Here is a 115,343-nt window from a genome sequence, read left to right as displayed (position 1 = left end):
CGCGGGTGGCGGATCAATCCGGATGCCGCCGCGTATCTGATGGATGACGAAGTATTTACGTTCGAGGCGGTCGGCACGCTGTCGTGCCGGATCGCCAACGGGCTGCTCGACGCGGGCATCCGCCGCGAGACGGTCGGTGCGGTATGGGCGACGAATCATCCGGTTGCGTGGACCTGCACGCTGGGCATGTGGCGCGCCGGGATGGCGTGGATGCCGGTGAATCCGCGCGCGTCGCTGGACGAAAGCCGGATGCTGCTGGACGGATTCGATTGCGAGGTGCTGTTCTTCCAGAAAGCGTTTGCGGCGGCGGTCGCCGAGGTAAGGGCAGCATTGCCGAAGATCCGCCTGACCGTCTGCATCGACGGCGTGGTGGAAGGTGCGCAGACACTCGAACAGTGGTGCGAAGGCCGGTCGTCGCGTCCACCCGAGATCGACTACGACCTGGACGACACGATCGCCGTGATGCCGACCGGCGGCACGACGGGCTTGCCGAAAGGGGTGATGAACACGCATCGCAGCTTCCAGACGTTCTGTGCGCAGTTCATGGTCGCGTGCAGCTATCGATCGGACGAGCGGATCGTCAATCTCGCCGCCGCGCCGATGACGCACACCGCCGGCGTGCTGTCGCTGCCGTGTACCGCGCGGGGCGGCACCGTCGTCGTGTTGACCAAACCGGATCCCGACGCGCTGCTCGACGCGATCGGCCGGCATCGCGTGACGGAGTTCTTCCTGCCGCCGACCGTGATCTACCGGTTGCTGGACCTGCCCGATGTCGAGTATCGGGACTACGCGTCGCTGAAGTACTTCATTTGCGGGGCTGCGCCGATGTCGGTCGAGAAACTGAAGCGGGCGATCTCGATCTTCGGGCCCGTGATGATGGAAGCATACGGGCAGACGGAGGCACCGGGCTCGATCGCGATCAAGCGCCCCGAGGAGAACCTGCTCGACGGCAAGGCAGCCGGCGACGAGCGGCTTTCGTCCTGCGGCCGTCCGGCCGTGCTGACGCGTGTCGCGATCATGAACGAGCGCAACGAGCCGCTGGACGCCGGCGAAACCGGCGAGATCTGCGTGCGCGGCGATCTCGTGATGAAGGGCTATTACAAGAACCCGGAAAAGACCGAGGAGGCCATCGTCGACGGCTGGCTGCACACCGGCGACGTCGGCCATCTCGATGCATACGGCTACCTGCGCATCACCGATCGCAAGAAGGACGTCGTTATTACGGGCGGGTTCAACGTCTATCCGAGCGAGGTCGAGCAGGTGATCTGGGCGCATCCGGCGGTCCAGGACTGCGCGGTCATCGGCGTGCCGCACGACGAGTGGGGCGAGGCGGTGAAGGCGGTGGTCGAGCTGAACCCGGGCATGGCAGTGGGTGAGGACGAGCTCATCGCACTCTGCAAGGAACGGCTGGGGAGCGTGAAGACGCCGAAGTCGGTGGAGTTCGTCGACTCGCTGCCGCGCAGCCCGAACGGCAAGGTGTTGAAGAAGGACCTGCGTGCGCGCTACTGGACCGACTGCGGTCGCACGATCTGAATACGGAATGACTATGTCGAATCAATTGGTGATCGCTGGGGTGGGGATGGTGCCGTTCGTGCGGCCCGGGACGTGCGAACCGTATGACGTGATGGCGGAGCGCGCGGTGCGCAAGGCGCTCGATTACGCGAAGATCGACTACGGGCTGATCGACCAGGCGTTTGCGAGCTTCGTCTACGGCGATTCGTGCTCGGGCGAGCGTGCGCTCTATCGCGCGGGCATGACCGGCATACCGATCACGAACGTCAACAACAACTGCGCATCGGGATCGTCCGCACTTTATCTTGCCCGCCAGGCCGTGCTGTCGGGTGCGGCGGAGTGTGCGCTCGCGGTCGGCTTCGAGGAAATGCCGCCGGGTGCGCTCGGGCGCGTGTTTCCGAAGCACGCCGATCCGCTCGAACGCCATCGCGCCAGCGTCGTGGAAGCGATGGGGTTCGGGGCCGAGGCGGACGAGATCGCGCCGGCGTTGCTGATGTTCGGCTCGCAACTGATGTGGGCGGCGAACGAACTCGGTATTTCGGACGACGTGTTCGCCCGGATTGCAGTCAAGGCCCGTACGCATGCGAAGCACAACCCGTATGCGATCTTCCGTGAGCCGATGACCGTCGAGGACGTGCTGTCCGCGCCCACCGTCTGGGGGCGCTTGCGCAAGCTCTACGCATGTGCGCCGAGCTGCGGCGCGGCGGCGGTGATCGTGTGCAGCCCGGCGTTCGCGAAGCGTCACGGCCTGCGGTCGGACGTCGTGATCCTGGCGCACGAAATGCAGAGCGATATCGCGTCCGATCTCGATCCCCCCAACGTGCCGGATGCGTTGAGCCGCGCGGCCACCCGGCGCACTGCGAACTGCGCATATTGGCGTGCGGGCGTGGATCCGAAAGACATCGACGTGGCGGAGCTGCACGACTGCTTCGTCAGCAACGAACTGATCTCGTACGCGAGCCTCGGCTTCTGCGAGGAATCGGATCTCGAGCGCTTCGTACTCGACGGACGGAACACGTATGGCGGGCAGGTCGTCGTTTGCCCGTCGGGCGGGCTGCTGTCGAAGGGGCATCCGCTGGGCGCGACCGGCCTTGCGCAGATCGTCGAGCTGACGCACCAGTTGCGGGGCGAAGCGGGCGTGCGGCAGGTCGAAGGCGCGCGTACCGCGCTCCAGCATAACGGCGGCCTGGGCAGTGCGGTGTCCGTCGCGATCCTGCAGCGCAAAGACTAGGAAAACGGAGTTCAAGGCCATCATGACGACCACCTTTGATTTCACCGGCCAGCATGTCGCCGTCTTCGGCGGAACGACGGGTATCAACTTCGGTATTGCGAGCGCGTTCGCCGATCGCGGGGCACGCGTGACCATCGTGAGCCGCAAGCAGGAGAACGTGGACGGCGCACTCGCCGTCCTGCGGGAGCGGGGCGCGGTAGCGCAGGGCATGACCGCCGACGTGCGCGATTTCGACGCGGTGGGCCAGACGTTCGCGGCCGCCTGCAAGACATTCGGCCCAGTGGACGTGCTCGTGTCCGGCGCGGCAGGAAACTTTCTCGCGGAAGCGAACCAGCTTTCGTCGAACGGCTTCAAGGTGGTCGTGGATATCGACCTGAACGGCACGTTTCACGTGATGCGGCAAGCGTTTGCCTATCTGTCGAAGCCGGGTGCGTCGGTGATCAACATCACCGCGCCGCAGGCCGTGATCCCGATGCGCTATCAGTCGCACGTCTGCGCGGCCAAGGCGGGGGTCGATCAACTCACCCGCGTGCTGGCGATCGAATGGGGCGGAGCCGGCGTTCGCGTCAACGCAATTTCTCCCGGGCCGATCGCCGGTACCGAAGGCATGCGTCGCCTAGCGCCGGAAGGGCATGAAGAGGAAGGGTCGTTCGTGCAGCAACGCGTGCCGCTCGGGCGGCTGGGCACCGCCGATGACATCGCGAATCTGGCGATGTTCCTCGGGTCGTCCGCGGCGTCGTACATTTCCGGCGCGATCGTTCCGTGCGACGGCGGCGGTGCGATCGACAGCGTCAAGCCGATGATCGAGACGGCCGGCGCGAACCTGAACGCGACCTGACCCGCACGTGTAGATCGAAGTTCATTTCTTCTTTATTAAAAATAGGATGTCTAACGAATAGGAGGCAATCAGGGAAGGGGGCTGGGTAGCAGGAAGGAAACGCAGTGCAATGCGATTCGCCGTTCGAGCGAAGACCGTACCAAAAATATTGGAGACATCAGGATGTGGAAAATTCATGGCGCAGGCATCGCCGCGGGAATTTGCGCGATGTCGTTGGGTGTGGCGAGCGGCAGTGCCTGTGCACAGTCGGCGGGTAGTTTCTCCGTGTCTACGGGCTGGACGCACGCGGTGATCAACGGATCGGCTGATCCTTTGACGCTGGTGAGTGTCGGGGGGAAGACCGTGAACCAGACGGAGACGGGAACCGGCGGACACGCGAACGATGCGAATACGCTCGGGGTCATGCTCGAGTACTACGTGACCGATCACATCGGCGTCGCGCTGCAGGGCGGCTATCCGATCTATCTGGACTTCGAGGGCAGCGGTGCCTTCGCCAAATACGGCGTCATCGCCCATGCGAAGCCGGGCGTGCCGCAGCTCAACGTGCGTTACCACTTCTTCGAGGCGCAGAGCAAGTTCCGGCCGTTCGTCGGCATCGGCGTGAACTATACGTGGATCTACAACGGTGCGATCACCAACAGCGCGTTCCTGCACGACTCCGTGGGGCCGGGCGGTTCGGCGACGGTCTCCGGCTCGTCGTCGTGGAACCCGGTGTTCGAGATCGGCGGCAACTACAAGCTCTCGAAGCATTGGTCGATCACCGGCTCGCTGGCGTACATGCCGTTGAAGACGACGCTCACGCTGACCGGCACGACCGCCGCGGGCGTCACACTGGTGAGCAAGGCGAAGGTCGGGCTCAATCCCCTCATCTCGTTTGTCGGCGTGACCTATACGTTCTGATCGCAACGACTGGACCCGAGACGGGATGCAATTGGAGGACGGATCATGAATGACGCAATTTTCTATGAGCGGAAGGGGGCCATCGGCTCCATCGTCTTGAACCGGCCGAAACAAGGCAATGCGATCGACCGCGACGCGACGCTTGCGCTGGTCGACAGCATTGATCAGGCGCTCGGCGACCCGGATGCACGCGTCATCGTGGTCCGCTCCTCGTCGAGTACGTTCTGCGTCGGAGGCAGCATCCGTTACTTCGCCGAACTCGGGTCGTCGCTTGCCGACGCGCTCGACGATGTACTGACGATATTGCATCCGGCAATGCACCGGCTGGCGATGTCCGACGTTCCAGTCGTCAGTTCGGTGTGCGGTGCGATCGGCGGTGGCGGAATCGGTCTCGCGCTGTGCGCCGATTTCGTGATCGCGGCCGACTCGATGCGGCTCGGCGGAGGTTACGCGGCGATCGGGCTGACGCCTGATGCCGGGACATCCTGGTTCCTGACGCGCCGGATCGGTGCGATGCGGGCCAAGCAGATCCTGATGACGAACGTGACAGTGCCTGCGAAGCAGTGTTTCGAATGGGGCCTGGTCAACGAAGTCGTGCCGGACGCCGAACTCGCTGCGCGGACCGACGCGTTCGCGCAGCAGCTATCGCAGATGTCGCCGCTATCGCTGGCGCGCATCAAGCAGCTCGTCGATGGTGCGTTCGACTGCTCGCTGCAGTCGCAGCTCGATCTCGAGCATCGCTACATGGTCGAGGCGGCCGGCAGCCGCGATGCCGCTGCCGGCATCGCGGCTTTCATCGTTCGGGCCCGCACACGGCGGGCTTGATCCACGGGGGCGTCTGCAAGTGGCAGGAGACGGACGCGACCCGAATTACAGGAGAAGTGACATGAAATATGCAGCGTTGCGGTTTTTGTTGCTTGCAGGGGTGACGATGTTGGCGGTGGCGGCGATGCCGGCCGCGTTTGCTCAGTCGACACAGCCGGCGCCGGGGCTCTTGTACCAGAATCATTGCAGTCCCGGCATTTTCGATAGCGTAAGTGACGATGCAAAGACGAAATATCCGATCGTTCTGGTGACGGGCGCGACAGGTACCGCGCCGAATTTCCTGTTGCCGGGCTACCGGTATTGGTACGGCATTCCGGAGGCACTGTGCAGGGCCGGAGCGACGGTCTACGTCGCATCCCTGCCGGCGGTCGATACCGACTATGTGCGCGGGCCGATCCTGGTCGACCAGATCAAGGCGCTGATGGCCGTGCTCGGCGTCGACAAGGTCAACCTGATCGCGCACAGCCAGGGCGGCATCACGGCGCGCTACGCGGCAGCGACGATTGCGCCGAACATCGCGTCGGTGACGACGATCGGCACGCCGCACAAAGGGATGGGCCTGGCCGACCTGCTGCTGGCGAACCCTGCGTCGAAGGCTCTGGCTGTCGCGGGCTTCACGGCCGCCGGGCTGGTCGGCGATGCGGTGAACGGCAGCGATGGCGCCGTGCGTGCCTCCGCGCTGCTGAGCGAGGCGTCCCGCGCCGGCATCGCGCAGTTCAACGCGCAGTATCCGAGCGCCGGCCTGAGTACCGCGCAATGCGTGGGAGCGAACGACGATACCGGTGTCCGGCAGGTCGTGGACACCCGGACGGCGCCTGACGGCACGACGATCCAGCAGATGCTGTATTCGTGGACGGGTGACGCGCCGATACCGCCGTTTTCTCACGATCTGGTAGGCAGCACGTTGATGGGTGTGCTTCAGCCGATGGTGCTGGCCGCGCAGGACGGTGCGAACGACGGCGTGATCGGCGTATGCAGTGCGCGCTTCGGGCAGGTGCTGGGCACATACCACTGGAACCATCTGACGGAAATCAATCAACTGGCCGGACTGGTGCCGCCGTTCGAACCGAATCCGGTGCGGGTCATCGTGAATCACGCGAATCGTCTCAAGAACCTCGGGATGTAACGGCGGAGCGTTTCGATCATGACGAAGGCAATCGGTACGGCGCGGCCCCGTACGCGAACCGCAAAGCTGGGTATCGGTGTCCTGCTGGCCGGTATCGCGGCGGGCGCTGTCTGGCTCGCGCAGCCGCAGTCCGGGAAGGGTGACGCCGGCCATGCGGCGGCGCCGGGAATACGGCCGGACACGCGCGGTGCTTCGTCCTTCACGGCGCCGGCGTCGGTTTCCGCGCCGCTGCTGCCCGGTGTGACGGTGCCGGATGGGCTGCGGGCCGATCGCGACGGGCATCTCGTGAAGGACGGTCGGGTGCGGGACGTATTCGACTACTACCTGTCCGCCGGAGATACGCGAACCCATGCACAGATCGACGCGGCGGTTCGCGCACGGATCGCGGCGATGCTGCACGCGCCGGCGGGCAGCGAGGCGATCGATTTGTGGACACGCTATCTCGGCTATCTCGGCGCATTGAAGCACGACATGCAGACGGCCGGACTGGCGGATGGCGCGGCGCCGGCGGGGATGTCGGCAGCCGATATCGAGCGTATCGGCCGGGTCCTGACGGCGCGTGCGGCGCTCCAGCGCCAATGGCTGCCCGACGTCGCGCTGACCTGGTTCGGTCAGGCGGATCAGGACGATCGGCGCCAGCTCCAGGCGCTGCGCGTGGTCGCGGACCGTTCGCTGTCCGACAGCGAACGATCCGCAAGACTTGCCGCGCTCGATGCTGACGATCCGGTTGCGCGTGCTGCGCGGGAGGCCGGTGCGAGCGTCCAGGCACTGAGTATCGCGATGGCGAGAACGCGCGACGCGCAAGCGTCGCCCGGCGCGGCTTCGGAAGCGCTTGCCCGATAGCGCAATTGGTGCAGGTCGCACGGACTGCGCTTGGGTGCGGAAGATGAATGACAGAACACGGCGGTCAAGCGCCGGGAGGAGGCCGTTGTGAGTACTGAAGTGGTTGTCGACCCCAGACGCAGGACCCTGTTGAAAGTCGGCGTGGCGGCGAGTGTGCTCGCGGGATTGGCGGGCGTCGGCGTCAGTCTGACCGACCGTGAGCGATCGGCGTGGCCGGCTGCCGGCTATCGCTTCCTGACGCGTGCCGACGTCGAGCTGTTTTCCGCGGTGATGCCGGTCGTGCTGGCCGGCGCGGCGTTATCCGCCGCGAGGCTCGACGAAGTGCTGCGCGAACTCGACGCGTTGTTATGGCGCGCGGCGCCGCCTGCGCAGCGCGATCTCCGGAAGCTGTTGCACTTGCTCGAATTCGCCCCGTCGCGCTGGGCGCTTGCGGGGCTCGCCAGGTCGTGGCGAGATGCGGGCGCCGACGAGATCGCACGCTTCCTCGACCGCTGGCGCGGCAGCTCGTTCGGCTTGTTGAATGGCGGATACCGCGCGTTGGTGAAACTGTGCGCGACGCCGTATTACGGAACCGAGGACGGATATCGGACAGCAGGATATCCGGGACCGTGGGCGCCGATGTACCGGGCAATCAACAGTTGAGGGGCGCAGCGCGATGGCGATAGACGACATTTATACGCACGGCATGGCCGGCGGATGGCGGGTCGACGATGCATCGGCATTCCGCGAGCATCGTACGTTCGAGGCCGACGTGGCGATCGTCGGCACGGGTGCGGGCGGCGGCACGGCCGCGGAGATCCTGAGTGCCGCCGGGCTGAACGTGCTGATGCTCGAGGAAGGGGCGTTGCGCACGAGCGCGAGTTTCAAGGACATGCAGGAACTCCGTGCCTATCGCGAGCTGTACCAGGAGGGCGGCGCGCGCGCCAGCTCCGACGGTGCGATCGCGATCCTGCAGGGGCGCACCGTAGGCGGCAGCACGGTGGTGAATTTCACGTCGAGCTTCCGGACGCCGCCGCAGACACTCGCGCATTGGGCCGCGGAATACGGCATCAAGGGCGCCGGCGAAGCCGAGATGGCGCCCTGGTTCGCGGCGATGGAGGCGCGCCTCGGTGTCGCGCGCTGGGCGGCGGAGCCGAACGCGAACAATGCGGCGCTTCGGCGCGCCTGCGAGCGTCTCGGATGGGAGTGGCACGTGATTCCGAGGAATGTGCGCGGCTGCTGGAACAGCGGGTACTGCGGCCTCGGGTGTCCCGTCAACGCGAAGCAGTCGATGCTCGTGACGACCGTGCCGGCTGCGCTGAAAAACGGCGCCCGGCTGATTCACCATGTGCGCGTCGAGCGTGTCACGTTCGACAACGGCCGCATTGCCGGGCTCGTCGGGCGGGCGCTGGATGCGCAGTGCATCGAACCAACCGGCATCACGGTCGAGGTGCGCGCGAAGCATTACATCCTGGCGGGCGGCGCGCTCAACACGCCGGCGCTGCTGTTGCGTTCCAACGCGCCCGATCCTCATGCGCGCATCGGCAAGCGCACGACGATCCATCCGATCACGCTGTCGATGGCGCGGATGCCCGACAAGATCGACGGTTATTACGGGGCGCCTCAGTCGATCGCGTCCGACGAATTCCAGTGGCAGCACGAGGATCCGTCGCGCTCGAGCTACAAGATCGAGGTGGCGCCGGTGTTTCCGGCGCTTGCGTCGGGCATGATGCGCTTCCAGGAACGTGCGTTGACGCAGGACATGGCAGAACTGCCGTACATGCAGTGCATGGGCGTCATGTTGCGGGACGGCTTCCACGACGAATCGCAGGGCGGTGTCGTGCGCATTTCGGACGACGGTTTTCCGGTGCTGGACTACGACGTCACGGACTATCAATGGCGCGGCATCCGGCACGCGATGCTGAGCCTCACCGACGCGCAATTCGCGGCAGGAGCCGAGCGCGTGATGCCGGTGCATATGGATTCGACCTGGTATCCATCTGCACAAAGCGCGCGACAGGCGATCGCGGGATTGTCCATGAAGAAGTTCAGGACGCCGCTGTTCACCGCGCATCTGATGGGTGGGTGCGCGATGGGCGAGGATCCGAAGCGGGCGGTCGTCGACAGCGAGGGGCGATTTCATGGCGTCGGCAACCTGTCGGTGTTCGACGGTTCGGTGTTCCCGACCAGCATCGGCAACAATCCGCAATTGTCGATCTATGCGATGACCGCGAAGAATGCAACGGCGCTGGCGAAATCGCTCGGCGGAAAGCCTGTCGAACCGGGTGCTGGCGCGAACTGAAGGTAGAGGCGACATGGTCGAACTGGAAGTCAACTGCGAACGGCGGCGCATCGATTGCGATCCCGACACGCCGCTGCTGTGGGTGCTGCGCGATCACCTGAACCTGACCGGCACGAAATTCGGCTGCGGGATCGGCGCCTGCGGCGCGTGCACGGTGCATGTCGACGGCGACGCGATGCGCACCTGTATCCTGCCGGCCGCCGCGGCGAACGGCCGGACGGTGACGACGATCGAACATCTTGGCGCACGCGGCCTGCATCCGCTGCAGCGCGCGTGGATCGAGAAGCAGGTGCCGCAGTGCGGCTACTGCCAGTCCGGCATGTTGATGGCGGCGGCACTGCTCCGACGCCATCCCGATCCCACCGACGACCAGATCGCGGAAGCGATGACGAACCTTTGCCGATGCGGGACCTACGGGCGGGTGCGCGACGCGATCCGGCTGGCTGCCCGCAGCGAACGGAATCCGTCGGAATGAGCGGGCGTGGATCGAGGAGCAGGTGCCACAGTGCGGCTACTGCCAGTCCGGCATGTTGATGGCTGCGTCACTGCTCCGACGCCGTCCCGATCCCACCGACGACCAGATCGCGGAAGCGGTGACGACCCTTTGCCGATGCGGGACCTACGGGCGGGTGCGCGACGCGATCCGGCTGGCTGCCCGCAGCGAACGGAATACGTCGGAATGAGCGCCACCGAAACGCACGACAACGCGCCGGCGCCGAAGCGTGGGCGCCGCCGTTTCCTGCTGGGCGCGCTCGGCGTCACCGGCGGCCTCGTCGTCGGCTGGGGCTGCCTGCCGCCGCGCAGCCGGCTGGGCGATCCCACGAATTTTCCCGGCGGCGACGGGACGATTGCGCTGAACGGCTGGGTGAAGCTGTCGCACGACGGCACGGTGACGGTCGCGTTACCGCGCGTCGAAATGGGGCAAGGCATCCAGACCGCGTTCTCGATGCTGGTGGCGGAGGAACTCGGCGTGCCGCTGCAGGCGGTGCGCACGCAAAACGTTACGACGGAGCGGATCTACGGCAACGTCGCGGGGCTCGCCGACGGTCTGCTGCCCATTCACCCCGACGACGCCGACGCACCGTGGGCACGCACCGCGCGATGGCTGCTCGCGAAAACCGCGCGCGAGCTCGGGCTGATCATCACGGGCGCCAGCAGCAGCGTGGCCGATGCGTGGCAACCGCTGCGCGAGGCGGCCGCAAGCGCGAGGAGCATGCTGGTCGAAGCGGCCGGGCGGAACTGGCGCGTCGATCCTTCGGGGATCGCGATTCGCGACGGGGTTGTCGTAGGGCCGGGTACGCTGCGCCAGCCGATCGGCGATCTCGTTGGGTCGCGCACGCCGCTGCGTCCGCCCGAATCGGCCGTGCGGTTGAAGGACCCGGCGACGTACACGCTGCTCGGGCACGCGGCGCCGCGCGTGGACGTGCCGTCGAAAGTCGACGGATCGGCGAAGTTCGGACTGGACGTCCGGCCGCCTCGCCTGTGCTATGCGGCCGTCGCGTTGTGCCCGACGCTCGGCGGTACGCTGCGTTCGGTCGACGCCGCCGCAGTCATGGCGATGCCCGGAATCATCGCGGTTGCGCCATTCGACGGAGGTGCGGCGAACTTCGGCGGCAGTGCCGGCGTCGCGGTGATCGCCGAGCATTATTGGCAGGCGAGACGGGCGCTGGAACGCCTGCAGCCGGTGTGGAACGAGCAGGCCGACTCCTCGCTGGGCAGCGCCGACATCGACGCCCGCTTGTCCGCGGCGCTGAATGGCGACGCGAGCGGGTTCCGCTATCGCTCGCTCGGCGATGCGCAAGCCGTGCTTGCTGCTGCGTCGCCAGACTCGGTACTCGACGCAGTCTATACGGTGCCGTACCTCGCGCACGCGCCGATGGAGCCGATCAACTGCACGGCTCAGGTGCATGACGGCAAGGTCAGGCTGTGGGCACCGACCCAGACGGCGACGCTCGCGCGGATGGCGGCCGCTCGCGCCGCGAATGTCGACGCGAGCGCGGTCGAGATCGACGTGCCGCTGATCGGCGGCGGTTTCGGGCGGCGTCTCGAATCCGATTTCGTCGCGCAGGCAGTGCAGGTTGCCAGGCACGCGCAAGGGCGTCCGGTCCAGGTCATCTGGTCCCGCGAGGACGACATACGGCACGACTTCTATCGGCCGCGGATCCACGCGCGGCTTCGCGCGCACGTGGTCGACGGCCATTGCGATGCGATTGCGTCTCGCAGCGCCGGCCAGTCGATCATCGGGCAGGAACTCACGCGCATCCTCGGTTTCCCGGGCATCGGATTCGACCGCTGCGTGGCCGAGGGCCTGTTCGACATGCCGTACGAGATCGCGAACCAGCATGTCGAGCACGTCAACGTGGCGCTGCCGGTGCCCGTGGGGTTCTGGCGGAGCGTCGGCCATTCCTATAACGCGTTTTTCCTGGAGACCTTCGTCGACGAGATCGCGGCAAAGTCCGGGCGTGATCCGGTTGCGTTGCGGCGTGCGTGGCTTACGCGCCATCCGCGCTATCTGAAGGTGCTGGATACGGCGATGACCGCCGCCGGCCTGAAGCAGCCAGAATCGGCGGAAGGTAGCCGCGCATGGGGATGCGCGTTGCATGCATCGTTCGGATCGATCGTCGCGATGGCGGCGGACGTGTCAATCCGCGACGGCAGCGTGAACGTACACCGGATCGTGTGTGCGATCGATTGCGGATACGTGATCAACCCCGACATCGTGCGCCAGCAGGTCGAGGGCGGAATCGTGTTCGGGTTGAGTGCCGCGCTGCATGGCCGCGTGACGTTCGAGCGCGGACGCGTCGAGCAATCGAACTTCACCGATTACCGGATCCTGGAGATGCGGAACATGCCTCAAGTCGATATCAGTATCGTTCCCAGTGCGGCTGCGCCGAGCGGTGTGGGCGAGGTATCGGTGCCGCCGGTGGCGCCTGCGGTGGCCAATGCGATTTTCCGTATCACCAGGCGCCCGCAGCGGTCGCTGCCGCTCTCGGACGTACCGACCTGATCCGCTGCGTCGAACGGCGCGGCCTATGTGTTCTGTCCGACGGGCTGCTGCCCGGGTTGTGCAGGCACGATCTGCGCGAGCCGGATTGTCCCGGTGAGGCATTCCGCGCGAATCCGGAACGGCCAACGTTGCAGCGAAAGTCGTTGGCCGTATGAACCCGCTCAATCCTCGTACAGGTTCGGAAACTGCCCCGTCGTGCTGATCACGGTGGTCCGCGTTTCCAGGTACGGTTCAAGCGCGTCGATGCCGTTCTCACGCCCCCAGCCGCTGGCCTTGAAACCGCCGTAAGGCGTCGACCAGCGCAGGAACGAGTAGGTGTTGACCCAGACCATGCCGGCGTCGATGCGGTTCGATACGCGATGCGCCCGTCCGACGTCGCGCGTCCAGAGGCCCGCGGTCAGCCCGTAGGGCGTATCGTTCGCGATCGCAATGGCCTCGTCCTCGCCGTCGAACGGAATCAGCGAGGCAATCGGCCCGAAGATTTCCTCGCGGGCGATCCGCATCTGGTTGGTCACGCCTGCAAACACCGTCGGCTCGACGAAATAACCGGCGGCAAGCTCCGGCGTCGTGATCCGCCGGCCGCCGGCGACCAGCTCGGCGCCGTCCTGCTTGCCGGCTTCGACGTAGGACAGCGTCTTGGCCAACTGCACGTCATGCGACTGCGGGCCCATGTGATTCGAGTCGACCGACGGCATGCCGACGCGCACCGCTTTCGCGCGGGTTCGGAACGCTTCGACGACGCGGTCGTAGATCGGCCGCTCGACCAGCACGCGCGAGCCGAGTGCGCAGCTCTGGCCGGTGAGTCGCCAGGCCGACGCGGTGGCGGCGTTGATCGCGTTGTCGAGATCGGCATCCGCGAAGAGGATATGCGGCGCCTTGCCGCCGAGTTCGAACGTGAAGCGCTTCAGGTTGTCGGCGCCGTCGCGCACCATGTGCTTCGCCGTCTGGCTGGCGCCCGTGAACGAGATCTTGTTGACGTCGGGATGCTTGACCAGATGCGCGCCGGCGGTACGCCCGTAGCCGGGTACGACGTTGAACACGCCCGGCGGAAAGCCTGCTTCGTGAACCAGCCGTGCGAGTTCGAGCGCCGACACCGGGGTCTGCTCGGCGGGCTTCACGACGACGGTGCAACCAGCCGCGAGCGCCGCACCGACCTTGAGACAGGTGGCGAGCAGCGGCGCATTCCACGGAATGATCGCGCCCACGACGCCGATCGGGACGCGCGTCGTAAATGCATGGACGCTGTCGTCGATCGGGATGGTCGCGCCTTGCGCCTTGTCCGCGATCGACGCGAACCACTGGTACCACTGCACTTGTGCGGTGAGGCTCGCGCGATGTTCGCGGACGAGATTGCCGTTGTCGCGCGACTCGATGACCGCGAGCTCGGGGATCGCCGCGCTGAACAATTCCGCCAGGCGGCGCAGCAGTGCCGCGCGGACATGCCCGGGCGTGCTGCGCCACGTGCCGTGGAAGGCAGTGCGTGCCGCTTCCACCGCCCGATCGATGTCCTGGGGCCCGCCCATCGGCGCGATTGCCCAGGGCCGGCCGGTAGCCGGATCGATGCTCTCGGCCAGTTCGCCGTCGATCGGCTTGACCCACGCACCGTCGATGTACAGATGTTCATGGCGCCTGAGCGGCGCGTGATCTGTCGTGGCGAGCGATTCATTCAACATTCGATACTCCGGATGATTCGTACGTCGTTCGGGAACATCTGCTGCGTGGCATCGGCTCGAACGAAGACATCCGGTTCAGCCGCTGTCGCAGCGTCGATACGTTGCACCGCGGCTCGGCTCGATGCCGGTTCGCGTGTCGCGACCGGTGCCGAGCCCGCGGGGCGGTTGCGTGCTCAGATGGGCGTGTCGGCCACGCCGCCATCCGCGCGCAGCGCTGCACCGGTGGTGGCCGACGCGAGCGGAGAGCAGGTGTAGAGCACGAGGTTGGCCACTTCATCGACCGACTGGAAGCGTCGCGTGATCGAGGACGGGCGCAGCGCGTTGACCAGCTCCGCGCCTTGCTCCTCGATGGTCTTGCCGGTGCGACGGATCTCCGCTTCCAGGAAGGTCTGGACGCCTTCGCTCAACGTCGGCCCCGGCAGCACCGCGTTCACCGTGACGCCCGTGCCGGCCATGCGCTTCGCGAGGCCGCGCGAGATGCCGAGCAGCGCGGTCTTGGTCATCGTGTAGTGCAGCATGTCGGGCGGCGTGCTGATCCCGCACTCGGAACTGATGAACACGACGCGGCCCCAGTCGCGTTTGCCCATCGCCGGCAGGTAGGCGCGCGACAGGCGGATGCCGGACATCAGGTTGACGTCGAAATACCGTTGCCAGGTGGCGTCCGGAATGTCGAAGAAATCGGCGGTTTCGAAAATGGCCGCGTTGTTGACGAGGATGTCGCAGTCGGGCACTTGCGTGACGAGCCTGTCGCAGCCGGCAGCAGTCGACAGATCGGCGGCCGCGCCGCGCACCTTCGCACCGGGAATCTCGGCCTTGATGGCCGCGACGGCCGTTGCTATCCGTTGCTCGTCGATGTCGTTCACGACCACGTCGGCACCGCATGCCGCGAACTGCTTCGCAATGGCGCGGCCGATGCCCTGGGCTGCGCCGGTCACGACGGCAACCTTGCCGGTCAACGTTATCTGCATGATGTCTCCTGGGGTTTTTTATTGCGTTGGCGCTGACGCGAAACACGCGACGGACGTGATGAATTCGCCCGGTTCCGGCGATCGTTCGTTCCGAATGTCGTGTCTGAATGCGTCGAACGCGGATCTCGGTCCGGTCTCGATCGGGAACCCGTCGACTGGATTCCGGGGCGGCTGTCGCTTCGCCGGACAATTGCGCCGCATGGCATCGTAAGTGACGGATGCCGAACCCGGCATGCGGCTGCGTCCGCTTTTATTGCTAGATCGTACAAATCGGCATCGCGTACGGTTGGCACATGAATGCCGGCGTCCGGATCGCGCGATCGAGTGCGCCCTCCATCGCGCACGTCGCGTTGCCGGATCGACGCGGTCAAGTTTTCAAAGTACGGAATGCTCGCGCCGCTCGAATTGACTTTGCCGCGACGCACGAATCATCCTGACAACGCGCAGTTCGCTGCATATCCGGCGCGGGATTTCACGCCGCCGGCCACAATACATTTGCGTGGCGCGCCACCCGCATTCATTCGCGCATCGGGCAACGCACTCGAGCCGCGGCGTGAATCGACCGGCACGTCACGGCAGGAGACAGGCAATGAAGTTCGAGAGCGGCGCCGTTGCGTCGGCACGCGTATCAACCGACGTCACCGCAACGATCGCCGCCCATGTCGCGCACGTTGCGAACGGGCACCTGACCGACGCCGACACGGAAGCGTTGCGCCGGCTGTTCCTCGACAATTTCATCGTGTCGCAATGGGGTGTGACCCGGCCGTGGACCGGCCAGATCGCGGAATGGACGCGCCGCTTTGCGAACACCGGCGCGAGCCCCGTGCCGGGTTGCGAATGGACGGCGGAAGCCTCCATTGCAGCATTGGTGCATGGCACGGCATCGCACAGCTACGAACTCGACGATACGCATAACGCCACGCTGAGCCATCCGGGCGCGGCCGTCATTCCCGCGGCACTCGCGGTGGCGGCGGACATCGACGCGTCGCAGGCACAGTTGTTCCGTGCTGTGGCAGCGGGCTACGAGGCGATGGCGCTGGTCGGCGTCGCGGCGGGCGGCCTCGAGACCGTGCATCGCGGCTTCCATCCTACGGCGATCTTCGGTGCATTCGGCGCCGCCACCGCGTGTGCGGCGCTATATGCCTTTCAACGCGGCGAGCCGGTGACCGATGAGTCGCTGATTCGCGCATGGGGCCACGCGTTGTCGCAGGCCAGCGGATCGATGCAGTTTTCCGCGGAAGCATCCGGCGGCGAGGTGAAGCGGGTTCATGCGGGTTTTGCGGCCCGTAACGGCGTACTGGCCGCGGCGTTCGCGCAGATGGATGCCGTCACGGCGCCGCGGCTCGCGGTCGAAGGCGTCTACGGGTTGGCCGCGCTGTTCGGGGGCCCGCTGCAAGCGGTCGCGCCGTCGGCGCAGTTGCAGATCCATGAGATCAGTTTCAAGCCGTACGCGTGTTGCCGCCTGTTCCATTCGACCATCGACGCGCTTGGCGAATTGACCGACAACTTCAGCGTACCGACCGCCGGCCTTCGCGAGATCGTCATCAGCGGCCCGCAACTGATCGCCGATCAGCACATGCTCGCGCGGCCGACGTCGACGATGGCCGCGCAATACAGCTGCCCGTACATCGTGGGTGCGACGCTCGCTTACGGCCCGTATCGCTACGACGTCTACGACGACGCGTTTCTCGACGATCCGCAGATCCGGCGAATCGCGGGACTCGTGCGCTTCGAACTCAGCGAAGCGCTGACGCAGTACTACCCGACGCGATTCGCCACCGGCGCGGCGATTCGTTTCGAGGACGGCGCGGCACGCTCGTCGATCGTGATCGACAGCGTCGGCACACCCGCACGGCCGCTGACCGTCGCGCAGATCCTCGCGAAGGGCGATGGCCTGGCGTCGCGGGCCCCGGCATCGGCGGCCACCGGCACGCAACTGGCCGCGCTGCTGTGGGACGACGCCCAGGGCAGTCGCGCGCTGGCGCACGCATTCGCCCGGGCGTCGCACGAGGCGGGCCGGCAATGGAGGCAATCATGAGCATCGAGTCGACTACCCCATCGACGCCGGGCGTGACCCGCGAGCCGCTCCATGCGAGGCACATCGCGTTCGAGGCGTTCCGGCGCAGCGATGGCCTCTTCGAAGTCGAAGGGCAGGTCACGGATCGCAAGCCGAACGACTTCACTCCGCCGAGCGGCCTGCGCGTGGTGCGGGCGAACGAGCCGATCCACGATATCGGCTTGCGGGTCGTATTCGATCTCGACATGATCGTGCGAGCGGTCAGCACGTTCATTCGCGCGTATCCGTACCGCGAGTGTCCGGGCGGCGGCGAATCGCTGCAGGCGCTCGTCGGGTTGCGGATCGGTGCGGGCTGGAGCGGCGAAGTACGCAAGCGCCTGCCGCCCGGCGACACGTGCACGCATCTGCGGGAACTCCTGATGCCGCTCGCGACGGCGGCCATTCAGGCCGTCAATCCGTTGCGCTCGCAAGCGTTGCTGGATGCGACCGATGCCAGCGGCAAGCCGCTCAAGATCGACAGTTGCCATGCGTACGGTGCGTCGCGGGAGCTCGTGATGCAACGCTGGCCGGCATTTCACCGGCCGGTGCGGGATTGAAACCGTCGTGCGATGGATGGGCTGACTCGATGCAGCGGACAGCATTCCCCATGGACCCGCTATCGGACATTCTTTCCCTGCTGAAGCCCGGCAGCCAGTTCCACGCCGGGCTCGATGCCGCCGGCGCGTGGTCGTTCGCGTTTCCCGAATACGAGGGCATCAAGTTCGCCGCCGTGCTGCAAGGCGGCTGCTGGGCGATCATCGACGGCGTGGAGGCGCCCATCCGCTTCGAGAAAGGGGATTGCTTCCTGCTGAACCGCGGGCGCCGGATCGTGTTGTCCACCGACCTCGCACTCGAACCGCAAGACTCGACCGCCGTGATGGAGGCGGTCGCGCGCGAAGGCATCGCCGTTCATAACGGCGGGGGCGAAGTCCTGCTGATCAGCGGGTTCTTCGGGTTTTCCGACCGGTATGCCGCGATGCCGTTCGACGCACTGCCGCCGCTCATCAGTACGCCCCGGATGTCCAGCCAGGCGGAGGTGCTGCGCTGGTCGCTCGACCAGCTGACGTCCGAGCTGCGCGATCCGCAACCTGGTGGCGCACTGGTGTCGAATCACCTGATGCACCTGATGCTCGTGCAGGTGCTGCGGCTTCACCTGATGACGTCGCCTGCCGGCGCGGCGGACGGATGGTTCATGGCGCTGTCCGACCGGCGCATCGGTGCGGCCATCGGCGCGATTCACTCGAATCCGGCACACCACTGGACACTGGAGGAACTGGCGCGCGTCGCCGGGCTGTCGCGGACGATCTTCGCGCAGCGCTTCAAGGATCTGGTGGGCGCCACGACGATCCATTACCTCACGCGCTGGCGCATGCTGACGGCGGCGAATCGGCTGCGCAGCGGCGACGACACCATTGCGTCGATTGCGTTCTCCCTCGGCTACGAATCGGAGAGCGCCTTTTGCACGGCATTCAAGCGAACGATGTGCTGTTCGCCGACGCAATATCGCCGGCAGCCATAGGGCGCGGATGCGGCGATGTATGGCCGTCGAAGGCGCGACGGCACGCGTCACGACGGATTCTGCCGGCGCCATTCCCCCCTCAATCTGTCACGCGGCGCGCAGTGCGCAGGCCGCGGGCGAGTCGCGCCTGTCCCCGGGCAACCTGGGGGCGCCTCCCGATGCGGACAGGCCGGAAATTCGTACGATCGGAAAATAGAAGCGGACTATCGAGCAATGCCCGCGAGCCCGGCAAAAAATAACATCATGGTGTGTTCGATCAGGCAAGCCAGCGGCAGTCGGGCATCGGACGCCGGCTGACCGGCTTCGGCATGCATGCCGAAGCCTGAGCGACACACAAAAGTACAGATCAGGAGACAGCGTAATGGCAAGCAAGGATATGAGCCTCGAGGCGAAGATCGGTCGACTCGTCGACGGCCACGAGATCAGGACGTTGATGTCGAAGTACTGCCACGGCATCGACAAGAAGGACGAAGCCACCTTCATGAGCATCTGGGCCGACGACGGTGTGTATGAACTGCCGCGCGGACAGACCACCGGCATCGACGGGATCCGGCAACTCGTCCACAAGGTGTGGCGGGAAGTGCCGAAGTGCCACCACCACATCACCAATCCGCTGATCGATATCGACGGCGACCGCGCGGCGGCGAAAACCGACGTGATCTATTACCGGCAAACCGACGACGGCGTTCTGCAACTGCTCTCCGGGACGTACGCGTTCCGGTTCGCGAGAATCGCCGGCGAGTGGAAGACGACCTACCTGAAGTTCGCGAGCTTCGACACGGTCAGCCCGGTTTTCAAGGAAAACATCGGCGGGTGATGCGCTGATTCGACGGCAACGCCGGCGTCGGTCGGCGTTGCCGGGGCGGGTCATGAACTCATTAAATATTTAGGAATCCGTTGTGAAGCGCCGGCGTCGATCACCGATGCCGAACAGCAGTCATTCTTGAATCAGCGAAGACAGAACGAGGAGGAGTGTGATGAATCACGATGCAGCATCCGGTTCGGGCCAATTGCCGAAAGGTTTCGAGGATCTCGAGCCGTTCCTGGCCGCATGGAGCACACCGACGTCGCACGAACGATGGATCCGCCGTGCGGCGATGCCGTACGACGAGATCGTGAGGTTCTACGACGCGATGTTCGCGCGGGCGGAGGAGGCGACCGTCTACCTGGAGCAGTTCCCGCTTGACGACATGCCGGAGCCGGCCGGGAACCTGTTTCGCCTGCTGCTTTCACTGTGCCACGCATCCGTTGCGGTCGAGATGCACCAGGCGCCCGGTATCAAGCATGCACCGCCGCAACATGCGCTGCAGATCGTGACGGGCTTCCAGCCTCACGGATGATTCCAGGTCGTCATCGACGGGAATTGCGTTGCATAAAAAATGGAGGAGTGCAAATGAATAATCCGATGGATTTCAACGGAAATTTCACCGAATCGGTTGGCCTGGAAACCGGCGCCGTGCCGACGTCGATTTATACCGATGCTGCACAGTACGAAATCGAGCGCGAGCGGATCTTTCGTCGTGCGTGGTTGATGGTCGGGCGCGTCGAGCGCATCCCGAAGCCGGGCGATTTCTTCGTGAAGCAGCTTGCGGTGCTGAACGCATCGGTCATCGTCGCGCGCTCGGAAGACGGCACGATTCGCGCATTTCACAACGTCTGCGCGCACCGCGCGAACATCGTCGAGCACCGCGCGTCCGGCAATGCGAAGCGCTTCGTGTGCCGATACCACAGCTGGGGGTACGACAATGCCGGGCAGCTGGCGCACGTGCCTGACGAATCCGGGTTCTTCGGCCTCGACAAGAAGAAATGCGGGCTGACACCGGTCGCCCTCGAGATCTGGGAAGGCTGGATCTTCGTCAACCTCGCGACGGAACCCGAACTCAGCCTCGCGGAATTCCTCGGGCCGATTGCCGACGCGCTCACCGGCATCGAGTACCAGAACCCGGATCACCCGATCGTGCTGCGCGGAGAATTCAACGCGAACTGGAAGGCCGTCGCCGAGAATTTCAGCGAGGCCTATCACGTGGCATCGATCCACCCGAAGACGCTGGCGCCGTTCTACATCGGGCAACAGAACCCGTTCGGCAGGCCGATCAGCGTCCGGCTTCACGGCCCGCATCGCTCGATGTCGTGGTGGCTCAACCCGATCGCGCAGCCGTTCGCGAAATCGAAGGTCGCGCAATGGCTGTTCTCGGCCGACCATTCGGTGACGGGCACCCGCAAGGCGGGGCAGGTCAACTCGGTCGTCGAGCACAAGGGCGTGAACCCGACGAAGCACGAGCACTGGGCGAGCGACGTCAACTGGTTCTTCCCGAACTGGCACCTGCAGATCTCGGCCAATCAGTTCTGGACGCACGAGTTCTGGCCGACGTCGGCGTCGACGACCGTCTGGGAGGCGCGCTTCTACTACAAGAAGGCGACGACGGTCCGCGAGCGCCTGCAGCTCGAGCATTTCACGTCCCACATCACCGATTCGATGCTCGAGGACCTGGGCAACATCGAAAGCATGCAGGTCGGCATGGCGTCCGGCGCGAAGCCGGTCATCTACTTCAACGAGAGCGAGGTCCTGTGCCGTCACGGGATCGAGCAGGTCGTCAAGTGGTCGGCGGCGCCGACGGCGAAGGCCGCGCTCGACTGACCGGCGCAGCGGCCGACCTCGTCGATCGCGCCAACGGCAACGGATCGGGCGGGCGGCGAGGCGGCCGGCGAGCGCGTGGCGTGCCTCGTCGGCCGACCGGTTGCCGGATCGCATCGTCAATCGGGCAAGAAAAATCAGGGCAAAGTGGCGGGCCGGCTCGGCCCCGAAGGCAGCGGTCACTGGCCGCGCCGGACGGGCCCGCGCTCGCGCTCGCCGTTCCAGGAGGAGGCATGACGAGTGGGGTGGGCGGGCTGACAGTCCGCGTGGCGGCGAAACGTGAGGAAGCCGTCGGCATTTGCAGTTTCGAGCTGGTCAGCACGGACGGCCGGCCGATGCCGGCGTTTTCGGCCGGCTCGCATATCGACGTGGCGGTACCGGGCGGGCCGACGCGACAGTATTCGCTGTGCAACGCGCCCGAAGAAGGGCATCGCTATCAGATCTCGATACTGCGCGACCCGAACTCGCGCGGCGGATCGGCGGGCATGCACGATCGGGTGCAGGTCGGCGACGAGCTCGCGATCAGTGTTCCGAAAAACCATTTCCCGCTCGCGCACGATGCGACGCGCAGCCTGTTGATGGCCGGCGGCATCGGCGTGACGCCGATTCTCTGCATGGCGGAGCGGCTGGCGGCGATCGGCGCGCCGTTCGAGATGCACTACTGCGCGCGTTCGCGTGCACGCACCGCATTTCTCGATCGCATTTCCCGCGCAACGTATGCGCGTCACGTGCAATTCCATTTCGACGATCAGCCGGAGACCCCGACATTCGATATCGCCACCCGGCTCGCACGGCCCGAGAGCGGAACGCACCTGTACGTGTGCGGACCGACCGGGTTCATGGACGCCGTGCTGGGCGCCGCTCGCGCGACCGGCTGGCCGGAAGCGCAGTTGCACTACGAGTTCTTTGCGGCCGGGGAAAGTCCGGCGGCCGACAGCGAACGCTTCGAGGTCGAGGTGGCGAGTTCGGGGCAGGTGGTGATGGTCGAAGAGGACGAATCGATCGTCCAGGCGCTCGCGAGGGTGGGGATCGAGATCGAGACGTCGTGCGGGCAGGGCGTATGCCGTACGTGCGAGACGCGCGTACTGGCCGGCGAGCCGGATCATCGCGACGTGTGCCTCACGCCCGAGGAGCGGGCGGACAACGATCGATTGATGCCGTGCTGCTCGCGTTCGAAATCGGCACGGCTGGTGCTCGATCTGTAGGCCCGGGCGATCGCCCGGCAGGTTGATCCATGGAGGAGACACGTATGGGAATCAGGATTGTATGGCAGGCAGAAAACCGTTCGAACGACGCGGACTTCGGCGGCGTGCGCGAGACCTATGGCGCGATGCTGAAGTTCGCGCAGCAGATTGCGCGGCCGGACACCGAGATCACGCTGCGCTACATGGAGGACGCGCCGCGGTCGTTCGCGAATAACCTGCTTTACCCGCGCGCCGTCACGAAGGTTCAGGTGGTGAACAGGATCGTCGATGCGGAGAAAGAGGGCTTCGATGCCGCGCTGGCCGGCGTCTGCATCATCGATGCGTACTCGCAGGAATGCCGGCAGGCGGTCAGGATGCCGGTGCTGGGCGGCGCGGAGTCGACGATGCTGATGGCGCAGCTGGTCGGGAAGAAGTTTGCGTGGGTGACGATCGCGCCCGCCTTCATCGAGCCGTTCGAAGCGCACATCCGGCTGCATGGCTGGGAGCACCGGGCCATCCGGAACCAGCCGGTGCGGGCGCTCGATCCGTCGTGCTGGCCCGCCATCGTCGATGCCGCGAACGGCAAACCGGATCGATGGATCGAGATGTTCGACGAAGCCGCGCAGGCATGCGTGCGGGACGGTGCCGATACCGTGCTGTGCGGTTGCAATCCCGGTGGAGCGCTGCTTGCGCTGGCCGGCTACACCGAGGTGCGAGGGACGGGCGTGCCCGTGATCGTCGGCCCCGCGGCCATGGTGAAGCTCGCGGAGTCGATGGTCGACCTGAGGCGGAGCATCGGCCTGACCAAGTCGGAAGCGGTCGCTGGCGCCTATCGAACGACGCCGCCGCACATTCTCGAGGAGCTTCAGGCGATGGGGAAGAAGCTGCTGGCATGACGCAGCAGCGGCACTGGACGAAGTCGCGGAGACGACGTCGCGGATGACTGCCGCGACAGGCCATGTGCCGCTGCCTGAGCGCAAAGCGCGGGCGGGCCATCGCGGCCGGCCCCGTAAACGCCGGCCCGCGGCCGTGCGACGGAAATCGGGCTGCCGGTGCGTGGCCCGTGCCTGACCAGCAGGACGATGGCAGGCGGCAGGAAGCAGGACGGGATGTACATCGATTCGGCTTCACCTTACATAACCGATTTATTTCGGATATCAAAATGATTACATGGTTCGGAGATCGTCACCTTTCGTCGACGCAAAAGCTGTTCGCGTTCGGCATTGCAATGCTGCCTGCCTGTGCATGCGCACAGAGCAGCGTCACCCTCTACGGAACGCTGGATGTCGGTCTTCTGTTCACGAACAAGACGATGGGTTCGACGGCCCAGGGCAACGCGGGCAAGCAGTTCAGTCTGATCAACGCGGGGCTCGAGCCGTCCGCGTTCGGTTTGCAGGGGAAGGAGGACCTGGGCGGCGGGATGAAGATGACGTTCAAGCTGGAGAGCGGCGTCAGCCTCGTCAATGGCGGTTTCGACAACAGCAACGGCAATTTCTTCGGTCGCCAGGCATGGCTCGCGCTCGACGGCGCATTCGGCCAGTTGAAGGCCGGCGTACAGTATTCGCCCTTCGTTCTCGCGATCTACGAGTCGGACCCGCGCAATGCGGGACAGTTCGGCACCGCGTTTTCGGTGTACGCCGACCAGACGTTCTCCGGCACGTTCAATCCGAACGCCGTCACCTATACGAGCCCGCAGTTCGCCGGCTTCTCCACGAGCATGATGTACGCGCCCGGCGGGATGCCCGGCGATTTCCGCGCGGGGCAGCAGTATTCGGTCGCCGTTCGATACCAGTACAGCGGGCTGGTCGTGAATGCGGCGATGTATGACTCCAGCGAAGGAAAGAACAACGCCGGATTGACGACGTTCCAGCAGCCGTTCTCCGGGCGCATGATCGGCGTGCTCTACAACTTCGGCGCATTCACGGCGAAGGGCTCGTTCACCAGCTTCAAGGTCCCGACGACCGTCGCCAACGGTGTCGCGAGCGGGGGCGGCAACAACATATGGAACGTGGGGGTCGACTGCTACGTGCTCCCGCAGCTGAATATCAACTCTGGCTTGTGGTATGTCCGGGATCCGCATGATTCGGCCAACCATGGCCTCGTCGGGGCGCTGACCGCGCGATACTTCCTGTCGAAATCGACGTCGCTGTATGCCGAGATCGGGGCGGCGAACAATCACGGTCATGAGCGCCTCGGCCTGTCGATTGATAACGCACTCTACGGCGTACCGGGCACGACTGTCGGCGCGATTGTCGGGATCAACAAGCGTTTCTAGTTGAACACGGTCTGCTTGCGACGCGGTGCAGCGTGTGGCGCTGCGTCGGGCGGTCACCCGCGACCCGTTACCGGCTTTGACTTGCCGGCATGTCGGGGCGTACCGCCCGGCCACGGCGTGTCGCTTCCCGACGCCATCGCCGCATCGCTGTCATAATCCGCGCGTCCGGTAGCAACCCGTGCCGCCGGATGCGCGTGCCCACCAATGCCCATGTCCGACCTGTTTTCCGCTGAACCGCACCGTCCGCTGGCGGATGCGCTGCGCCCCACGTCGCTCGACGACGTGATCGGGCAGGCGCATCTGCTCGGCGCGGGCATGCCGCTGCGCCGGGCGTTCGAATCGGGCAAGCCGCATTCGATGATTTTCTGGGGGCCGCCCGGCGTCGGCAAGACGACGTTGGCGCGGCTGACCGCGCAGGCGTTCGACTGCGCGTTCGCCGCGTTGTCCGCGGTGCTCGGCGGCGTCAAGGACATTCGCGCCGTCACGGCTCGTGCGCAGCAGGTGTTCGACGAAGCGGGGCGCCGCACGATCGTGTTCGTCGACGAAATCCACCGCTTCAACGAAACGCAGCAGGCCGCGCTGCTGCCGTCCGTCACGTCCGGCGCCGTCGTCTTCATCGGCGCGACGACCGAAAACCCGAGTTTCGAAGTCAATCGCGCATTGCTTTCACGCGCACGGGTGTACGTGCTGAAGCCGCTGGACGACGACGCGTTGCGCGCGCTGTTTGTGCGTGCGCACGAGACCGCACTCGGCACGCTTTCGTTCGACGACGATGCGCTCGGCAAGCTGATCGATCATGCGGACGGTGATGCGCGACGCTTCCTGAACCTGCTCGAACAGGTGCGGACAGCATCAGCATCGGCGGGCGTGACGACGATCGACGGCAGCTTCGTCGAGCGCGCGACGACAACCGGCGCGCGTCGCTTCGACAAGGGCGGCGAGCATTTCTACGATCAGATTTCGGCGTTGCACAAGTCGGTGCGCGGCTCGAACCCGGACGCCGCGCTGTACTGGCTGTGCCGGATGCTGGACGGCGGCACCGACCGCCGCTACCTCGCACGCCGGATCGTTGCGATCGCGTACGACGACATCGGGCTTGCCGACCCGACCGGATTGCGGATCGCCGACGATGCGGCCAAGACCAGCGACCGGCTCGGCGCACCGGAAGGCGATCTCGCTCTCGCGCAGGCCGTGCTGTATCTCGCGTGCGCGGCAAAAAGCAATGCCGGCGGGATGGCGCTGATGCAGGCGCGGGCCTTCGTGCGGCAGGATCGGCCTCGCGACGTGCCGGCGCATCTGCGCGACGTGCGTGCCGAATTGACGCAAGCGCTCGGCCACGCGTACCGGAATCCGCACGACGAGCGTGACGGCTACGCGGCAGGCGAAAGCTACCTGCCGGACGGCATGCGGGAACCGCATTGGTACGAGCCTGCGCCGCGCGGCGTCGAGGCGAGGATCGCGGAGCGGCTCGACGGCTTGCGCAGGCTTGACCGGGATGCGGGCAAGCGGAGCTGACTGGCGGCGCACGCCGCCGCCGCCGCGAATGCCTGATTTCTCCGGGACGCTTTTGCGAGCGAGGCGCCTGCAGGCATGACTTCAGGATTCGACCGACGATTTTAGTGTGTTTAGCGAAACAGTCGAATCATGAATTTGTCTAGTCATCCTGATCGAAAGATCGTACGGAATGCACCATGTTCGTGCCATGAATCACCACCACGAAGCACGTCAGAGCCCTGAAATTAGGGGATTTCCCGCGTTTACCCGGTTTTTATTGATCAACGCTTGTCGCTCGGTTTTTCTTCTTGCATGCTTGTATAGACAAATTCCTGAGGCCGCTTGCATGACCGAAGGGATGACGAACTTCAACGCAAGGAGAATCTCGTGAACGGCAAGCGCATCAAGTGGGCAGTCAGGACGATCGGCATCATGGCGGCGGTAGCGGCCACGCTTTCCGCACCGGTGCAGGCGAAGGAGTGGAAGACCGTGACGGTGGCACTCGAAGGCGGCTACGCGCCGTGGAACCTCACGCTGCCGGGCGGCAAGCTCGGCGGCTTCGAGCCCGAGCTGCTCGCCAACGTGTGCGAGCGCATCAAGGTGCAATGCAACATGGTCGCGCAGGACTGGGACGGGATGATTCCGGGGCTGCAGGCCGGCAAGTTCGATGTCCTGATGGATGCGATCTCGATCACGCCGGAGCGCGAGAAGATCCTGCTGTTCTCGCGGCCTTATGCGGCCACGCCCGCGACGTTTGCCGTCACCGACACGAAGATCCTGCCGAAGGCGGCGCCGGGCGCACCGATCGTCAAGCTGTCGGGTGACGCGAATGCCGACAAGGCCACTGTCGACGCGCTGCGCAAGCAACTGAAGGGCAAGACGATCGGCATCCAGTCGGGCACCGTCTACACGAAGTTCATCAACGACAGTTTCAAGGACATCGCGTCGATTCGCGTGTACAAGACGTCGCCCGAGCGCGATCTCGACCTCGTCGCCGGCCGCATCGACGCATCGTTCGACGATGTCACGTACTACGCGGCGAACAATGCGAAGAAAGACAACGCATCGATCGTGCTCGCGGGGCCGAAGCTCGGCGGGCCGATCTGGGGCCCGGGCGAAGGGCTGGCATTCCGCAAGCAGGATGCCGACCTGAAAACGAAGTTCGATACGGCGATCGGCGCCGCGCTCGCGGACGGTACCGTGAAGAAGCTCGCCGACAAGTGGTTCAAGACCGACGTCACGCCGTAAGCGCACGTCCGGCCGCCGCCGCGCAAGCGGCCTGAGCGACGCGCGGCGGCGCGCATCCTGCCGATCCTATCAACGCTTGCCGGGAGGCACGCATGGCGATCCTTGAAATGCTGGGCTTCGGAACCGAAGGCTGGGGCGGCGTGCTGCTGCTCGCCGCGCTGATGACGGTCGCGCTGACGCTGGCCGCGCTTGCGGTCGGCGCCGTGATCGGCGCGGGCATCGCGGCCGCGAAGCTGTCGCGCTACCGCAGCGCCCGCCTGCTCGGCGACCTGTATACGACGGTGTTTCGCGGCGTGCCCGAGCTGCTCGTCATCTACCTGTTCTATTTCGGCGGCTCGACGCTCGTCACGGCCGTCGGCCAGTGGTTCGGCGCTGACGGCTTCATCGGCGTGCCGCCGTTCGTGATCGGTGCGCTCGCGGTGGGGATGATTTCCGGTGCGTACCAGGCCGAGGTGTATCGCGCGGCCGTGCTCGCGGTGTCGAAGGGCGAACTCGAAGCGGCGCGCTCGATCGGCATGCCGCGCAGCATGGTCCTGCGCCGCATCCTGATTCCGCAGGTCCTGCGCTTCGCGTTGCCCGGCATCGGCAACGTGTGGCAGCTGAGCCTGAAGGATTCGGCGCTGATCTCGGTCACCGGGCTCGCGGAGCTGCTGCGCACGAGCCAGATCGCCGCGAATTCGACCCATCAGTATTTCGTGTTCTTCGTCGCGGGCGGCGCGCTCTACCTGGTCATGACCGGGTTGTCGAACCGCGTGTTCAACCGGGCTGAAGCAATCGTCGGCCGGTCGTTCCGCCGCAACTTCGCACGCAACTGACGGAGCGCGCACATGTCACTCGATTTCGACTTCCTGTTCGACACGCTGCGCCAGCTGCTCGCGGCGGTACCGACCACGCTCGGCCTGTTCTTCGCGTCGCTCGTGCTCGGCGGCCTGCTGTCGCTCGTGATCGTCACGATGCGCGTATCGCCGCGCTGGCTGCCGAACCGCTTTGCGCGTGCGTACATCCTCGTGTTTCGCGGCTCGCCACTGCTGATCCAGATGTTTCTCGTGTACTACGGGCTCGGCCAGTTCGGCGTGATCCGGGAAAGCTTCATGTGGCCGCTGCTGCGCGAGCCGTACGTGTGCGCCGTGCTGTCGCTCGCGCTTTGCACCGCCGGCTACACGGCCGAGATCCTGCGCGGCGGGCTGATGGCCGTGCCGGTCGGGCAGATCGAGGCGGGCTATTCGATCGGCCTGTCGGGCTTCGCACTGCTGCGCCGCGTGATCGGCCCGATCGCGCTGCGCCAGTGCCTGCCCGCGTATTCGACCGAAGCCGTGCTGCTGGTCAAGTCGACCGCGCTCGCCAGCCTCGTGACCGTGTGGGAGGTGACGGGCGTCGCGCAGCAGATCATCCAGCAAACCTACCGGACGACCGAGGTGTTCGTGTGTGCGGCCCTCATCTACCTGGGCCTGAACTTTATCGTCGTACGCCTGCTCGGCGCGCTCGAATGGCGGCTGTCGGGCCATCTGCGCGCGCCGAAGCCGTCCGGCGCGACTGCCGCCGCACGCAATGCACGGCGTGTCGCATCCTGACCGCGTCCTTCCTTCCAGGAGAATTCGATGAACACTGCTGCTCCCGTCGCCCTGTCGGTCAGGAACATCCACAAGTCGTTCGGCGATCACCACGTACTGAAGGGCATCTCGCTCGATGCGCATGAAGGCGACGTCATCTCGATCCTCGGTGCGAGCGGATCGGGCAAGAGTACCTTCCTGCGCTGCCTGAACCTGCTCGAAACGCCGGACGACGGCTCGGTCGCGCTCGCCGGCGAGGAGCTGAAGATGAAGCGTGCGCGCGACGGCAAGCTGCACCCGGGCGACCGGCGCCAGGTCGACCGCATCCGCTCGCAGCTCGGGATGGTGTTCCAGAACTTCAACCTGTGGTCGCACATGACCGTGCTCGACAATCTCGTCGAAGGCCCGCTGCGCGTGCAGAAACGCAGTCGCGCGGAAGCGGTCGAGGAGGCCGAGGCGCTGCTCGCGCGCGTCGGCCTCGCGGACAAGCGCGGCTACTATCCGGCCCACCTGTCGGGCGGGCAGCAGCAACGGGTCGCGATCGCGCGAGCGCTCGCGATGCATCCGAAGGTGATGCTGTTCGACGAACCGACGTCGGCACTCGATCCGGAGCTGGTCGGCGAGGTGCTGCGCGTGATGCGCTCGCTCGCGGAGGAAGGGCGCACGATGCTGGTCGTCACGCACGAAATGGGCTTCGCGCGGCATGTGTCGAATCGCGTGATGTTCCTGCATCAGGGCGAGGTCGATGCAGACGGGACGCCCGCCGAACTGTTCGGCGGCCAATGCTCCGAACGCTTTCGCCAGTTCGTGTCGAGCCATCATGACCGTGCCGCGAACTGAGGCTGCCATGACGGTATTCCGTTCGGCACGGCCGCTCGACTGGCGGCAGATTGCGGCGGTGGCGGCCGGCGCGCCGCTCGCGTTGACCGACGAGGCGCGCGGGCGTGTCGTCGCGGCGCGCGAACTCGTCGACGCAATCGTTGCGCGCGGCATTCGCGCGTATGGCGTCAACACGGGCGTCGGCGCGTTGTGCGACGTGATCGTGTCGCCGGAGCAACAGGGCACGCTGTCGCGCAACATCCTGATGAGCCACGCAGTCGGCGTCGGCGCGCCGCTCGGTGCGGCGGAAACCCGCGCGATCATCGCGGCCGCGATCAACAACTACGCGCATGGGCATTCCGGCGTGCGTGCCGACATCGTCGACCAACTGGTCGCGCTTCTCGAACAGGATTGCCTGCCGGAAGTGCCGGCGCACGGTTCGGTGGGCTACCTGACCCACATGGCGCACGTCGCGCTCGTCTGTATCGGGCATGGCCACGCGCGTCATCGCGGCGAACGCGTGCGTGGCGACGAAGCGTTGCGCCGCATCGGCCGCGAGCCGCTGGCGCTCGGTGCCAAGGAGGGACTGAGCCTGGTCAACGGCACGCCATGTGTGACGGGGCTCGCCGCGCTCGCGCTTGCGCGTGCGGAGCGGCTGCTCGACTGGGCCGACTGGGTCGCGGCGACGAGCTTCGAGAATCTCGGCGGCCAGCTCGCTGCGTTCGATCCGACATCGCTGGCGCTGCGCATTTCGCCTGGCATCGGGCATGTCGGTGCGCGCTTGCGCGCGATGCTTGCCGACAGCGCAATGCTCGCCGCGGCGAACGGGCGGCATACGCAGGACCCGCTCAGCCTGCGCACGATTCCGCACGTGCACGGCGCGGCGCGCGACGTGCTGGCGGTCACCGCGGAAGTCGTCGACCGCGAACTCGCGTCCGTCACCGACAATCCGATCGTCGCGGGCACGCGTGACGCGCCGGCCGTCCATTCGCAGGCGCATGCGGTCGGTGCGGGCATTGCGCTCGCGATGGACAGCCTCGCGGCCGCGATGGCGCAGGTCGCGGCGATTGCCGAGCGGCGGCTCGACCGTCTCGTCAATCCGCTCGTGAGCGGGCTGCCGGCATTTCTCGCGGCGCCGGGCGGCACGTGTTCAGGGTTCATGATCGCGCAGTACACCGCGGTCGCGCTGGTTGCGCAGAACCAGCGGCTCGCCGCGCCCGCGAGCCTCGACGGCGGCATCACGTCGGGCTTGCAGGAGGATCACCTGTGCCATGCGACGCCGGCTGCGCTGAAGGCGCTCGACATCATCGAAAACACCACGCGTGTGCTCGCGATCGAGTTGCTGGCCGCCGCGCAGGCGTACGATTTGCAGGAGAGTGGCGCGTCACGGGCGGCGCCGACCGACGCGCTGTGGCGTTACGTGCGCGAACGCGTGCCGGCGTATCACGACGACCGGCCGCTCGCGGACGATATCGCGACGGCGGCCGGCATCGTCGCGGGCGTGCCGCCGTCGCTGGCGTGAAGCATGGGTGCTGAGACGGTCGGCAGGTCATCCAACCTTCATTTGATCGAGGGCGCATGAACGAAGCGGAACGATACACGGCTGCCCGGCCGGGGGGCGTACCGGGCGATGACGTGCCGGCGCGTGCGCTGCCGGCCTATCAGCAGATCAAGCGCTACGTGGTCGAGCGGATCGCGAACGGGGACTGGAAGCCCGGTGGCGCGATTCCGACCGAGGCCGAACTGGTCAAGGAGTTCGGCGTGGCGCGGATGACGGTGTCGCGTGCGCTGCGCGAGCTCACTGCCGAGCGTGTGCTGACCCGCATCCAGGGTGCGGGCACCTTCGTCGAGCGCCGTCATTACGAATCGACGGTGCTCGAGATCCGCAACATCGCGGACGAGATCGCCGAGCGCGGCCATCGCCACAGTGCCCGCGTGCTGATGATCGAAAGCAGCGACGATCCCGAAGCGATCGAAGCGCTCGGGCTTCGTGCGGGGCCGGTGTTTCATTCGCGCATCGTGCATTGCGAGGAAGGCGAGCCGATCCAGTTCGAGGATCGCTACGTCAATCCGGCGCTGTTTCCCGCCTACCTCGACCAGGATTTCACGGTCGAGACGCCGAATCACTACATGGTGCGGCTCGCGCCGATCCAGCGTGCGGAATTCCGCATCTACGCACAGAAGCCCGATGCGCAGGTGCGCCGGCACCTCGTGATGGAAATCGGCGAGCCCTGCCTGCTGCTGCGACGGCGCACGTGGGTCGGCGGGCAGGTTGCGACGTCGGTGCAGCTGTGGCATCCGGCGTCACGGTTTCATTTGGCTGGGCGGGTGTAGGCAGCGGTGTCCGCCACCGCTGTTGGTTGTCACGGTCGTGATGGCGATCGTCGAGTCACGCTGCCGGCTTGCTGCTGCGCAAACCACCAGCGGCGGGCGTTCAGGCCGCTTGCGCGGGCCGGTTGACCGGGGTCGCCGATCCGATGGGTTCGCGCAGCGTCATGCTTTCGCAACTTTGCCATCCGCAAGGGGCGTGACAGAGCGCGCTTTCGCGTGCAAACCCGATCGAACGCGTCGTGCGTACCATCATCGGCCTGGGGCGTATTCATCGCCGCGCCCCCCTGCTTGCCGTGGCGCTCGAGGTCTCGCCAGCACACTCTGGCACCCGATCGCGGCGGGTGCCATGCCACACGCTGCCATTTCTTGAACCGTTGGTTCGGCGCTCGCACGGCAACCGGGGCATCCATTCCATGCGCTGACTTACCCGGTTCATCGGACCGTGGCACTGGTCGGGCAGATGACCACCTGCCTTTCAAAGCAGGCAGCGTCTCCTTCAGGCAGTACACCGCCGAGCCCATCCTTCGGGTTCGCGTTGCCAGCGCAGGCCCCGAGCGATCCCCTTGTCTGGCGGTCACCACCTTGCATGGCCATCTCCCGCGCGTCACCGACAGCCCGTGCAACTACTGAGTTGCCGCGAAAAATGGTTTATGGTCAAATGACCATGTCAAGTGATCTACATGTCTGTTTCATCCCCAATTGGACGTCATCGCTCGGGCGCGGACGTTCCCAAGGTGGGCAAGATTTTGCGAAAGCTTCGCGGCGGCGCGGAAATGGGCGCACGCCGGCCATCTGAAGTCAGGCGAAATCCCGGGGGATGGAGCAGGCGTCCGCGTATTGACGCCTGAGCAGTTTTCGCCTGTCGGCTGAAAGCGCCCCGGTTGAAAAACAAGAATTTCTGGAGACAGTGCTCGTGGATGAAATGCACAGCAGGAAGAACGAAGCGATTGACCCCTCGCCGCTACGCGCCCGGCTGCGAGACGGCGCGTTGCTGGAGACGCGCGCCTGGCTGGCGTCGGGATGGCAGGAAGGCACGGAGGGTCGCTCGTTTCCCGTCACGAACCCGGCCACGGGTGACATCCTGGCCCGCGTGGCCAGCCTCGGCGCCGCGGAGGTGGAGCTGGCCATCGAATCGTCGGCGCTTGCACAGCAAGGCTGGCAGAAGCGGACCAGCCACGAGCGCGCAAAGCTGTTGCGCGCGTGGTTCGACCTGATCCTGACGAATGCCGACGATCTTGCCCTGATCATGACGTCGGAGCAGGGCAAGCCGCTGGCGGAGGCTCGCGGCGAAATCACGTATGCGGCTTCTTTCGTGGAGTGGTTCGCGGAAGAAGCGAAGCGTGTCTACGGCGACGTCATGCCTCACCCGCAAGGCGACAAGCGCATCCTCGTCATCCGTCAGCCGATCGGCGTGTGTGCCGCGATCACGCCGTGGAATTTCCCGGCCGCGATGATCACGCGCAAGGTCGCGCCGGCGCTGGCCGCGGGCTGTTCCATCATCGTGCGCCCCGCCGACCTGACGCCGCTCACGGCGCTTGCGCTTGCCGTCCTGGCCGAGCGCGCGGGCATTCCGGCGGGTGTCCTTCAAGTGGTGTGTGGCCCGTCGCGCGAGATCGGCGCGGTTCTGACGGCGAGCCCGGTGGTGCGCAAGCTTTCGTTCACCGGCTCGACTGAAGTCGGCCGTGTGCTCATGAGCCAATCGTCCGGAACGATCAAGCGGCTTTCTCTCGAGCTCGGCGGCAACGCGCCTTTCATCGTGTTCGACGACGCGGATCTCGACGCAGCGATTGAAGGGGCGATGGCGTCGAAGTACCGGAATAGCGGTCAGACCTGTGTGTGCGCCAATCGCTTTCTGGTCCAGGCAGGTATTCATGACCGCTTCGTCGAGGCGCTCACCCGGCGAGTCCAGGCGCTCAAGGTAGGGAACGGCATCGAGCCGGGCGTGCAGCAGGGGCCGCTGATCCAGAAGTCCGCCTGCGACCACCTGAATCAGCTGATCGACGACGCGGTAAGCAAGGGCGCACGCATCGTCACCGGCGGGAAAGGCCATCAGCTCGGGGGCACGTTTTTCGAGCCGACCGTGATTGCCGATGCGACGCCGGCCATGCGGCTCGCACGCGAGGAGCTTTTCGGGCCCGTCGGCCCGGTGTTCCGCTTCGAGGATGAAGTAGAAGCGATCGCGATGGCCAACGACACCGAATACGGGCTCGCCGCCTATCTCTATACGCGTGACAACAGCCGCATCTGGCGTGTGGGCGAGGCACTCGAGTACGGCATGGTCGGCCTGAATACCGGCGTGATTTCCAACGAGGTCGCGCCGTTCGGCGGGGTCAAGCAATCGGGCCTGGGCCGCGAGGGTTCCCGTTACGGAATCGAGGAATACCTGGAAATCAAGTACATGTGCACCCAGGTCTAACTGCCAAAGTCTGCATCAAGGAAACGTCAATGGAAATGTCCCCGCAATCGATGCTCTTCGAAACTGTTCCGTCCATTCTCCAGGAATGGGGGTGTGTGCGCCGCCTGGGTCAGGTGATGGCGGCATGGACGGAGCGCCGTCATGTCCTGATCGTGACCGACGCGGGGCTGCACAACGCCGGTGTGCTGGAACCGGCGAAAGCGTCGTTGGCGGCCGAGGGATTCCGTGTGGCGGTTTTTGACGAGGTCGTGGCCGACCCGCCGGAGATCGTGGTTTCGCGCTGCGTCGAGTTCGCGCGCAGTGCAGAGGCGGACATCGTCATCGGCCTGGGCGGCGGCTCGTCGATGGACATTGCAAAACTGGCCGCCGTGCTCACCGTCTCGCAGCAGTCGCTCGCGGAAATGTACGGAATCGGCAACGTGCGGGGCGCGCGCCTGCCATTGGTGCAGATCCCTACGACGGCGGGCACCGGGTCGGAAGTCACCAACATTTCCATCGTTTCGGTTAACGAAACAACCAAGATGGGCATCGTCGCCCGTCAGCTGTATGCCGACAAAGTGATCCTGGACGCCGAGCTGACGGTCGGTCTGCCGCGCAACCATACCGCTGCGACGGGCATCGACGCGATGGTTCACGCCATCGAGGCCTATACCAGCAAGCACAAGAAGAATCCCGTTTCCGACGCGCTCGCGCGCGAGGCGCTTCGCTTGCTGGTGAGCAACCTGATCCCGGCTTGCGAAAACGGGGAGGACCGGCACGCACGAGAGGCCATGCTGCTGGGCGCCACGCTGGCCGGGCAGGCCTTCGCCAATGCCCCGGTGGCCGCGGTCCATGCGCTGGCGTATCCGTTGGGGGGCCATTTCCATATCCCGCATGGCTTGTCCAACGCACTGATGCTTGCCCCCGTGCTGCGTTTCAACGCCGAAGCGGCCGCTTCGCACTATTCGGAACTGGCGGACGTCGTCGGCGCGGGTGGAAAGGGCGACGCCACGGCGCGCACGGCGGCGTTCATCGCATTCCTGGAAGACCTGATGAACCGATCCGGCGCGCCGCGACGTCTGCGCGACGTGGGTGTCACGCATGCGAGCCTGCCGACCCTGGCAGCCGATGCGATGAAGCAGCAGCGCCTGCTGTTGAACAATCCGGTCGTTGTCACGGAGTCGGACGCATTGCGCCTGTATGAGCAGGCCTATTGAACCGAGGCAGGCAAATTCGTAGTCGCCGTAACGTTAATGTAGAGAGTGCACCGTGAACAATGTAGAAAGGATTGAGCACCACGAGATCGTTATCCTGGGTGCAGGCTTCGGAGGCCTCGGCATGGCCGCTCGCATGAAGATCGCGGGCATCGACGACTTCGTCGTGCTGGAGAAGCGTCCCGATCTCGGTGGCGTCTGGCTGGACAATTCGTATCCCGGCGCGGCATGCGATACCGAATCGCACCTGTACTGCTACAGCTTCCATCCGCATTTGCGCGTGAGCGCCATGTATGCCGGCCGGAATGAGCTGCTGCACTATTTGAAATCGCTTGCCACGCGGTTCGACCTGGCAGAGCACCTGCGATTCGACACCGCGATTCGCAGTGCCGAATGGGATGCCGGTGAAAGCCTCTGGCGGTTCGAGCTGGACGACGGGTCCCGGATGACCTCCCGATTCTTCGTGCCGGCCTGGGGGCAGCTGAACCGTCCGCTGATCCCGGCGGTGCGCGGCCTGGCGGATTTCAACGGCGAGTATTTCCACTCCGCCGAATGGCGGCACGACGTGGACTTGAGCGGCAAGCGGGTGGCAAGCATCGGCAACGCCGCCAGCGCCGTGCAGTATGTGCCGCTGATCGCGCCGAAGGTCGATCACCTGACGGTTTTCCAGCGCAGCGCGAACTGGATCATGCCGCGCAACCAGATCGTCTTCTCGACGGATCAGCTCGATACCTACGAGCGCGAGCCCCATCTGTTCGAAGAAAGCAGGAAGTCGCTGCACGCGTTCCGCGAGTCCGGGTTCGAGCGGACACGGATGGGTTCCACCGCACAGCTGGAAGGCAAGAGTCTCGCGTTGGCACACCTTCATCGCCAGGTGCCCGACCCGGCACTGCGCGAGCAGCTGACACCGGACTATGAATACGCGTGCAAACGGATTCTGCGATCGGACGACTACTATCCGGCGCTCATGCGCGACAACGTCGCGCTGGAGACGGCGGGGGTGGAGTCGTTCGTCGATGAGGGCATCGTGACCCGGGACGGCCGTCTGCTCCCGTTCGACGTGGTCGTGTTCGGAACCGGCTTCGAGAGCCAGGCATTCCAGGGCAGCCTGCAGGTTCGCGGGACGGACCGCACGTTGGCCCAGGCGTGGGCAGATGGCCCGGAAGCCTATCTGGGCATGACCGTGCCGGGCTTTCCGAACATGTTCATGTTGTACGGGCCGAATACCAACCTGAACCACAACTCCATCGTGTCGATGCTGGAGATCCAGCAGAACTACATCATCGACGCGATCGGCGGCATGGCTTCGGCCGGCGCGAAGGCGGTCAGCGTCGACCGGGCCGTGTTTGACGAATACAACGACAAGCTGCAATCGGCGATGGCCGGCTCGGCGTTTTCGGCGGGCTGCTCGAGCTGGTACAAGAACGCGCAAGGCAAGGTGATCAACAACTGGCCGGGCACGGTGGACGAGTACCGCGCGGCGACGCAATGGGATCAAAGCGTGTTCGCGGCGATCTGAGCGGAGAGGCACATGACATCAGTGCACTGGTTGCCGCTGACGGAGGTGGCCGACGATGCCCGTGACGCCGTCCGGGCGTTCCGCGAACTGGGCGGACGACACTACGGCAGCTTTTCCGTCGACCAGTCGCGCGTGAACTTCGTGCGTGCCTGCGAATTGAACGGCCTCACGGGCGACGAAGCCGTTGTCCACGAAGACATCGGTGTTCCCGTCGCGAACGGCAGCATCCGGGTACGGCTCTATCGCGCGCCCGCCGGGGCGGGCGCCGACGGCAACCCGCTTGTCGTCTTCATTCACGGCGGCGGGTGGGTGATCGGCAGCGTGGACACGCATGACGGCATCTGCCGTCATCTCGCACGGCATGGCGGGTGTGCCGTTGCTTCGGTGGAATACCGGCTATCGCCGGAGCACCGGTGGCCGGTCCCGCTCGAAGATTGCGAGCAGGCATTGGACTACCTGATGGCGAACGCTTCCGCGCTCTCCATCAATGCATCCCGGGTGATCCTGGCGGGCGACAGCGCCGGCGGCAATATGGCGACCCTCATCGCCAATGCGGCCTCGGCGGTGGGGCCCGCAATCATCGGGCAGGTCCTGTTTTATCCCGTGACCGACCTGACGGCGTCACGCCCGTCATATCAGCGCATTCAGGGCGGATTTCCGCTCGTCGCCGAGTCGATGCTCTGGTTCCGGCAGCACTACGTGCCGGCCGGCACGCCGTTTGATCTTCCACGCCTGTCCCCGCTGCTGCATGCGGAAGGGCGGCGGCAGCCGCCGATGTTCATTGCCACGGTGGGGCTGGACCCGCTATGTGACGAAGGCATCGCCTACGCGTCATGCGCGGCCCGCGCTGGGAGCAAGGTCGAGCATCACCATCTGCCCGGGCACCATCACGGCATCGTCACCGCAGCCCGTGCTATCCCGGCGGCGAGATACCTGCTGGATCGCGCTGCTTCCTTTGTTCGACGGCTTGCCGAACAGGACGGCTTCGACGCGTGACGCTTCGATCGTCGCGCGGGCCGACGCATGCAACCTTCGCGACCGATCGTGTAATGGAAACTCCTGATTCAAATTATCCCTCGACTGCATAGACTGGGAACCGTGGAACTTGGTCAATTGATCATGTTCGGAGTGACCGGTTGGGTGCGTAGGGGGTTGTCTCGTGCTGGTTTGAAGCGTTGTCGCTGGCATACACGTGCAGGCGTCTTTTTCCTTCGTAGTCACATGACCAAGTCGGGTGATCTAGTCGTGCGGCGTTACGGATATTTTCAATAACTGGTCATCGGAGGGATCTCATGACTAAGAATCAAGCAGATTCGTGTTCGCCTGAGCACGTAGAGGTACTAATCATCGGGGCGGGGATCTCGGGGATCGATGCCGCCTGCCATCTCCGCATGAACCTGCCGGACCGCTCGTTCGCGATCCTGGAAGCCATGGATGGATTGGGCGGTACGTGGTGGACCCATCGCTACCCCGGCGCGCGTTCCGACAGCGACCTGTACACGTATGCGTTCGGCTTCCGCCCGTGGCAGGGCCGCTCGATCGCCACGGCGGAGGAGATCCAAAGCTATCTGGGCGATGTCGTCAAGGAATATGACCTCGGCTCGAAGATCCGCTACGGGCATCGTGTCCAAACGGTGAGCTGGTCGAGCGAGCAGAAGCGCTGGACGGTCGAGGTGTCGCGCAACGATACGGGCGAACACTTCTCGCTCACCACCGACTTCCTGTGGCTGGGGGCCGGGTACTACGACCATCGCCAGGGCTTTACGCCGAAGTGGAACGGGTTCGATCGCTACAAGGGAACGGTCATTCACCCGCAGCACTGGCCGGAAGATCTCGACTATGCCGGCAAGCGCGTGGTCGTGATCGGCTCGGGCGCGACGGCCGCGACGCTGATTCCGGCGATGGCCGGCACCGCGGCGCATGTGACGATGCTGCAACGGTCGCCGACGTTCTTCACGGCGGTTCCCTGGACCCATCAGCTGGACGCGACGCTTCGCGAGCTGAGCCTGCCCGAAGAGTGGCGCTCCGAGATTCTGAGGCGTGCGCACCTGAAGCAGACGTTCGATCTGATCAACCTGTCCGCAGCGAACCCGGACGCCGTTCGCGACTGGCTGATCAACGAGACCCGGCAACAGCTGCCGGAAGGGTTCGACGTCGACAAGCACTTCAACCCCAGCTATCGCCCGTGGCAGCAGCGCGTGGCGGCGGTGCCCGAGGGCGATCTCTTCACGGCGATCCGGGACGGGAAAGCCTCCGTCGTGACGGACACCATCGAATCGTTCGACGAAAACGGCATCACGTTGGCGTCGGGCGAGCACCTGCAGGCGGACATCGTCGTGACGGCGACCGGCTTCGACATGAGCGCTTTCGGCCAGATCGCCTTTCACGTCGACGGCGATCCGGTCGACATGACCAAGCGGGTCTCGTATCGCGGAATGATGATCGAAGGCATCCCGAACATGGCGTTCATCTACGGCTACTACCGGTCGAGCTGGACGCTGCGCGCCGATCTCGTCTGCGAATTCACCTGCCGCGTCCTGGCGCATATGGACAAGGTGGGGGCGAAGACGGTGGAACCGCGCCTGCGCGCCGAAGACGCCGACATGCAGCGGCTGCCGTGGACGGACCCGAACAACTTCAACGCCGGGTACGTGATGCGGTCGCAACACCAGATGCACTCGCGTGGCGATCGCATGCCGTGGCAGCACCACTTCGAGTACGAGGAGGAGCGCCAGACCATTCCGGAATTGAGCCCGGATGCCGAAGTCCTCGTGTACCGCTGATCTCCGAGCAACGTTCGATTAAAGGTGATAGTTATGGCACTCGATTTGCACCTCGCTGGTTTTCTCGAATCCTTTGCCGGGTCCGGCGCGAAACCGCTGCCGCAGTCAGCCCCGGAAGAAGCACGCGGATTGATGCAGCACCTGGCACGCGCCGTTCGCGCGCCGGAGGCCGTGATCGACATTCACGGCGTGGAAGACCTGACCGTTCCTGGCGCGGCCGGATCGTTGCGGGCGCGGCTCTATCGTCCGACCCAGGAGCGTCATCTGCCGACGGTCGTCTATCTCCACGGCGGCGGGTTCGTCATTGGCGATCTGGACACGCACGACAACATTTGCCGGGAGCTGGAGGGTGGCGCGAACGCGGTCGTCGTCTCGGTGGATTACCGGCTGGCTCCGGAGCATCCGTATCCGGCCGCGGCGGACGACGCGATTGCCGCGACCCGATGGGTGATCGCGAACGCGGGTGAGCTGGGCGGAAGCGACGTCGTGGCGGTGGCCGGTGACAGCGCCGGCGGCAATCTTGCGGCGGTCGTGACCCAGCAACTGCACGCCGACGGCATTTCGCTGTCCGCCCAGTTCCTGATCTACCCCGCGGTCGCGCAGGATCGCGCCAGCTTTCCTTCCTTCAAGGAAAACGGCGAAGGCTACTTTCTCGACCTCGAGACGATCGCCTGGTTCGAGCGACATTACGTGCTCGACGGTACCGACCGGGAGGATCCGCGACTGGCGCCGATCCGTGCGAAGGACCTTGCCGGGTTGCCGCCTGCCGTCATCCTGACCGCCGAATTCGATCCGCTGCGCGACGAGGGCGAAGCCTATGGCCGCTTGCTTCACGCAAGCGGCGTCAAGGTCGACACGATCCGGTGCGACGGCATGATTCACGGGTTCTTCGACATGGGGGCGATCTCCCCGGGCGCCCAGGCGTGGATCGACAAGGGCATCGCGAGCTTTCGGAAGGTACTCGGCAGCGCGCAGCACCATTGAAACGTTGGCGGTAGCGACTTGATTTCGCTTTTCGCCATTTCGTGGCCGCATGCGGTTCGATGGATGACCTCCAACGTTGCCGGTGCGGCCACGCAGTGCTGATGCATGACGGAATGAAGCCGATTGCGCAACGGCTCGGTGAGGCCGCGACGCGAGTGGCGGAATCGATGCATCAGGTAGTTGCTTGTGAAGCGCTCAGGCATCTATCCAGGACACAGACCGTGAAGAACTCATTCGATTATCTTGTTGTAGGCGGCGGCTCGGCAGGCAGTGTGCTGGCTTCGCGTTTGACCGAAGATCCCCATGTGACGCTGTGCCTCTTCGAAGCCGGCGGCACCGGCGATGGATGGCCCATCAACGTGCCGGCCGCCCTGGTGCTGATGGTCCCGTCCCGGCTGAACAACTGGGCGTTCGAGACCGTGCCTCAAAAGGGGCTGCAGGGGCGACGCGGCTACCAGCCGCGTGGCAAGGCGTTGGGCGGCTCGTCGGCGATCAATGCGATGGTGTACACGCGTGGCCATCATGCCGACTACGACGATTGGGCCGCGCTCGGCAACGAAGGCTGGGCCTGGAACGACGTCTTTCCCTATTTCAAGCGAAGCGAGCACAACGAGCGCCTCGGCAATGAATGGCACGGGCGCGGCGGCCCGCTGTGGGTCAGCGACCTGAGGACCGGCAATCCGTTTCAGGGCCGTTGGCTGGACGCCGCACGTCAGTGCGGCTTGCCCATCACGGACGATTTCAACGGTGCGGAGCAGGAAGGCGTCGGCATCTACCAGGTGACCCAGAAGAATGGCGAGCGCTGGAGTGCGGCGCGGGCCTATCTTTTCCCGCACATGAAGACGCGCGGCAACCTGACGGTGGAGACGGGCGCGCAGGTCAGGCGCATCGTGTTCGACGGCAAACGGGCCGTTGGCGTCGAGGTCACGCGCGGCGGGAATGTCGAGACGATCTGGGCGAAGAAGGAGGTGATCCTTTCCGCCGGCGCGTTTCAGTCGCCTCAGTTGCTGATGTTGTCCGGCGTCGGGCCGAAGGACGAACTCGAGCGTCACGGGATCAAGGTCGTCGCCGATCTCCCGGGCGTGGGAGAAAACCTGCAGGATCACCCGGACTTCGTCGTCAGCTACAAGACGAACAGCCTGGACGCGCTGGGGGTATCGGTACGCGGCGGGATCAAGACGTTGCGCGACATCAGGCAATACCGGGCGTCGCGGGACGGCACGATGACGACCAACTTCGCCGAAGGCGGCGCCTTCCTGAAGACGCGTCCCGATCTGGAGCGACCGGACGTTCAGATGCACTTTGTCGTGGGGCCCGTCAGCGATCACGGCAGGACGGTGCAGCTCGGGCATGGCATTTCCTGTCACGTGTGCTTGCTGAGGCCGAAAAGCCGTGGATCGGTCAAGCTGCGAAGCGCCGATCCGCTGGACGCGCCGTTGATCGACCCGGCGTTTCTCGAGCATGCGGATGATCTCGAGGTCCTGGTCGAGGGCTACAAGCTGACCCGGCGGTTGATGGCGGCGCCGGCCATGTCCGAGTTCGTGACGGAGGACCTGTTCGCGTCCCGGTCGCGATCGGATGACGACATTCGTGCGTTGCTGCGCGAGCGGACCGACACCGTGTACCACCCGGTAGGAACGTGTCGGATGGGGAACGACGCGCTCGCCGTCGTCGACGCCGAGTTGCGCGTACGGGGAACGGAAGGCCTGCGTGTGGTTGACGCCTCCATCATGCCGACGCTGGTGGGCGCAAACACGAATGCGCCGACGATCATGATCGGGGAGAAAGCCTCGGATCTGATTCGGAGCATCTCGCGATTCCCGGCTGCGATGTCGGCGTGAAAACCGGAATGGTGGTTTGACCGGCCCGCTCTCGTGCCGACCTGCGCCGGCACGAAGGCCTCAACCGGACTCGGACGTTGCGAGCATGGCGCATGCAGTGACGTCTGGCCGGTTGAGGCAAGGCTGGACGCTGCTGGGGCATCACGAGCTTTCTGGCGTCGAGCGCTTGAGCGGCGAGGTCGGGTGACGCAACCAACCGCCGATCATAAAAGCATCCTTGTTCCTGGAAGAGCAAGGCGAGCACGAGGAACGTGATGTCGCCACCCGAAGCCCGGATGCCGGGTGGCGACCTGTGTGTGCCAACCGCCGGAGCAAGACCGGTGCTTGCTTCGCGGCGATGCGTCGCCGCAACCTACGAACCTACGAACCAACGAACCCATCAGCCGATCGACCTTGCTCGGCGTCCGGCCTCGTCCGGGTGCAGGAAATATTCTTCCCCAGCCTCTATCCCGATGGCTTCGGCATGCGTCATGCCGAACGCCGCTTTCAACTCGTCGAGTCGTGCCGGTTCGTGTCAGTGAAGCTGGACCCCATCCGGCGTCGAACGCTGTCCGGAAGGTGTTCACGCGCACGAAAGGCGACGACTCGGAAATTCAAACATGCACTCGCTCATACTCATCGCGGATGACGCACCGGAAATGTCGTCAACACTCGATACCTGCCTGACTCGCAACGGGTTTCGAACCTTTCAGACCAACGCTTCGCAGGCCATGCTTGCGACGCAACTGAACCTGAAGCCGGATCTGATCATTCTCGACGTCCGTGAACTGCGTGCGGATACCCTGGAAACGCTGGTCAAGCTTCGACGACAAAGCGATACCCCCATCGTCGTCATGTCGGCGTGTGATCTGGACGGGGAGCGGTTGCGCGCCCTGCACGCCGGCGCCGACGACTACATCGTCAGGCCGTTCAACCCGGACGTGGTCGTCGCGCGATTGCTCACGATGCTTCGCCGCTCCGGTGCGCTCGCGCCTGAGCGTCGTCTCCGGGTTGGCGCGCTCGAAGTCGATACGGAAAGCTATAGGGTGTGCGTACGGACGTCCTCCGGTGAAACGCCGGTTGCCGTGACCCTCGTCGAATTCCGCCTGCTGGCTCATATGGCCAGGCTGCCGAATCGGGCATTTACGCGTATCGAATTGCTCGATGCGTGCATGGCCGACGTAAGCGCATCCACACGCACCGTCGACAGCCACATGACCCGGCTACGGAAAAAGCTGATGGCGGAAGGGGTGTCGGACATCCTGGAAAGTGTGCACGGCGTCGGCTATCGCCTGCAGAAATCCGGCTGACGGGGCGGGCGTCGCTTGCTCGTGGTCCGAATCCGCTGTTCGTCGAGTGTGCATGCGGCGGTTCCGTGCGTGCCGCAGAGAGTGGTGCGCCACCAGGAGATCGTCCGCTCGGAGCCGTTGCGGCGGTTGTGCAGATCACTGACCTCATCTCTTGGCCTGGGGCCTCATGTGGGATGCGGGCGGGCGGCGCGGCCGTATGCCGCTTCTTCATCGCGTTACCCTTGGCCTCCAGGGTAGGGGAACTCGATCGCTGTTTTCGCTGTATGGCTGCACCATCCATCCCGGGGCGGGCAGGCTTCGACACAGCGAGCCGCGTTTCACGAACACGGCCCGCTGCGCGAATCAGACATCCGACAGTTACTGCGCGACGACCCCGTCGCGAGAAAAGATCAGCCACTTGTCGCCAGGCGACGGGAGCGCCGCGGTGTACGTCGTCCCGGTCTGGGTGTGCACGCGCTGGAACGTCTTTCCATCATCGGCGCTTTGAGCCTGCAGCCCGTCGACACCCACTGCCAATACCGTGGAGCCTCGGGACGCAAGCGCGGTAATGGAATTCTTGGTGTCGAGCGTCGCGCGTGACCAGGTATGGCCGTTGTCCTCGCTTCGCATCAACGTGCCGCGCAGCCCGCCGACCAGCAGCACGCCGTTGGGCAGCGCCACGCCGCACCAGAACGACCCCTTGTAACCGGTCTCCACGCTCTCCCAGGTGTTGCCCTTATCCCTGGAGATGAAGAGTTGCCCCTTCTCGGCCGTCGCAAAGATCTCGCCGTTGCTGTTCGAAAAAAGACCGAACAGATTCAGGTCCGACTTCTTGCCGTTCGGGAGAACGGCTTCTTTCTTTGTCCAGGTCTTGCCGCCGTCATCGGTGACGAGGATCAGCGACCAGAGCCCGACGGCCACGCCGTGGTCGGCATCGATGAAGTGAACGCCGAACAGCGGGCGATCCTCGGTCGTCGCGAGACGCTGAACCTCCCACGTCTCGCCGCCGTCGGTCGTCTTCAGGATCGCGCCCCAGTGGCCGACGGCCCACCCTGTCCGGGCGTCGATGAAACTGACGGACGTCAGCGTCGAGCTCACGGGCACGGCCTTGGCCTGACGGTACGTCGCGCCGCGGTTGTCGGACAGCAGGATGACGCCGTTCGCACCGACACTCACTACCCGCTGGCCTGCCCACGTTGCATCCAGCACCGGGGACTGCGTCGCGATGCTGGACTGGACGGCTGGAACGGGCTTGAGTTCCGCTGCGGATACCGCGCTTTGCATGCCGCCCAGCAGCGCGCCAAAGACGACGATACTGGCCGACAGGGAGAGAACCTTGCGATTCAGGGTCATGGAATCCTCTTCTTCTTCAATGGGCGAGCAGGCCGGGGGCGCGCGCGGGCCGGCGGCGCGGGAAGATGCGCTCGAGCCAGACGGCGAAGGCGGGCAGAACCGTCATGGCCATGACCATGTTGACGATGAACATGAACGCCAGGAGCTTGCCCATGTCCGCCTGGAACTTGAGCTCGGAGAATGACCAGGTGGCGACGCCGATCGCGAGCGTGATGGCCGTAAAGATGGTGGCCGTCCCGATCTCGAGGATCGATTGTTCGAGCGCCTTGACGATGCCGACGCCGTTGGCGAGATGCAACTGCAGCCGGTTGTAGATGTAGAACGCGTAGTCGACGCCGATACCCACCGCCAGCACCATCACGGGCAGCGTGGCGACGGTCAGGCCGATCTGAAGCTCCTTCATGAACCAGTAGCCGATGAAGGTACCGATCGTCAGCGGCAGACAGCATGCGAGGACCGCGCGCAGGTCACGGTACGTGACGAGGACGAGCAGGACGATGGTCGTATAGACGTAAAGCATCATCGGCAATTCGCTGCGCTCGATTTCGTCGTTGACCGCGGCCAGCACGCCGGCGTTTCCGGAGGCGAGCCGGATCTTCACGCCCGGCAGCTTGTTCGTATCGCGGAAATGCTTCGCGGCGTTGATCACCTGGGTGATCGTGGTCGCCTTGTGGTCGGCCAGATAGATGTTCACCGCGGTCATGCTGCAGTCCTTGCGCATCACGCCGGGCGTGCGGGCCACCTCGCCGGCCAGCGATGAATAGTTGTCGGGGTCGATGGGGATCGCCGACATCTTGGGATTGCCTTCGTTGTACCCCTCGTTGTATTGCCGCAGCAACGACGAGAACGAAACGACCGACAAGACGCCGGGGACGGCACGCATCGACCAGACGAAGCGATCCTGGTAGGCGCCGACTTCCACGTTGTTGCAAGACTGGGGAGGCGCTTCGAAGACGATGGAAATCCAGTCCAGGCCGACGTCGTAGCTCGACGCAATGGACACCGAATCCTTGTTGAAGCGGGCGTCGGCGCGAAGCTCGGGCGCGCCTGCCTGCAGCGTGCCGACGACGCGATCGCGGCTTTCCCAGGCCGCCACGCAGAACACCACGACGGCCGCCAGCAGGATGATCGCCGCATTGCGCGGAACCGCGACTTTTGCGAGAACCCGGAGCACGCGGCCACGACGCGCGGCATGCAGCTCCGCATTCTTTGCATAATTGCCGTCGACCTTGAGCATCGACGCTGCGAGCGGGAGCATCACCAGGTTCGTGACGATCTTGTACGCGACGCCGAGCGAAGCGGTGATCGCGAGCTCGCGAACCATCGGGATCGGAATCAGGATCAGCGTGACGAAGGAAACGAAAGCGGTCACCAGGGCGAGCGTGCCGGGAATCAGCAGCCCGCTGAAGCTGGATCGCGCGGCTTGCTCCACGGATTTACCGTGGGAGATCTCGCGAACGATGAAATTGATCTGCTGGACGCCGTGCGAGACGCCGATCGCGAACACGAGAAACGGAACCAGCACGCCCAACGGGTCGAGCCCGTAGCCGAGGAGATGCAGCGTGCCGAACTGCCAGACGAGCGAGACGAGCGAACAGGTCAGCGGCAGGATCGTCAGGCGAATGGAGCGGCAGTACCAGTAGACGGCCAACGCGGTCAGGAGGAGGGCGATCGCGCAGAACTTCAGGACCGACGATGCGCCGTTTGCAATATCGCCAATCTGCTTCGCGAAACCGATGATCTGGATCTCGTAGTTCGAATCCTCGAACTTCGATCGCAATTGCGCTTCGAGCGCCTGATCGAATGCCACATAGTCGACCCGCTCACCTTTGGCATCGAGCTCGTTGAGGTCGGCCGTGACCATTGCGCTGCTCTGGTCGCGCGACACGAGGCTGCCGACGAAGCCGCCCTGGGCCGTCGAGCGCGAAATGGCGCCGACCGTATTGCTGTCGAGCTGATCGGGCGTCACGGTGCCGGGAATGAGTGGGTCGGCCCGGAATCCGTCCTCGGTGATCTCGTTGACGAATGAATTCGGAGTCCAGAGCGATTGAACACTGCTGCGAGACACGTTCGGCAGAAACGTGACCGCCTGGGTGACCTCATACAGGCGCTTCAACGCGTCCGGCGTCCAGATGCTGCCCTTGCGGGCCTTGACGACGACGATCAAGCGGTTGGCGCCGAGCAGGTCGCCGCGATACTCGTTGAACGTCTGCGTGTATTCGTGGCCGAGCGGAAGCTGCTTCTCGAACCCGGCGTCCATGCGAAGCTTGACGGCGAAGCAGGCCATGACGACCGTGAACAGAACCAGAAGCCCCAGCACGAGACGCCTGTGACCGAACAGCGTATTTTCCAGCGAATGAAGAATTCTTAGCAGCTTGCTGGGCCGGGCTGCGTCGGAAACAGGCGTTTGATTCATATTGACCTCAGAAATTGCGGGATGCGACGATTGCCACGAAGTCTCGATCACGTAGCGGGTTGGCCAGCGGGTTGGTCGGGCCCATGAAGCGGGTGTAGTTCAAGGCGACCTGCCAGTTCGCCGGGTTCTGTATGAAATTCACATACAGGTTCATCGCCGTCACGCCGCGCATGAACTGGGCGTTCACGTTCGGCGTATTGCCGAAGAGGCCGTACCGGAGGTAGATCCCCGGATTGACCTGCCACCCGGGAATGACCGTGCCGTCGTAAACCCAGTTGAAATCGACGTCGATCCCGCCCGAGTATTTCGTGCCCTGTGCACTACCCGGCGAGTTGAGTGCGCCGGTCGCGAACAGATCGTTGAATTCGTTCCCCCACAGCAGCGCACCCGGAGAAATCGGCGACCCGCCGTAGCTCTTGTGAAGCCCGGGATACGCAATGATCACCGTCTCGGTCGTCAGGGTGGCGGTCTGGGCGCCGAGCAGCTTGAGGAACGCACCGGAATTGCCCGGCTGGAGCGAGTAGAGGGTCGTCAGGTGCCACTGGAATCGCTTCTCGTCGACCCAGCAGTTCCCGCCTTGCGCGACGCATCCACTGGCCGGATTCAGCGGAACGGCATCTCGCGGACGGTACGAGAGCTCGGTACCGATTGCCCAGTCGCCAACGGGGAAGTTGGCGCTGACACCGATCATGTGACGGTCTTCCGGAAACCGGAAGATCGTCCCGCCCGTCGAACTCAGCGAGACTTGCGGGAACTTGTCGTGGTACGCGATCGTGTAGAAACCGAGATTCAGGTCCGTTCCCGCCGGCTGGTAACGAATGGAAAAACCATACTGCCCGCCGTTCTTCGGATGGACGGTCGAGACGCCATACGCGTTGTTGCCGGGCCCGACGATCTGATTCGACCAATAGCTGCCAACCGGGGGAAGGTAATTCTGGTTCCAGTTGCTCTGGATGTACCCTTCGACGTTCACGCCGTGACCCACGCCGGACGCGACACTCAGTATCGGTGCAGGCAGGATGAATTCCTTGACCTGCGCGCCGGGTTGGGACGCGCGATTCACGTCGATCGCATTCGTCGCATTGACCCCGCCGACTTCCCAGATGCTTTCGCCCCAGCTGACGACCTGGTTACCCACGCGGATGCGCGCAATCTGGTCGCCGACGTTGAACTGCTTGCTGACCCACAGGTCGAGCAAGCGCGGCTTGAAGCGGATGTTCTTCTCGGCGTCGGACGAGAGCCCGCCGTTCAGGCTGGGTGGCGGGTTATAGAAAAGGTTCTGCCCGCTGGTTGCACCTGTCGTGTGGGTGCCGGAGTAGTCGTATTGCCAGGTGCCACGTGCCATGAACGTGAGCCCCTGCGACGGCATCTTCAGGAGCAGCTCGTGGCTGCCCTTGAGATAGCTCGTGAACGGATCGCCCTTGCCGTAGTTGATGTCGCCCTGATCGGAGAGGCCGCTCAATTGACCGAGTCGACCGCCACCGGTCTGCGCACCGGTGGCCTGGTTGTAGGTCGGCGAGACGAGATTCGAGCTTGGCGAGGCAGTGCGAATGCCGACGCCTGCCGATACCGTCGAATCGAAACTGCCTTCGACGTTCCCGATCGTGAACGTGAAGGCGTGCGCGCTGCTGCACCCGACGGCGACAAGCGCCGCGATCGCGGCGCGCACGAAGACCACGCTGGATCGGGGCTGTAATGAGGAGGTGGTAGCCATTTTGTTTCGGCCCCTGTCAACGCTCGCTCAACGCACGGAGATTATCGGCGTTGTAGAAGCTCGGCTTGTAGTGTTGGTCCGCCGACGAATCGACCGACCACTTCGCGTCCCGTCCGGCCGCGAGCATCGAACCGTCCACGAGGTACCGGCCATCGACGAGGTTGTATTGAGCGAATGCGAGCGTGTCGCAGCTCCCCGTCTCGTACACCGGAATGACGTAACCCTCGCGCACCTTCGAGATGTTGCCCTGCGCGTCGTAGTCCACCGCGCCGAGGTAGTTCCAGCTGTCTTCGTCGACGTAGAACAGGCGCTTGGGCGCGGTATGGCGCATGCCCTGCTTGACCGTGGCTTCCACGACCCATACGCGATGGAGTTCGTAGCGACGCTTCGACGGGTTCACGAAGTCGGGGCCATAGGCGTCTTCGAATTTGTCGGAGAAGTCGTACATGCCCAGGTCGTTATAGGTAACGATCATTTCCTTCTTGCCGAGCAGCTTCCAGGAGAAGCGGTCCGTCTGTCCGGAGAAGACTAGTGCTTCATCCATGTTGTACTGGTTGTCGAAGCCGATCTGGGGCGCATCGTACGCATACGACGGCATGCGGCGGGTGCGGCGCTGGCCCGGGAAGTAGTAGAAGACTTCGGTCGGCTTGCCGGCGTAGGTCGTAAAGATCGCGGCCTGGCCGGCAATGGCCGCCGGGGACTTGTACGCGTAGTAGGCGTTGCCTTCGACCTGGTTGACCTTCGCGAACGTCGTGCCGGCCTTGTCGCCCCACGGCTGGTAGATCCACGCATCGGACACGTTCTTGATCCAGTCGGACGCGCCCTTGCGCGGGGAGACGACGGTGATGATGTCGCGCATCTCGACGCCGGCGCCGCGGTAGTGCAGCTTCGCGTTCCACATCACTTCCGCGCCGGTCTTGGGCGAAGGGAAGGGGTAGCCGGGGAGATGGGCATCGGAGAGCTCCGACCCGTCCGCGTTCATCTTGGCGAAGCCCGCGTTGTTCTTCGTGTTTTCCGCGACGAAATCGGGAACGCCACACGTGCGCCGGGACGGATACACCGGCATCGTGAAGCCCTTCAGGTTCTTCAACAGCGCAATCTGGCCGGGGTTGAGCTTGTCCGCGTACTTGTCGACATTGCTGGCGTCGATCATATAAAGCGGCTTGTCGGACTTGTATTTGAAGAAATCCGCGCGGCGCTTGCCGTAACTCCAGCCCGAGCCGACGTTGCCCACCGGTGTCCACGCGGGAATGCCGCTCGCGGTGCCGGCGACTTCGGCGCCCGACGGCGTGTGGGACGAATCCGTACCTTCCGCAAGCGCACCGGTCAAAGACATCGCGACTGCGGAAGCGATGACGGACAATTTCGCTGCCGATCGGATGAGCGAAGCAGATTTCTTGAAAGCATGAGTCTTGACCACGGCTATCTCCTTGACCTTGACCAGGTGACGTGCGCCCGCCAAAGGGTTGTGCATAGGTGAATACGGATGAAGGTACCGATAGTCCTGTCCGTTTGTTAGCTATGCGAAATGAATTGGGGTGTGCTTGTACTTTGTTTTGTTGAATCACCGAACTTCAGGTCATCGCTATGACGTAGAAGTTCGTATTGCCCGGCGCCTGGGTGGGGCGCCGGACGGTTCGTCAATGCATGCAGCTATTGGGCGCCTACCAGGGCCGGATGCGGCTTGTTCGACCGGGCCGGCTTCGTACGCGCCACTTTTGAACGGCTTCTGGCTTCCGGCTTATGCCGGGACCGACGAGAAGTACTCAGCCGGCTGCGCGTGCCATCCTGCCCAGCGCTTCTCCCAGTAGAGGTTGTGAATCTTCTCGGAGATCGGGCCGGGGCCGTTGCGGCTGCCGAGCGGCTGATCGTCGATTGCGCTGACGGGCATGATCCCGCCTGCCGACGACGAGGTGAATGCTTCGTCGGCCTCGCGCAGCTGGGTCGCGGTGTACTTGCCGATGTTCACCTTGATGCCGAGCTCGGCGGCGATATCGAAGACGCTCTGGCGCGTGATGCCCAGCAGGCAGCCTTCGGCGGGCGTATAGAGCTCCCCGTTCTTGGCGAAAAACACGTTCGCACCGGCTGCTTCGGTGAGGTTGTCGCTTTCGTCGACGAGAACCGCCCAGTCTTTCTCCTGCGTCATCGCTTCGAACAGCGCGAGCTTCATGTCCATCCAGTGGAAGTTCTTGGCCGTGGGATCGACCGCCTTCGCGGAAATGCGGTTGTACAGCTTGCTGATCAGCAGGTTCGAGCCTCGCGTGCGGACTTCGTCGTCGGCCTGGAAGAAGAACGGCACGGCAAACGCGAACATCGCGTTCTTCATCGCGCCGCGGTCGCGGCGATCGACGCTCAGCGGGCCGCGGGTGACGCACCACCAGACGTACGCATCCTTCAGGCCGGCGTTGCGCACGAGGTTGTGGAGAATCTCCTTGACCTGCTCGCGATTGAACGGATTCTCGAGGAAGAACTTCGCCGACGACTCTTCCATGCGCGTGAGGTGATCGTCGAGCCGGAAGAAGTTGCCTCGCGAGACGGTGACGACATCGTAGGCCGCGTCGGCGTGCAGGAATCCCGCGTCGACGAGCGGGACGGTCGCTTCGGTGATGGGAACGTAATTGCCGTCACAAAAGGCGCTGCCATCTTCGTAGCGGGGTTCATGCGGAGCGCGAGCATGCAGCGGGTTCTCGTGCATGATCTGCTGGACTTGAATGATTGCCATGGTAATTACCTTTCGCTCCCGTGGGAGTGTTGTCGTTCGATGTTGACGTCAAAAGCGACCGGATCGCGGTGCGCTTCTTTGCGGATTGCTTACTTCCTGGCTATCCGGCGTGAAGTCTGCCATATGACTTGATCAAATGACCGTGTAGTAGAAAGTATTGCTCGAAAAATTCCTTGTCGATGAAGGTTAACCCTCTGTGAGGCCTGCCTGGATACGTGAGCGGCGAGCAGACCTTTGTCTGCCGGCCGTGATGGTCGAATGTCCGTTTCGGCAGACCAAACCGATCCGCCTGGGAAAAGTGGCTTCGGCGTGTCGCGAGCTTCGCCGGAAGCCGCCTCGTGGTGTCGTCTCCATCATCATCGCGTCACACCCGCTGCAGAACTTTTGCAGCGGCATGACTGTTCGTTCCCTGAAGCGTCTTACTTTGGCGGGCCGGTGGCAATACTGATTATTACCGAGTCATGTGACTTGGCCAAATGATCAAAAAAGACGATAGTATGGATCCTCCCGGGCGATCCAGAAGGCTGAAGACTCGCCCTCGATACCAACTGACATGGAGCGAGCAGATGCCGATTTTCGAAGCAGACCATCTCCGCAAGGCGTTCATAGGCGGCCGTTGGGTAGCGCCTGCGAACGGTGGCGTAGAGCACGACATCATCAATCCCGCGACGGGCGAAGTCTCCGGCGTGTTGCTGTTCTCTGACGAAGCCGATGTGAACCTGGCCGCGGAGGCGGCGCGCGACGCCTTCGCGGCATTCTCGAACACGCCCCTCGTTGAGCGGCTCAAGCTGCTCGAGCGCGTGATCGGTGCATACACCGAGCGGTTGCAGGATATGGCCGACGCAATCACGCTCGAGATGGGCGCACCGATGGACGCCATCTCTCGCCCGCTTCAGGCGGCGCTGGGGCTCTGGCACCTCCATACGACCCTGGAAGTCGCGAAGCAGTATCCGTTTGAACGAACCCAGGGCACGTCGCGGATCGTCAAGGAGCCGGTGGGGGTGTGTGGGTTGATTACGCCCTGGAACTGGCCGATGAACCAGGTCATGTGCAAAGTGGCGCCGGCGCTGGTGGCGGGTTGCACGATCGTGTTGAAGCCCAGTCAGAATGCACCGTACTCGGCCATCGTTCTCGCCGAGATCCTCGAGCAGGCCGGCGTACCGCCCGGCGTATTCAATCTCGTGCAGGGCGCCGGTCAACGCCTGGGCAGGGCGATTGCGTCCAGCCCGCTCTTTGACATGGTGTCGCTGACGGGTTCGACGAGCGCTGGCGTGGAGGTCGCTCAGGCCGCTGCGACGACGATCAAGCGGGTGACGCTGGAGCTGGGCGGCAAGTCGGCGAACATCATTCTGGATAGCGAGAACTTTCAGCAGGGCGTCACGCACGGGGTGCTCCAGATGATGGCCAATTCCGGCCAGACCTGCACCGCGCCATCGCGCATGCTGGTGCCGGCGCATCGGCTCGAGGAGGCGGAGCAGATCGCGGTCGCTGCATGCGGGCAGGTCGTCGTCGGTGATCCGCGCGATCCCGGTACGACCATGGGGCCGATGGCGAACCAGCGCCAGCATCAAAAGGTGCAGGAGATGATCCGGGTGGGCATCGACGAGGGCGCGATGCTTCTATCGGGTGGGCTCGGCAATCCCTCCGGGCTTGAGCGAGGCTACTACGTCAAGCCGACGGTGTTCAGCCGCGTGAACAATCGCATGAAGATTGCAACCGAGGAGATTTTCGGCCCCGTATTGGTGATCATCCCCTATCGGGATGAATCGGACGCCGTCACCATCGCCAACGACTCGCCGTACGGATTGTCCGGCTACGTCTATGGAGACTCGATCGAACAGGCGGAGCGCGTCGCCAGAAAATTGCGGACGGGGATGGTGCATTTGAACGGCGCGGCTGTCGATATCGCGGCGCCGTTCGGTGGCTACAAGCAATCCGGCAATGGACGAGAGTGGGGCTACGCCGGTATCGAGGAGTTCCTGGAGACGAAGTCGATGTTCGGCGCGACGCCGGGCACCGTCAGCTAGCGGGAATCGACGACGGGCGTCCGGCGGGATGCGGACGTCCGTCTACGGAAAGGCGGCAAGATCGAAGCGTGCGATGTGGCGGAGCGCTGACGGGTGCTGTCGGGCTGCCGGCTATGGGTGCAATGATGCGCCGTGTCGACGCTCAAGCCTGTACCGTCGAGCTCGAGAGGGAGGTGGCAAACGCCTCCAGCGCAGAGCTTGCATGATCCAGGTTCGCTCTGAGCTGGCGGATAGTCGTGTCCCCGTGCCAACTGTTCAGCAATCCATCGATCAGGATGATGCTCATTCTGGCGACGGATTCAATCGCGTCATGGTTGACTTGTGGCGCGCACTTGCCGAGGTAAGCGATCGTTCGCTCGATCGTCTCGACATAGGTTTTCAACGCGAAATCGGGGCGATGACGCTCTGCCCACTGGATCAGTTCAGACTGTGCGCGGGCGTACGACGGATGCTGCACGAGCCATTCGACCATCTTGCGCAGCTGCCATCCGGCGAGTTCGCCGAAAGAATGAAACTCCCTGTCAGCGGGGGCATTCGCCGCGAGAAGGTCGAACAGGGATTCGTAAACCGCGTCGAACAGATCGTCCTTGGTATGGAATACATAATGCAGCGATGCCAGAGGGCAGTTTGCGGCTTCGGCGATTCGCCGCGTGGTGGCTCCGGCAACGCCGTGCGCGGCGATGACTTCAACGGCAGCGTCAACAAAATCTTGTCGCCGCAACGCAGCGCGAACTCTTGTCATTGGTAAACTCCGGTACCCGAAAATCCTCTTCCGTTCACGTCATACACAGGTGTAGTGTTTATCCGTGATACATGGTCAAGTGACCATAACGCTCGTGAATTATGTCGGCTTCTTGAAAGTTTGTCCATGAATGAGCCGGGCCACGGGTGCCCTGAATAATCAGTTCGCTTGGTTGAGCGGATTCTGGAGAATATGATCGATTGACTTGATCATTTGATCGGTCAACGTTAAGCAGACAAAGAGGCGTTGTCGATGGAGGTAAACCCGTGAGCGCGAGAGCGGCAACGTAAGACCGAGGGCCGCCAGCCGGGAGCGTCAGGCTTCCATGCGATGGGAAACGGGCGGCTTGGTCGCAGCCCGTGTGGATTTGCGGCGGTGCCCATCACCTCGCGTCGCACGTGCGCAGCCGGACGCGCACAACGGTTCGTGAAAGCACCTTCGAGCAGCGCTGGCGAGTAGGGCGGCGCACGGGACAACGCTGAAAATGTCATGCGCCGCGCACCGTGCGGTCATTTTGAAGAGGCGACGTGACGCTGCCGCCGCGAGGACACCGGGGAGCCGGTGCCTCGGGGCAGGTGGCAGGGGCTTATTGCTTCCGTACCGACTTGCGAGGGGTCTTGGCGGCAGGGCGAGCGTCCTGAAGCGTCGTCGCATAGGCGGCCAGCATCTTGCTGGCGTGGTCGACATCGGTGGCCAGACGCTTCGAGTCTTCCTGGGCAAACCACGAGAAAAGCAGTCCGTCGACCAGGGCGATGCTCAGCCGCGCGATGGCATCCAGCGCCTTGGCATCTGCACGGGGCTCGGCGGAGGCCAGCATGGCGCGGGCACCTTCCTGGGATATGCGAAGGGCGCCAATGGCCATGTCGGGCTGATGCCGGAGCGCCCACGTATACAACTCGGATTGAGTCTTTGCGTATGCCGGGTTTGCTTCGAACCAGGCCATCACGGAGCGCAGGTTGAACTCCGCCAGTTCCGACAGGGTGCCGTGCTCCGGCGCCTCCGGGCTATCCGAGCGGATCAAGTCGATCAAGGACTCGTAGACCGCGAATAACAGCTCGTCCTTTGAGTGAAAGACGTAGTGCAGGGAAGCCAGTGGGCACCCTGCGGCCTCGGCGATGCGGCGGGTCGTGGCACCCTTCACGCCGTGCTCTGCAATCACTGCGACAGTCGCCGCTACGAGGTCCTGGCGGCGGACTTCAGCCCGTACTCTCTGCATTGGCCAGAGCTCCGTTTTATGTCTTCGTCCAAAGGTGCTACCCGTGCAGGGTAGTCGAATCCTCGGATATTAGCATGACGATGGACGGCATTTCGCAAGCAATGCAAGGCGTTGTCCTGCACGGATGTTGTGCCGCCATGGCGGCGCGGGAAAAGTCGTTCGCAGGGACGTGTTGCGCGTGATCGCCGCATCGGTGCATCGCGACGCCCGGCAAACATCACGAAGCCGACGCGACTCGGCAGCCTGCTTCGGGAACTCGGGGCGCACTCATTCATTGAGCATCGGCCCGGCTGATCAAGCGGTGCTCCGTTTGTCCGGCGGCGTTTGCGTTCCGGTTTCGATGCTGCTGTCTCGGGAGATACGCAAATGCGGTGACCGACGTGCGTCGGCGAAAAGGGCAGCCACGCGTCGCGCGGAATGGGCGCAACTGCGTTGGCTTGTACGGCGCCTTCACGAGGTGGCTAATGGAAACTCCGTATTCCAAATGTCCTGTCGAGGCATAAGATTCGTGCCTGTGGATACGTGGTCATTTGATCAAGTCAACTTGTCTGCACCGCTGACGTGACTTTGGGTTTCTCTTGGTGCAGCGAAATCCCCGCTCCGGGGCATGTGTTTTGCCACCGGGCGCGTCGGCCGCAATACAGGGAAGGATGATCACTTGAATCGCGTTGGCATGGGCGTTGCTTTATGGTCATATGACCAAGTCGTGCGATCTTGTTTGCTGACTTGAACGATGAATCTCTCTTGATGGTGTGGTCAACGACAACGATAGGGAATGCGAATGAGCAATTTGATTGCTGTCTTGGGCCTGGGGGCGATGGGGTCTGCAATTGCCGCCTCCCTGATTGCGGATGGCGAGAAGGTCGTCGTCTGGAACAGAAAAGCGGAGAAGGCGCAGCGCGTGCATGAACTGGGCGCACGCGTTGCCGATAGCGCCACGGCAGCCTGCGATCAGGCAGACGTCATCGTCGTCGTGACGGCGACACCGATTGACCTCGCGGCGGACTTCGAGGCGCTGGGCGAGCGGCTGAAAGGGAAGACGGTGGTCAATCTGGCAACGGGGCGCCCATCCGAGGTCCAGGTACTGGATCAAATCGTGACGGGTGCCGGCGCAAAATTCATCAGCGGAACAATCCAGTGCTTCCCGCCCGATATCGGCCGTGAGAGCGCCGTCATCCTTTTGGGTGGCGACGAGAAGATCTGGAGCGAGGTTGAGCCTCTGCTTCGAAAGATCGCGCCGCAATCGACCTACGTCAGTGCCAGACCCGATGTGCCGAACGTGCTCGATGCCGGGTTGACGGGCACCTTCGTTTTCGGTGCTGGCGCGGCCTTCCTGGAAGGTCTCAGATTCGTGGTGAATTCAGGCATTTCGATCGACGAGATTCGCGACCTGATCCCAACTTATATCGCCGGTCAGACCCACTTCATCGAGGGCCTGTTCGAATCCGTGGCGGCTTCAGACTATCAACCACGAGGCGCAGATCTGGATATCTACGCGCGGGCCACCGGACTGTTTCAGCAGGCGCAGGAAGATATCGGGCAGCCGCCGCGAATTCTTAAGGCGCTACGCGAGCGAATCCTGGCATCCATTGCAGAAGGCAGTGGTGACCGAGGATACGCGGCACTTTTCAATCATTGACACCTGTTGGAGGAAGCACCATGTCGTTGCAACGCCTTTCAAGCGATAGCACTCCTGAAGAACTGGCGAACGCAGTTCGCCAGGATGGTGGAGCGATCGTCAAGAACTTTCTCGGTTCCGACTTGCTCGCGCAGATCCAGCGATCGCTCTTTGACACGCTCCAGTCCGCTCCGAACGGAGTAGACGATTACTTCGCCGGTACACAGACGCGTCGGGTCTCGCGCCTCTTTGCGCGTACCGACTGGATGGCCGAGGTTGCGTTGCATCCGCTCTATCTGGGCGCGGCGCGCAACATCCTGCAGACGCCGATCAAGATCTGGAGTGGCGAAAACCAGGTCGACATCGCTCCCGATATTCAGGTGGGCGTGACGCAAGCCATTCAGATCCTGCCGGGTCAAGGCCTTCAGCCGTTGCATCGTGACGATTCCGTATGGCTTTGGCGGCACCCGAACTATGGGCGCGAGGCCCGGTTCCAGGTCATGGTGGCGGTATCCGACTTTACGGCGGCAAACGGCGCCACGCTTGTCATCCCGGGTAGCCACAAGTGGGACGACGAGCGTAGCCCCAAGCAGGAGGAAGCCATTTCCGCGGAAATGTCCGCCGGCGATGCGCTGTTCTTCATCGGCTCCACCTATCACGGGGGCGGAAAGAACACCAGCGATGCACCGCGCACCGGCCTGACGATGTCGTATGACCTGGCCATCCTCCGGCAGGAAGAAAACCAGTACCTCACGCTGCCGATCGAACGCGTGAAGCGCTATCCGGAAGAACTGCAGCGCCTGCTCGGCTGGACGTACGGCACGACTTTTGCCGGCTTCGTCGAGCGTAACGGTCAAATGTCGGATCCGAATGACCTGCTGAAAATGAAGGATTTCCTCGAGGTCGGGCACTTCGATTAACGGTCGGGATGGGGGAGTCCGGGCCCGGCTTTCACGCGGAAATCGGGCGACTCCATCACCTGACGGCATCGTAGTCGATCGACGGAATGCAACAGGTCGGTGAAGCGCGAGCAATTCTGAAATTGCGATTTTTCGGTTGGACGAAGCAGTCTTCGAAACAGTGTCAGTGCGGATGCGAAAAAGAGGGCAATTCGATGCCTCGCCACGATTTCGCATTCGTGCAAAAGTCAAGGAGTCGATCGTGAGTTACGAAATCAAGGGAATCCGGAAAATCGCCCTGCTTTATACCGGGGCCGTGGTCTGGACGCCCACCTACCTGCTTCCGTTCAACATCGAAGAATCGATGGCCCGGTTCGGACTGTCAGAAAGCACCGCTGGATGGCTTGCGTCCGCGGTACTGCTCTGTCTTGCGCTTTCCATCATCATTTTCGGTCGTCACATGGCGACGTTGAACAAGAGAACGGGGGCGCTCGCTGCGGCAGCGCTTGCCGTTCTGTCGACGTGTGCGATGTTTTCGCATAATTTTTATGTATTCGTCGCTGCGAAACTGGTGCTCGGCGCCGCCTTGGGCGTCAGCTGTGTTTGTGCGTACGGGGTGATTGCACACGTCAAGCACCCGGAGAAGGTCGCGGCTCAAGTCGCTGTCGCGATGGCCATCATATTTTCCTGTGCGATGTACGTCGTCCCGATCGTGAATGTGAAGATCGGCAATATCGGTGTGGATGCCGTCCAGCTCGCCGTTGTCGTGGTGGCGCTGTTTTTTGGCGCGTTCATGCATCCTGCCATCAATGCAAGTGAGGAAACGGTCGCGAAGGACGCCATCAAATCCAGTGACGTCCGAGGGATTCTGATCAGCGCATTCTTCATCTACGTCTCGCAGACGGCCCTCATGGGATTCGCCGCGGAGGTCGCTGCAACCCGAGGCGTTGAAGCGGAGCAACTCGGCATGCTGTTCATGGTCAATGCGGCCTTCCAGTTGCCGGTGGGGGTGGCGGTCAACTGGCTGGGCGATCGTTTTGGCCTGTTCAAACCGATCGCGTTTGGGCTCGCGCTGCTGATCGTATGCAGCCTCGGCATGTATTGCGTGGGCGGCAGGTGGGCGTTTCTCGTGTCGACTGCCCTCATCAGTGCCGGTGCGACGCTGGTTGCCCCTTACATGGTGGGGGCACTTTCACAAATGGACGCCAGCGGAAGAAGCACCGCGACCTGTGCGTCGGCCATCAATCTTGGCCTGGCGGTGGGCCCCGCGATCGCCGGCATGGTGTTCAGCGCGGCCGGCTTGCGTGCGGTCGGCTGGCTGTCCGTCGGGTTGCTGGTGGTGCCGATCTTTCTGACCAGCGTGGCGATCCGTCAGCTCAGGTCGCGACATTCCGAGGCAGCTATCGCTTGATGCGTGAGGCGAAGCGATCAGCTTGCCGCGCGAACGCGCCCCGGCCCCTGCGGGTGCCCGGGGCGGCGCCGGCCGCCTGACATGCCGGTGCGAAACCAATCCATGCCGGTCGCGCCTTCTCGCGTCGAGAGGTGATGCAAGGGTGGGTATCGACGTTGGCAAGCGCGATGGTTACTCAAATTCTTGACGATCATTGGAATGTGTCATGGAACTCAAATTTTATTTTTATTGCCTTGCCGATCTTGCGTTGATAACGACTTCACTCGTCTATGGCGTGAAGCTTCTCAAGCGGCGCAACGGCCTGCTCGGATTCGAGTGGCTGGTGACGACGTTCTCGGCATCGAATTTGATGCTCAATGCGCTGACTGGCGAGCACGCATTTCTCAGTAACTCGCTTTTTTGCGATGCATTTTCCAGAGGTTTCGGCGTACCTATCATCACTATCGTCGGCATGATGGCTGTTACGCACCGACATAAACCATCGATTTTCACTGAGGTCTTGTATGTGGTGGGCGCGCTGGCGGGAACCGTCGTTGTGTGGACGGCAGACTTCATGGTTGAGCCCAAGCCGTATTTCTATCTGGTGATGTGGTCGTTGTTCTCGGTGTATCTCGTGTACGTTGTCAGGAAGTTGCTGCGAATTGGCGACAAGCGCAACGCCGTGAGCGTGATCGTGGCACTGGTCGCCACGCAAATCATTGCGAGCACCTATGATTTCTACCCTATACCGGGTGACCATGATCACATGATCTTCTATATCTTCGCGTTGCTTTCCTGGTCCTACCTGTCCGTCTCGCTGTATTACGCCTATTGCGCGCTGGAGCGCGCGCAGGAAAAAGCAACGAGCCTCAATCGACGCTACACCCTTGGCAGCCTGGAACGAAATCCGCAGTGATTGCCGTGCGGCCAGCGGAATGCCGTTGGATCTTCATGCGGGAAAACGGAGATGGCTACTTCAATCGTGAGCTATCCCGCCGTGGAGGGTGTGTCATTTGATCGCGAGCAATATCTTGCCACCCACGCCGCGCTCGTACGGGCAGCGTGGGGAGAATTTGGCATGCAGTCGGTGGAGGTTCTGTTTCCGGTGTCAGGTCTGCGGCCCTTCGGCTGCGGAACGGGACCGCCGTTTCTCTCTCATCCAGGCATGACAAGCCGGCCGCGATCGATTCGTGCTGCGAGTGACGCGGCGATCAACTTGCGAGCTCGACGAACCGGACGGGCCGCGATCGAGCTCGGTAGCGTACCCGGCGCGGAGCTGAGGTTTCAGCACGAACTCGAGCAGTTGCCCAAGCGCGCGGTCCGGCGCGTCGTGGGCGTCGCCGCACGATGCGTGCACACGAAGCCAGCACAGCCGTGATCGAGCGAGAACGCGCTATCGAGATGAGTTGCGCGCGCTCGCCTTTGCTCGGTCACCGGAATGCCTTCGCTCGTCCGATCGCGATGCTGACGTTTCCTGTTCCGCTGGCGTCAACAGACGACGTGAATACGGGGCCGTTGAGAGCGGAACGGGACATGGGCCGGGTTGTCTCTAACCCCGGTCCGCGAGCGGCTTCCTGAAACATTCAAACACGGCGGCCAGCTCATGTTGACCGTGTCCCTTGGCGATGGCCTGCTGGAGTCGCGCCAGGACTTCTTGCGGGTAGCTGCTGTCCGTGCCACTTTCCTGGCTGAACGCCACCAGCTGTCCGATACCCGCGGCCCAGCTGTCGAGGGTGGCCTGCGACCCTGAGTAATTCCCTTTCTTGATCATCTGTACGCACGTCTGAAGCGTATCCTCAACGAAGGGACGACGCGCCAAGGCAAGTGACAAGTAGGTGTCGAGGGAGATGCCTTCGGCGTAACACACGTCGGAGCCGTAGAGAAACCCGAGCGCGGCCCCCAGGGAGAACGAACCTACCACTGCGCCATCGAGAATGGCGGCATTCTCGAATCGCTCTCCAACGAACAACGCATGTCCACTCGGCTTCGCCAGGGTAGGTCGCAGGGCTTCGAAGGTCGAACGCGAGCCGGCATACAGAATCGAACCGTCCGGCGTGCCGATATCCTTGGGGTAGCAGCCGATGGTGCCGTCCAGGTAAGCCACGCCGTGTTGCTTGGCCCATTCCGCAGCATCTCGCGCGTCCTCCGGTGTGCCCGTCGTGAGCTGGATGATCGTTTTGCCTTTGAGACGGGCCGCGACGTCCGGCGTGCGCAGCAACGAGTCGGACGCGCCATAGTCGAGTACGCAAACGATCACGACCTGACTCGCATCGATCGCCTCCGCGGCTGAGTGTGCGACCTGGGCGCCAACCTCGCCAAGCGCCGCGGACTTGCTTGCCGTGCGGTTCCAGACGGTGACGCGATGATTGGCGGCAAGCAATGCCTTGGCCAGGGCCGCTCCCATTGCGCCGAGACCAATGACGGATATTGCCTGCGCCGGTACGGTATTTGCCATCACAAAACTCCTTCGAATCGGGTATACGAAACTTCAGAAGAGGACTCGCATTGCACAGCGAGGAACAGGGGGCACGCCGTCGACCGCCACCGATCGCATGTGGCAGGAACCTGTCGTTGCCCTGCCTGCTTGCCCGGCAGCCGCGTCGGGATGCGCTCGATCAGCACCCTGCCGTAGTCGGTCTTCCACATCGCATTGGTCGACTCGGCGCCGATGAAGCGTGGTTCGATCGCGTTGGCGGATGCGGTAGATCCTGGATGGTTTCACGCGAGAAGTGCCATCCACCGACGTCGGGCAACGCCGGATCGATCCGCGACGAATGCTTTAACCTGCATGAGTTCGAGACGCTGGATGAAGCCACGACGATCGTCGAGGCATGGCCCCTGAATGACCTGCCAACGATAGTTATCCTGGCTCTTCTCTCGAAGAAGCAGCACCAGCCGAATTCGCCTTTCAGCTGGTGCCTTGGTCGGATCCGGCTGGATCCGAAATGCTGTCAAGCGCGCTCCAGATCTGGCGCGGAACACCCGCGCCGATCAAGCGCATCCGGCATTAACGCTGCACGGTGTCCAGGATATCCAGGCGACTCACTGCAATCGCCTTCTGCTTGATCGCGCCAAATGCCGCTTCGGTCGCCTCGAGCGTACGTGCGATGTCGTCGTCGGTGTGGCTCGCCGTGAAGAACATGTTGTGCCACGGGTGGAGATAGGCGCCATTCTTGATGACTTCCGAAGCCCACGCCCGGCCGCGCGACACGAGCTCGTCGTCACCCGCGAAAAGCATCTGCGGCATGACGCTCGGCCCGGTCTGCTTGAGTTCGAAGCCATGCCGCTCGGCTTGTTCCGCGATGCCGACGCGCAGCTTGTCCGCCAACCGCTTGGTATGTTCGAGGTAGTCCGTTTCTCGTACCAGGCGCAGCGTTTCGATCGCCGCGGCCATCGGCACAGCCGAGAGCCAGTAGGAGCCCGTGACGAAAACGTTCGTCGCGGCCTCTCGCGCCTTGTCCGAACCGAGCACCGCAGCGATCGCATAGCCGCCGCCGATGGCCTTGCCCCAGCAACTGAGGTCCGGGTGCACGCCCCAGTCCGACCACGAACAATCACGCGACAGGCGCAGCCCCGTGCGGACCTCGTCGACGACCAGAAGCGCTTCCTGCTCGTCCGCGAGGCGACGGCACTCCTTCGCGTATTCGATCGACGGGAAAAACTGGTCGTAGAGCACTTCGTGCCGGAACGGCGTAGCGTAGATGGCCGCTACGTCACCGTCGACGCTCTTGACGGCGGCATTGAGGCTCTCGATATCGTTGTACTCGAAGTAGACGATGTGAGCCCGGTCTTCCTTGGTAATCCCCGTCGTATAGGGCACGTTCCACGGGGACGCCCCATGGTACGTACCGCGCGCAACGAGAATCTTGCGCTTCTCGCGATAGGCGCGCGAGATCACCATGGCCATCGACGTGGCGTCCGAGCCGTTCTTGCAGAACATCGCCCAGTCGGCGTGGCTGACCTGTTGAGTGAGCGCCTCGGCAAGCTGAACCATCACCTCGCTGGGGCCCGTCGCTGTGTCGATCTTCTGCAACTGGAGGGCGGCGGCCTGCTCGATCCGCTCGTTGCCGTAGCCGAACAGATTCGTGCCGTAGCCACACACGTAGTCGATGTACTTGTTGCCATCGACGTCCCAGAGATGGGTACCTTTCGCTTTTGCAAAGTACAGCGGGAAATCTTCCGTCAAATACTTGACGCTCTGGTGACCGTACATCCCGCCCGGGATGACCTTTTCGGCTCTTGCGAACCACTCGTTCTTCTTTGCCAGCCTGTCCATGCTCGACTCCTTGTGAAAAATTCGTTCCTGGAACGTCAGACCCGATATCAATTCTTTTGACTGAGTCATTTGACCAAGTGTTCGGATGCCGGAATTTGGGGGAATACAGCTTCCGGAATCTCGCGTCTCGTCGTTGGATCGACACACCGTCCAGCCTCGCGTCGCGAATGCAGCCTCGCTGCGTCGCGCACTTGGGTATCTGTCGTCGCTTCATGCGAATTGGTCATTTGACCAAGTCTAGTGTCCATAAATGTCGGCCGTACGGAAATTGGCGTTTTCCACTAGCCCCGCACAGCAGTGGATCGAGGTCACGCTCGGTATGCCGCGGCGGGGGAGGAGATGAGCAACGGCAGCGGCAGTGCGCCGGCGCGTGTCGTGCGGCGGCGCCATCGGATCCGCATAATGAAAATCCCCGCTCAACCTTCGAGCAGGGATGCAGGGCGATCGAGGTGGGGAGGCGGGCTGGGGCGGGTGACGGTGCACTTCCGCCTGAAGACTTCGCCGTGGGAGATCGTGGTGCGTACGGGCGTGTCCAGACGCACGTTGCGCGTATGGCAGGGGCAGACTGATCGACGCAGCCGAACGCATCCGCAGCGCGCGGGCCCGCGCGTCCTCGACGCGTGGACCCGCAAACTGTCGGGCCGGTTCAAGACCGAAAGCCGCCGCCGAAGGGCGAGCAGTGTGCGATGCGGATCGTGATCGACACGATCCGCGTCGCAAGGCTACGCAGGCATGTTCGATCTTTCCAGGTGGAGCTTATTGGCTCGAGTCGTAGTGCTCGATATGGTAGAGAACCATGAATCCCGGGCTTAATATGAGAAGGATTCCGGCAACGAGAGAGATTGCGACAAATAAACGCTTCACCATGATCACGCTCCTGAGTTGGATGAGGTGCAATAGAAAGTCGATTCTTGGGGGCCATCCCCCGAAAGGCACGCAATCCCCACATTCGAGTGGTGGTCAGCCGTGCGGCCTGCAAATGCATTGATCGAAGGCTGGTCGATGGAGTGCCAATCGGATACGCGCAGATCCTGGCCGACGAGGGCCAATGGCCGGGATGGCGCAAGAGGGGGGGCTTGCATTGCGCTGTCCGTCAGCCGAGTGGCTGTTCGGATCGCGCTCGGGTTTGCTTGCCGCCGCCCCGAATTCGTCGCACGTCGCTGCCCGGGTCGTTGACCACGACCTTTGCCCCCAGCCGGGCCAGCAACAGCGTATGCCCGCGCCCGGGACCGGCGCTTGCACCGGTCACGATCGCAACGCGATTCGTCAGGTCGATCTTCATGGGGTGTCTCGCTGGTGGTGATGCTGTCGAGGCCCGCGCAGGTGCATCACGGAATCCCGGGGGGGGGGATCAACCCTCCCGGACCGACGCAGGCCTCTGTTCCTGGCTTAAAGGCCGAGGTGCGTTGCGATATCGTCGTAGTCGACTTGCCACAGGCCCGGCGTGCCAGCCGGATATTGCGAGCGGAAGCCGATGATTCGCTGAACGCGTTTCGACAGGCGTCGCACGGTGTCCATGTCGACGATGAAGGGATACGCTTCCTCCGGCGTCAGGTAGGACGGCTGCATCGGAATCGTGAGCCCGCGTCGGCGTTCGTTCTGCGTCACGTTCGCGCCGCCGCCGTGGATCACCTTTCCGCTGAACAGCAACGCGTCGCCGGCGTCCATCTCGGCGGCAATGGTCATGTCGGGCGTGCCCTTGCTGTCGAAGTAGTCCTCGTCCCAGCTCTGGCTCCCCGGAATGATTCGGGTGGCGCCGTTTTCCTCGGTGAAGCGCGTCAGCGCAATCATGAGGTTGGTGAACACCGTAGGCCCGTTGATTCCGAGCGCGCACAGGGGCGGGAAATTGCCGACATCGCGATGCAGCATCTGTGCCGTGTTGCCCGGGCCGATGTCGATGACCTGCGCGGTCGAAAGCCACCAGTCGCCGGACTCTTCACGGTAGAGCACCTCGCCGAGTTCATGAAACAGTTCGTCGTCCAGCACGTCGCCAAAAGTCCTGCTGTGCGTGACCATGTTCGTCAGGCGCTTGGTATAGGTGCCGTGGAATTCCTTGATCAGTTCGTTTTCGTGCGACGATCCTTCGCGAAGCCGCTCGAGCGGAACATCGACCTCGCGGTTGATGTTCGCGACCTGCTCCTGGGTCAGATAATTCTTGATCCGGACTCCGCCGTATTGATTCATGAGCGACACGATCTCTTGCGCGCTGGTCTGCTTGGAGACGGTAGGGAGGGAGTCCTGAATGTTCTGAATATTTGCGTTCATGTTTGCCTCAAAGTTGTGTGGACGGTTAGATCAGAAGCGACGTCACGTTCTGACTTGGGTGGTGATCCAGACATCAAGCTGAATGATTGACTGAGTCATTTGACAACATATGCCTTCGCTTTCTGCCATACGTTCCCTTTACGCCAGTTAACGAAGCGCACACGTTCCTTCCAGCGTTGTCGCGACCTCCGGGTGATCCAGCACCCGTTTCCAGAAGCGACTGACATGGAGCCATACGCTGGGTTTCCGGTGAGCTGGCGTATTCGTGACAAATCAGGTCAAATGACCAAGTCGTATGATCGAGGAAGTTAACATGGCGTTTTTCGACGGTCGATCATGGTTAACCCGTCGCTTTCGAATGGGGTAGTCAATGAACGGAGCGCGGTCGTTCTGGCGTGGATGCGAAAGTTGTGGTCACGCCTGGCGCGGGGTGACGAGACGTGATCCGGGATCGAATAGTCACGCCCGCGGCGACGAACCTTGCCGGTTTAAGTCTTGCATTCGGGTTCGCGCACACGGCCCGGGAGTAGCCGTAGCGGGAGGCGGTCAAGTTGCCGGACGTGCACCACTCCGGTACCGAATCGAGCACGCATCGTTGATGAGGGGCTCGAACTCGCCGGGCTGGAACGTTATCGTCGCAAATATCGGGAACAAGCCGGTTTTGACTCATGCCAATGGTCGCGATGCTCGGTGGGCGCGATACGCGATTTCAAAAAAAGTCACCTGTACTGCTTGGAGTAGACATTTTTGGAAGCGGATCATGGTGTCGCTTTGATATCTGCTGCAAAGAGGTGTGGCGCGGACCAGGGGATCGGGCATGCAAGCTGCTCGCTCGTCGGAAGCGCTCGCGTACGGGGCTGCCCCCGTGCCATTGCGTGCGCCAAGATCGACATCCTTCTCCGCGAGGCGCCCATGCATAAAGCGAACCATCCATCCCGCGCCGGATCTGGCACGCACGACCGGACCTCGGCCGATCCACGGGCGGTCACGGTCAGGCATCCCGTCACGCGCGCGTTCGAACGGTTTGCGTCGCACGTAACCGTGTGGGCCGGTTCGCCGATCGCGTTCGGCAGTGCGGTGGCCCTGACGGTGCTGTGGCTCGTTACCGGGCCGTTGTTCCACTACTCGGATGCATGGCAGCTTGTCATCAACACCGGGACGACGATCATCACCTTCCTGATGGTGTTTCTGCTGCAGCGCAACCAGAATCGCGACAGTGTCGCGATGCACCTGAAGCTCGACGAACTCGTCGCCGTCACGCACGCGGCAAGCGACCGGCTGATCGGGATCGAGGACGCGTCGGAAGAAGAACTGCGCGCGATGGCTCAGACCTACCTCGACTTGGCGAAGCGGGTGGCCGCCCGGGACGACAAACAGGACGACGGCCGCGATCGCAAGCGGGCCGACCACTCGCGGGAATCGTGACGGGCGGCAGCGCGACCGCGCAACGACCGGCACGCGATCCGCGGACGCTTTTTCAAGCGCTTGTCAATTCTGTCCCGGTGTCGCGGCGGGTTGCGGCTTCTGTACGACGAAGCGCTGTGGGATGCGCGAGCGCCGTTGATTGAAGGCGTGGAAGTGTTCGCACAGCGGATCGCGCGTTGCATCTTTTCGGTGTTTGCCGGCCGTTCGTTCCGTATTGCGCAGGCTACTCATTCGAGGAACCGACGCTGCGCGCGTCGGGGCGGGAACGAATATCGCTCCGATCTTCAAATGAACGCTGCACGACGAATGTCCGTCGTTCACATCACCTGCTTCGGTACAGGATCTTCCGCATGTGTGGAGAATCGCGTGCAGCTACGAAGCGCACGTTGATGCAGTACGGTTCGCGGCGGCGGGCAGCGCGTTCGCCGGGTGCCTGTCGTTCCGTCGTCGGCATGCTTCGGGTCACGCGCTTGTCTCGGCCGGGCAACCGGATGTCGACGGGCGGCAAATGCACGTTCAGGCGACATCGTTTCCGGTGTTTCGGGAGAGGTGCTCCACCAGCGATTTCGCGATCCATTGTCAAGAGGGCAACGCCATGCACACATTCACGAACTTGAGCCCATTGGTCTCGCTGATCGCCGGCATTCTCATTCTGGTGGTACCTCGCCTGCTGAACTACATCGTCGCAATCTACCTGATCGTCATCGGATTGCTCGGGCTTTTCGGCGGACATTTCCACTGATGCGCCGCGTCGGAATCTAGAGGTGTTCGACGCGTACCTCGACTGAATCCCTGGGTACGGTCAATCGCGTGCGGCCAAGCAGCGCATCCGCGGGCGCGGCTCCGTCCGGGTTCAACGGCTTCACCTTGTTGAACGTGACGGAAAAGTATTCCGGTGTGACGGTGGCCGACGCATAACCCTGCGCGTCGTGGTCGGCGTGGCACAGATCGGGGTTGTTCGCCGTCAGGAAGCTGTCGAGTCTGGCAGGCGTGGCCGCGATCGACGTGAGCGGTGTACCGTCCCATGCGGCTTTCAGGTAGGAATAGAAGGACATGCTGCTGATGCCGGCGCAGACGAAATCGACGATGACCGGCACCCCCGTCGCGGGATCGGGATCGTCCCGCACGATGCCGCACTGAAATGCATGCAGGTCTCCGGTGATCGCGACGACGTTGTGGATCCCGTGCGCCGTCAAGTAAGCGAGCAGTTCGTGCTTGTGCGCGGGATAGCCGTCCCATGCGTCGCAATCGACCACGAGGCGAGCCGCCGGTGTCTTGGGTGCACCTGGCATCAGGAGCCACGGACGGTTCAGCATCACTTCGTTACCCCATACCTTCCAGGTTGCCGGCGAGCCCTTCATCGCGGCTTTCCACCATCGTGTTTGTTCCGGGCCGAGCATCGACGGCGGGCGGCCAAGCTGCCGGGTATCGCGCGCCTCGTCACGCTGCAGCACATCCTGCTTGACGAAGTAGCGCGAGCCGGCTGCGTCGTCGCCATGCACCGGGTCGATACCATCAGACATCTCCGTTCAAAACGTATTCAGGAACACGAATTGCTGGATATCGTGCAGCAAACTCAGGGAGTGAGCCATGCACATCGGCCACACCGTCGGCAAGGCGGCCGCGTGGCTTGCCGTGATCGTCACGCTGGCGCTTGCCGCGCTGGTGATCGTCATCGTGACGTTCGACTGGAATCGAGCCCGGCCCTGGATCGACGACAAGGTGTCGGACGCGATCGGACGGCAGTTCGCCATCAATGGCGATCTGCAGGTCGGGTGGCGTCGGCCCGTGAGCGAGCGGGGCTGGCGCGCGTGGGTGCCATGGCCACGACTCGTCGCTCGCAATGTCACGATCGCCAACCCCGATTGGGCGCGCACGAAGGATTTCGTCACGCTGGACGCGATCAGCTTCGAAGTCGAGGCGCTGCCGCTGATGGCACGCCGCATCGTGATTCCGGCCATCGACCTGGTCAATCCGTCCGTCGATCTCGAACGCCTGAAGGACGGCCGAGCCAACTGGACGTTCAAGCTGAAGCAGTCCGCGCAATCGGGCCGATGGACGCTCGACCTGCATGAGATCGCGTTTGCCCACGGCAAGCTCGGCTACTACGACCAGCAGAAGCAATTCGATCTGAGCGCCGTGGTCGATACGCTTGGCCAACCGATTCCGTTCGGCGCGGTGATGAAGCAGCAGGAGGCGTTGGCGCACCGCGAATCGGCACAGGCCGTCGGGCCGGCAGGTCAAAAGAAGCTCGCGGCCCAGGCGCACGCGGGTTCGGCGCAACCGGTGGCGGCTGCGTCGGGTGTTGAAGCGGCGTCACGCGCATCGGCAGCGGCTTCGCAAGCCTTGGCTGCTGCTTCGCATGCGGCAGCGACGACCTCGAGCACTGCAATCGCCCCGGCTGCATCAGGCCCGGCGGCGGTATCGAACGCCCCCGCTGCTGCAGCACCGGGCGCAGCGGCCTCGGCGACAACGCGTGCATCGGCGGGCGCAGCGCCCGCGGCATCTACCGGCGTCGGCACTTACACGATTGGCTGGACCGTCAAGGGGACCTACAAGAACGGCAAGGTCGCCGGCACGGGCAAGGTCGGCAACTTGCTGGACGTGCAGGGTGCGCAACGCCCGTTTCCGGTTCAGGCCGATTTGCGCTTTGGCGATACGCACCTGGCGCTCGTTGGCACGCTGACGGACCCCGCTCACCTGGCTGCGGTCGATCTCCGGCTGTGGCTTGCGGGCACCAGCATGGCCAAGCTGTATGACGTCACGGGCATCACGCTGCCCGAAACTTCTCCTTATGCGACCGACGGCCGACTGGTTGGCCAGTTCCGGGCGTCCGGCAACGTCTTCAAGTACGAGAACTTCACGGGACGCGTCGGTGGCAGCGATATCAATGGCACGTTGGTGTACGTTTCGCGCGAACCGAGGCCGCTCCTGTCCGGCGCGCTGGAGTCCAGGCTGCTGCAGTTTTCCGATCTTGCGCCGCTCATCGGCGCCGACACGAATGCCAGCAAGGCGCGGCGGGGCGTCGCGGTCGCGCAGCCCGCGAACAAGGCGTTGCCGGTCGAGGCATTTCGCACGGACCGCTGGAAGAAGATCGATGCCGACGTTCGATTCACCGGGCGGCGCATCGTCAAGACCGCGAGCTTGCCGATCACCGACCTGTCTACCCACGTCGTGATGCATGACGGTGTGCTGACGCTCAACCCGCTGAACTTCGGTGTCGCGGGCGGTACGCTTGACTCGAACATTCACCTGAACGGTAGCGGCGTGCCGCTCAAAGGACGGTTCACGCTGCAGGCGCGACATCTGAAACTCAAGCAACTGTTCCCGACGTTCCCGGTGATGCAAACGGCGCTCGGCGAGGTCAACGGCGATGCCGCGTTTTCGGCCACCGGCAATTCGCCGGCCGCACTCGCCGCGACTTCCAATGGGGAAGTGAAGACATTGGTGACCGACGGCACGGTGAGCCTGTTGCTGATGGAAGCCGCCGGGCTGAACGTTGCAAACGTGGTGTACGAGAAATTGTTCGGCACACGCGACGTCAAGATCAATTGCGGCGTGGCCGATTTCGTGGTCACCAATGGCGTGCTCGACTCGCGCGTATTCGCGCTCGACACCGAGGATGCGGTGATCGGGATCGACGGTAACGTGAACCTGCGGGACGAGACCATGAACCTGACGGTCCATCCTCATACCAAGGGCTTCCGGATCATCTCTCTACGCTCGCCGCTGTATGTCACCGGATCCTTCAAGCAACCGCACGTCGGCGTCAAGCCTGGGGCACTGATCGCGCGTGGCGGGGCAGCGATCGGGCTGGGCTTGCTGAATCCGCTCGCCAGCCTGCTCGCGTTGCTGCAGCCGGGCCGCAATCGCCCGTTACCGTGCGGGCAGATGCTGGCCGACATGGAGCGGCACCCGACGGCGCCACCGCCGGGCGTCAGGCAGAAGACGAAGGCGGCGCCGGCGTACATGAACGCGCTGCCGGCGGCTTCTTCGGCTTCGGCGCCCGCTGGTGCCGAAGCCGGGCATGCGGAGTGAGGGAGCCGGGGCTCCTCTTGTTGCCGACACTGCCGTGCTCGCCGGCTGCGAGACGGTGGCGGGCGCAGGCCAGGACATTGCCATGGGCGGCCGGGCGATCAGGCACGAGGCGTATGAAGCCAAATCAGCAGCAGCACGCACTGGAATCAGTTCGGCGTGCAAGCCGACTACTTCCTGTCGAAGCGTACGGACGTCTATGCTCAGATGGTGTACCAGCGTGGTACGAAGGGCGCCGGTTTGGGGGCATCGATCTACAACGGCGACATCAACGCGTTCCCGAGCTCGAAGGTCAGCCAGACTGCGGCAACGGTCGGCCTGCGTCACCGCTTCTAAGCGTCACGGGTGTCGTCCTGCATTGGCGGAACAAACGGGCACGATGCGCGTTTTGGCGGAAGCCACGAGCAATATCGACGAACTTCAACATCGATGGCCCGTGTTTCGGTTCGAGTATGGCATCGACAGATCCCGCGTCGCAGCCTCGTGCAACTACCAAGTTGCCGCAAGTTTCCCTGTGTGGTCAAATGACCATATCAATTGACCAATTTTGGCGTAGCCCCCTGACTCGGAAGTCGGGTTTCGGGGGCATGAGTCTGCCTGCCAAGCAGGGTGCGATGGAGGCGAAACAAACAGGATAGTGGCCGTCGCCCGTCAACTGCAGGCCGACAACGTGATCCACGGCGCCGCCGACTGTCGGTCGACCACGCAGCCATATCGTTGCGAAGCGGGATGACGCTCGCGTGGTTCGAGGCGCCCCGGCTTGTTCACGCGCGTGACGAGGCGATTTGCGTCGCGCAATTATTCAAACGGGACAGAGGAGATTGGGTATGGAAAAGATCTGGCTTGATGCCTATCCGCCGGAAGTTCCGGCAGAGATTGATTGCAGCGCGTATCGAAACATCAGTGCGCTGATTGAACAAAGCTTCCGCAAGTTTCACGCGAATCCGGCGTTTGCGTGTGAGGGAAAGCAGATCACCTATGGTGAGCTCGACGAGCTGTCTCGATCGCTGGCCGCGTGGCTGCAATCACGGGGGCTCGAGCGTGGTGCGCGCGTCGCCATCATGATGCCGAATGTGTTGCATTACCCGATCTCGATTTGTGCCGCCCTGCGCGCCGGCTACGTTGTCGTCAACGTCAACCCGCTCTATACGCCCCGCGAGCTGCAGCATCAGCTGAATGACAGTGGCGCGGAGGCGATCGTCATTCTCGACGGCTGCACTGCGACGCTGGATGCAATCATTGCGCACACGCAGGTGAAGCATGTTCTGGTTGCCGCGCAGGGCAACGCTTCCGCCGCGGAACGGAAGCCGAGCCCGCATGCGACATTCGACGACGCGATCGAGGAGGGACGTCGGGCCAATTTCGTACCAGCTTCCCCGTCGCCGGACGATGTCGCTTTTCTCCAATATACGGGCGGGACAACCGGTGTGTCGAAAGGCGCGACGCTGTTGCACCGGAACATCGTCGCGAATGTATTGCAGACGGACGTTTGGCTCAAACCCGCTCGCGACTGGCGCCCCGACGTGACGCAGTTCATCACGGTGGCGGCACTTCCGATCTATCACATCTTTGCGCTCAACGTTTGCTGCCTGTTGACGATGCACACGGGTGGGCTTTGCGTACTGGTACCGAATCCGCGGGACATCGGCGGGATGATCCAGTCGCTCGCCGGATACAAGGTCACGAGCTTTCCGGGCGTCAACACGCTTTTCAACGCGATGCTCCATCATCCCGAATTCTCGCGCTTCGATTTCTCCAATCTGCTGCTGGCCAACGGCGGTGGGATGGCCACGCAAGAAGTCGTCGCAAAGCGCTGGAAGGAGATGACCGGCGCGCCGATCATCGACGGATACGGGCTGTCCGAGACATCACCCTGCGTCGCGATCAATCCCGTGGCCGGTGGTGAGTTCAACGGCACGATTGGCCTGCCGTTGCCCTCCACCGAAGTGTCGATCCGGGACGACGACGGCAAGGAGTTGCCGCCCGGCGCAGCCGGAGAGCTGTGCATTCGCGGTCCGCAGGTGATGGCGGGCTACTGGCAGCGACCGGACGAGACCGCGAAGGTGATGACCGCGGACGGCTTCTTCAGGTCGGGTGACATTGCGTCGATCTCCGAGGATGGATTCGTGCGAATCGTCGACCGCAAGAAGGACATGATCCTCGTGTCCGGATTCAACGTCTACCCGAACGAGATCGAGGAGGTCGTTGCCAACCACCCTGGCGTATTCGAGGTCGCGGCCATCGGCGTACCCGACGAGCATTCCGGAGAGGCCGTCAAGCTGTTCGTGGTCAGGAAAGATCCAGAGCTGACGTTCGAAGACCTGATGGCGTTTTGTAAAGGTCAGCTCACGGGTTACAAGCGCCCGAAAAGCATCGAGTTTCGCGACAGCCTGCCAAAGAGCAACGTCGGGAAGATCCTTCGGCGCGAGTTGCGGGCGCCGAACCATTGACGTGATCGACGGAGGCGATGCGGGAAGGTCGAGCGGTCCGCATCGCCAGTCTCCGAACCGGCGCGCGAATGGCATGACGGAAAAAGTCCGTCTCGCGCCGGCGCCGGGCGCGATGGTGCGTCAGGCGCGCTTGCGACACAAGGTCAGCGACAGCAGCTGCATTCATTCCCGGCGCTTCTTTCCGGCAGGCGTATTCCTCGGACATCAGGGAGGACGCACCCGCTACCACGTCTTCAGCCCTCATCAAACGACGGTAAGGGAGTGATGCGAAAATACAGCGGCAATCGAGGTGGGGAGGCTGGCCGGGATTTGGCGCGGCACTTCCGCCAAAAGATTTCGCCGCGTGAGCCGGTGTGTCGCGACACATGGGCCGACACACCAGCGTGCCGGTTCAAGAGCGAAACCTGTCAACCGAGGCACGAACGGCTCGCCACGCGGCTCGTGTTCGGCAAGCATCCCCGGAAAGGTATGCAAGACCCGCATGAACGGGGCTGCCGCCCCATTCGTTTTTGCGGGTGAAGGCGCTTTCCGTCAGACAACTTCGAACAAGCCGGCTGCGCCCATTCCGCCTCCCACGCACATCGATACGACGACGTAGCGCGCGCCGCGTCGTTTACCTTCGATCAGTGCGTGTCCGACCAGACGGGCGCCCGTCATCCCGTACGGATGGCCGATCGAAATGCTGCCGCCGTTGACGTTGTATCGGGCCGGATCGATTCCCAGCTTGTCGCGGCAGTACAGCACCTGGCATGCAAATGCCTCGTTGAGCTCCCACAGTCCGATGTCGTCGACTGTCAGGCCATGAAGCTTCAGGAGTTTGGGGATCGCGTAGATGGGACCGATGCCCATCTCCTCGGGCGCATTGCCGACGACGGTCATGCCGCGATAGATGCCGAGGGGCGTTGCGCCGATCTGTTCGGCGGTCTTGCCGTTCATCAGAACGCAGGCGCTTGCGCCGTCCGAAAGCTGGCTTGCGTTCCCGGCGGTCACGACGCCACCGTCTACCACCGGTGCGAGAGCGGCAAGCGATTCGAGCGTCGTGCCGGGACGATTCCCCTCATCCTGCGTGAGCGTGACTTCCTTCCGCGACGTTTCGCCGGTCGCTTTGTCGACGACCAGCATTTGTGTCGTGATCGGGACGATTTCGTTCGAGAAGCGGCCTGCCGCTTGTGCCGCGGCAGTGCGAAGCTGGGAGTCGAGCGCGTACTGATCCTGCACGTCCCGGGCGATTCCGTACTTGCGGGAAACGAACTCGGCGGTTTCGAGCATCGGCATGTATGCGGCGGGTTGCACGGCCAGCACGTTGGGATCCTGGTCGGCGCGCGTCCACTCGAAGTAGCGTGTCTGTACCGCCGAGATGTTTTCCTGGCCGCCTGCGACCACGACCTGCATCCCGTCGCACATGATCTGTTTGGCGGCCGTGGCGATCGCCATCAGGCCCGATGCACATTGCCGGTCAAGCGTTTGCGCGCCGACTGAAGCAGGCAGCCCGGCCGCCAGCACACCTTGTCGGGCGATATTGTTGCCGGCGGTTCCCGCGTTGAGTACCGAGCCGATCACGGCGTCCTCGATGCGATCCGGTTCGATGCCCGCGCGCAGTACAGCGTGCCTGATCGCGTGACCGAGCAGGGTGGGCGAGTGCGTGAGGTTGAATGCGCCACGATATGCCTTGCCGATCGGCGTGCGCGCGGTGGAAACGATGACAGCATCAATCATATGACATCCTCATAAATTGAACGAAAGCGAAGAAGTGGACGCGGCGCAGATGGGTCAGAACCAATGCTCCGGCATTGTCAGAGGGGTTGTTTCCACTGGATTGAGCACGGCGAGCCATGCGGCCACCTTGGGCATCTCCCACCCGAAGAAGTAGTCGCACGCTGCGAGCTTGCCGCGATGGAAGTCGCTTCCGGTCGGGCCGTTCTCGAGCGTGTGGGCCACGATCGCCTGGTCGAGCCAAAGCCAGCCGACGACGACATGGCCAAATGCTTCGAGGTAGGCAGCCGCATTCGCCAGCTGGACCTCCGGGTCGTCGAGCCGGTGCAGCTCGTCGGTGACGAGGCGGATGCGCTCCCACGCGCGTTCGAGCGTGACGGCATGGTCCTGGAGCGGACGGATCGACCGAGCCCTGGATACCGTTGCGGCGATTTTCCGGTCGAGCGCTTTCATGGCGGCGCCGTCGTTTGCACGCGTCTTTCGACCCAGCAGATCGAGCGCCTGGATACCGAAGGTGCCTTCGTGGATCGGGTTGAGCCGATTGTCGCGATAGAACTGCTCGACGTTGTATTCGCGCGTGTAACCGTAGCCGCCATGAACCTGAATGGCGAGATCGTTGGCGACGAGACCCCATTGGGACGACCAGCTCTTGACGACGGGGGTGAGCAGGTCAAGCAGACCATGCGCTTCTGCGCGGTCGTTGGCGTCTTCTTGCGAATGGATATCGTCGCTCAGTCGGGACGCATACAGACACAACGCGAGTGCACCGGATACATACGCCTTTTGCGCGAGGAGCATGCGCCGGACATCGGCATGACGAATGATGGGGACCTGTGCGGATGCGGGCGATCGGTCGCTGCGTGTCCGACCCTGCAGGCGCGTCTTCGCATAGTCCAGCGAGTGAAGGTAGCCCGTATAGCCGATCGCGGCGGCGCTGAGGCCGACCGAAATACGCGCCTCGTTCATCATGTGGAACATGTAGGCCAGCCCTTTGCCTGGCTCGCCGACGATCTCGCCGATTGCGCCCGCTTCGCCTCCCGGACGGTAGCGACCCTCACCAAAGTTCAGCAGGCAATTGACCGTCCCGCGGTACCCCATCTTGTGATTGACGCCGGCGAGTACGACATCGTTTCGCTCGCCGGGCCGTCCGTCGGCGCCGATCAGCTTGCGCGGTACGGTGAAGAGCGATATCCCTTGAACGCCCGGAGGAAGCTGCCCGTTTTCATCGGGAATCTTGGCCAATACCAGGTGGACAATGTTCTCGGAAATCTCGTGATCGCCACCGGAGATCCACATCTTGTTGCCGAACAGGCGGTAGCGGCCGTCTTTGCCCGGAACCGCGCGCGTGCGGATATCTGCAAGACTTGACCCGGCCTGCGGCTCCGACAGGCACATCGTGCCAAAACATCGCCCTTCCGCCATGGCCTTGACGTAGTGCTCGACCCGGTCCCGCTCGCCGTGGGCCATCAGCAGATTGGCGTTGGCGATCGTGAGAAAGGCGTAGCCTGCGGTTCCCGGATTGGCTGCCAGCAAATACGCCATGCCGGCCCGCTCCACGGTGCTCGGCAGGCTCATGCCGTTCCACTCGTTGGGGAACGAGGCGCTGATCAAGCCGGCGGCCGAAAATGCACGCAATGCGACACCCACTTCCGGGTTGATGGTGACGCGTTCTCCGTCGAATGCGGGTTCGTTGCTGTCGTTTTTCTTGTTATGCGGCTTGAAGAGATCCGTGGCCAGCGATTCGTACACATCCAGCACGGATGTGTAGTCGAATCGGTCCTGCCCGGCAAATCGTTGCCGACGGGTAAGGGATTCGACCTGCAGCCAGTCGAAAAGAATGAACTCCACGTCGCGACGGGAGAGGGTGAGTTCGCTAGTCATGGAATCGAGTGCGTGAGTATCGGGAGTCTTGGCAAGGTTTCGAATTGCTTCAATAAATTATGGAGTGCAAAATTATTGTTTCAAATCGATCGAGCCGGGAAAAGGCGAGGGACATCATGCGTTGATCGGCATCGTCCACTCCGCCACGATGGCTGGCTTGTGATGGTTCTCGATTTCCACCGTTGCGCCAACGGTCAACTGGATGCTCGTGGTGCTTCGCACCGTGACCTGCTTCAATGTGAAGCGCCCGCGAACGCGTTCGCCGCGGCGAACCGGCGTAATGAAGCGCACGCTGCTCAATTCGCCATGGATCGAGTTCTGCTGCCTTTCGACCTCGGGGAGGGCATTGGAAGCCCACTCGTAAAGCATCGAAAGCGCGAGAAACCCGTGAGCGATCGCTTCGCCGGACGGTGTTGCGCGTGCAAGGTCCTCATCCACATAAACCGATTGCCGGTCACGGGTGAAGTTGTCTAATTCATCGATCGAAGGCTGATCAATGGAGAGCCATTCGGATACGCCCAGCTCCTTGTCGACGAGGGTTGCCAGCCGGGATAGCGCACGCCGGCTGCTTGCATGACGACGTCCGTCAGCCGTGTGGCCCGGATCGCGGTCAGGTTTGCGTGCCGCCGTCCCGGACTCGTCATGCATCGGAATGCTCCTTCGCGTACGTAGAGGCGATGCGGGCCTTTGTGAGTTCGAGCTCGCCCTGGGCGGCACCGGATGAAGGAACCGTCTCGCCGTTGCGGCTTGCCACCTCGTCGAGCCGTCGGGCGAGCTGGTGAACAACCTGGTCGTCGGTCCCGAGATGGATGCCGGGCGTCAGGGTGATATGCGCGGCCTCGAAACTCCCCGCGCCGGCGCACAGGACCATCCGGGTGGGAGCCGCTTCACCGGCAAGCACTGCGACGGCGGGGCTGACGGAGGCGGGCGACAGCGTATCGAGGATGTCCGCCGACATCAGGCCTTCGAGCATGCGCGTACCGGCCGTTGGCGCCAGGCAATTCACGCGAATGTCGTATCGTTCGCCTTCGATGGCCAGTGTCTGCATCAGGCCGACCAGCGCCATCTTCGCGGCGCCGTAGTTCGATTGCCCGAAATTGCCGTACAGGCCCGACGACGAGGTCGTCATCACGATGCGGCCGTACCGTCGCTCCCGCATGGGTTCCCACACGGCCTTGGTGCAGTTGACCACACCCATCAGGTGGACTTCGATCACCGCGCGAAAGTCGTCGAGCGTCATCTTGCTGAAGCTCTTGTCGCGCAGGATGCCGGCGTTGTTCACGAGAATATCGACGTGGCCCCAACGCGACAGCGTCTGGTCGACCATGTGCTGAACCTGTCCGGCATCGGTCACCGACGCGCTGTTCGCGACCGCCTCGCCGCCTGCAGCGACGATTTCGTCGACGACTTGCTGGGCGGCCGTGGCCGAGCCGCCTCTGCCGTTCACGTCGCTGCCCAGATCGTTGACCACGACCTTTGCCCCCAGCCGGGCAAGCAACAGCGCATGCTCGCGCCCGAGACCGGCACCTGCGCCGGTCACGATCGCAACGCGATTTGTCAGGTCAATCTTCATGGGTCGTCTCGTTGGTGATGATGGGATGGCCTACGACGAATAAACGCGCATTCGCTCCGCGTTCGTCGCGATATCGGGGTGATCCATGACACGTATCCGGCGACGGCATGCATGAAGCGATTCGCTTGGTTTCCAGTGGAGAGGCATGTTCGTACCGAAGTGGATCAAATGACCAAGTCATATGGCCGATGAAGTTAACATGGTGTTCATCAGTGGTCGATCGTGGTTAACCCGTCGCTTTCCGAGGCGTCCCGCAATTGAAAGACACGAGGTCGATCCGACGCGGTGAGGCGGCGTGTGATCAACCCCTGAGTTGCAAGACGAGCCGTGAACCGGAATTCTCGTTGCCGTTGACGGCAACGATGAACCCGAGAGTCGAGCGGGATATATGGAATTCAGAATCGCTTCGCGAACCGACAGGCGAAGTTCTGTGCGACCGAGAACCATGTCCGCATGCCACCTTTCCGGTCATCGCGACGCCGTTTGGAAACGAGCGGAGAAATCGCCCATCTGGTTCCGGTCAGAACTCGACAGGAACCAGATTGAAGGACGCAAGGAAAACAGGGCGCAGGCCGGGATCGAAGAACTAGCCGCATCCGTTCCGGAAAGCGGTGGCGGGTCGGGTCAAATTTCTGACGCAACCGGAAGCGGCGTGAATCCCGTCACCGTCATGCAAACACGTCGGCAACATATCTGCCATGCTCCCGCTCCATCGTGTCGATCCACGCACTGGCGCTGTCATCGCTCTCGCCAGTTGTCTCCTGGTAAATGCGACCAAGCGTGGCACGGACGGCGGGCGCCATATTCTTGCCATCTCCGCAGACGAAGACGGTGGCGCCTTGCGCAAACAGTGCGGCGATTTTCTCGCGTTCCAGCCAGACTTTGTCCTGGACGAAGCGAGCACCTTCCTCCGGGCGGTTTGAATAAGCGGGCATCACTTCGACCACGCCGCATCGTGCCCATTCGTCGAGTTCGTCGCGATAGAGAAAATCGACATCGGGGTCATCGATCCCGAAGAAGAGCAACGACGTGCCGACGTTCTCCCCCCGCTGTTTCTGTAACGCGCGCTCTTGCAGAAAGCCGCGGAACGGGGCGATGCCGGAACCGGCGCAGATGAGAATCATCGGAAGATCGGGTTCGGCGGGTGGCCGAAAGCGCGCATTCGATGGCCGGACTGCAACGGACAGGTTGTCCCCCGTGTTGAGTCGCGCGAGATATGACGATGCCACCCCTTCATGACGACCATTGCCGGAGAGCGCCGGTGCATCGACCACGGCTACCGTCAGCGTGACATGGTCCGCTTTCCAGAGCGGAGAAGACGAGATCGAGTACTGGCGTGCTTTCAGCGCGGGCAGCATGTCGAGGAACTTTTCGAGCGACAGATCGACGGATCCGAAGCGTTCGAGCAGATCCATGACGGTAGTCCGCTTTCCCAGGATCTCGCATTCGAAAGCGTCGGCGCTCAGGCGCTCAAGCTCGACCTTCTCGGGTGGGCAACGCGTGGCAGCGGCCAGGCTGGATACTTGTGATCGCGTTGCGGGAACGGCGAGTTCGACATAGCTCGAAAACAGTTCACCACAACCCATTGCCTGGCCGAGCGGAAGGCGTGGATTGCTTGACGTTCCTTCGATCACCACCTGGGTGTCCCAGCTCACGCGAAACCGGCGCAAGACGCGATCGACGTTGTTTTTCGAGTTGCGGGGCAGAACGGCCAGGTAATCTCCCGAGCGATAAGTCATCGCTTCCGGAAGCTTCAATTCAATGTGTTTTTTGGAGCGGCTGCCAGCCACGCTAATGTCGACCAGCTCTCTGTTGTCGACGATGGACGCATGCGCCATGTCGCCTAAATTGAGCACTTTTTCACGGGAACTCCCGGCGAAGCTTACTTTCAACGCGACATCGTCATGTTGAATGACCGAGACTTCCTTCCCGGCGCTAATCGCAAAGCTGTTCCACATTTCGGTGTACCAACGGTCAAACTCACCGAAGAAGTCGCCGCCGGAATCGAGTTCGCCTCTGAAGTGCACTCGCGTAGCACCGGCCTTCTCGAGCGCTTCATCGACGCGCTTGGGAATCGCCTGGTACGTCCGTGCCCATTGTTTGTTGCCGCACCCAAGAACCGAGAAATGAACGCCGTCCAGCGCCCCCTCGTTCAGTGCTTCGACGTACGGGACGAATGATTTTGCGTTGTCAGGCGGCTGGCCTTCGTAGGAAGCGGTGACGATCACGATTGCAGGGTAGCCGTCGAGTTTTCCTGCGAAGTCGTCGAGGGGCGCGCACGTGGCGTGAAATCCGTGACGACCCGCGTCCCCTGCAATGCGTCGTGCAAAGGATTCGGCGGAGCCTGTATTTCCCCCAAAGAGAACGAGCAGCTTCGACACGTCTTCGCCGGCAGGGATCGACTGAACCGGAGCGACGCTGGGGCTTTGAGCGTGCGAGCGGGTGCGAAGGGCCGTATCGGGCGCTTTAAGCGCACCTCGGGCGCGCGGTTTCACGTTCACCCGGAAACCGGCTGGCTTCAGCGTCAGCGTTTCGGCGACGTCCAGCTCGTAGTCCGGATCGGCGAAAGAGAAATCGAATCGCTGAAGCAGCATGATCAGAACGAGATGGGCTTCCTGCATGGCAAACGGCCGGCCGATACAGGCACGTGCACCGTTGCCGAAGGGCTTCCATGAATTGGGCGGGAGTTGCTCCGCATTCTCCGGGGCAAATCGCTCCGGACGAAACGCCTCGACGTCCTCGCCCCAGACGCTCACATCCCGATGCAACATGGGCGTCAGGATCATGATGATGTCGTCGGGAGAAACGGCGTATTTCCCGCCGAACGTGGTGTCAGCGAGCGGTTTCACGGCGAATCCCGGCGCTGTCGGCCAGATTCGCAACGTCTCCATGAGGATTTGTTCGACGTAGCGAAGCCGTGCGAGATGCTCGATCCGTGGTGTCTCGCTGCCGACAACCTCGTCGACCATGTCCCGCGCTTTTTGCAGGATGTCCGGGTTCTTGAGGAGGAAATAGGTGGCAAAGGACAGGAGCCCGCTTGTCGTTTCATGTCCGGCGATGAGAAACGTAATCATCTGAAAGACGATGTTCTCATCGTCGAGCTTCTCTCCCGTCACCGGATCGATGCCGTTCAGCATCCGGTCCAGCAGGTCCATCGACTCTTCGTTGACGTGCGGGTTCTTCCGCCGGTCGTCGATCATTTTGGTCGCGAGCGATCGCATGACTTCGATGTCCGCGTCGAACTTTCGACTGCGATTGACCATCAGCTTCGACACAAGTTTTGGCCGCAGCTCGCGCTTTCCCGCCTCGCTGAGGGTGTTGACCATGGCATCGACAAACGGATGCTGATCTTCACGGTAGAAGCTGTTGAATCGACAATCAAACGCACAAAGGGCAATCGTGTCGAGCGTCAGTCGAGTCATGTGATCGGACACATCGACCGGCGTCTCCGGGCCGAACCGCTCCCAATGAAGAAACATCTGGTCGGCGATGTCGACCATCTTGTCGAACATCGACCAGATACTGAGCGGGCCGAACGCCTGCATCAGCACACGATGCGCCTTGGCCCAGTTCGGTTCGTCATCGAATGCCGTGAACAACCCGTCCCCGATCGCGGGTCTGAGTTCGAGCAGCGACTGGTGGACACACTTCTGAAATCGGGTTTCGTCACACACTTCGTTCACAAGTGTTTGTCCGCTGACAACGTAGTAACCTTGCCCGAACACCTCGAACCAATAGACCGGCCCGTAAGTGCGTGCGAGATCCATCATCTTTGCAAGCGGAGACGGCCCGAGGACCTCCATCAGGTGACCGATGACGGGTTTCAGGGGCGGCTGGGGGACGAGGGATGAGGATTTCATTTCAATAGCCTTTCAGGGGTGTGTCGGCGCATCGCATCTCAATCTATTGAACAAATGTAAAATAGACAAAACCACGTGTCCAGAGCTTTTTATGCCACCTGATGTAAGCCCTAATACCGCCGATCCTCGCTTTCAACGGAGTTACGACGCGCTCGTTCGCGCCGTGACCGAACTGCTCGACGACGCGCCGCTGAACACACTCAGCATTGCTCAATTGGTGCAGCGCGCGGGCGTCGCGCGCCCCACGTTCTATCAGCACTTTCCGGATCTTCAGGCCGCCGCCCAGCGGGCGGCGCTGGTGAGACTCGACAACGCGTTCGCATTCGTCGAGGAGCAGGGCAAACTGCTGAACCAGCCGAACGACGCCTTCATCAAGTCAATGGAAGTGGAGACTGCGCTGATTCTTGAGCATGTGCATGCGCATCAGTCCTTCTATCTGACCGTATTCAACGACGCAGCGACGTCGGCGTTTTTTGATGAACTGGTGACGTTCGTCGCCGGCCGCATCCTTCCACCGTATGAAGGCGTTCGCACGGAAGCAGAGCAGGATTGCCTGACGGTGCTGGGCGGTGGATTGGTCTGGACGGTGGTGCACTGGCTTCGCCAGGGCGCCGTGCGCGAAACTCCGGAGGCAATGGCGAAGCGGATGGCCAGGACTGCGGTAACGATCCTCGATGCGTTCGGTCTTACGCTCGGGTTCGCGCAGGCGGATTCAGAGTAGCAGGAGGGGCGGCACTGGAAGCGGACCGCTTGCGCGACATGTGCCTCTTGATCGAACACGCGTCGTTGCCCGGCAGTGAAGTCGTCATCTCGCGCGCGCATCGTCAGGCCGCGCGCATATCAGTTGGCGCAGACGCCCGAATCGTATGCGATCCACGAACGATGGCCTTCAGAGAAAATGGGTGGAGCGCTTTGAGATCGGTGGCCCGGTTTCTCGGCAGGCTTCATTTCGGCGGTTCTCCTGTCTCGGAGCTGGGTCTTGGAAACGCGCTTTTCCCGGATTCCCACGGGAAGCGCCGCCTTCAACCTTCAACTACATTGGGGACTCCGCCTAATGCCAGCCGCCGAATCGATACACGTGTACCCAGGGGATGAATCCGCTTTCAACTGCACGTGCTGTGGTCACGAGACGAGGAGAATCACGGGCGAACTGCACCAGGGCGAATCAGTTGTCGGTGTCTATTTTGTCCAATGGGCGATCGGGAGGCCGGACCATCCACCGACCATTGATCTTGTGCTGGGTGACTGGGGGGAAAGCGCCGGGCCTGCCGACCGCGTCCTGGTTTCTTTGATCTACATGCCGCGCACGAATGGTGGTGCTGTCTCCATCGTGAACGCCGCGGAACGGGGTGTTGATATTTCCGCTTTATTTGAACTCGCGCTTGCCCGAGAGCAGGTCATCGGTACGCCGCTGGCCCCGTTGGTGTTTCAGATGATCGATGCGCTCTGGATCACCGAGCCACGAATTGCCGAGGTCAAAGCACTAGACGACGTTGCGTAGATCAACGTCGAGGCGCATCGCCAAGACCGCGAGCTTGCCGATCATCGACCTGTCGGCTGACATCGTGATGCATGACGGTGTGTTGACGCTCAACCCGCAGAACTTCGGTGTCGCGGGCTTACGCTTGCTTCGAACATCCACCTGGACGGCAGCGGCATGCCGCTCAAAGGGCGGTTCTCACTGCAGGCGCGGCATCTGAAACCCAAGCGTGTGAGACGTGTTCATTTCCCAAATATTAGGATCGGGAAATATATCGATAAGTACAAGCATGACGGCCGTTGTACCTGCGCCGAATGCTCCGATCTCACTGATCGCGATTCTGGTCAAACTAGATCGACTAGTATACATTCATCATATCGTTCCTCTCGCTTCATAAAGATGCGCACCTGATACCAACCCGTGCCAGGACGTCGAGTTCGGTTTAGGCAGGAATTTCACCACGACACTGACAGCCAGTGTCCGTGAGATTGGCCTCAGCCTGGATGGATTGGTCCCGCCCTGGTTGCCCGCGTACGACATGCGGGCGTATGCGGTAAAGGTGGGTTCGGAGTGCGGAGCTGGCGCAGGCATGATGGTCTCGATCGAGATCAATTCGAGAATGTTCGAGGAAGTTGTCGCGTTCATGCATGTGTGCGGCGCGTTTGCATCGCTGCATCCATCCGCTGCGCGGCAGTACGAATGCGTGCGCAACGACAGGGTGGAATCGACGATGTGCTTGCGACCCATGCGACCGGGGACGTCCGACTTGCACGGGGTTGCTGACGTCGTTCGTCGATCGGGGCATCTTCGTGCAATGTGGGCTGGATTGATGTTCGACGCCAATGAGGGCCTTTTGCCGATTTCCCTTTTACTGCGACGCATCGCATTCACAGTCGCCATCAGGACCTACCTAAAGTGACCACGCCTTCCGGACTCCCCGCCATGCAAACAAGCGCATCCAAGAAAACCACTGTTTTGTTCGCGTCGGTCAACCAGGTGATCGTCGATATGTCGCGTCATTGCCCGTCGGCTGTGCGTGCGACAGTCGGGTTATTGCTTGTCGCCAGCGTGTTGTCGGGGTGTGCGCCCCTATCGGCGTCTGCGCCGACCGATCCTCAGCAACAGTTTGCCGCTGAGCAGCGGAATGCGAATGCGTTGTATAGCAAGAAGGTGTTGGCATATAAGCCGATGTTCGAGAATCCCGGCGGCTATGGTCGAGCGCAGATACTCGAAGCGTACGAGGCGGTCCTCCAGCAGTACTCCGTTGCTGCAATCGCCTATGCCCGCACCATCTATCCTGATGCGCGACAAACGCTTCCAGCTTCCCTGCAGCCATTGCCGGCGCCGTCGGGGCCGGTCACGCTGGCGGTCGTCAATCGCGACTACGAGCATGTGCTCGGAATGGACGTTGCCTTGTGGGAGATGGATATGGCGGCGAACTTTGGCCGGCCATCCAGGTTGCCGATACCGAAATACACCGGCCCTGTGCTCATCATGCCGCCTGCGCCACCGTTTCCACCCCTGCAGGATGTTCGCGATCCAAAGTTCGCACGGCTCGTGAGCATGACGAAGAAAATAGACGATGCGCAGAAGGCAGATCTGGCACGAGAGCACGCCGCGATCGAGCAACAGTATGCCGAGCAGGCCGCGTGGCGGGCGCGACACCCCACGGGGCAGTATGACAACATCGATCCGAGGACCGGACTGCCGTATGCGGCCCCGCAACAAGAGACGCAGCGGTGGTGCATGATGAACGGTGGCCGGGTACCTTGCTGAAACCGCTTCGCGCAGCGGCAATTGCGGCCCGAGTGGATGCCGGCCGGGCTGGCGCACACTACCCACGTGGAATCATCCGCTTCAAAAATCGTGCTTGTGTCGGCTCGGGTGACGATATTCGCTGACGGCGTATCGGTTGCGGGTCTCGATCGGTTGACGCCATTGCGGTGAAGCGGTCCCGTGTTGCCGAAGCCCGCCTTTCAAAAACCGTAGCTTCCTTTGATTTCATGGTGGCCGACGATGGTTTGCCGGTGCCCAGTGTGTCACGTCGTATCGCTCCTGCCCGCAGAACAGTCCGGACATCGTGCGTGATCGTGTTTGTCGGGTACCCGGTGCCGACTACTTGCTGTCTATCCCACGCCCCGTCGTATCATGCGAACAGGTACCAAGTACCGAAGTTGCCCCGGACAACTTTTCGCCGGGATTCCTGAACACCCCCTTCTTGTCTGGTGCAAGACGCATGAGAGAGGTGTGGAGGATGCCGTATTCACGGCCCTGAATAGCGAGATCGTATTCGGCAGTCGGTCACGCTTGCCCTGCAGCCTGAAAGGAGCGGTGCTGGCGGCGGTGCTAAGATGCCGCCCTGTAGTTAGGAGATGCATGAATGCGCGCGAGCAAACGCCAGCAGGTGGTCGACAAGGCGGGTGAGTTGTTTTCTCGCCATGGCTTTCATCCGGTCGGTATCGACTGGATCATCGCCGAAGCGGACGTTGCCCGCATGACGCTCTACCATCACTTCGCGGGCAAGGACGATCTGATCAAGGCCGTGCTGGAACAGCGCTACACCTTCATCATGGAGAGCATCGCCGCGAAGCTCGGCCCCATGCCGCACGCTGCTGCGCGTCTGAAGGGGATTTTTGACTGGTACGGAACCTGGTTCCGTAGCCCTGAGTTCGCGGGCTGCCTGTTCGAGCGTGCGCTGGCCGAGTTTGGTGCGACCTGTCCCAAGGTGACCGACGTGGCGGTGCGCTATCGGGATGATCTGTTGGCCCTCATGGAGCAACTGCTATCCGAGATCGTTCCGCGTCGCCAGGCCCGTCAGCTTGCAGGCGTGTACGTGATGTTGCTGAGCGGGGCAACGGCGGATGCGCGTGCGATCGGGGATCCGCGAGCTGCCGCAAGGGCATGGCAGGCGGCGGAGATGCTGCTGAACGAGTCTAAAGTCGCAACTGAAAGCATGCGCAAAGCCCGTAGCCGTCACGCTTGATCGTTTGTGGATCCTGCTCGGTATCGATACCGATTAGTCCCATGAGAAGTTGGTCTGACCCACCCAGTGCGTGAAGAGACGTGGATTGGCTGGCACAGCTGTATAGCGGCACGTCACGGCTTCCGTGTCGGAGAAGTGGTCGCCGTAGGTGGCGTGGCGACAGACGTTGTGGTGCCGGGCGCGCTGAGGCTGCAGCAAGCACCGTGGATTTTCATCGGAATGCGCGGGCTTGCTCCACCGCTCAGAACGTGTTGCGTCTGCCTTGAAGTGTTTTTTGGCCGGACTGGGGTAGGGGACGTTTCATTTTGGGGGCCGCAGCGGAAAGCCTGACGGTCATTGGCTCGGATCACAGTCACAATTCAAAGTTAAATGAAATGTGATCACTCCCCGCCGCGCCGCAAAATTTTGCACAATGGCGGCAGCGCGGCCCGTTGCCGCGATTCGCCCCCGCGTATCCGGCCAGCCGGATCGGGGCCGGCCCGAACCGATACCCGACCTCGGCACCGACGTGCCGCCGCCTGCCGCCATGGACCAACCGAAACGCATCCTGATCGTCGAGGACGACGCCGACATCGCCGACGTGCTGAGCCTGCACCTGCGCGACGAGCGCTACGAGGTCGTGCACAGCGCTGACGGCGCGGAAGGGCTGCGTCTGCTCGAGCAGGGCGGCTGGGATGCGCTGATCCTCGACCTGATGCTGCCGGGCGTCGACGGCCTCGAAATCTGCCGGCGCGCGCGCGCGATGACGCGCTACACGCCGATCATCATCACGAGCGCACGCTCGAGCGAAGTGCACCGGATCCTCGGCCTCGAACTCGGCGCCGACGACTATCTGGCCAAGCCGTTCTCCGTGCTCGAACTCGTCGCCCGTGTGAAGGCGCTGCTGCGGCGCGTCGACGCGCTCGCACGCGATTCGCGGATCGACGCGGGCACGCTCGACGTCGCGGGGCTGGCGATCGACCCGATCGCGCGCGAGGCGAGCGTGGACGGCGCGCGGATCGACCTGACGCCGCGCGAATTCGACCTGCTGTATTTCTTCGCGCGACACCCGGGCAAGGTGTTCTCGCGGATGGACCTGCTCAACGCCGTGTGGGGCTACCAGCACGAAGGCTACGAACACACGGTCAACACCCACATCAACCGGCTGCGCGCGAAGATCGAGGCCGATCCGGCCGAGCCCGTGCGGATCCTCACCGTGTGGGGCCGCGGCTACAAGCTCGCCGCGCCGGGCCAGCGGGACGCATGATGAAGTTCACTCTCACCCAGCGGCTGTCGCTCGTGTTCTCGGTGCTGCTGCTTGCGTGTTCGGGCGCGTCGGCGTGGCTGCAGATCCGCGCGAACGACATGCGCGAGCAGGAAGTCGTGCAGGGGCTGTCGCGCGACCTGGCCGCCAATATCGTCAACAGCGTGACCCACAGCGCGCCGCTGATGGACGCGAACGGGCTGCGCCCGGACGCCGTGCGCACGCTGTTCGGGCAGTTGATGGGCGTGAACCCGAGCGTCGAGGTGTACCTGCTCGACAACGCGGGGCGCATCAAGGGCGACGATGCGCCGCCCGGCCACGTGAAGCGCGACCGCGTCGATCTCGCGCCCGTGCAGCGCTTCATCGCGGGCGAGCCGCTGCCGATCCTCGGCGACGATCCGCGCAGCCCCGACGCGCGCAAGGTGTTCAGCGCCGCGCCGCTGCAGCGTGCGGGGCAGCCGCCGTCGGGCTACATCTACGTGGTGCTGCTCGGCGAGGCGCACGACCGGCTGGCCGCACGCGTCGACGCCGGCAACGTGCTGCGCACGACACTGTGGTCGATGGCGCTGGTCGCACTGCTCGGCCTGCTCGCGGGCCTGACCGCGTTCAGCTTCATCACGCGCCCGCTGCGCCGGCTGACGGACGCGATGCGCCGCTTCGACGCGAACGGTACGCCCGACACGCAGCCGCCGGTGCCGCGCTCGCGGCCGGGCCGGCGCGGCGACGACATCGTCGTGCTCGAATCCGCGTTCGCGCAGATGGCCGACCGGATCGGCGACCAGTGGCGCGCGCTGACGCACCAGGACCAGCAGCGGCGCGAACTGATCACGAACATCTCGCACGACCTGCGCACGCCGCTCACGTCGCTGCACGGCTACCTGGAGACGCTGTCGCTGAAGTCGGACACGCTCGCCGAGAACGAACGGCGGCGCTACCTGTCGATCGCGCTCGCGCAGAGCGCGAAGGTCGGCCGGCTCGCGCAGGCGCTGTTCGAGCTCGCGCGGCTCGAATCGGGCGGCGTGCAGGCCGAGCGCGAGCCGTTCTCGCTCGTCGATCTCGTGCAGGACGTGTTCCAGAAATTCGAGCTGACGGCGCAGGCGCGCGGCGTCACGCTGCATGCGCGGATTCCGCCGCGCGTGCCGGTCGTGTCGGCCGATCTCGGAATGATCGAGCGCGTGCTGACCAACCTGCTCGACAACGCGCTGCGGCACACGCCTGCGCACGGCGAGGTCGAGGTCGCGCTGGAGCCGCGCGGCGACCGCGTGCTCGTGACCGTGGCCGACACCGGGGAAGGGATTCCGGCGGCGCGGCGCGAAGGGCTGTTCCAGCGGCCGCAGCGGCCGATGAGCGGCGGCGCGGTGACGAGCGGCGGGCTCGGTCTGTTGATCGTGCACCGGATGCTGGCACTCAACGGCAGCAGCATCCGGCTGGTCGACCGGGCCGGGCGTGGTGCGGTGTTCGAGTTTGCGCTGGCGGTAGCGACGCCTGCGGTCGGCGACGGGCGCTGATCGTCGTCGATGCCCGCGCTCAACCGCCGCGCTTGCGTCGCACGTCGCTCGGCGTCACGCCGGTCCAGCGCTTGAACGCGTGGCGAAACCCCACTGCGTCGCTGAAGCCGAGCGCCAATGCGATGTCTTCGGTGCTGAGCGTGGTCGTGCTGAGATAGTCGATCGCGAGCGCCTTGCGCACGCTCGCCAGCAGTTCGCTGTACGACGTGCCTTCGGCTTCGAGCTTGCGGCGCAGCGTGCGCGACGTGATGCACAGGATGTCCGCGATCACGTCGATGTCCGGAAATTGCCCGGGCGTGCGCGTGAGTTCCTGGTACACGCGCCGCGTGATGCCGGCCTGGCTGCGCAATTCATCGAGCAGGCTCGCGCAATGCGACGACACCTGCGCGGCGGTAATCGGATTCGCGAGCTGCGGCGCGCGCGTGAGCCACGCGGCCGGGTAGCTGAGCACATGATGCGACTGGTCGAAGGCGATCGGGCATTCGAGCGCATCGGCCAGCAGCGCCGCGTGCGCCGGCTGCGGCTGGGCGAACTGGGCGCGTGCCGGCACGCACCACGCGCCCATCACGTCCTTGATGATCGTCACGTGCAGCGCGAACTGCATGTCGATCAGGAAGCGGTACAGCGGCTCGTCGAGATCGGGCAGCGCGACTTCGTGCCGGTCGGGAAACTGCCACGATGCGGTGTCGCCCTGTTCGACCCAGCGGATCGCGAGCATGCCGTTCGCGAGCCGGTGATACTTGACGGCCGATTCGAACGCGTGCGCGAGCGATTCCGAACACAGCATCGCGTAGCCGTACATCCCGTAGCTCGTTACGTGCAGCCGATGGCCGACGCGCACGCCAAGATCGGAGCCGTCGTAGCGGCCGACCGCATTGCGCGCGGCCGTGAGGAATTGCAGCGGCGACGTGAGCGTGAACGGGTCCGCGACGGCGGCAGGCGTGAGGCCGGTGCCGTCGAGCACCGCGATCGGGTCGAGGCCGGCTTGCGCCGCCACGTCGAGCAGCACGGCCAGCTTGGCCGGGGTGAAGCGCTGCTGGCGCAACGCGTGGGTCGTCTCGACGTCCGGCAGCCGGGCTGCGCGGGCGGTCGTCGGGGTCAAGAGCGCACTGCGCGGCATGGGAACATCCTGCGTCCGAATCGATATCGTTTACGGCACGCAATTCTGCTCGGGATCGGTCCCAAACGCCACAGGGTTCACCCTGATACGCGCGCCGGCGCCACCCGGCGCGGCCGCCTGCAACCCGCTTCAACCGGCCTGGAACACGCCGGCCTCCCACGCGAACGGCTTCGCGAGCCGGTTCCACGTGTTGATCTGCGCGACGATCAGCGTGAGCGTGGCCAGCTCGTCGCGATCGAAATGCACGCGCGTCGCGTCGACGAGTGCATCGTCGATCGCGTGCTCGCTGATCAGCGTCAGCGCTTCCGCCCAGCGCAGCGCGGCCTGCTCCTTCGGACTGTAGAGTGCGGGCGTTTCGTGCCACACCGGCAGCAGGTTGTAGCGCAGCGGATCTTCGCCCGCGTGGATGCCTTCCTTGATGTGGCGGTCGAGACAGTAGGCGCAGCCGTTGAGCTGCGACACGCGGGCGCGCACCAGTTCCACGAGCTTGAAATCGTGGCCGGTGTGGTTCGCGTATTCCTCGACGTTGAGCACGACGTCGAGCAGCCGGGCAGGGAGTTGTCCAAACGAGATGCGTTCTGGCATGGCGACTGACCTTTGAGAGAGCGGGATAGGATCGTTGAGTGGACTGGCCGTGTTTCCTGATCAGGCGTTGCACGTTGCTGCGACCTGCATGAGGTGTGCAGTAATCCTGATTGTCTGGTGGCGGAATCGACCGACGAGACGAGGTGACGATGCGCGCGTGACCCGTTGTGCGGATGGTGTGTATCGGCGGCATCGGCTGCGGCGCGCGGCACGTTCGGCCGTGGCGAACCGGAAGCGAAGCGATCGTATCAGGCACGGCCGGCGACAGGAATCGTCGGATCCCGTATGGTGTTCATGCCGATGGACCGATAGTGGGGCCAGCTGAGGCACGACGAAGTGACGGTATGGCGCGATGTTGTCTAGACAAGTCGGAGCCCCCGCATGTCCGTTTCGATCATCTTTTCGGCCGCCCGGATCATTTTCAAAGTGCGCCGCGCGGGCGATAGTCGCCGATCAGGCGATGGTCCGCGCTTCTCCGGCGTGCAGGCCGTCGTGCGAACGGCGCGGCCGGCGCGCCGTCCCCCGTGGAGTGAGACATGACGAAGAGACACTGGACCGGGTCGTATGGCTCGATCCCCGCCGAGATCGATGCCGATCGCTTTCCTTCCGTAGGCGCGCTGCTGGACGACGCGATGCACCGTTACGCCGATCGCCCGGCGTTCCACTCGTATGGCCGCACGCTCACCTATGCCGACGTCGACCGCCTGTCGACCGCGCTGGCGGCCTATCTGCAGCAGGTCGTGGGCGTCCGCAAGGGCGATCGCGTGGCCGTGATGCTGCCGAACGTGCTCGCGTTCCCGGTCGCGTTCGTCGCGGTCGCGAAGATCGGCGCGATCCAGGTCAACGTGAACCCGCTCTACACGGCGCGCGAGCTCGAACATCAGCTCAAAGACGCGGGCGTCGAAGTCGCCGTGGTGTGCGGCGGGTCGATGGGCACGTTCGCCGAGGTGGTCGGCGGCACGCGCGTGCGCACCGTGCTGAGCGTCGGGCGCGGCGATCTCGGCGTCGTCGATGCGCCGGCCGGTACGTGCGACGCGCTGCCGCCCGGTTCGATTCCGCTCGCGGACGCCATTGCCGCCGGGGAAGCGCTCGCGTTCGACCCGGTCGAGCTCGGCGGCGCGGACCTGCTGCTGCTGCAGTACACGGGCGGCACGACCGGCCTGTCGAAGGGCGCCGCGCTGTCGCACCGCAATCTCGTCGCGAACATCGAGCAGTTCGGGGCGATCGTGCCGGCCGCGCGCGAGCCGGGCGAGGAGGTCGTCGTCACGGCGATCCCGATGTATCACATCTTCGCGCTGACGGTGAACTTCCTGTCCTACTTCGCGATCGGCGCGCAGAACTGGCTGATCGCGAATCCGCGCGACATGGACGGCTTCATCGACGTGCTGAAGGCCGCGCGGCCGACGGTGTTCGTCGGCGTGAACACGCTGTACGCGGGGCTCGCCGGCCATCCGCGCCTGACGGAAGTCGACTGGTCGCGGCTAAAGCTGTCGGCCGGCGGCGGCGCGGCCGTGATCGACGTGATCTCGTCGCGCTGGAAGGCGGTGACGGGCAACTTCATCCGCGAGGGCTACGGGCTGTCGGAAACGTCGCCGGTCGTGTCGTTCAACCCGCAGCTGATCGACTCGTTCACGGGCACCACGGGCCTGCCGCTGCCATCGACCGACGTGAAGCTGCTCGACGACCAGGACAACGAGGTGGCGATCGGCAGCGCGGGCGAGATCTGCGTGAAAGGGCCGCAGGTGATGGGCGGCTACTGGCAGAAGCCGGACGCGAATGTGGCCGCGTTCACGGCCGACGGCTATTTCCGCACCGGTGACGTCGGCGTGTTCGACGAAGCCGGTTTCCTGCGGATCGTCGACCGCAAGAAGGACATGATCATCGTATCGGGCTTCAACGTGTACCCGAACGAAGTGGAAGCCGTGGCCACCGGGGTGCCGGGCGTCGTCGAATGCGCATGCATCGGCGTGCCGGACGCGCGCACGGGCGAGGCGGTCAAGCTGTTCGTGGTGCTGGCGCAGGATGCGACCGTCACGGAGGAGCAGCTCGTCGCGCATTGCCGCGAAAGCCTCGCGGGCTACAAGGTGCCGAAGCTCATTCGCTTCGTCGACCGGCTGCCGAAGTCGACCGTCGGCAAGATCCTGCGCCGGGAACTCAGCCGCACCGACTGATGCACCGACTGAAGGCGTCGGCGTGCCGTGCAGCATCCGGCGCGCCGAAGGCCCGGAAGGCTCCGCACGAGCCGCTCAAGTACAATGCGAGCGGTTCGATCGACGGGGACGCGATGACCGGTTCAGATTCACTTTCCGCCCAGCCCGGGCCTGCAGCCGGGCGTGCGCTGCCGTCGCCGAGCGCGACGGTGCCGATCTCGCTCGTCAACGGTTTCCTGGCGAGCGCGGGCGTGCAGCGCGACGTGGTCGAGCGCTACCTGCGCGGGGCCGGCATCCCGATCGAGCTGCTCGGCGAACCGCATGCGCGCGTGACGGAGGAGCAGTTCTCGACGCTGTACCGCACGCTCGCGATCGACCTCGACGACGAGATGCCCGGCATCTTCTCGCGCCCGCTGCGCGGAGGCACGCTGAAGTACCTGTGCCTGAGCCTGCTCGATGCGCGCAACCTCGAAACGGCGCTGCATCGTTTCGGGCAATTCTTCCATATCCTGCTCGACGATTTCTTCGTCGAATCGAAGCGCGACGGTCTCGTCGCGCAGGCGGTGCTGCGCCCGAACGACGCCATCGGCCCGATCGGCGCGCTCGGCCAGGAGCTGATGCTCAAGCTCGTGCACGGCGTGTGCTCCTGGCTGATCGGGCAGAAGATCCCGCTGCTGCAGATCGAGTTCGCGTGCCCGCGGCCGCGCCATGCGGTCGATCACCTGTACTTCTTCACCGGCGCCGTGCAGTTCGACTGCGAGCGTACGCTGATGCGCTTCAGCGCGGACTACCTCGACGCGCCGATCCGGCAGAGCAAGCGCAACCTGCGCAAGTTCCTCGCGCGCGCGCCGGGCGACTGGATCTTCGAATCGTTCAGCGAACAGCTCGTGTGCCACCGCGTGCGGCAGTACCTGTCGGAAGCGTTGCCGGACCTGCCGGTGATCGACCACGCGGCCGAGCACCTGCATTGCTCGGTGCGCACGCTGAGCCGCCACCTGGCCGCCGAAGGGACGACGTTCCAGGTGCTCAAGGACGAACTGCGACGCGACATCGCGATCCAGCGGCTGACCGATACGCCCGATACGATCGCGGCGATCGGCGCCGACATCGGCTTCGACGATCCGAGCGCGTTCCATCGCGCGTTCCGGCACTGGACCGGGAGCACGCCGGGCACTTACCGGCGGCGTGCGTAACGGGGCGCGTCACGCTTCAAGGTAGCCGGTTCCCATAACCGGATACCTTCGCGCGCTCCCATGGACGGCTCCCCTGGGCGGGACGGTTTACGAATCCGACGGACAGGCCGGACGCCCGTTGCCGAAGCTGCGCACCGTGCTCGCGATCCGCGCGGCGAACTGCTCGATCATGCGCTGTTGCACGCGCACCATGTCCGCATAGTTTCCAGGGGCGGCCTCGTTGAGCCGCGTGCTGCACGAGATGCGCGTGCCCGGCGTGTCCTGCTGCACGCCGACGACCCAATCGGCTTCGAACTGGGCCATGCTCCCGGGCCACGCGTCGAAGCGGCGCACCTGCGTGCGGATGCTCATGACGGTCTGGTTCGACGGACGCGGCAGGCCGGTGACGTTGCGCGCGCCCAGTTGCTCGACGAGCGCCGACGAAAGCGCCGCGCGCAGCTCGTCGCCGAGCGGTGCGACCCAGCGTTCGTTGTCGAGTATCACCGCGGTGCCCGTCCCGCTGCGCACGACCATCTGCTGCTGGTCGAGCTGTGCGGGGATGCCGACCGGCAACACGTTGATCGCCAGCGGTGCGGCGGCGCGCGCGGTCGTCGGCGTCGTGGATGTGGACGTGGCCGTGGCCGTGGCCGGCGAGACGAGCGTGTAGTAATGCACCGGGTTCGACGCGCAGGCGGTCAGCGCGATGACGGCGCCGGCGCCCAGGGCGATCGTCCTGGCGCGAATCGGGAAGCTCATGGTTGTCGTGGCTCCTGCTGGACAGGCGAAGTGGAAGGGGCGACAGGCGCGCTCGGCGCGTGATCGGCCCCGGTGCCCCGGAGCAGCGATTCGGGACGGCGGCCCAGCATGTCGGTGAGTGTGCGCAGCGAGCGCGCGGTACGCTGGACTTCGGTCAGCGTGTTCGTCAGGTTTTCCTGAAGCGGGCCGTCGTCGGCGATGCCCTGGCGCAACGTGCCGAACGTCTGGTTCGCCTGGTCGAGCATGCGCGTCGTCGACGGCAGCAACTGGCCATTGACCTGCTTGAGCGTCGCGTCGAGGTTCGTCAGGCTCGAGTCGACATGCTTGCCGATCGAATCCAGCGGCAGCTTGTTGATCTTGTCGACGATGTCGGCGAGCTGCTCCGGCAGCTTGTCGAACGTACTCGGCACGGTGGGCAAGGTCAGCGGCGTGGCATTCGCATCGAGCGCCACCTTCGGCGCGTTTTTCACGAAATCGAACGAGATGTAGAGCTGCTCCGTCAGCAGGTTGCCGGTACGCGCCTGCGCACGGAGCCCGTGCTCGACCAGGCCCGCGAGAAACTGGGCCGCGCGCGGATTGCCGTTGCCTTCGGTCTTCTGCAGTTTCTCGATGACGGGGCCGAGCCGATACGGATAGACCTTGACCATGACGATGGACTGGAAGCGCCGGGTGGACCGGTCGAAGTCGAGCTGGGTCGAGACGACCTTGCCCATGTCGATGCCGGAAAATTCCACCGGCGCGCCGACCGCGAGCCCGCGCAACGGCTGTTCGAAGCGCAGCCGGATGAGCTGGGACGGCCCGTCCGGCGCGGCCATGGCGGCAGTCTCGTGGTCGGCGAGCGTGAACAGGCTGCCTGCACGGGCGGCCGCCGCATCGTTGTCTTCCGGTGTCGCGAACGCGATGCCGCCGCCCACGATCGTCGCGACCGACTGGGTCTTCAGCTTCAGGCCGTTCGCGTCGAGCGACAGATCCATGCCGCTCGCGTTCCAGAAGCGCGTATCGGTCGTCACCAGGCGATCGTACGGCGCATCGATGAACACCTGCAGGTTCATGTCGCGGCTCTGCATGTCGAGCTTGTACGACGCGACGTGGCCCACCATCAGATGGCGGTAATAGACCGGCGAGCCGATATCGAGCGAGCCGAGATCGGTGGCGCGCAACGCGAAGCTCGTCCCGGGCGTGCCGTTGACGACGGTGGGTGGCGTTTCGAGCCCGGTGTAGGCCTTCCGCGAATTTTCCGAGCGGCCCGTGTCCATGCCGATGTACGCGCCGGAGAACAGCGTATCGATGCCCGATACGCCGCTCATGCCGACGCGGGGACGCACGACCCAGAAGCGCGTGTCTTCGCGAATCAGGTTGCGCGCATTCTTCACGAACGATACGGTCGCGACCACGTGCGAACTGTCGTCGCTCAGCGAGATGGCGGTCACGGTGCCGATCACGACGTCCTTGTACTTGACGGGTGTCTTGCCGGCTTCGAGGCCTTGTGCGGTGTTGAACGTGATCGTGATTTCCGGTCCGACGGACAACCACGCGTGGATGACCATCGACAGGCCGATCAATGCCGCGACGAGCGGCACGAGCCAGACGAGCGAAAGCCGCACGCGGTTGCGTGTCACGGGCGGATCGTGGGGTTCGAGGCCTTGCGGGCCGGATGCAGGATTCATGCTTCCTCGGCGTCCCAAATGAGGCGTGGGTCATAACTCATCGCAGACAGCATCGTGAGAATGACGACCATGCCGAAAAACAAAATGCCGGCGCGCGGTTCGATCTCGGACAGCGGACCGAACTTCACCAGCGCACAGATGATTGCGACGACCAGCACATCGAGCATCGACCAGTAGCCGACCAGCTCGACCGCGCGGTACAGCACGGCCCGCTCGCGCATGGCCGACACGCTGCGCCGGCCCGTCGTGACGAGCAACGTGCCGATCGCGAGAAACTTCGTGCACGGCACGACGACGCTCGCGATGAAGATCACCGACGCGATGCCGTACGAACCGGCTTTCCAGAACACCACGACGCCGCTGAGGATCGTCGATTCGCTGTGGCTGCCGAGCAGCGTGGTGCGCATCACCGGCAACAGGTTGGCCGGGAGGTAGAAGATCAGGCTGGCGATCAGGAGCGCCCACGCGCGCACGAGGCTGTTCGAGCGACGCGCGTGCAGCGCGGACCCGCATCGCGGGCAGCGTTCCGCTTCGGCGGCATGCGAATGGGCATCCTGCGCGGCGGCGGCATGCGTGCGGCAGACGAGGCCGCACGTATGGCACCCGACCATGCCCAGCTGACTGGCGCGCACGGGCAGGCTCACGGGCGGCCTCCGGAAGTTTCCACCGGCACGACCCAGTCCCACAGCTGGCGCGTGTCGTGGCCCGCGATCAGCGGGATCAGCACCATCAGCACGGCCGTGGCCCACAAGCCCGCGCCGGGAATGATCTGCATGATGCTGGACAGCTTGATGATGGCGATCAGGATGCCGAGCAATCCGACCTCGATCATGCTCCAGGGTCGCAGCGCGACGAGCAGCTTCATCAGCGGGCCGAATGCGGGCGCGCGATGCCCGGCACGGGCGAAGGCCAGCAACCAGATCAGCGTGGCGATCTGCAGGAACGGCACCACCACGATGGCCAGCGCCGTCGGAATCGCGATCGGCGCGGCGAAACCGTGGGCCAGCGCGAGCGCGGATTGCCACAGCGTGGCTTCGCTATGCAGCCCCTGCACGCTGATCCGCATGATCGGGCAGAGGTTGGCGATGGCAAACACCACGCCTGCCGCAACCGCGAGCGCGAGCCACCTGTCGATATCGAGCCAGCTCGATCGAAACAGCACGGCGGAACATCGCTCGCAACGCGCGACCTCGTGAGGCGCCAGCGCGCGGCGTCGGTAGACGCTGTCGCAATGCTCGCAGGCGATCAGGGTCGGAAACGTGTCCATGGGTTCGTGTTGCTCGCGCATGCGTACTCGATGACTTGCTTCGCAGTGTGCCCGGCGTCGATGGACGCTTTTGTGCGGTTTGATGGAGAAATGATGGAGCCGGGGCGGGCTCGAATGCGTTGCGTTCCCATCGATGGCGATCTCCTCACGCCTTGGCGGAAATGGCGCGGAGTTCCTCGAGATCGAGGTCGCGTGTCAGTTCGTGCAGCGTGTGCTCGTCGATGTCGCCGGCACGGTAGAGGCGCATCAGCTCGGCCCGTCCCGCCGCGATCAATTCCAGCAACGTATCCGAACGCGCATCGAGCTGGGATTTGTATTCGTCGGCGTGCCGCGCGTAGCGGGCCATGTCCTCGGCCTTGTGCTTGTGGATGTCCAGGAGCATCGGGTGAACGAGTTCGCCTGCCTCGTTGTAGGCCCGCTTTGCCATCAACTCGTACTGCACCCTGGCAATCACGGCCTCCGCCTCGCTCATGCTCAGGCGAGGCTTGTCGCTTTCCGGCGCCGCGAGCCCCGTCCAGCGGATCACCGCGCCGAGCGTCTGGCCCTGCACCAGCACGGTGGCGAGGATGACGGCAATGGCGGTGACGAGGATGAAATCGCGCCCCGGGAAACTGTCGGGCAGGCTGGCGGCGAGCGCCAGGGTGATCACCCCTCGCATGCCGGCCCAGCTCAATACCGTCGCATCGGCAAGCCCGAGCGGATGGAAGCGGGTCACGCCCAACTTCCGCAACAGGATGAGCGCGGCGTCCGACACATACACCCACGCAAACCGCGCGAGGATGACGGAAAGCACGACGATCAGCACCGGTACGCCCATCTCCGCGAGCATCGTGTCGAGCCCGTCGCCCCGCTGGATCAACTCGTGCAGCGAGGAGCCGATGATCAGGAACACGAAGGCCTCGAGAATGAAGATCGTGACGGTCCAGAAGCCCGTGCCGTACAGGCGCGCCGACGCGTTGAGCACGCGATGCTGGAACCACGCACAGATGAGCCCCGTGGTCACGGTGGCGATCACCCCCGAGACGTGGAAGCGTTCGGCCAGCAGATAGGAACCCCACGCACAAAGCGGGCTGGCGGCGATGACCAGGCTGTCTTCGTCGAGATGGCGCATCAGGATCACCCAGGCGCCCCCCACGACGGCGCCGATCATGACGCCGCCCAGCGCCAGCAGTGCGAAGCTGCCAAGGGCTTCGGCCGGACTGAACAGGCCCGTCACGCCCGCAGCCACCGCAAAGCGAAACAGCACGAGGCCCGTCGCATCGTTGAACAGGCTTTCTCCTTCCAGGAGGATCAGGAGGCGGCGCGGCAGTTTCACTTGCTGCAGCGCGGCGCGGGCCGATACCGCATCCGGCGGCGCGACCAGTGCGCCCAGGGCCGCGCAAGCCGCCCAGGGCAGGGAAGGCACGAGCCAGTGGGTGACGAGGGCCACCACGACGGTGGTGAACAGCACCGCGCCGATCGCCAGGGCCCCGACGCCCAGCATGTGCCGGCGCAGATGGTCGAGCGAAATGCCGAGGGCACTGTCCAGCAGCAAAGGCGGCAGGAAAATCACCAGCACCAGTTCCGGATCGATGTGCACCTCGGGCAGGCCGGGCAGAAAGGCGATGAAACCGCCGCCGATGATCAGTGCGACGGCAGGGGGGAGCCCGAGCTTGTGCCCGACGTAGTGCAAGACAAGGATCGCCAGTAGCAGCGCGATCATCAATTCGAAAATGGCCATGGTGAGGGGTCTGTTGTCAGCGCTTTGGCGTTGGGCTGCCCATGAGCGCTTCAGTCGGACGGAAGGCGCAATGGGCGGCCCGGTTTCCAGGAGCCGGACAGCTTCCGCGTCCGGCTGGGCGTTTGAAGGGCGCCACTGCTATTTCGTGATCCGGGCAAAGTCGATGCAGGAGATGTGAATCGCGAGGATCATCGCGGACCAGTTCGTCGGTCGGCCATTTCGTACGCTGGGCCGAAAAATCTCGTCGCCCGGCGTGATGGGCATGCCGCTCATCGCGCATAACCCTGGACGTCTGGCAAATCCTTTATGCCAATTTTGATAGCCGTAATGTCCGCCAGTTGAATCCCGCCACGAAAGCACCACCGTGCTGGCCGTCGGTTGATCGAGGATATCGATCGCTGCGCTGCACCTCGATCGATCGCCCGAAGTCGTTTTTCTACGTGAATCGACCACGCAATCCCTGCGCTGCCGGGTGATTCGTGCGCCGTCGCTGCAGGTGTTGAGCGAGTGCATCATGTGGCGCCAGCGTTGCTCGGGTTCGATTGCGTCGATCGGAATCAGCTTTACGCAGCCAACGGGTGGATCATCGCTTCTTTCCAGTTCGCGAGAATCGCCATCGATTGACGAAGAGACATTTCCCTGATTTCTCATTTCGTACCTCGCTGCGCGCATGCAGTTGATCGGATCTCTGGAAGAGAAGTTTTTCCCGTAACGAATCAAAAACAGCGGAATCGCAGCGCGGCCACAGGCGCGCAATGCGCGTCCGCCTGTGGCTATCAGTCCGTTCCGCGCGCCAGTCTGACGAGGTCGACGATCGTTGCGACCAGCGCGATCAGCAGCACGACGGCGAGCATCAGATAGCTCGGCGTCTCCCGGATCACGGCCGCGATCGGGTTGTCGGTCGCAGCAGACGAAACGGCGAGAAACAGACCGTAGACGACGAACCATCCGGTCGCGATCGTCAGCACGACGGAAATCGTCAGGAGTCCGACTATCATCGCCACGCGCAGCCGCGCTCCATGACATGCATTCACGGGGTGCTGCGCAGCCGGTAGCCGACGCCGCGCATCACCTCCGGCGTCCCGGACGCGCCCGCGCATTCGAGTTTCTTGCGCAGCCGGCTGATATGGCTGTCGACGGTGCGCTCCAGCGCATCGACGTCGGCGAGGCAGGCGTCGATCAGTTCGCTGCGCGTGAACACGCGGTTCGGCGAGCCGGCCAGGTGCGCGAGCAGCCGGAATTCGGTCAGCGTCAGCGAGACGCCGGTTTCTCCGGCGTCCGTGCGGACGGTGGTCAGGTAGCTTTGCGTGTCGATTTCAAGGTTGCCGACCTTGATGAAACGCCCGGACGACGCCGTTTCGAGACGACGCAGGATCGCGCGGATGCGCGCGACTACCTCGGCCGGATTGAACGGCTTCGTGATGTAGTCGTCCGCGCCGAAACGCAGCCCCTGCAAGCGATCGATCTCGCGATCGAGCGCCGTGATGATGACGATCGGCGTGTCGACGCGGCGACGCAGTTCGACCAGGACCTCCCAGCCGTCCTTCTGCGGCATCCTGACGTCGAGCAGGATCAGGTCGGGCTTCAGCACGGGCTGCACGTCGAGCACGGCCTGGCCGTGACCGACGCGATAGGTGCGAAAGCCGTCGTGGGCGAGGTAGGCGTCGAGTATTTCGGCGATCTCCGGATCGTCTTCGGCAATGAGTATCAGAGGGTTCATCGGGTTCACTGGAAGTGAGCGTGACCGGTAGGCGGGCCGGCGGCGCGGCACGTGCGCCGCCGGACTTCACCGTGCTTTCAATCGTCGCGAACGGATTGGCGACGGTGCATGGCTCAGCTTTTCGCCACGTTGTTGGCGGGCGGCACGTCGGTGTCGGTCAGCCCGCCACCGAGCGCCTTGTAGAGCGCGACCGCGTTGTCCAGTTCGGCATTGCGCAGATCCAGCAACGCCTGGCGCGCGGCATACAGCTGTCGCTGCGAGTCGAGCAGTTCCAGCCGATCCTCGATGCCGGCGCGATAGCGCAGGTTCACGAGATCGGTACGGCGCTCGGCGCTCTTGACTACGCGGGACTGCGCGTCGATCTGGCGGCTGAAGGTCTCGCGCCCGGCGAGGCCGTCGGCCACTTCGCGGAACGCGGTCTGGATCGAGCGTTCGTACTCGACGACCGCGCTGGACTTGCGCACTTCCGCGAGATTCAGCTCGGAACGCAGCCGGCCGCCCTGGAAGATCGGCAATGTGACCTGCGGCGCGAAGCTCCACACGCGCTGGCCGCCGTCGAACAGGCTGCCCAGCCCCGGGCTGAGGAAGCCGATCGACGAGGTCAGCGACAGGCGCGGGAAGAATGCCGCGCGCGCCGCGCCGATGTCGGCATTGGCGGCGACGAGATTCTGCTCGGCCTGCTGGATGTCCGGCCGGCGGTACAGCAATTCCGACGGCAGGCCGGCCGGCAGTTGGGTCATCACCGGCTGGCGTTCCAGCGACAGCGGATCGGGCAGGTTCTTCGGCAGGTCGGTGCCGACCAGCAGCCGCAGCGCGTTGTTGGCCTGCTCGACCGCGCGCGAACGCGCTTCGAGATCGGCGCTGGCGCTCGCGACCTGGCCTTCGGCCTGCGCGATGTCGACGCCGCTGGCCTGGTCCGCGAGCTTGAGGCGGCGCGCGAGGTCGAGCGACTGGCGCCAGTCGTTCAGCGTGCGTTCGGACAGCGCACGCTGTTCCTGCGCGAGACGCTCGGCGAAATACGCGTTGGCCACGGAGCCGACGAGCGCGATCTGCACCGCCCGGCGGCCGTGATCGGTCGCGAGGTAGCGAGCGAACGCCGCGTCGGACAGCGACTTCACGCGGCCGAACAGGTCGATCTCGAACGCGCTGAGGCCGACGTTCACGCCGTACTGGTTCTGCGTGTTTTCGAGCAGCGGCGGGTTCGATTGCGAGTCGGCGGCCGTGCGCTGGCGCGTGAAGCTCGCGCCGGCGCCGATCGACGGCAGGCGCGCGGAACGCTGGATGCCGTACTGCGCTTCGGCAGCCTGGACGTTCAGCGCGGCCAGGCGCAGGTCGCGGTTGTTCTCGAGCGCGAGCTCGATCAGGCGCTGCAGGCGACGGTCGCCGAACATCGTGCGCCAGCCGAGATCGGCCGCGTTCGCGTGCTGGTCGGCCGCGGCAGCGGTCGTATAGGCGGTCGGCACCGGCATCTCGGGCTTGACCAGCTTCGGCGCCATCGAGCACGCCGACAGCGCGAGCGCGGCGGAAACCGCGGCGGAAAGAATGAGTGATCGCATGGCATCAACCTTCATGTTCGTGGGTCACGGTGGCGGGCTTCTTGCCGGATGCGCGCCATGCCGAGATGCGTTCCTGGATGCTCATCACGAACACGTAGAAAACCGGAACGAAGAAAATGGCCAGCACGGTGGCGGTCACCATGCCGCCGAACACGCCGGTGCCGATCGCGTGCTGCGTTTCGGCGCTTGCGCCGGTCGCGATCATCAGCGGTACGACGCCGAGGCCGAACGCGAGCGAGGTCATCAGGATCGGGCGCAGACGCAGCTTGGAGGCCTGCACGGCCGACTCGATCAGCCCCATGCCTTCCTCGCGCAACTGCTTCGCGACTTCCACGATCAGGATCGCGTTCTTCGCCGACAAGCCGATCACGGTAATCATCCCGACCTTGAAGAACACGTCGTTCGGCATCCCGCGCAGCATCACCGCGCCGAGCGCGCCGATCAGGCCGAGTGGCACTACCAGCATCACCGACAGCGGAATCGCCCAGCTTTCGTACAGCGCCGCGAGCACCAGGAACACGACGACCATCGACAGCGCCATCAGCATCGGCGCCTGCGAAGCCGATTCACGCTCCTGCAGCGACTGGCCGGTCCACGCGACCGTGAAGCCCGGCGGCAACTGCGCAGCCAGACGCTCCATCTCGACCATGGCCGCGCCGCTGGAGTAGCCGGGGGCCGAGCCGCCGGAGATCCGTGCAGACGGGTAACCCTGGAAGCGCACCAGCTGCAGCGGGGTTTCCGACCAGACCGGGCGCACCACTTCGGACAGCGGCACCATGCCGCCGGTCGCGTTGCGCACGTAGAGCTTCATCACGTTCTCGATCTGCATGCGTGCCGGTGCATCGGCCTGGATGATCACCTGCTGCATGCGGCCCGCGTTCGGGAAGTCGTTCACGTAGGTCGAACCCATCGCGGCCGACAGCGTGTCGCTGATGGTCGTGAACGACACGCCGAGCGCTTCGGCCTTGTCGCGGTCGATGTCCAGCTTCACGCTCGTGCCGGCCGGCAGGCTGTCCGGATAGACGCCGGTCACCACCTTGCTTTGCGCGGCCAGTTCGAGCAGCTTGGCTTCAGCCGCCTTGAGTGCCGCGTAGCCCTGGTTCGCGCGATCCTGCAGGCGCATCGTGAAGCCCGAGCTGGTGCCCAGCCCGTCGATCGCCGGCGGCAACAGGCTCATGACCGTGCCTTCCGTCACGCCGCCCATCGCAGCCTGCGCGCGCATCGCTTCGTCCATCGCGGTTGCCCCTTCGCGCTTGTCCCAGTCCTTGAGCACCGCGTAGTTCAGTGCCGCGTTGGAGCCGAGGCCGGAGAAGCCGTAGCCGATGATGGAGATGCTCGACTCGATGCCCGGACGCGATGCGAGATGCTTCTCGAGGGTCTTGACCACGTCGCCCGTGCGCTCGACGGTCGAATCCGATGGGAGCAGGAAGCCGGTCATGAAGTAGCCCTGGTCTTCCTCGGGCAGGAACGACGACGGCAGCATGCGGAAGCCGAACACCAGCGCGGTGGAAATCGCGACGAACAGCAGCATCACGCGGCCCGTACGGCCGACCAGCTTGCCGACGCGCGTTTCGTACCAGTTCGTCATGCGGTCGAAGCGGCGGTTGAACCAGCCGAAGAAGCCGCGCTTCTCGTGGTGGCCATGCTCGACCGGCTTGAGCATCGTCGCGCACAGGGCCGGCGTCAGCGTCAGCGCGAGCAGGGCCGAGAACATGATCGACACGGCCATCGACATCGTGAACTGCTGATAGATCACGCCGACCGAACCGCTCGACATCGCCATCGGCAGGAACACGGCCGTCAGCACCAGCGTGATGCCGATGATGGCGCCGGTGATTTCCTTCATGGCCTTGATCGTCGCGTCCTTCGGCGACAGGCCTTCTTCCACCATCAGGCGTTCGACGTTTTCCACGACGACGATCGCATCGTCGACGATGATGCCGATCGCGAGCACCATGCCGAACATCGTCAGCACGTTGATCGAGAAGCCTGTCATCAGCATGACCGTGAAGGTGCCGAGCATCGCCACCGGCGCGACGATCGCCGGAATCAGCGTGTAGCGCACGTTCTGCAGGAACAGGTACATCACCAGGAACACGAGCACCATCGCTTCGATCAGCGTGTGAATCACCTTCTCGATCGAGATCTTCACGAACGGCGCGGTATCGAACGGGATCGAGTAGGTCATGCCGGCCGGCATCGTCTTGGCGATCATGTCCAGTTGCTCGCGCACGGCCTCGGCGGTCTTCACCGCATTGGCGCCCGGCGCGAGCTGCACGCCGGCGAAGGTGGCGGGTTTGCCGTTCTCGCTGTTGACGAAGGTGAACGACTGCGGGCCGAGTTCGACCCGTGCGACATCGCCGAGCACGACCTTCGAGCCGTTCGCGTTCGCGCGCAGCACGATCTTCGCGAACTGCTCGGGCGACGTGAGCTGGCCTTGCGCGGTGAGCGGGACCGTCACGCGCTGGCCCGGCAGCGCGGGCGCCGCACCGAGGCTGCCCGGCGCGATCTGCACGTTCTGCTGGGCGACGGCCGTCGTCAGGTCGTTCATCGACAGGCCGTAGGTGATCAGCTTCTGCGGATCGACCCAGATGCGCATCGCCTGTTCGGAGCCGAACAGTTGCACCTTGCCGACGCCTTCGACGCGTCGCAGATCCTCGACGACGTTGCGCGCCATGTAGTCGGCCAGCGCGTTTTCGTCATAGCGGCCGCTGTCCGACTTCAGGCCGACGAACAACAGGAAGCCGGTAGAGGCAGATTCGACGATCACGCCGTTTTGCCGCACGACGGGCGGCAGGCGCGGCTCGACCGACTTGAGCTTGTTCTGCACTTCGACCTGCGCCATCGCCGAATCGGTGCCGGGCTTGAAGGTCGCGGTGATCTTCGCCTGGCCGGAGGTATCCGACGCCGATTCGAAGTACAGCAGGTTCCGGACGCCGGACAGCTCGCGCTCGATGAGGCTCAGCACGCTGTCGGTCATCGTCTGCGGCGTGGCGCCCGGGTAGGTGGCGGTAATGGTGACGGTGGGCGGCGCGACCGACGGGTAGCGCGCAACCGGCAGTTCGGGGATGGCGATCAGGCCCAGCAGGATGATGAAGAGGGCGATCACCCACGCGAAGACCGGGCGCCGGATGAAGAATTGGGACATGACTGGAGGCTCCCCGTGACTCAGTGCGACGAAGCGGTCTTGACCGCTTCAGGCGCCTTCCATGCGGTCGCCGTCACGGTCGCGCCGTCGCTCAGGCGCTCCATGCCTTCGACGACGACCTTCTGGCCCGCTTGCAGACCCGACTTGATGCGATAGCTGCGGTTCGTCAGCTCGCCCACTTCGATGGCCTTCAGGTGCGCCTGGCTCTTTGCGTCGAGCACCCAGACCTGCGGCTTGCCGCCCGCGCGGACGATCGCCTGTTGCGGCACGGTCAGCGCGTTCTCGTAGTGTCCACGCGGGATGCGGGCACGCACGTACATGCCCGGCAGCAGTTCGCGCTTCGGGTTGTCGACCAGCACGCGCAGCAGCACGTCGCCGGTGCCCGGGTCGACGTTGACGCCCGAGAACAGCATGCGGCCCTTCACGTCGTAGCGCGAGTCGTCGTCGCGCAGCACGTCGACCGGCAGCCCGTTGCCTGATGTGTCCGGCTGGGCCGCGAGCGCGCCGCGCAGCGATTCGAGCGATGCGGCCGGCTGGCGCACGTCCACGTAGACCTGGTCGATCTGCTGGATGCGTGCCATCGGCTGGCTGTCGCTGCTCGCGACCAGTGCACCCTCGGTCACGAGGGCCTGGTCGATGCGGCCCGTGATCGGCGCTTCGACGGTCGCGAACTTCAGGTCGAGCTGGCGGCGGGCGAGCGTCGCGCGAGCCTGGGCGACGTCGGCGGCAGCCTGGTCGCGTTGCGACACCGAGTCGTCATACACCTGGCGGCTGATCGCGTCGGCCTCGACCAGCGGCTTGAGCCGGGTGGTCTGCACCTTGGCGCGTGCGAGCGCGGCTTCCGCACGTTGCAGGGCCGCCGCGGCCGTGTCCATGTCGGCCTTGAACGGCGCGGGGTTGATCTGGAACAGCGGCTGGCCGGCACGGACTTCCGTGCCCTGCTCGAACAGCCGTCGCTGCACGATGCCGCTGACCTGCGGCCGGATCTCGGCGATCCGGACGGCCGCGACGCGGCCCGGCAGGTCTTCGGTCAGGTCGAGGGGGGCGCCCGCCAGCGTCATCGCCGCAACCGGGGTGGCCGGCGCAGCGGCCTGCTGTTCGGAGGGCCCGCAGCCCGCCAGCATCGCCGCCACCAGCGCGCACACGGCACCGTAGCAGGCTCGTTTCTGATTTTTCATGTGGACTCCATGGGACGCAGGCACCCAGTGGCCCGCATTTTCGGAGCGAAGTGTGCGTGGGCCCGATGGAGTTTTTTGTGCGGAAAGATGGAGGTTTGATGGAGGGCGCGAAAGATTGGCGGGCGGGCGATCCGGAGGCGGGCCGAGCCAGAAGATGACGGGCTCCGGGGCGGCTCGGCGCTATCTGGAAGCAGGGTGGGCGGCGCGGGAATCCCGGAATGCCGCAATCATCTGATGAATTGTGGGGGTAGTCGTGCGTGCCGTCGGCATGCGCGGGCCGGTGCTCGGGGGCGCTATTGCGAGGTTCGCTTCGGTGGGGGCGGCGTGGGCCTGGATCAGGCCCGCGCACCTTCCGTGCCGCTGTAGTGGCGGCAGGAGGGCGAGGAAGGGGGGGGGGCGTCGGCCGGGCGCACAAGGCGCATCGACCGCTCGCCGGGAGGCTTACCGTGGGTCGGTATCGGCGGTGCGCTGCGTGGTGGGCGGCGCGTCCTTCCGGCTCGGTGCTGCCATGCGCGGCGAAGCGGGGCCGTCGGGCCAGCGCAACTCGAACACCGTGCCGCCGCGCGCAGTCGGGCGGCACGATGCCTCTCCGTCGTGAGCTTGCGCAATGGCCGCAACCACGGCCAGCCCCAGGCCGCTGCCGCCCTTCTGGCTGGAATCCGCGTCGTCCACGCGCCTGAACGCATCGAAAATCTGCGCGGCGTAATCGGCCGGAATGCCCGGCCCGTCGTCTTCGACCTGCAAGCGGCACGCACCGTTTTCGACGCGCGTGTGAATGCGGATCGTGCCGGGCACCGCATAGCGCCGCGCATTCTCCAGCAGTGCAAGCAGCGCCTGGCGCATCCGGAACGGGTCGCAGTGGACGGGCCGCGTGTCGAGATCGAGCACCATGTGTTGACCGGCCGCGGCCAGCGAATCCTCGAACATCTCGACGACCGCCTTGACGTGCGTGGCCAGATTGGTCTCCTGGATGCTGACGCTCAGATGCCCGCTTTCGGCGAGGCTGATCACGCGGAGATCCTCGATCAGGCGCGTCAGTCCTTCCGCCTGGGTCAACAGGCTTCGGAACAGCGCGTCGCCCGGCTGGAAGACACCTTCCGTCAGCCCCTGCAACCGCCCGCGCAGGACCGTGACCGGTGTACGCAGTTCGTGCGCGATCGCGGCATTCCAGAATGCCTGCTCGTCCGTCATGCGCTGCAACTGGGCCGCGAGCGCATTGAAGTCGTCCGCGATCAGCGCCGCTTCGCGGATCGATCGATCGCCGGCAACGGCGCGCGCGGTCAGGTCGCCCTTGGCGACGCGGCGAATGCTGTCCGCGACCGAGTTGAGCGGCACGAGAATGCGATGCGCGAGTCGGGCCGACACGACAATGGCGAGTATCAGGCCGATCAGGAGCGTCATGCCCAGCCATAGCCATTCGGGGTTCGACGGAATCCAGCTCGCCTGGTTGCAATAGTCGCCCCAGTGCCGGAGCATCACGTAGTAGAACGCATAGACCATCAGCACGACGACCAGCGTGATGCCTAGCGCCAGCTCCGCCATCGACACCGCAATCTTGCGGCCCAGCCCACTGAGTTTCATTTCGTGCTCCCAAGCGTGGCGTTGCGTCGAGTGACGACGGGACGGTCGTGCGATTGGATTGCCGTAGTGTCAGGGGAAGGGCGTGACTGGGGTGGGTAAAAGGCGTGCGTCGGTGCGTCGAGGTTTCCCGCGGCAGGTGTGCCGGCGGTGCGATGTCGCTCGAGACTGGAAAAGGCCGGGCGGGTATCGACGGGAACGTTCCCGACCGACAGAGACAGCGGCCGAACAGCGCGATGTGTGCGGGACGGTATGGGTTCTTCAATCATGGTGTCCGCTTGGGATCCTGCTATTCATTCCTTCGAATCGCAATATTACCGCACGAAATTGGCGATCGAATGACACGATGGTTCGGCGTACGTTGGAAGTCGAGCGACGCTGGCGTTGCCGCGCGGGACGGGCTGACAGGCGTGTTGCGCCTCGGTTGGCTGGATGCTTCCCTGATGATTTCGAGCGGCTCAGGTGTTTTCGAGGCAGGGGAATACCCTGCTTTTTTTCATGTCCAGTTGTTATGTATCATGACCTACAGTAGTCAACGTTTTCTATTTATGAGGTATCCCGATTCGCTTGATCCGACGGTGCTCGATGGACGAGGCGAGGATCGACGAAGGTTGCAGTGTCGCGGCCGATGCGAACGGGAAACACGCGCACCCCGGTGGGCGCGCGCAATCGAGTCGGGCGAACGTCGAGCCGGGAAAGCAATGAAGCATCGAACCGAATCGGTACGGGAAGTTTCATGATGGATTTCAGATCTCCTGACATCGGGTTGTCCGTCGCCTTGCTGGCATGGGCGACCGGCACCTACGGACTGAAGTTCGTCCGGCGGCGTAACCCGCTGCTCGGCGTCGCCTGGTGGGTCGTGACGGCGTCCTCCGTCAATGCGCTGGTTTTCATGGCGACGGGCTGGTCATGCGCGTCCGGCGTCGCGCATTTCCTGGACACGTTCACGAGAGGGTTCGGCATCCCGGTGATCGCGGCTGCCGGCATGATGGCCGTCACGCACGAATACAGGCCGATGGCCCAGCAGGTCGTCATGTTGTTCGGGATCGCCGCGGTGGGAACGATGGCGCTGATGACACTCGAATTCGTCGATACCGTCCTGCCGTATTTCTACGTCGCGATGTGGGCGTTGCTGGCGCTCTATCTGGTCTATTTCGTCGGGCGGCTGTTGCGTGCCGGGGAAGCGTGGCATGCGACGACCACGACGCTGGCGCTCGTGCTGTCGCTGATCGTCGCGTACGTCGACGACCTGTACAAGATGCCCGGCAATGCGCACGGCGCCGTATTCAGCTTTCCCGTGCTGGCATTGCTGACGTGGTCGTATTTCGCGGTCGCGATCTATTACGCCTACTGCGCGCTGGAACGGACGCGTCATGCCGAGCGGGTCGGGGCTGCTCGCGTTCTCCGGTGGCATGAATTTACCTCGTTCGAATAGGAATCCTGACATGAATGAGGATATGGCGAGGGGTGGAATCAACGTCGAGGATCAGTCCGCGCATGCGGTGAGGCCGACGCCTCCGCGCGGAAGGAAAGGCGATGGCGACACACGGGAGCGTCTGCTGCAAGCGGCACGCACGATCTTCGCCGAAAGAGGATATGCGGCGGCGAGCATCGAGCGAATCGCCGTCGAGGCGGGCTATACGCGCGGCGCGTTCTATTCGAATTTCCGCGACAAGACGGTCGTGTTGCTCGAACTGCTGAAGCGCGATCACGAAGACGTCGAGCGTGAACTGATGCGCATCGTCGAAGCGCGCGATGGCCGCGAGGTGACGGAGCGTGCGCTGCACGCGTACTTCAGGCAGCGCTATCGCCAGCCTGACGCGTGCGTGATGTGGATGGAAGCGGCGCTCCTGTCCGTGCACGACCAGCCGTTCCGCGTGCGGTTCGCCGCATTTCTGAACGAACAGCGGGTTCGGGTGGCGGCGCGTGCCGCCGAGCTTGCCGAGCCCACCGACATGCGGCTGCCGTTGCCGATCGAGTGGCTGACGCTCGGCCTGACGGGACTGGGTGACGACGTGTTGCCCGACGGCGCGAGCGGACGGTGGCACCTGACCGACGCGTGGGTCGACGCGGCGGTGACGCGGGTGTTCGCGGGCAGCCCGTGCGGCGAGCCGATGGCGTGACCGCGCGCCATCGCGGCGTGCCGGTGCAAGGACAAACTGACGAGGACGGAAGGAACAGAAGAATGAATCGCAAACCCAGGCCGGATGCACAGACCCGGCGCAACCTGTTGCGCGTCGCGGCGGTGGGCGCTGCGTCGCTCGCGGCCGGCGAAGTGTCGTTCGCGCATGCGGCCAGCGCAGTCACCGGGAACGATGGCGTGCTCGACGTCGCGATCATCGGCGCGGGGCTCGCGGGGCTGACGGCCGCGCGCGACCTGAAGCGTGCCGGATGTGAATCGTTCGTCGTGCTCGAGGCGCGCGATCGCGTCGGCGGGCGCACCTACAACCACGACCTCGGCGGCGGGCGAATCTCCGAAGCCGGCGGTCAATGGTTCGGTCCCGGCCAGACGGCGATCGTCGATCTCGCGCGCGAGCTGAAGGTCGATACCTTCGATACCTACTACGCCGGCAAGACGGTGTTTCTCGCGGACGGTGCGCGGGTGGCCCAGGACACGCAGGGCACGGTGGGCGGCAACCCGGTGATCGCGGCGCGGCTCAACGCGTTGGCGAAGCACGTGCCGTCGGCGGCGCCGTGGAAGGCGCCGAATGCGGCGGCGCTCGACACCATGTCGCTGGGCGCGTGGCTCGCGCAGCAAGGCCTGACCAACGAGGAGAAATTCTCGTTCAGCCTGGCGGCCCGGTTGTCGCTCGGCACGGCGCCGGCGCAGCTCGGCCTGCTGCACTATCTGGCCACGATCAATAGCGCGAACAGCGATTACGACCAGCTCGAGTCGATCAAGGGCGGCGCGCAGGAGTCGCGTTTCGTCGGCGGTTCGCAGGTGTTGAGCATCAGGATGGCGAACGAACTCGGCGAGCGGGTGAAGCTGTCCTGCCCGGTGCGCAAGATTGCCGGCTGGAATCGCGACGTGGTCGAACTCACTACCGACCAGGGTGTGGTGCGCGCGCGCCGCGTGATCGTCGCGTTGAATCCGGCGCTGTGCAACCAGGTCGTGTTCGACCCGCCGCTGCCGGACGGCCGCGCGCAGTTGCAGCGCCGGTGGCCGGCGTATGCGCCGATGCGCAAGACGGTGCACGTCTACGACCGGCCGTTCTGGCGGGACGACGGGTGCAACGGGCAGGTCATTCCGGTCAACAGCCCGCTGCTGTGGGCCTATGACAATTCGCCGCCGGACGGTTCGATCGGCGTCATCAACGGCTTCATCGCACCGGGCGCGCTCGCGAGCGACGCGAAGGTGGCGGAACGGACGCTTTCCGCGATCTATGCGCAGGCGCTCGGCGACAAGGCGCTGCGCCCGACGCAGTTCCACGATTACGACTGGGGCAAGGTGGATCCGTGGTCGCTGACCTGCATTCATCCGATTCCGCCCGGCTTCTGGACGAAATGGGGCGAGTACCTGCACCCGCCGGTCGGGCGGCTGATCTGGTCAGGAACGGAGACGGCCGACATCTGGGCCGGCGCCATGGATGGCGCGGTGCGTTCGGGGCATCGCGCCGCGCTGCAGGTATTGGGTGCGCTCGCGCATCGGACGACGGAGGCTTGAGTGAAGCGAGCATTGATCATCGGCGTAGTCGTGGTGGCTGCGGCGTCGGCGGCCGGCGTGTTGTTCGGGCGCGATCTGTACGGCTATTACCGCTTCGGGAAAGCGCTGGATCGCGAAGTCGACGCGCTCAAGGCCGATGCCGGCCCGTGGCCGCAGCCGCAGGAGACGTGCTTTATCTGTCACGGCCCGCGCGGGCAGTCCGGTAACGGCGGATACCCGGCGCTGTCCGGCCAGCCGGCGGCCTACCTCGAGGCCCAGTTGCGCGCGTTCGCCAGCGACCGCCGGCCGGACCCAACCATGGGGCCGCTTGCGCGCGGCATGGACGAGCAACAGATGAAGCTGCTGGCCGCGTATTTCGCGCGGCAGGCGCCGGTGCAGAACGAGAGTATCCGGGTCGACGCGGCGCTCGCGACGCGCGGCATGGCGGTGGTGCAGGCGAGGAGCTGCGTCGCCTGTCATGGTGCAGGCCTGACGGGCAACGAACGCGCGCCTCGCCTCGCGGGGCAGGGCGAGGCCTATCTGGCGGACCAGCTCGTCGCGTTCCGCGCGGGCAAGCGGCATGACGAGACGGGCGCGATGAATGGCGTGGCCGCGGCGTTGTCGGACGAGGACATTCGTGCCGTTGCGCATTATCTGGCGAGTATCGCGCCGGCGCACGCCGCGGCGGCGACCGCATCGGCGGATCGTGCGCCGCGCCTCGCGAATCACGATGAGGCGGATCTCGTGAAGCAGATCACCGCCATCAAGACCGGGAATCGTGGCGATTCGGCCGGCGCGATGCATGCGGCTGTCGCGAGGTTGTCCGGCGATGACATCCGCGCTGTGGCGTATTACCTGGCCAACGTGTCTTCCGGGCGCGAGGGCGGTGGCGTCAGGTGACGCCGGGCGTGACGTGGCGATCCCGCCCGCGTGTCGCGACGACGCGGGCGGGCGGTCGCGCCGCGCCGGAACGGG

Annotated in this window: 93 protein-coding genes and 3 pseudogenes (1 of these 96 running past the window's edge); 62 read left to right on the top strand and 34 right to left on the bottom strand. The window is 64.0% G+C overall.

Features of this window, described 5'->3' with window-relative positions:
• The 12 genes and pseudogenes from G3N93_RS00475 to G3N93_RS00420 all read left to right on the top strand — a co-directional run.
• Positions 1-1,533: the 3' portion of a class I adenylate-forming enzyme family protein gene (locus G3N93_RS00475; protein WP_206132029.1), read on the top strand. The gene continues 24 nt to the left of window position 1, outside the view; only the last 1,533 of its 1,557 coding nucleotides appear in the window; its start codon lies beyond the left edge, outside the window; its stop codon occupies positions 1,531-1,533.
• Between the two features lie 13 nt (positions 1,534-1,546).
• Positions 1,547-2,743, top strand: a complete 1,197-nt coding sequence (locus G3N93_RS00470; protein ID WP_206132028.1) for a lipid-transfer protein — start codon at positions 1,547-1,549, stop codon at positions 2,741-2,743.
• A gap of 22 nt (positions 2,744-2,765) precedes the next feature.
• Positions 2,766-3,581 carry an SDR family oxidoreductase gene (locus G3N93_RS00465; RefSeq protein WP_206132047.1) on the top strand — a complete coding sequence of 272 codons (816 nt, stop codon included), beginning with the start codon at positions 2,766-2,768 and terminating at the stop codon, positions 3,579-3,581.
• Between the two features lie 162 nt (positions 3,582-3,743).
• Complete coding sequence (locus G3N93_RS00460) at positions 3,744-4,481, top strand: OmpW family protein (protein ID WP_174938041.1); 738 nt, start codon at positions 3,744-3,746, stop codon at positions 4,479-4,481.
• Between the two features lie 45 nt (positions 4,482-4,526).
• Positions 4,527-5,306, top strand: coding sequence for an enoyl-CoA hydratase/isomerase family protein (locus tag G3N93_RS00455; RefSeq protein ID WP_206132027.1), 780 nt, complete (start codon positions 4,527-4,529; stop codon positions 5,304-5,306).
• Positions 5,251-6,432, top strand: a complete 1,182-nt coding sequence (locus G3N93_RS00450) for a triacylglycerol lipase (protein WP_174938045.1) — start codon at positions 5,251-5,253, stop codon at positions 6,430-6,432. The genes G3N93_RS00455 and G3N93_RS00450 overlap by 56 nt, the downstream gene beginning before the upstream one ends.
• 18 nt (positions 6,433-6,450) lie before the next feature.
• Entirely contained in the window at positions 6,451-7,275 is an 825-nt protein-coding gene (locus G3N93_RS00445; protein WP_206132026.1) for a lipase secretion chaperone, read from the top strand.
• A gap of 99 nt (positions 7,276-7,374) precedes the next feature.
• Positions 7,375-7,917 carry a hypothetical protein gene (locus G3N93_RS00440; protein ID WP_206132025.1) on the top strand — a complete coding sequence of 181 codons (543 nt, stop codon included), beginning with the start codon at positions 7,375-7,377 and terminating at the stop codon, positions 7,915-7,917.
• 13 nt (positions 7,918-7,930) lie between these two features.
• Positions 7,931-9,556 (top strand): GMC family oxidoreductase, encoded by a 1,626-nt coding sequence (locus G3N93_RS00435; RefSeq protein ID WP_206132024.1) that lies wholly within the window; start codon positions 7,931-7,933, stop codon positions 9,554-9,556.
• Positions 9,557-9,569: 13 nt separating this feature from the next.
• The gene (locus G3N93_RS00430) at positions 9,570-10,031 is read left to right on the top strand and encodes a (2Fe-2S)-binding protein (RefSeq protein ID WP_206132023.1); all 462 of its coding nucleotides are present in this window, start codon (positions 9,570-9,572) and stop codon (positions 10,029-10,031) included.
• Positions 10,024-10,239: pseudogene (locus G3N93_RS00425) on the top strand ((2Fe-2S)-binding protein); the annotation flags it as partial. The gene G3N93_RS00430 and the pseudogene G3N93_RS00425, both read left to right, overlap by 8 nt.
• Positions 10,236-12,563 (top strand): molybdopterin cofactor-binding domain-containing protein, encoded by a 2,328-nt coding sequence (locus G3N93_RS00420; protein WP_206132022.1) that lies wholly within the window; start codon positions 10,236-10,238, stop codon positions 12,561-12,563. The pseudogene G3N93_RS00425 and the gene G3N93_RS00420, both read left to right, overlap by 4 nt.
• Positions 12,564-12,724: 161 nt before the next feature.
• Here the strand turns inward: G3N93_RS00420 and G3N93_RS00415 are convergent, their stop codons facing one another.
• Both G3N93_RS00415 and G3N93_RS00410 read right to left on the bottom strand, forming a co-directional pair.
• Positions 12,725-14,236 (bottom strand): aldehyde dehydrogenase, encoded by a 1,512-nt coding sequence (locus tag G3N93_RS00415; protein ID WP_206132021.1) that lies wholly within the window; start codon positions 14,234-14,236, stop codon positions 12,725-12,727.
• A gap of 173 nt (positions 14,237-14,409) precedes the next feature.
• The gene (locus G3N93_RS00410; RefSeq protein WP_174932302.1) at positions 14,410-15,204 is read right to left on the bottom strand and encodes an SDR family NAD(P)-dependent oxidoreductase; all 795 of its coding nucleotides are present in this window, start codon (positions 15,202-15,204) and stop codon (positions 14,410-14,412) included.
• 589 nt (positions 15,205-15,793) lie between these two features.
• On the opposite strand from G3N93_RS00410, the gene G3N93_RS00405 reads away from it, so the two are divergent.
• The 24 genes from G3N93_RS00405 to G3N93_RS00290 all read left to right on the top strand — a co-directional run bounded on the left by G3N93_RS00405 (position 15,794) and on the right by G3N93_RS00290 (position 44,340).
• The gene (locus G3N93_RS00405; RefSeq protein ID WP_206132020.1) at positions 15,794-17,242 is read left to right on the top strand and encodes an MmgE/PrpD family protein; all 1,449 of its coding nucleotides are present in this window, start codon (positions 15,794-15,796) and stop codon (positions 17,240-17,242) included.
• Positions 17,239-17,817, top strand: a complete 579-nt coding sequence (locus G3N93_RS00400; RefSeq protein WP_241026330.1) for a DUF2889 domain-containing protein — start codon at positions 17,239-17,241, stop codon at positions 17,815-17,817. Before G3N93_RS00405 ends, G3N93_RS00400 begins: the two co-directional genes overlap by 4 nt.
• Before the next feature lie 50 nt (positions 17,818-17,867).
• Positions 17,868-18,779 carry an AraC family transcriptional regulator gene (locus G3N93_RS00395; protein WP_174932308.1) on the top strand — a complete coding sequence of 304 codons (912 nt, stop codon included), beginning with the start codon at positions 17,868-17,870 and terminating at the stop codon, positions 18,777-18,779.
• Positions 18,780-19,140: 361 nt separating this feature from the next.
• Complete coding sequence (locus G3N93_RS00390; RefSeq protein WP_174983430.1) at positions 19,141-19,596, top strand: nuclear transport factor 2 family protein; 456 nt, start codon at positions 19,141-19,143, stop codon at positions 19,594-19,596.
• 160 nt (positions 19,597-19,756) lie between these two features.
• Positions 19,757-20,119 (top strand): hypothetical protein, encoded by a 363-nt coding sequence (locus G3N93_RS00385; RefSeq protein WP_174932312.1) that lies wholly within the window; start codon positions 19,757-19,759, stop codon positions 20,117-20,119.
• A 53-nt stretch (positions 20,120-20,172) separates the two neighbouring features.
• On the top strand, positions 20,173-21,417 hold the full coding sequence (locus tag G3N93_RS00380) for an aromatic ring-hydroxylating dioxygenase subunit alpha (RefSeq protein ID WP_174932314.1): 1,245 nt from the start codon (positions 20,173-20,175) through the stop codon (positions 21,415-21,417).
• Positions 21,418-21,647: 230 nt separating this feature from the next.
• A complete protein-coding gene (locus G3N93_RS00375; RefSeq protein WP_206132018.1) occupies positions 21,648-22,619 on the top strand; it encodes a PDR/VanB family oxidoreductase in 972 nt (323 codons plus the stop codon).
• A gap of 44 nt (positions 22,620-22,663) precedes the next feature.
• Positions 22,664-23,494 carry an aspartate/glutamate racemase family protein gene (locus G3N93_RS00370; protein ID WP_174938070.1) on the top strand — a complete coding sequence of 277 codons (831 nt, stop codon included), beginning with the start codon at positions 22,664-22,666 and terminating at the stop codon, positions 23,492-23,494.
• Between the two features lie 266 nt (positions 23,495-23,760).
• Positions 23,761-24,873 carry a porin gene (locus G3N93_RS00365; protein WP_206132045.1) on the top strand — a complete coding sequence of 371 codons (1,113 nt, stop codon included), beginning with the start codon at positions 23,761-23,763 and terminating at the stop codon, positions 24,871-24,873.
• Positions 24,874-25,083: 210 nt separating this feature from the next.
• Positions 25,084-26,388: a replication-associated recombination protein A gene (locus tag G3N93_RS00360; protein WP_206132017.1), complete on the top strand. Its 1,305-nt coding sequence runs from the start codon at positions 25,084-25,086 to the stop codon at positions 26,386-26,388.
• 366 nt (positions 26,389-26,754) lie between these two features.
• On the top strand, positions 26,755-27,615 hold the full coding sequence (locus G3N93_RS00355; protein ID WP_206132016.1) for a transporter substrate-binding domain-containing protein: 861 nt from the start codon (positions 26,755-26,757) through the stop codon (positions 27,613-27,615).
• Between the two features lie 92 nt (positions 27,616-27,707).
• Complete coding sequence (locus G3N93_RS00350) at positions 27,708-28,430, top strand: ABC transporter permease (RefSeq protein WP_174938074.1); 723 nt, start codon at positions 27,708-27,710, stop codon at positions 28,428-28,430.
• 12 nt (positions 28,431-28,442) lie between these two features.
• Complete coding sequence (locus G3N93_RS00345) at positions 28,443-29,186, top strand: ABC transporter permease (protein ID WP_174938076.1); 744 nt, start codon at positions 28,443-28,445, stop codon at positions 29,184-29,186.
• A gap of 27 nt (positions 29,187-29,213) precedes the next feature.
• Positions 29,214-30,005 (top strand): ABC transporter ATP-binding protein, encoded by a 792-nt coding sequence (locus tag G3N93_RS00340; protein ID WP_174932328.1) that lies wholly within the window; start codon positions 29,214-29,216, stop codon positions 30,003-30,005.
• A gap of 7 nt (positions 30,006-30,012) precedes the next feature.
• Positions 30,013-31,506 carry a histidine ammonia-lyase gene (gene hutH, locus G3N93_RS00335; RefSeq protein WP_174938078.1) on the top strand — a complete coding sequence of 498 codons (1,494 nt, stop codon included), beginning with the start codon at positions 30,013-30,015 and terminating at the stop codon, positions 31,504-31,506.
• 56 nt (positions 31,507-31,562) lie between these two features.
• Positions 31,563-32,318 carry a histidine utilization repressor gene (gene hutC / locus G3N93_RS00330; RefSeq protein ID WP_174932332.1) on the top strand — a complete coding sequence of 252 codons (756 nt, stop codon included), beginning with the start codon at positions 31,563-31,565 and terminating at the stop codon, positions 32,316-32,318.
• 919 nt (positions 32,319-33,237) lie between these two features.
• On the top strand, positions 33,238-34,731 hold the full coding sequence (locus G3N93_RS00325) for an NAD-dependent succinate-semialdehyde dehydrogenase (protein WP_241026337.1): 1,494 nt from the start codon (positions 33,238-33,240) through the stop codon (positions 34,729-34,731).
• 29 nt (positions 34,732-34,760) lie between these two features.
• On the top strand, positions 34,761-35,927 hold the full coding sequence (locus G3N93_RS00320; protein WP_206132015.1) for an iron-containing alcohol dehydrogenase: 1,167 nt from the start codon (positions 34,761-34,763) through the stop codon (positions 35,925-35,927).
• Positions 35,928-35,979: 52 nt separating this feature from the next.
• Positions 35,980-37,443, top strand: coding sequence for an NAD(P)/FAD-dependent oxidoreductase (locus G3N93_RS00315; RefSeq protein WP_206132014.1), 1,464 nt, complete (start codon positions 35,980-35,982; stop codon positions 37,441-37,443).
• A 12-nt stretch (positions 37,444-37,455) separates the two neighbouring features.
• On the top strand, positions 37,456-38,439 hold the full coding sequence (locus G3N93_RS00310; protein ID WP_206132013.1) for an alpha/beta hydrolase: 984 nt from the start codon (positions 37,456-37,458) through the stop codon (positions 38,437-38,439).
• A gap of 296 nt (positions 38,440-38,735) precedes the next feature.
• Complete coding sequence (locus G3N93_RS00305) at positions 38,736-40,226, top strand: NAD(P)/FAD-dependent oxidoreductase (protein ID WP_174938089.1); 1,491 nt, start codon at positions 38,736-38,738, stop codon at positions 40,224-40,226.
• A gap of 33 nt (positions 40,227-40,259) precedes the next feature.
• Positions 40,260-41,210, top strand: coding sequence for an alpha/beta hydrolase (locus G3N93_RS00300; RefSeq protein ID WP_206132012.1), 951 nt, complete (start codon positions 40,260-40,262; stop codon positions 41,208-41,210).
• Positions 41,211-41,431: 221 nt separating this feature from the next.
• Complete coding sequence (locus G3N93_RS00295) at positions 41,432-43,051, top strand: GMC family oxidoreductase (RefSeq protein ID WP_206132011.1); 1,620 nt, start codon at positions 41,432-41,434, stop codon at positions 43,049-43,051.
• A gap of 599 nt (positions 43,052-43,650) precedes the next feature.
• Entirely contained in the window at positions 43,651-44,340 is a 690-nt protein-coding gene (locus tag G3N93_RS00290; RefSeq protein ID WP_174938095.1) for a response regulator transcription factor, read from the top strand.
• 357 nt (positions 44,341-44,697) lie between these two features.
• Here the strand turns inward: G3N93_RS00290 and G3N93_RS00285 are convergent, their stop codons facing one another.
• The 5 genes from G3N93_RS00285 to G3N93_RS00265 all read right to left on the bottom strand — a co-directional run bounded on the left by G3N93_RS00285 (position 44,698) and on the right by G3N93_RS00265 (position 52,524).
• Entirely contained in the window at positions 44,698-45,672 is a 975-nt protein-coding gene (locus G3N93_RS00285) for a YCF48-related protein (protein ID WP_206132010.1), read from the bottom strand.
• Between the two features lie 16 nt (positions 45,673-45,688).
• Entirely contained in the window at positions 45,689-48,088 is a 2,400-nt protein-coding gene (locus G3N93_RS00280; RefSeq protein ID WP_206132043.1) for an RND family transporter, read from the bottom strand.
• 7 nt (positions 48,089-48,095) lie between these two features.
• Complete coding sequence (locus G3N93_RS00275; protein ID WP_206132009.1) at positions 48,096-49,802, bottom strand: DUF1302 domain-containing protein; 1,707 nt, start codon at positions 49,800-49,802, stop codon at positions 48,096-48,098.
• 16 nt (positions 49,803-49,818) lie between these two features.
• Positions 49,819-51,138: a DUF1329 domain-containing protein gene (locus G3N93_RS00270; protein ID WP_241026329.1), complete on the bottom strand. Its 1,320-nt coding sequence runs from the start codon at positions 51,136-51,138 to the stop codon at positions 49,819-49,821.
• 405 nt (positions 51,139-51,543) lie between these two features.
• Positions 51,544-52,524: an aminotransferase class IV gene (locus tag G3N93_RS00265; RefSeq protein WP_174932977.1), complete on the bottom strand. Its 981-nt coding sequence runs from the start codon at positions 52,522-52,524 to the stop codon at positions 51,544-51,546.
• 566 nt (positions 52,525-53,090) lie between these two features.
• Between G3N93_RS00265 and G3N93_RS00260 the strand changes: the two genes are divergently transcribed.
• Positions 53,091-54,551 (top strand): aldehyde dehydrogenase family protein, encoded by a 1,461-nt coding sequence (locus tag G3N93_RS00260; RefSeq protein WP_206132008.1) that lies wholly within the window; start codon positions 53,091-53,093, stop codon positions 54,549-54,551.
• A 142-nt stretch (positions 54,552-54,693) separates the two neighbouring features.
• Here G3N93_RS00260 and G3N93_RS00255 read toward each other — a convergent pair whose 3' ends face one another.
• Together G3N93_RS00255 and G3N93_RS00250 are read right to left on the bottom strand one after the other, a co-directional pair.
• On the bottom strand, positions 54,694-55,293 hold the full coding sequence (locus G3N93_RS00255) for a TetR/AcrR family transcriptional regulator (RefSeq protein WP_206132007.1): 600 nt from the start codon (positions 55,291-55,293) through the stop codon (positions 54,694-54,696).
• Positions 55,294-55,879: 586 nt separating this feature from the next.
• Complete coding sequence (locus tag G3N93_RS00250; RefSeq protein WP_174932359.1) at positions 55,880-56,509, bottom strand: TetR/AcrR family transcriptional regulator; 630 nt, start codon at positions 56,507-56,509, stop codon at positions 55,880-55,882.
• A gap of 781 nt (positions 56,510-57,290) precedes the next feature.
• Here G3N93_RS00250 and G3N93_RS00245 point away from each other — a divergent pair.
• From G3N93_RS00245 to G3N93_RS00225, 5 genes are all read left to right on the top strand, one after another.
• Entirely contained in the window at positions 57,291-58,148 is an 858-nt protein-coding gene (locus G3N93_RS00245; RefSeq protein ID WP_241026328.1) for an NAD(P)-dependent oxidoreductase, read from the top strand.
• Between the two features lie 20 nt (positions 58,149-58,168).
• The gene (locus G3N93_RS00240) at positions 58,169-59,047 is read left to right on the top strand and encodes a phytanoyl-CoA dioxygenase family protein (protein WP_206132006.1); all 879 of its coding nucleotides are present in this window, start codon (positions 58,169-58,171) and stop codon (positions 59,045-59,047) included.
• Between the two features lie 241 nt (positions 59,048-59,288).
• Positions 59,289-60,437 carry an MFS transporter gene (locus G3N93_RS00235; RefSeq protein ID WP_254601431.1) on the top strand — a complete coding sequence of 383 codons (1,149 nt, stop codon included), beginning with the start codon at positions 59,289-59,291 and terminating at the stop codon, positions 60,435-60,437.
• 205 nt (positions 60,438-60,642) lie between these two features.
• On the top strand, positions 60,643-61,332 hold the full coding sequence (locus G3N93_RS00230; protein WP_206132005.1) for a hypothetical protein: 690 nt from the start codon (positions 60,643-60,645) through the stop codon (positions 61,330-61,332).
• A gap of 51 nt (positions 61,333-61,383) precedes the next feature.
• The gene (locus G3N93_RS00225; RefSeq protein WP_206132004.1) at positions 61,384-61,794 is read left to right on the top strand and encodes a hypothetical protein; all 411 of its coding nucleotides are present in this window, start codon (positions 61,384-61,386) and stop codon (positions 61,792-61,794) included.
• A gap of 171 nt (positions 61,795-61,965) precedes the next feature.
• On the opposite strand, the gene G3N93_RS00220 is transcribed toward G3N93_RS00225, so the two are convergent.
• The 5 genes from G3N93_RS00220 to G3N93_RS00200 form a co-directional block, all read right to left on the bottom strand.
• The gene (locus G3N93_RS00220; protein WP_206132003.1) at positions 61,966-62,871 is read right to left on the bottom strand and encodes an NAD(P)-dependent oxidoreductase; all 906 of its coding nucleotides are present in this window, start codon (positions 62,869-62,871) and stop codon (positions 61,966-61,968) included.
• A 263-nt stretch (positions 62,872-63,134) separates the two neighbouring features.
• A complete protein-coding gene (locus G3N93_RS00215; RefSeq protein WP_206132002.1) occupies positions 63,135-63,371 on the bottom strand; it encodes a hypothetical protein in 237 nt (78 codons plus the stop codon).
• 52 nt (positions 63,372-63,423) lie between these two features.
• Positions 63,424-64,692 (bottom strand): aminotransferase class III-fold pyridoxal phosphate-dependent enzyme, encoded by a 1,269-nt coding sequence (locus tag G3N93_RS00210; protein ID WP_206132001.1) that lies wholly within the window; start codon positions 64,690-64,692, stop codon positions 63,424-63,426.
• Positions 64,693-65,785: 1,093 nt separating this feature from the next.
• Positions 65,786-65,974, bottom strand: coding sequence for a hypothetical protein (locus G3N93_RS42380; RefSeq protein WP_374196387.1), 189 nt, complete (start codon positions 65,972-65,974; stop codon positions 65,786-65,788).
• 107 nt (positions 65,975-66,081) lie between these two features.
• A complete protein-coding gene (locus G3N93_RS00200; protein ID WP_206132000.1) occupies positions 66,082-66,957 on the bottom strand; it encodes a phytanoyl-CoA dioxygenase family protein in 876 nt (291 codons plus the stop codon).
• Positions 66,958-67,869: 912 nt separating this feature from the next.
• Between G3N93_RS00200 and G3N93_RS00195 the strand changes: the two genes are divergently transcribed.
• Positions 67,870-68,382 carry a low affinity iron permease family protein gene (locus G3N93_RS00195; protein ID WP_206131999.1) on the top strand — a complete coding sequence of 171 codons (513 nt, stop codon included), beginning with the start codon at positions 67,870-67,872 and terminating at the stop codon, positions 68,380-68,382.
• Positions 68,383-68,977: 595 nt separating this feature from the next.
• On the top strand, positions 68,978-69,124 hold the full coding sequence (locus G3N93_RS00190) for a DUF3096 domain-containing protein (RefSeq protein WP_174933710.1): 147 nt from the start codon (positions 68,978-68,980) through the stop codon (positions 69,122-69,124).
• Between the two features lie 16 nt (positions 69,125-69,140).
• Here the strand turns inward: G3N93_RS00190 and G3N93_RS00185 are convergent, their stop codons facing one another.
• The gene (locus G3N93_RS00185; protein ID WP_241026327.1) at positions 69,141-69,905 is read right to left on the bottom strand and encodes an alkaline phosphatase D family protein; all 765 of its coding nucleotides are present in this window, start codon (positions 69,903-69,905) and stop codon (positions 69,141-69,143) included.
• Positions 69,906-69,972: 67 nt separating this feature from the next.
• Between G3N93_RS00185 and G3N93_RS00180 the strand changes: the two genes are divergently transcribed.
• From G3N93_RS00180 to G3N93_RS00170, 3 genes and pseudogenes are all read left to right on the top strand, one after another.
• The gene (locus G3N93_RS00180) at positions 69,973-72,420 is read left to right on the top strand and encodes an AsmA family protein (protein WP_206131998.1); all 2,448 of its coding nucleotides are present in this window, start codon (positions 69,973-69,975) and stop codon (positions 72,418-72,420) included.
• 126 nt (positions 72,421-72,546) lie between these two features.
• Positions 72,547-72,753, top strand: a pseudogene (locus G3N93_RS00175) (porin); the annotation flags it as partial.
• Between the two features lie 491 nt (positions 72,754-73,244).
• Entirely contained in the window at positions 73,245-74,867 is a 1,623-nt protein-coding gene (locus G3N93_RS00170) for an AMP-binding protein (RefSeq protein ID WP_206131997.1), read from the top strand.
• A 531-nt stretch (positions 74,868-75,398) separates the two neighbouring features.
• Here the strand turns inward: G3N93_RS00170 and G3N93_RS00165 are convergent.
• The 5 genes from G3N93_RS00165 to G3N93_RS00145 form a co-directional block, all read right to left on the bottom strand.
• Entirely contained in the window at positions 75,399-76,583 is a 1,185-nt protein-coding gene (locus tag G3N93_RS00165; protein WP_206131996.1) for an acetyl-CoA C-acyltransferase, read from the bottom strand.
• Between the two features lie 54 nt (positions 76,584-76,637).
• Complete coding sequence (locus G3N93_RS00160; RefSeq protein ID WP_206131995.1) at positions 76,638-78,461, bottom strand: acyl-CoA dehydrogenase; 1,824 nt, start codon at positions 78,459-78,461, stop codon at positions 76,638-76,640.
• Between the two features lie 114 nt (positions 78,462-78,575).
• On the bottom strand, positions 78,576-79,109 hold the full coding sequence (locus tag G3N93_RS00155; RefSeq protein ID WP_206121294.1) for a MaoC/PaaZ C-terminal domain-containing protein: 534 nt from the start codon (positions 79,107-79,109) through the stop codon (positions 78,576-78,578).
• The gene (locus G3N93_RS00150) at positions 79,102-80,034 is read right to left on the bottom strand and encodes an SDR family NAD(P)-dependent oxidoreductase (protein ID WP_206131994.1); all 933 of its coding nucleotides are present in this window, start codon (positions 80,032-80,034) and stop codon (positions 79,102-79,104) included. Before G3N93_RS00150 ends, G3N93_RS00155 begins: the two co-directional genes overlap by 8 nt.
• A gap of 668 nt (positions 80,035-80,702) precedes the next feature.
• Positions 80,703-83,894 (bottom strand): cytochrome P450, encoded by a 3,192-nt coding sequence (locus G3N93_RS00145; protein WP_206131993.1) that lies wholly within the window; start codon positions 83,892-83,894, stop codon positions 80,703-80,705.
• A gap of 163 nt (positions 83,895-84,057) precedes the next feature.
• Between G3N93_RS00145 and G3N93_RS00140 the strand changes: the two genes are divergently transcribed.
• The 8 genes and pseudogenes from G3N93_RS00140 (at position 84,058) to G3N93_RS00110 (ending at position 91,108) form a co-directional block, all read left to right on the top strand.
• Positions 84,058-84,615: a TetR family transcriptional regulator gene (locus G3N93_RS00140; RefSeq protein ID WP_307873371.1), complete on the top strand. Its 558-nt coding sequence runs from the start codon at positions 84,058-84,060 to the stop codon at positions 84,613-84,615.
• A 258-nt stretch (positions 84,616-84,873) separates the two neighbouring features.
• On the top strand, positions 84,874-85,395 hold the full coding sequence (locus G3N93_RS00135; RefSeq protein WP_206131991.1) for a hypothetical protein: 522 nt from the start codon (positions 84,874-84,876) through the stop codon (positions 85,393-85,395).
• A gap of 4 nt (positions 85,396-85,399) precedes the next feature.
• A pseudogene (locus tag G3N93_RS41375) lies at positions 85,400-85,608 on the top strand (AsmA family protein); the annotation flags it as partial.
• Between the two features lie 355 nt (positions 85,609-85,963).
• Positions 85,964-86,293, top strand: a complete 330-nt coding sequence (locus G3N93_RS00130) for a hypothetical protein (RefSeq protein ID WP_206131990.1) — start codon at positions 85,964-85,966, stop codon at positions 86,291-86,293.
• Positions 86,290-87,150 carry a hypothetical protein gene (locus G3N93_RS00125; RefSeq protein WP_206131989.1) on the top strand — a complete coding sequence of 287 codons (861 nt, stop codon included), beginning with the start codon at positions 86,290-86,292 and terminating at the stop codon, positions 87,148-87,150. Before G3N93_RS00130 ends, G3N93_RS00125 begins: the two co-directional genes overlap by 4 nt.
• A gap of 604 nt (positions 87,151-87,754) precedes the next feature.
• On the top strand, positions 87,755-88,357 hold the full coding sequence (locus tag G3N93_RS00120; protein ID WP_174932400.1) for a TetR/AcrR family transcriptional regulator: 603 nt from the start codon (positions 87,755-87,757) through the stop codon (positions 88,355-88,357).
• 526 nt (positions 88,358-88,883) lie between these two features.
• Complete coding sequence (locus tag G3N93_RS00115) at positions 88,884-89,603, top strand: response regulator transcription factor (RefSeq protein WP_039353478.1); 720 nt, start codon at positions 88,884-88,886, stop codon at positions 89,601-89,603.
• A complete protein-coding gene (locus tag G3N93_RS00110; protein ID WP_206132042.1) occupies positions 89,603-91,108 on the top strand; it encodes a HAMP domain-containing sensor histidine kinase in 1,506 nt (501 codons plus the stop codon). Before G3N93_RS00115 ends, G3N93_RS00110 begins: the two co-directional genes overlap by 1 nt.
• A gap of 19 nt (positions 91,109-91,127) precedes the next feature.
• Here the strand turns inward: G3N93_RS00110 and G3N93_RS00105 are convergent, their stop codons facing one another.
• Complete coding sequence (locus G3N93_RS00105) at positions 91,128-92,228, bottom strand: AraC family transcriptional regulator (protein WP_206131988.1); 1,101 nt, start codon at positions 92,226-92,228, stop codon at positions 91,128-91,130.
• A gap of 129 nt (positions 92,229-92,357) precedes the next feature.
• Entirely contained in the window at positions 92,358-92,813 is a 456-nt protein-coding gene (locus G3N93_RS00100) for a carboxymuconolactone decarboxylase family protein (RefSeq protein WP_174983349.1), read from the bottom strand.
• 381 nt (positions 92,814-93,194) lie between these two features.
• Between G3N93_RS00100 and G3N93_RS00095 the strand changes: the two genes are divergently transcribed.
• Genes G3N93_RS00095 through G3N93_RS00085 form a run of 3 tightly spaced genes read left to right on the top strand, consistent with a single transcriptional unit; the run spans position 93,195 to position 96,156 of the window.
• A complete protein-coding gene (locus tag G3N93_RS00095; RefSeq protein ID WP_206131987.1) occupies positions 93,195-93,353 on the top strand; it encodes a hypothetical protein in 159 nt (52 codons plus the stop codon).
• Positions 93,350-94,984, top strand: coding sequence for an AMP-binding protein (locus G3N93_RS00090; RefSeq protein WP_174932406.1), 1,635 nt, complete (start codon positions 93,350-93,352; stop codon positions 94,982-94,984). Before G3N93_RS00095 ends, G3N93_RS00090 begins: the two co-directional genes overlap by 4 nt.
• Positions 94,984-96,156, top strand: coding sequence for an AraC family transcriptional regulator (locus G3N93_RS00085; RefSeq protein ID WP_206131986.1), 1,173 nt, complete (start codon positions 94,984-94,986; stop codon positions 96,154-96,156). Before G3N93_RS00090 ends, G3N93_RS00085 begins: the two co-directional genes overlap by 1 nt.
• A gap of 87 nt (positions 96,157-96,243) precedes the next feature.
• Here G3N93_RS00085 and G3N93_RS00080 read toward each other — a convergent pair whose 3' ends face one another.
• The 12 genes from G3N93_RS00080 to G3N93_RS00025 form a co-directional block, all read right to left on the bottom strand.
• Positions 96,244-96,891, bottom strand: a complete 648-nt coding sequence (locus tag G3N93_RS00080) for a membrane integrity-associated transporter subunit PqiC (protein ID WP_206131985.1) — start codon at positions 96,889-96,891, stop codon at positions 96,244-96,246.
• A complete protein-coding gene (locus G3N93_RS00075; RefSeq protein WP_206131984.1) occupies positions 96,888-98,558 on the bottom strand; it encodes an intermembrane transport protein PqiB in 1,671 nt (556 codons plus the stop codon). Before G3N93_RS00075 ends, G3N93_RS00080 begins: the two co-directional genes overlap by 4 nt.
• Positions 98,555-99,202 (bottom strand): paraquat-inducible protein A, encoded by a 648-nt coding sequence (locus G3N93_RS00070; RefSeq protein ID WP_206122506.1) that lies wholly within the window; start codon positions 99,200-99,202, stop codon positions 98,555-98,557. The genes G3N93_RS00075 and G3N93_RS00070 overlap by 4 nt, the downstream gene beginning before the upstream one ends.
• On the bottom strand, positions 99,199-99,825 hold the full coding sequence (locus G3N93_RS00065) for a paraquat-inducible protein A (RefSeq protein WP_241026326.1): 627 nt from the start codon (positions 99,823-99,825) through the stop codon (positions 99,199-99,201). Before G3N93_RS00065 ends, G3N93_RS00070 begins: the two co-directional genes overlap by 4 nt.
• 145 nt (positions 99,826-99,970) lie before the next feature.
• The gene (locus G3N93_RS00060; RefSeq protein ID WP_206131983.1) at positions 99,971-101,545 is read right to left on the bottom strand and encodes a Na+/H+ antiporter; all 1,575 of its coding nucleotides are present in this window, start codon (positions 101,543-101,545) and stop codon (positions 99,971-99,973) included.
• A 138-nt stretch (positions 101,546-101,683) separates the two neighbouring features.
• Positions 101,684-102,301, bottom strand: a complete 618-nt coding sequence (locus G3N93_RS00055; protein ID WP_206122509.1) for a DUF3331 domain-containing protein — start codon at positions 102,299-102,301, stop codon at positions 101,684-101,686.
• Between the two features lie 20 nt (positions 102,302-102,321).
• On the bottom strand, positions 102,322-102,543 hold the full coding sequence (locus G3N93_RS00050; protein WP_206131982.1) for a hypothetical protein: 222 nt from the start codon (positions 102,541-102,543) through the stop codon (positions 102,322-102,324).
• 32 nt (positions 102,544-102,575) lie between these two features.
• Complete coding sequence (locus tag G3N93_RS00045) at positions 102,576-103,265, bottom strand: response regulator (RefSeq protein ID WP_174932423.1); 690 nt, start codon at positions 103,263-103,265, stop codon at positions 102,576-102,578.
• Between the two features lie 113 nt (positions 103,266-103,378).
• Complete coding sequence (locus G3N93_RS00040; RefSeq protein ID WP_206131981.1) at positions 103,379-104,821, bottom strand: efflux transporter outer membrane subunit; 1,443 nt, start codon at positions 104,819-104,821, stop codon at positions 103,379-103,381.
• A gap of 4 nt (positions 104,822-104,825) precedes the next feature.
• A complete protein-coding gene (locus tag G3N93_RS00035; protein WP_174932427.1) occupies positions 104,826-107,969 on the bottom strand; it encodes a multidrug efflux RND transporter permease subunit in 3,144 nt (1,047 codons plus the stop codon).
• A gap of 20 nt (positions 107,970-107,989) precedes the next feature.
• A complete protein-coding gene (locus G3N93_RS00030; protein ID WP_174932429.1) occupies positions 107,990-109,147 on the bottom strand; it encodes an efflux RND transporter periplasmic adaptor subunit in 1,158 nt (385 codons plus the stop codon).
• A 441-nt stretch (positions 109,148-109,588) separates the two neighbouring features.
• A complete protein-coding gene (locus G3N93_RS00025) occupies positions 109,589-110,728 on the bottom strand; it encodes an ATP-binding protein (RefSeq protein WP_174938171.1) in 1,140 nt (379 codons plus the stop codon).
• A gap of 736 nt (positions 110,729-111,464) precedes the next feature.
• Between G3N93_RS00025 and G3N93_RS00020 the strand changes: the two genes are divergently transcribed.
• The 4 genes from G3N93_RS00020 to G3N93_RS00005 all read left to right on the top strand — a co-directional run bounded on the left by G3N93_RS00020 (position 111,465) and on the right by G3N93_RS00005 (position 115,268).
• Positions 111,465-112,160, top strand: coding sequence for a hypothetical protein (locus G3N93_RS00020; RefSeq protein ID WP_174938242.1), 696 nt, complete (start codon positions 111,465-111,467; stop codon positions 112,158-112,160).
• A gap of 10 nt (positions 112,161-112,170) precedes the next feature.
• Positions 112,171-112,848: a TetR/AcrR family transcriptional regulator gene (locus G3N93_RS00015; protein ID WP_206131980.1), complete on the top strand. Its 678-nt coding sequence runs from the start codon at positions 112,171-112,173 to the stop codon at positions 112,846-112,848.
• A gap of 62 nt (positions 112,849-112,910) precedes the next feature.
• Positions 112,911-114,389 (top strand): FAD-dependent oxidoreductase, encoded by a 1,479-nt coding sequence (locus tag G3N93_RS00010; protein WP_174932436.1) that lies wholly within the window; start codon positions 112,911-112,913, stop codon positions 114,387-114,389.
• Complete coding sequence (locus G3N93_RS00005; RefSeq protein ID WP_206131979.1) at positions 114,390-115,268, top strand: c-type cytochrome; 879 nt, start codon at positions 114,390-114,392, stop codon at positions 115,266-115,268.
• Positions 115,269-115,343 lie beyond the last annotated feature (75 nt).

Source organism: Burkholderia sp. Se-20378, assembly GCF_017104665.1.
GTDB classification, from domain to species: Bacteria; Pseudomonadota; Gammaproteobacteria; order Burkholderiales; family Burkholderiaceae; genus Burkholderia; species Burkholderia lata.
The sequence above is the reverse complement of the archived record's forward strand: the minus strand, read 5'-3'. Positions and strand labels throughout refer to the sequence as shown.

Excerpts from the sequence above, each read along its gene's own strand:
- G3N93_RS00090 (WP_174932406.1), top strand. The coding sequence starts at position 93,350 with ATGACGAAGAGACACTGGACCGGGTCGTATGGCTCGATCCCCGCCGAG.
- G3N93_RS00325 (WP_241026337.1), top strand. The coding sequence starts at position 33,238 with ATGCACAGCAGGAAGAACGAAGCGATTGACCCCTCGCCGCTACGCGCC.
- G3N93_RS00020 (WP_174938242.1), top strand. The coding sequence starts at position 111,465 with ATGGATTTCAGATCTCCTGACATCGGGTTGTCCGTCGCCTTGCTGGCA.
- G3N93_RS00040 (WP_206131981.1), bottom strand. The coding sequence starts at position 104,821 with ATGCGATCACTCATTCTTTCCGCCGCGGTTTCCGCCGCGCTCGCGCTG.
- G3N93_RS00345 (WP_174938076.1), top strand. The coding sequence starts at position 28,443 with ATGTCACTCGATTTCGACTTCCTGTTCGACACGCTGCGCCAGCTGCTC.
- G3N93_RS00075 (WP_206131984.1), bottom strand. The coding sequence starts at position 98,558 with ATGAATCCTGCATCCGGCCCGCAAGGCCTCGAACCCCACGATCCGCCC.
- G3N93_RS00290 (WP_174938095.1), top strand. The coding sequence starts at position 43,651 with ATGCACTCGCTCATACTCATCGCGGATGACGCACCGGAAATGTCGTCA.
- G3N93_RS00265 (WP_174932977.1), bottom strand. The coding sequence starts at position 52,524 with ATGGCAATCATTCAAGTCCAGCAGATCATGCACGAGAACCCGCTGCAT.
- G3N93_RS00015 (WP_206131980.1), top strand. The coding sequence starts at position 112,171 with ATGAATGAGGATATGGCGAGGGGTGGAATCAACGTCGAGGATCAGTCC.
- G3N93_RS00245 (WP_241026328.1), top strand. The coding sequence starts at position 57,291 with ATGAGCAATTTGATTGCTGTCTTGGGCCTGGGGGCGATGGGGTCTGCA.
- G3N93_RS00190 (WP_174933710.1), top strand. The coding sequence starts at position 68,978 with ATGCACACATTCACGAACTTGAGCCCATTGGTCTCGCTGATCGCCGGC.
- G3N93_RS00230 (WP_206132005.1), top strand. The coding sequence starts at position 60,643 with ATGGAACTCAAATTTTATTTTTATTGCCTTGCCGATCTTGCGTTGATA.
- G3N93_RS00045 (WP_174932423.1), bottom strand. The coding sequence starts at position 103,265 with ATGAACCCTCTGATACTCATTGCCGAAGACGATCCGGAGATCGCCGAA.
- G3N93_RS00200 (WP_206132000.1), bottom strand. The coding sequence starts at position 66,957 with ATGAACGCAAATATTCAGAACATTCAGGACTCCCTCCCTACCGTCTCC.
- G3N93_RS00470 (WP_206132028.1), top strand. The coding sequence starts at position 1,547 with ATGTCGAATCAATTGGTGATCGCTGGGGTGGGGATGGTGCCGTTCGTG.
- G3N93_RS00240 (WP_206132006.1), top strand. The coding sequence starts at position 58,169 with ATGTCGTTGCAACGCCTTTCAAGCGATAGCACTCCTGAAGAACTGGCG.
- G3N93_RS00405 (WP_206132020.1), top strand. The coding sequence starts at position 15,794 with ATGAAGTTCGAGAGCGGCGCCGTTGCGTCGGCACGCGTATCAACCGAC.
- G3N93_RS00380 (WP_174932314.1), top strand. The coding sequence starts at position 20,173 with ATGAATAATCCGATGGATTTCAACGGAAATTTCACCGAATCGGTTGGC.
- G3N93_RS00100 (WP_174983349.1), bottom strand. The coding sequence starts at position 92,813 with ATGCCAGAACGCATCTCGTTTGGACAACTCCCTGCCCGGCTGCTCGAC.
- G3N93_RS00285 (WP_206132010.1), bottom strand. The coding sequence starts at position 45,672 with ATGACCCTGAATCGCAAGGTTCTCTCCCTGTCGGCCAGTATCGTCGTC.
- G3N93_RS00185 (WP_241026327.1), bottom strand. The coding sequence starts at position 69,905 with ATGTCTGATGGTATCGACCCGGTGCATGGCGACGACGCAGCCGGCTCG.
- G3N93_RS00035 (WP_174932427.1), bottom strand. The coding sequence starts at position 107,969 with ATGTCCCAATTCTTCATCCGGCGCCCGGTCTTCGCGTGGGTGATCGCC.
- G3N93_RS00080 (WP_206131985.1), bottom strand. The coding sequence starts at position 96,891 with ATGAGCTTCCCGATTCGCGCCAGGACGATCGCCCTGGGCGCCGGCGCC.
- G3N93_RS00085 (WP_206131986.1), top strand. The coding sequence starts at position 94,984 with ATGCACCGACTGAAGGCGTCGGCGTGCCGTGCAGCATCCGGCGCGCCG.
- G3N93_RS00115 (WP_039353478.1), top strand. The coding sequence starts at position 88,884 with ATGGACCAACCGAAACGCATCCTGATCGTCGAGGACGACGCCGACATC.
- G3N93_RS00310 (WP_206132013.1), top strand. The coding sequence starts at position 37,456 with ATGACATCAGTGCACTGGTTGCCGCTGACGGAGGTGGCCGACGATGCC.
- G3N93_RS00360 (WP_206132017.1), top strand. The coding sequence starts at position 25,084 with ATGTCCGACCTGTTTTCCGCTGAACCGCACCGTCCGCTGGCGGATGCG.
- G3N93_RS00395 (WP_174932308.1), top strand. The coding sequence starts at position 17,868 with ATGGACCCGCTATCGGACATTCTTTCCCTGCTGAAGCCCGGCAGCCAG.
- G3N93_RS00260 (WP_206132008.1), top strand. The coding sequence starts at position 53,091 with ATGCCGATTTTCGAAGCAGACCATCTCCGCAAGGCGTTCATAGGCGGC.
- G3N93_RS00060 (WP_206131983.1), bottom strand. The coding sequence starts at position 101,545 with ATGGCCATTTTCGAATTGATGATCGCGCTGCTACTGGCGATCCTTGTC.
- G3N93_RS00050 (WP_206131982.1), bottom strand. The coding sequence starts at position 102,543 with ATGATAGTCGGACTCCTGACGATTTCCGTCGTGCTGACGATCGCGACC.
- G3N93_RS00195 (WP_206131999.1), top strand. The coding sequence starts at position 67,870 with ATGCATAAAGCGAACCATCCATCCCGCGCCGGATCTGGCACGCACGAC.
- G3N93_RS00275 (WP_206132009.1), bottom strand. The coding sequence starts at position 49,802 with ATGGCTACCACCTCCTCATTACAGCCCCGATCCAGCGTGGTCTTCGTG.
- G3N93_RS00280 (WP_206132043.1), bottom strand. The coding sequence starts at position 48,088 with ATGAATCAAACGCCTGTTTCCGACGCAGCCCGGCCCAGCAAGCTGCTA.
- G3N93_RS00350 (WP_174938074.1), top strand. The coding sequence starts at position 27,708 with ATGGCGATCCTTGAAATGCTGGGCTTCGGAACCGAAGGCTGGGGCGGC.
- G3N93_RS00255 (WP_206132007.1), bottom strand. The coding sequence starts at position 55,293 with ATGACAAGAGTTCGCGCTGCGTTGCGGCGACAAGATTTTGTTGACGCT.
- G3N93_RS00145 (WP_206131993.1), bottom strand. The coding sequence starts at position 83,894 with ATGAAATCCTCATCCCTCGTCCCCCAGCCGCCCCTGAAACCCGTCATC.
- G3N93_RS00220 (WP_206132003.1), bottom strand. The coding sequence starts at position 62,871 with ATGGCAAATACCGTACCGGCGCAGGCAATATCCGTCATTGGTCTCGGC.
- G3N93_RS00435 (WP_206132024.1), top strand. The coding sequence starts at position 7,931 with ATGGCGATAGACGACATTTATACGCACGGCATGGCCGGCGGATGGCGG.
- G3N93_RS00445 (WP_206132026.1), top strand. The coding sequence starts at position 6,451 with ATGACGAAGGCAATCGGTACGGCGCGGCCCCGTACGCGAACCGCAAAG.
- G3N93_RS00170 (WP_206131997.1), top strand. The coding sequence starts at position 73,245 with ATGGAAAAGATCTGGCTTGATGCCTATCCGCCGGAAGTTCCGGCAGAG.
- G3N93_RS00095 (WP_206131987.1), top strand. The coding sequence starts at position 93,195 with ATGTCCGTTTCGATCATCTTTTCGGCCGCCCGGATCATTTTCAAAGTG.
- G3N93_RS00250 (WP_174932359.1), bottom strand. The coding sequence starts at position 56,509 with ATGCAGAGAGTACGGGCTGAAGTCCGCCGCCAGGACCTCGTAGCGGCG.
- G3N93_RS00120 (WP_174932400.1), top strand. The coding sequence starts at position 87,755 with ATGCGCGCGAGCAAACGCCAGCAGGTGGTCGACAAGGCGGGTGAGTTG.
- G3N93_RS00385 (WP_174932312.1), top strand. The coding sequence starts at position 19,757 with ATGAATCACGATGCAGCATCCGGTTCGGGCCAATTGCCGAAAGGTTTC.
- G3N93_RS00155 (WP_206121294.1), bottom strand. The coding sequence starts at position 79,109 with ATGCATGACGAGTCCGGGACGGCGGCACGCAAACCTGACCGCGATCCG.
- G3N93_RS00150 (WP_206131994.1), bottom strand. The coding sequence starts at position 80,034 with ATGAAGATTGACCTGACAAATCGCGTTGCGATCGTGACCGGCGCAGGT.
- hutC (WP_174932332.1), top strand. The coding sequence starts at position 31,563 with ATGAACGAAGCGGAACGATACACGGCTGCCCGGCCGGGGGGCGTACCG.
- G3N93_RS00165 (WP_206131996.1), bottom strand. The coding sequence starts at position 76,583 with ATGATTGATGCTGTCATCGTTTCCACCGCGCGCACGCCGATCGGCAAG.
- G3N93_RS00340 (WP_174932328.1), top strand. The coding sequence starts at position 29,214 with ATGAACACTGCTGCTCCCGTCGCCCTGTCGGTCAGGAACATCCACAAG.
- G3N93_RS00270 (WP_241026329.1), bottom strand. The coding sequence starts at position 51,138 with ATGTCTTTGACCGGTGCGCTTGCGGAAGGTACGGATTCGTCCCACACG.
- G3N93_RS00320 (WP_206132015.1), top strand. The coding sequence starts at position 34,761 with ATGGAAATGTCCCCGCAATCGATGCTCTTCGAAACTGTTCCGTCCATT.
- G3N93_RS00420 (WP_206132022.1), top strand. The coding sequence starts at position 10,236 with ATGAGCGCCACCGAAACGCACGACAACGCGCCGGCGCCGAAGCGTGGG.
- G3N93_RS00465 (WP_206132047.1), top strand. The coding sequence starts at position 2,766 with ATGACGACCACCTTTGATTTCACCGGCCAGCATGTCGCCGTCTTCGGC.
- G3N93_RS00160 (WP_206131995.1), bottom strand. The coding sequence starts at position 78,461 with ATGACTAGCGAACTCACCCTCTCCCGTCGCGACGTGGAGTTCATTCTT.
- G3N93_RS00410 (WP_174932302.1), bottom strand. The coding sequence starts at position 15,204 with ATGCAGATAACGTTGACCGGCAAGGTTGCCGTCGTGACCGGCGCAGCC.
- G3N93_RS00110 (WP_206132042.1), top strand. The coding sequence starts at position 89,603 with ATGAAGTTCACTCTCACCCAGCGGCTGTCGCTCGTGTTCTCGGTGCTG.
- G3N93_RS00390 (WP_174983430.1), top strand. The coding sequence starts at position 19,141 with ATGGCAAGCAAGGATATGAGCCTCGAGGCGAAGATCGGTCGACTCGTC.
- G3N93_RS00365 (WP_206132045.1), top strand. The coding sequence starts at position 23,761 with ATGATTACATGGTTCGGAGATCGTCACCTTTCGTCGACGCAAAAGCTG.
- G3N93_RS00180 (WP_206131998.1), top strand. The coding sequence starts at position 69,973 with ATGCACATCGGCCACACCGTCGGCAAGGCGGCCGCGTGGCTTGCCGTG.
- G3N93_RS00375 (WP_206132018.1), top strand. The coding sequence starts at position 21,648 with ATGACGAGTGGGGTGGGCGGGCTGACAGTCCGCGTGGCGGCGAAACGT.
- G3N93_RS00305 (WP_174938089.1), top strand. The coding sequence starts at position 38,736 with ATGACTAAGAATCAAGCAGATTCGTGTTCGCCTGAGCACGTAGAGGTA.
- G3N93_RS00030 (WP_174932429.1), bottom strand. The coding sequence starts at position 109,147 with ATGAAAAATCAGAAACGAGCCTGCTACGGTGCCGTGTGCGCGCTGGTG.
- G3N93_RS00430 (WP_206132023.1), top strand. The coding sequence starts at position 9,570 with ATGGTCGAACTGGAAGTCAACTGCGAACGGCGGCGCATCGATTGCGAT.
- G3N93_RS00025 (WP_174938171.1), bottom strand. The coding sequence starts at position 110,728 with ATGAAACTCAGTGGGCTGGGCCGCAAGATTGCGGTGTCGATGGCGGAG.
- G3N93_RS00460 (WP_174938041.1), top strand. The coding sequence starts at position 3,744 with ATGTGGAAAATTCATGGCGCAGGCATCGCCGCGGGAATTTGCGCGATG.
- G3N93_RS00455 (WP_206132027.1), top strand. The coding sequence starts at position 4,527 with ATGAATGACGCAATTTTCTATGAGCGGAAGGGGGCCATCGGCTCCATC.
- G3N93_RS00300 (WP_206132012.1), top strand. The coding sequence starts at position 40,260 with ATGGCACTCGATTTGCACCTCGCTGGTTTTCTCGAATCCTTTGCCGGG.
- G3N93_RS00225 (WP_206132004.1), top strand. The coding sequence starts at position 61,384 with ATGGCTACTTCAATCGTGAGCTATCCCGCCGTGGAGGGTGTGTCATTT.
- G3N93_RS00415 (WP_206132021.1), bottom strand. The coding sequence starts at position 14,236 with ATGTTGAATGAATCGCTCGCCACGACAGATCACGCGCCGCTCAGGCGC.
- hutH (WP_174938078.1), top strand. The coding sequence starts at position 30,013 with ATGACGGTATTCCGTTCGGCACGGCCGCTCGACTGGCGGCAGATTGCG.
- G3N93_RS00065 (WP_241026326.1), bottom strand. The coding sequence starts at position 99,825 with ATGGACACGTTTCCGACCCTGATCGCCTGCGAGCATTGCGACAGCGTC.
- G3N93_RS00130 (WP_206131990.1), top strand. The coding sequence starts at position 85,964 with ATGATGGTCTCGATCGAGATCAATTCGAGAATGTTCGAGGAAGTTGTC.
- G3N93_RS00105 (WP_206131988.1), bottom strand. The coding sequence starts at position 92,228 with ATGCCGCGCAGTGCGCTCTTGACCCCGACGACCGCCCGCGCAGCCCGG.
- G3N93_RS00450 (WP_174938045.1), top strand. The coding sequence starts at position 5,251 with ATGCCGCTGCCGGCATCGCGGCTTTCATCGTTCGGGCCCGCACACGGC.
- G3N93_RS42380 (WP_374196387.1), bottom strand. The coding sequence starts at position 65,974 with ATGAAGATCGACCTGACGAATCGCGTTGCGATCGTGACCGGTGCAAGC.
- G3N93_RS00210 (WP_206132001.1), bottom strand. The coding sequence starts at position 64,692 with ATGGACAGGCTGGCAAAGAAGAACGAGTGGTTCGCAAGAGCCGAAAAG.
- G3N93_RS00010 (WP_174932436.1), top strand. The coding sequence starts at position 112,911 with ATGAATCGCAAACCCAGGCCGGATGCACAGACCCGGCGCAACCTGTTG.
- G3N93_RS00400 (WP_241026330.1), top strand. The coding sequence starts at position 17,239 with ATGAGCATCGAGTCGACTACCCCATCGACGCCGGGCGTGACCCGCGAG.
- G3N93_RS00370 (WP_174938070.1), top strand. The coding sequence starts at position 22,664 with ATGGGAATCAGGATTGTATGGCAGGCAGAAAACCGTTCGAACGACGCG.